At 35.9% G+C, this 115,343-nt stretch carries 111 protein-coding genes and 1 pseudogene (2 of these 112 cut by a window edge); 42 read left to right on the plus strand and 70 right to left on the minus strand.

Translation table 11 applies throughout. From position 1 onward, the window contains the following. Both rimO and tilS read left to right on the plus strand, forming a co-directional pair. On the plus strand, positions 1-1,110 hold the 3' portion of the coding sequence (gene rimO / locus GJV85_RS11075) for a 30S ribosomal protein S12 methylthiotransferase RimO (protein ID WP_207561438.1). It extends 204 nt beyond the left edge of the window; 1,110 of the gene's 1,314 nt are visible here — the last part of the coding sequence; the start codon falls outside the window, past its left edge; the stop codon is at positions 1,108-1,110. Beyond that, entirely contained in the window at positions 1,103-2,098 is a 996-nt protein-coding gene (gene tilS, locus GJV85_RS11080) for a tRNA lysidine(34) synthetase TilS (protein ID WP_207561439.1), read from the plus strand. The genes rimO and tilS overlap by 8 nt, the downstream gene beginning before the upstream one ends. On the opposite strand, the gene GJV85_RS11085 is transcribed toward tilS, so the two are convergent. Genes GJV85_RS11085 through GJV85_RS11125 form a run of 9 tightly spaced genes read right to left on the minus strand, consistent with a single transcriptional unit; the run spans position 2,041 to position 7,596 of the window. Then, the gene (locus GJV85_RS11085) at positions 2,041-2,601 is read right to left on the minus strand and encodes a hypothetical protein (protein WP_207561440.1); all 561 of its coding nucleotides are present in this window, start codon (positions 2,599-2,601) and stop codon (positions 2,041-2,043) included. The genes tilS and GJV85_RS11085 overlap by 58 nt on opposite strands. Beyond that, positions 2,591-3,133, minus strand: a complete 543-nt coding sequence (locus GJV85_RS11090; RefSeq protein WP_207561441.1) for a hypothetical protein — start codon at positions 3,131-3,133, stop codon at positions 2,591-2,593. The genes GJV85_RS11085 and GJV85_RS11090 overlap by 11 nt, the downstream gene beginning before the upstream one ends. Continuing rightward, positions 3,130-3,654: a hypothetical protein gene (locus GJV85_RS11095; RefSeq protein WP_207561442.1), complete on the minus strand. Its 525-nt coding sequence runs from the start codon at positions 3,652-3,654 to the stop codon at positions 3,130-3,132. Before GJV85_RS11095 ends, GJV85_RS11090 begins: the two co-directional genes overlap by 4 nt. A gap of 10 nt (positions 3,655-3,664) precedes the next feature. Further along, positions 3,665-4,165, minus strand: a complete 501-nt coding sequence (locus GJV85_RS11100; protein ID WP_207561443.1) for a hypothetical protein — start codon at positions 4,163-4,165, stop codon at positions 3,665-3,667. Continuing rightward, a complete protein-coding gene (locus GJV85_RS11105) occupies positions 4,165-5,001 on the minus strand; it encodes a tyrosine-type recombinase/integrase (protein ID WP_207561444.1) in 837 nt (278 codons plus the stop codon). The genes GJV85_RS11100 and GJV85_RS11105 overlap by 1 nt, the downstream gene beginning before the upstream one ends. Further along, entirely contained in the window at positions 4,982-5,437 is a 456-nt protein-coding gene (locus GJV85_RS11110; protein WP_207561445.1) for a hypothetical protein, read from the minus strand. The genes GJV85_RS11105 and GJV85_RS11110 overlap by 20 nt, the downstream gene beginning before the upstream one ends. Further along, on the minus strand, positions 5,427-6,050 hold the full coding sequence (locus GJV85_RS11115) for a lysophospholipid acyltransferase family protein (protein WP_207561446.1): 624 nt from the start codon (positions 6,048-6,050) through the stop codon (positions 5,427-5,429). Before GJV85_RS11115 ends, GJV85_RS11110 begins: the two co-directional genes overlap by 11 nt. Then, positions 6,043-7,344, minus strand: a complete 1,302-nt coding sequence (miaB, locus tag GJV85_RS11120) for a tRNA (N6-isopentenyl adenosine(37)-C2)-methylthiotransferase MiaB (RefSeq protein WP_242689877.1) — start codon at positions 7,342-7,344, stop codon at positions 6,043-6,045. The genes GJV85_RS11115 and miaB overlap by 8 nt, the downstream gene beginning before the upstream one ends. 6 nt (positions 7,345-7,350) lie before the next feature. After that, entirely contained in the window at positions 7,351-7,596 is a 246-nt protein-coding gene (locus GJV85_RS11125) for an HP0268 family nuclease (RefSeq protein ID WP_207561448.1), read from the minus strand. Positions 7,597-7,818: 222 nt separating this feature from the next. Between GJV85_RS11125 and nusA the strand changes: the two genes are divergently transcribed. Next, a complete protein-coding gene (nusA, locus tag GJV85_RS11130) occupies positions 7,819-8,952 on the plus strand; it encodes a transcription termination factor NusA (RefSeq protein ID WP_207561449.1) in 1,134 nt (377 codons plus the stop codon). Between the two features lie 107 nt (positions 8,953-9,059). Here nusA and GJV85_RS11135 read toward each other — a convergent pair whose 3' ends face one another. Beyond that, entirely contained in the window at positions 9,060-10,019 is a 960-nt protein-coding gene (locus GJV85_RS11135) for an ABC transporter permease (protein ID WP_207561450.1), read from the minus strand. A gap of 109 nt (positions 10,020-10,128) precedes the next feature. After that, complete coding sequence (locus GJV85_RS11140; protein WP_207561451.1) at positions 10,129-11,331, minus strand: OprD family porin; 1,203 nt, start codon at positions 11,329-11,331, stop codon at positions 10,129-10,131. A gap of 107 nt (positions 11,332-11,438) precedes the next feature. Between GJV85_RS11140 and GJV85_RS11145 the strand changes: the two genes are divergently transcribed. Further along, positions 11,439-11,849 (plus strand): hypothetical protein, encoded by a 411-nt coding sequence (locus tag GJV85_RS11145; protein WP_207561452.1) that lies wholly within the window; start codon positions 11,439-11,441, stop codon positions 11,847-11,849. Positions 11,850-11,863: 14 nt separating this feature from the next. Here the strand turns inward: GJV85_RS11145 and GJV85_RS11150 are convergent, their stop codons facing one another. From GJV85_RS11150 to gap, 3 genes are read right to left on the minus strand one after another with little or no spacing between them, the layout of a single operon-like run. Beyond that, positions 11,864-12,568, minus strand: coding sequence for a triose-phosphate isomerase (locus GJV85_RS11150; protein WP_207561453.1), 705 nt, complete (start codon positions 12,566-12,568; stop codon positions 11,864-11,866). A gap of 2 nt (positions 12,569-12,570) precedes the next feature. Beyond that, a complete protein-coding gene (locus GJV85_RS11155; protein ID WP_207561454.1) occupies positions 12,571-13,770 on the minus strand; it encodes a phosphoglycerate kinase in 1,200 nt (399 codons plus the stop codon). 8 nt (positions 13,771-13,778) lie between these two features. Beyond that, complete coding sequence (gap, locus tag GJV85_RS11160; protein WP_207561455.1) at positions 13,779-14,780, minus strand: type I glyceraldehyde-3-phosphate dehydrogenase; 1,002 nt, start codon at positions 14,778-14,780, stop codon at positions 13,779-13,781. A 63-nt stretch (positions 14,781-14,843) separates the two neighbouring features. On the opposite strand from gap, the gene nadD reads away from it, so the two are divergent. After that, the gene (gene nadD / locus GJV85_RS11165) at positions 14,844-15,398 is read left to right on the plus strand and encodes a nicotinate (nicotinamide) nucleotide adenylyltransferase (protein WP_207561456.1); all 555 of its coding nucleotides are present in this window, start codon (positions 14,844-14,846) and stop codon (positions 15,396-15,398) included. Then, the gene (gene rsfS / locus GJV85_RS11170) at positions 15,388-15,714 is read left to right on the plus strand and encodes a ribosome silencing factor (RefSeq protein ID WP_207561457.1); all 327 of its coding nucleotides are present in this window, start codon (positions 15,388-15,390) and stop codon (positions 15,712-15,714) included. Before nadD ends, rsfS begins: the two co-directional genes overlap by 11 nt. Here rsfS and mltF read toward each other — a convergent pair. The 7 genes from mltF to GJV85_RS11205 all read right to left on the minus strand — a co-directional run bounded on the left by mltF (position 15,704) and on the right by GJV85_RS11205 (position 24,507). Next, a complete protein-coding gene (mltF, locus tag GJV85_RS11175; RefSeq protein WP_207561458.1) occupies positions 15,704-17,107 on the minus strand; it encodes a membrane-bound lytic murein transglycosylase MltF in 1,404 nt (467 codons plus the stop codon). The genes rsfS and mltF overlap by 11 nt on opposite strands. Positions 17,108-17,130: 23 nt before the next feature. Further along, entirely contained in the window at positions 17,131-18,405 is a 1,275-nt protein-coding gene (locus tag GJV85_RS11180; protein WP_207561459.1) for an ArsS family sensor histidine kinase, read from the minus strand. Continuing rightward, the gene (locus tag GJV85_RS11185; protein ID WP_207561460.1) at positions 18,405-19,067 is read right to left on the minus strand and encodes a response regulator transcription factor; all 663 of its coding nucleotides are present in this window, start codon (positions 19,065-19,067) and stop codon (positions 18,405-18,407) included. The genes GJV85_RS11180 and GJV85_RS11185 overlap by 1 nt, the downstream gene beginning before the upstream one ends. A gap of 61 nt (positions 19,068-19,128) precedes the next feature. After that, positions 19,129-21,267 carry a ferrous iron transport protein B gene (gene feoB / locus GJV85_RS11190; protein WP_207561461.1) on the minus strand — a complete coding sequence of 713 codons (2,139 nt, stop codon included), beginning with the start codon at positions 21,265-21,267 and terminating at the stop codon, positions 19,129-19,131. Beyond that, positions 21,264-21,491, minus strand: a complete 228-nt coding sequence (locus GJV85_RS11195; RefSeq protein WP_207561462.1) for a FeoA family protein — start codon at positions 21,489-21,491, stop codon at positions 21,264-21,266. The genes feoB and GJV85_RS11195 overlap by 4 nt, the downstream gene beginning before the upstream one ends. Before the next feature lie 95 nt (positions 21,492-21,586). Continuing rightward, on the minus strand, positions 21,587-22,870 hold the full coding sequence (locus tag GJV85_RS11200; RefSeq protein WP_207561463.1) for an OprD family outer membrane porin: 1,284 nt from the start codon (positions 22,868-22,870) through the stop codon (positions 21,587-21,589). Positions 22,871-22,890: 20 nt separating this feature from the next. Continuing rightward, complete coding sequence (locus GJV85_RS11205) at positions 22,891-24,507, minus strand: methyl-accepting chemotaxis protein (RefSeq protein ID WP_207561464.1); 1,617 nt, start codon at positions 24,505-24,507, stop codon at positions 22,891-22,893. A gap of 161 nt (positions 24,508-24,668) precedes the next feature. Between GJV85_RS11205 and GJV85_RS11210 the strand changes: the two genes are divergently transcribed. Beyond that, complete coding sequence (locus tag GJV85_RS11210; protein ID WP_207561465.1) at positions 24,669-25,226, plus strand: CDP-alcohol phosphatidyltransferase family protein; 558 nt, start codon at positions 24,669-24,671, stop codon at positions 25,224-25,226. Positions 25,227-25,236: 10 nt separating this feature from the next. Here GJV85_RS11210 and GJV85_RS11215 read toward each other — a convergent pair whose 3' ends face one another. Genes GJV85_RS11215 through GJV85_RS11225 form a run of 3 tightly spaced genes read right to left on the minus strand, consistent with a single transcriptional unit; the run spans position 25,237 to position 27,124 of the window. Continuing rightward, positions 25,237-25,623 (minus strand): DoxX family protein, encoded by a 387-nt coding sequence (locus GJV85_RS11215; protein ID WP_207561466.1) that lies wholly within the window; start codon positions 25,621-25,623, stop codon positions 25,237-25,239. After that, complete coding sequence (locus GJV85_RS11220; RefSeq protein WP_207561467.1) at positions 25,613-25,813, minus strand: hypothetical protein; 201 nt, start codon at positions 25,811-25,813, stop codon at positions 25,613-25,615. The genes GJV85_RS11215 and GJV85_RS11220 overlap by 11 nt, the downstream gene beginning before the upstream one ends. Before the next feature lie 30 nt (positions 25,814-25,843). Next, positions 25,844-27,124 carry a DNA recombination protein RmuC gene (locus GJV85_RS11225; RefSeq protein WP_207561468.1) on the minus strand — a complete coding sequence of 427 codons (1,281 nt, stop codon included), beginning with the start codon at positions 27,122-27,124 and terminating at the stop codon, positions 25,844-25,846. A gap of 269 nt (positions 27,125-27,393) precedes the next feature. On the opposite strand from GJV85_RS11225, the gene GJV85_RS11230 reads away from it, so the two are divergent. Then, positions 27,394-28,983 carry a DEAD/DEAH box helicase gene (locus GJV85_RS11230; protein WP_207561469.1) on the plus strand — a complete coding sequence of 530 codons (1,590 nt, stop codon included), beginning with the start codon at positions 27,394-27,396 and terminating at the stop codon, positions 28,981-28,983. A 184-nt stretch (positions 28,984-29,167) separates the two neighbouring features. Beyond that, positions 29,168-29,545 (plus strand): HIT domain-containing protein, encoded by a 378-nt coding sequence (locus GJV85_RS11235; RefSeq protein WP_207561470.1) that lies wholly within the window; start codon positions 29,168-29,170, stop codon positions 29,543-29,545. A 155-nt stretch (positions 29,546-29,700) separates the two neighbouring features. Here GJV85_RS11235 and GJV85_RS11240 read toward each other — a convergent pair whose 3' ends face one another. From GJV85_RS11240 to GJV85_RS11280, 9 genes are all read right to left on the minus strand, one after another. Then, positions 29,701-30,699: a beta-ketoacyl-ACP synthase III gene (locus GJV85_RS11240; protein ID WP_207561471.1), complete on the minus strand. Its 999-nt coding sequence runs from the start codon at positions 30,697-30,699 to the stop codon at positions 29,701-29,703. Next, positions 30,699-31,697: a phosphate acyltransferase PlsX gene (gene plsX / locus GJV85_RS11245; protein ID WP_207561472.1), complete on the minus strand. Its 999-nt coding sequence runs from the start codon at positions 31,695-31,697 to the stop codon at positions 30,699-30,701. Before plsX ends, GJV85_RS11240 begins: the two co-directional genes overlap by 1 nt. 3 nt (positions 31,698-31,700) lie before the next feature. After that, positions 31,701-31,850, minus strand: a complete 150-nt coding sequence (rpmF, locus tag GJV85_RS11250; protein ID WP_207561473.1) for a 50S ribosomal protein L32 — start codon at positions 31,848-31,850, stop codon at positions 31,701-31,703. Positions 31,851-31,876: 26 nt separating this feature from the next. Next, positions 31,877-32,128, minus strand: coding sequence for a DUF177 domain-containing protein (locus tag GJV85_RS11255; protein ID WP_242689784.1), 252 nt, complete (start codon positions 32,126-32,128; stop codon positions 31,877-31,879). Between the two features lie 117 nt (positions 32,129-32,245). Next, a complete protein-coding gene (gene ndk, locus GJV85_RS11260) occupies positions 32,246-32,659 on the minus strand; it encodes a nucleoside-diphosphate kinase (protein WP_207561475.1) in 414 nt (137 codons plus the stop codon). A 154-nt stretch (positions 32,660-32,813) separates the two neighbouring features. Continuing rightward, positions 32,814-33,098, minus strand: a complete 285-nt coding sequence (locus GJV85_RS11265) for a 4Fe-4S dicluster domain-containing protein (RefSeq protein ID WP_207561476.1) — start codon at positions 33,096-33,098, stop codon at positions 32,814-32,816. 113 nt (positions 33,099-33,211) lie between these two features. Then, on the minus strand, positions 33,212-34,369 hold the full coding sequence (metK, locus tag GJV85_RS11270; RefSeq protein ID WP_207561477.1) for a methionine adenosyltransferase: 1,158 nt from the start codon (positions 34,367-34,369) through the stop codon (positions 33,212-33,214). A 64-nt stretch (positions 34,370-34,433) separates the two neighbouring features. Continuing rightward, positions 34,434-35,636 (minus strand): hypothetical protein, encoded by a 1,203-nt coding sequence (locus GJV85_RS11275; RefSeq protein WP_207561478.1) that lies wholly within the window; start codon positions 35,634-35,636, stop codon positions 34,434-34,436. Beyond that, positions 35,623-36,666, minus strand: a complete 1,044-nt coding sequence (locus GJV85_RS11280) for a mechanosensitive ion channel family protein (RefSeq protein ID WP_207561479.1) — start codon at positions 36,664-36,666, stop codon at positions 35,623-35,625. The genes GJV85_RS11275 and GJV85_RS11280 overlap by 14 nt, the downstream gene beginning before the upstream one ends. Positions 36,667-36,722: 56 nt before the next feature. On the opposite strand from GJV85_RS11280, the gene ypfJ reads away from it, so the two are divergent. After that, positions 36,723-37,595: a KPN_02809 family neutral zinc metallopeptidase gene (ypfJ, locus tag GJV85_RS11285; protein ID WP_207561480.1), complete on the plus strand. Its 873-nt coding sequence runs from the start codon at positions 36,723-36,725 to the stop codon at positions 37,593-37,595. Here ypfJ and GJV85_RS11290 read toward each other — a convergent pair. The 8 genes from GJV85_RS11290 to GJV85_RS11325 are packed head-to-tail and all read right to left on the minus strand — an operon-like array spanning position 37,592 to position 50,360. Next, positions 37,592-39,886, minus strand: coding sequence for an ATP-binding protein (locus GJV85_RS11290; RefSeq protein WP_207561481.1), 2,295 nt, complete (start codon positions 39,884-39,886; stop codon positions 37,592-37,594). The two genes, ypfJ and GJV85_RS11290, sit on opposite strands and share 4 nt — an antisense overlap. Positions 39,887-39,913: 27 nt before the next feature. Continuing rightward, positions 39,914-40,906 carry a dihydroorotate dehydrogenase-like protein gene (locus tag GJV85_RS11295; protein WP_207561482.1) on the minus strand — a complete coding sequence of 331 codons (993 nt, stop codon included), beginning with the start codon at positions 40,904-40,906 and terminating at the stop codon, positions 39,914-39,916. A 1-nt stretch (position 40,907) separates the two neighbouring features. Continuing rightward, the gene (gene nifJ, locus GJV85_RS11300; RefSeq protein WP_207561483.1) at positions 40,908-44,468 is read right to left on the minus strand and encodes a pyruvate:ferredoxin (flavodoxin) oxidoreductase; all 3,561 of its coding nucleotides are present in this window, start codon (positions 44,466-44,468) and stop codon (positions 40,908-40,910) included. Positions 44,469-44,519: 51 nt separating this feature from the next. Further along, positions 44,520-45,353 carry a UTP--glucose-1-phosphate uridylyltransferase GalU gene (gene galU / locus GJV85_RS11305; protein ID WP_207561484.1) on the minus strand — a complete coding sequence of 278 codons (834 nt, stop codon included), beginning with the start codon at positions 45,351-45,353 and terminating at the stop codon, positions 44,520-44,522. A gap of 20 nt (positions 45,354-45,373) precedes the next feature. Further along, positions 45,374-47,083 (minus strand): sugar phosphorylase, encoded by a 1,710-nt coding sequence (locus GJV85_RS11310; RefSeq protein WP_207561485.1) that lies wholly within the window; start codon positions 47,081-47,083, stop codon positions 45,374-45,376. Beyond that, a complete protein-coding gene (locus GJV85_RS11315) occupies positions 47,083-48,300 on the minus strand; it encodes a glycosyltransferase family protein (RefSeq protein ID WP_207561486.1) in 1,218 nt (405 codons plus the stop codon). The genes GJV85_RS11310 and GJV85_RS11315 overlap by 1 nt, the downstream gene beginning before the upstream one ends. Position 48,301: 1 nt before the next feature. Continuing rightward, positions 48,302-49,570: a glycerate kinase type-2 family protein gene (locus tag GJV85_RS11320; RefSeq protein WP_207561487.1), complete on the minus strand. Its 1,269-nt coding sequence runs from the start codon at positions 49,568-49,570 to the stop codon at positions 48,302-48,304. Further along, a complete protein-coding gene (locus GJV85_RS11325) occupies positions 49,563-50,360 on the minus strand; it encodes an HAD-IIB family hydrolase (protein ID WP_207561488.1) in 798 nt (265 codons plus the stop codon). Before GJV85_RS11325 ends, GJV85_RS11320 begins: the two co-directional genes overlap by 8 nt. 183 nt (positions 50,361-50,543) lie before the next feature. Between GJV85_RS11325 and pgm the strand changes: the two genes are divergently transcribed. After that, positions 50,544-52,172 (plus strand): phosphoglucomutase (alpha-D-glucose-1,6-bisphosphate-dependent), encoded by a 1,629-nt coding sequence (pgm, locus tag GJV85_RS11330; RefSeq protein WP_207561489.1) that lies wholly within the window; start codon positions 50,544-50,546, stop codon positions 52,170-52,172. 16 nt (positions 52,173-52,188) lie between these two features. On the opposite strand, the gene eda is transcribed toward pgm, so the two are convergent. From eda to zwf, 4 genes are read right to left on the minus strand one after another with little or no spacing between them, the layout of a single operon-like run. After that, entirely contained in the window at positions 52,189-52,815 is a 627-nt protein-coding gene (gene eda / locus GJV85_RS11335; protein WP_207561490.1) for a bifunctional 4-hydroxy-2-oxoglutarate aldolase/2-dehydro-3-deoxy-phosphogluconate aldolase, read from the minus strand. Further along, positions 52,809-54,644: a phosphogluconate dehydratase gene (edd, locus tag GJV85_RS11340; RefSeq protein ID WP_207561491.1), complete on the minus strand. Its 1,836-nt coding sequence runs from the start codon at positions 54,642-54,644 to the stop codon at positions 52,809-52,811. Before edd ends, eda begins: the two co-directional genes overlap by 7 nt. Continuing rightward, entirely contained in the window at positions 54,637-55,344 is a 708-nt protein-coding gene (pgl, locus tag GJV85_RS11345) for a 6-phosphogluconolactonase (RefSeq protein WP_242689878.1), read from the minus strand. Before pgl ends, edd begins: the two co-directional genes overlap by 8 nt. Beyond that, a complete protein-coding gene (gene zwf, locus GJV85_RS11350; protein WP_207561493.1) occupies positions 55,319-56,782 on the minus strand; it encodes a glucose-6-phosphate dehydrogenase in 1,464 nt (487 codons plus the stop codon). Before zwf ends, pgl begins: the two co-directional genes overlap by 26 nt. 264 nt (positions 56,783-57,046) lie before the next feature. Here zwf and GJV85_RS11355 point away from each other — a divergent pair, with 264 nt between their 5' ends. Further along, complete coding sequence (locus tag GJV85_RS11355; RefSeq protein ID WP_207561494.1) at positions 57,047-57,643, plus strand: peroxiredoxin; 597 nt, start codon at positions 57,047-57,049, stop codon at positions 57,641-57,643. Between the two features lie 91 nt (positions 57,644-57,734). On the opposite strand, the gene GJV85_RS11360 is transcribed toward GJV85_RS11355, so the two are convergent. The 10 genes from GJV85_RS11360 to GJV85_RS11405 form a co-directional block, all read right to left on the minus strand. Continuing rightward, positions 57,735-58,304 (minus strand): porin family protein, encoded by a 570-nt coding sequence (locus GJV85_RS11360; protein WP_207561495.1) that lies wholly within the window; start codon positions 58,302-58,304, stop codon positions 57,735-57,737. A gap of 119 nt (positions 58,305-58,423) precedes the next feature. Beyond that, the gene (locus GJV85_RS11365; protein ID WP_207561496.1) at positions 58,424-60,661 is read right to left on the minus strand and encodes an AAA family ATPase; all 2,238 of its coding nucleotides are present in this window, start codon (positions 60,659-60,661) and stop codon (positions 58,424-58,426) included. 75 nt (positions 60,662-60,736) lie between these two features. Further along, positions 60,737-62,017 carry a M16 family metallopeptidase gene (locus GJV85_RS11370; protein WP_242689785.1) on the minus strand — a complete coding sequence of 427 codons (1,281 nt, stop codon included), beginning with the start codon at positions 62,015-62,017 and terminating at the stop codon, positions 60,737-60,739. Further along, entirely contained in the window at positions 62,018-63,070 is a 1,053-nt protein-coding gene (locus GJV85_RS11375) for a dehypoxanthine futalosine cyclase (protein WP_207561497.1), read from the minus strand. Further along, a complete protein-coding gene (locus GJV85_RS11380; protein ID WP_207561498.1) occupies positions 63,055-63,498 on the minus strand; it encodes a DUF302 domain-containing protein in 444 nt (147 codons plus the stop codon). The genes GJV85_RS11375 and GJV85_RS11380 overlap by 16 nt, the downstream gene beginning before the upstream one ends. Continuing rightward, the gene (locus GJV85_RS11385) at positions 63,498-65,924 is read right to left on the minus strand and encodes a multiheme c-type cytochrome (protein WP_207561499.1); all 2,427 of its coding nucleotides are present in this window, start codon (positions 65,922-65,924) and stop codon (positions 63,498-63,500) included. The genes GJV85_RS11380 and GJV85_RS11385 overlap by 1 nt, the downstream gene beginning before the upstream one ends. An 11-nt stretch (positions 65,925-65,935) precedes the next feature. Continuing rightward, on the minus strand, positions 65,936-66,349 hold the full coding sequence (gene nusB / locus GJV85_RS11390; RefSeq protein ID WP_207561500.1) for a transcription antitermination factor NusB: 414 nt from the start codon (positions 66,347-66,349) through the stop codon (positions 65,936-65,938). Further along, entirely contained in the window at positions 66,349-66,813 is a 465-nt protein-coding gene (ribH, locus tag GJV85_RS11395) for a 6,7-dimethyl-8-ribityllumazine synthase (RefSeq protein WP_207561501.1), read from the minus strand. The genes nusB and ribH overlap by 1 nt, the downstream gene beginning before the upstream one ends. 111 nt (positions 66,814-66,924) lie before the next feature. Further along, on the minus strand, positions 66,925-67,716 hold the full coding sequence (kdsA, locus tag GJV85_RS11400) for a 3-deoxy-8-phosphooctulonate synthase (RefSeq protein WP_207561502.1): 792 nt from the start codon (positions 67,714-67,716) through the stop codon (positions 66,925-66,927). 101 nt (positions 67,717-67,817) lie between these two features. Then, positions 67,818-68,705 (minus strand): DMT family transporter, encoded by an 888-nt coding sequence (locus GJV85_RS11405; RefSeq protein WP_207561503.1) that lies wholly within the window; start codon positions 68,703-68,705, stop codon positions 67,818-67,820. 66 nt (positions 68,706-68,771) lie between these two features. On the opposite strand from GJV85_RS11405, the gene GJV85_RS11410 reads away from it, so the two are divergent. Then, the gene (locus GJV85_RS11410) at positions 68,772-69,524 is read left to right on the plus strand and encodes a DnaJ domain-containing protein (RefSeq protein WP_207561504.1); all 753 of its coding nucleotides are present in this window, start codon (positions 68,772-68,774) and stop codon (positions 69,522-69,524) included. Between the two features lie 6 nt (positions 69,525-69,530). Here GJV85_RS11410 and GJV85_RS11415 read toward each other — a convergent pair whose 3' ends face one another. Continuing rightward, on the minus strand, positions 69,531-69,977 hold the full coding sequence (locus GJV85_RS11415; RefSeq protein WP_207561505.1) for a phosphoribosyltransferase: 447 nt from the start codon (positions 69,975-69,977) through the stop codon (positions 69,531-69,533). 130 nt (positions 69,978-70,107) lie between these two features. Between GJV85_RS11415 and GJV85_RS11420 the strand changes: the two genes are divergently transcribed. The 3 genes from GJV85_RS11420 (at position 70,108) to der (ending at position 72,697) form a co-directional block, all read left to right on the plus strand. Continuing rightward, positions 70,108-70,686: an LPP20 family lipoprotein gene (locus GJV85_RS11420; protein WP_207561506.1), complete on the plus strand. Its 579-nt coding sequence runs from the start codon at positions 70,108-70,110 to the stop codon at positions 70,684-70,686. Next, positions 70,686-71,090: a hypothetical protein gene (locus GJV85_RS11425; RefSeq protein WP_207561507.1), complete on the plus strand. Its 405-nt coding sequence runs from the start codon at positions 70,686-70,688 to the stop codon at positions 71,088-71,090. Before GJV85_RS11420 ends, GJV85_RS11425 begins: the two co-directional genes overlap by 1 nt. A gap of 110 nt (positions 71,091-71,200) precedes the next feature. Further along, positions 71,201-72,697 (plus strand): ribosome biogenesis GTPase Der, encoded by a 1,497-nt coding sequence (gene der / locus GJV85_RS11430; RefSeq protein ID WP_207561508.1) that lies wholly within the window; start codon positions 71,201-71,203, stop codon positions 72,695-72,697. Between the two features lie 88 nt (positions 72,698-72,785). On the opposite strand, the gene hemJ is transcribed toward der, so the two are convergent. The 4 genes from hemJ to hpf form a co-directional block, all read right to left on the minus strand. Then, positions 72,786-73,208 carry a protoporphyrinogen oxidase HemJ gene (gene hemJ / locus GJV85_RS11435; protein ID WP_207561509.1) on the minus strand — a complete coding sequence of 141 codons (423 nt, stop codon included), beginning with the start codon at positions 73,206-73,208 and terminating at the stop codon, positions 72,786-72,788. A gap of 9 nt (positions 73,209-73,217) precedes the next feature. Then, positions 73,218-73,814 carry a hypothetical protein gene (locus tag GJV85_RS11440; protein WP_207561510.1) on the minus strand — a complete coding sequence of 199 codons (597 nt, stop codon included), beginning with the start codon at positions 73,812-73,814 and terminating at the stop codon, positions 73,218-73,220. 9 nt (positions 73,815-73,823) lie between these two features. Then, positions 73,824-74,429: a hypothetical protein gene (locus GJV85_RS11445; RefSeq protein ID WP_207561511.1), complete on the minus strand. Its 606-nt coding sequence runs from the start codon at positions 74,427-74,429 to the stop codon at positions 73,824-73,826. Between the two features lie 85 nt (positions 74,430-74,514). After that, positions 74,515-74,844 carry a ribosome hibernation-promoting factor, HPF/YfiA family gene (hpf, locus tag GJV85_RS11450; protein WP_207561512.1) on the minus strand — a complete coding sequence of 110 codons (330 nt, stop codon included), beginning with the start codon at positions 74,842-74,844 and terminating at the stop codon, positions 74,515-74,517. A gap of 110 nt (positions 74,845-74,954) precedes the next feature. On the opposite strand from hpf, the gene trpS reads away from it, so the two are divergent. Both trpS and GJV85_RS11460 read left to right on the plus strand, forming a co-directional pair. After that, complete coding sequence (gene trpS, locus GJV85_RS11455; protein WP_207561513.1) at positions 74,955-75,920, plus strand: tryptophan--tRNA ligase; 966 nt, start codon at positions 74,955-74,957, stop codon at positions 75,918-75,920. A 65-nt stretch (positions 75,921-75,985) separates the two neighbouring features. Beyond that, positions 75,986-76,939: an HD-GYP domain-containing protein gene (locus tag GJV85_RS11460; RefSeq protein WP_207561514.1), complete on the plus strand. Its 954-nt coding sequence runs from the start codon at positions 75,986-75,988 to the stop codon at positions 76,937-76,939. Here the strand turns inward: GJV85_RS11460 and argF are convergent. Together argF and hemB are read right to left on the minus strand one after the other, a co-directional pair. Further along, positions 76,908-77,831: an ornithine carbamoyltransferase gene (gene argF, locus GJV85_RS11465; protein WP_207561515.1), complete on the minus strand. Its 924-nt coding sequence runs from the start codon at positions 77,829-77,831 to the stop codon at positions 76,908-76,910. The two genes, GJV85_RS11460 and argF, sit on opposite strands and share 32 nt — an antisense overlap. Positions 77,832-77,866: 35 nt before the next feature. Then, positions 77,867-78,838: a porphobilinogen synthase gene (gene hemB, locus GJV85_RS11470; RefSeq protein WP_207561516.1), complete on the minus strand. Its 972-nt coding sequence runs from the start codon at positions 78,836-78,838 to the stop codon at positions 77,867-77,869. Between the two features lie 66 nt (positions 78,839-78,904). Between hemB and ribA the strand changes: the two genes are divergently transcribed. From ribA to proB, 4 genes are all read left to right on the plus strand, one after another. Then, entirely contained in the window at positions 78,905-79,468 is a 564-nt protein-coding gene (gene ribA, locus GJV85_RS11475) for a GTP cyclohydrolase II (protein WP_207561517.1), read from the plus strand. Positions 79,469-79,609: 141 nt separating this feature from the next. Further along, entirely contained in the window at positions 79,610-83,194 is a 3,585-nt protein-coding gene (locus GJV85_RS11480) for a proline dehydrogenase family protein (protein ID WP_207561518.1), read from the plus strand. 3 nt (positions 83,195-83,197) lie between these two features. Beyond that, complete coding sequence (putP, locus tag GJV85_RS11485; RefSeq protein WP_207561519.1) at positions 83,198-84,667, plus strand: sodium/proline symporter PutP; 1,470 nt, start codon at positions 83,198-83,200, stop codon at positions 84,665-84,667. Positions 84,668-84,695: 28 nt separating this feature from the next. Then, positions 84,696-85,469 carry a glutamate 5-kinase gene (gene proB / locus GJV85_RS11490; protein ID WP_207561520.1) on the plus strand — a complete coding sequence of 258 codons (774 nt, stop codon included), beginning with the start codon at positions 84,696-84,698 and terminating at the stop codon, positions 85,467-85,469. A 16-nt stretch (positions 85,470-85,485) separates the two neighbouring features. Here the strand turns inward: proB and GJV85_RS11495 are convergent, their stop codons facing one another. From GJV85_RS11495 to GJV85_RS11510, 4 genes are all read right to left on the minus strand, one after another. Continuing rightward, on the minus strand, positions 85,486-86,172 hold the full coding sequence (locus tag GJV85_RS11495) for a response regulator transcription factor (protein WP_207561521.1): 687 nt from the start codon (positions 86,170-86,172) through the stop codon (positions 85,486-85,488). A 107-nt stretch (positions 86,173-86,279) separates the two neighbouring features. Continuing rightward, positions 86,280-87,491, minus strand: a complete 1,212-nt coding sequence (locus GJV85_RS11500; protein ID WP_207561522.1) for a DcaP family trimeric outer membrane transporter — start codon at positions 87,489-87,491, stop codon at positions 86,280-86,282. Continuing rightward, complete coding sequence (locus GJV85_RS11505) at positions 87,491-87,931, minus strand: cytochrome c (protein ID WP_207561523.1); 441 nt, start codon at positions 87,929-87,931, stop codon at positions 87,491-87,493. The genes GJV85_RS11500 and GJV85_RS11505 overlap by 1 nt, the downstream gene beginning before the upstream one ends. Positions 87,932-87,970: 39 nt before the next feature. Next, on the minus strand, positions 87,971-88,960 hold the full coding sequence (locus GJV85_RS11510; RefSeq protein ID WP_207561524.1) for a fatty acid desaturase family protein: 990 nt from the start codon (positions 88,958-88,960) through the stop codon (positions 87,971-87,973). A gap of 156 nt (positions 88,961-89,116) precedes the next feature. On the opposite strand from GJV85_RS11510, the gene GJV85_RS11515 reads away from it, so the two are divergent. From GJV85_RS11515 to GJV85_RS11560, 10 genes are all read left to right on the plus strand, one after another. Next, positions 89,117-92,158 (plus strand): beta strand repeat-containing protein, encoded by a 3,042-nt coding sequence (locus tag GJV85_RS11515; protein WP_207561525.1) that lies wholly within the window; start codon positions 89,117-89,119, stop codon positions 92,156-92,158. Between the two features lie 153 nt (positions 92,159-92,311). Further along, positions 92,312-93,085 (plus strand): DUF3450 family protein, encoded by a 774-nt coding sequence (locus GJV85_RS11520; protein ID WP_207561526.1) that lies wholly within the window; start codon positions 92,312-92,314, stop codon positions 93,083-93,085. Next, positions 93,085-94,392 carry a MotA/TolQ/ExbB proton channel family protein gene (locus GJV85_RS13720; protein ID WP_242689786.1) on the plus strand — a complete coding sequence of 436 codons (1,308 nt, stop codon included), beginning with the start codon at positions 93,085-93,087 and terminating at the stop codon, positions 94,390-94,392. The genes GJV85_RS11520 and GJV85_RS13720 overlap by 1 nt, the downstream gene beginning before the upstream one ends. After that, positions 94,392-95,006, plus strand: a complete 615-nt coding sequence (locus GJV85_RS11530; RefSeq protein ID WP_207561527.1) for a MotA/TolQ/ExbB proton channel family protein — start codon at positions 94,392-94,394, stop codon at positions 95,004-95,006. Before GJV85_RS13720 ends, GJV85_RS11530 begins: the two co-directional genes overlap by 1 nt. After that, positions 95,003-95,407 carry an ExbD/TolR family protein gene (locus tag GJV85_RS11535; protein WP_207561528.1) on the plus strand — a complete coding sequence of 135 codons (405 nt, stop codon included), beginning with the start codon at positions 95,003-95,005 and terminating at the stop codon, positions 95,405-95,407. The genes GJV85_RS11530 and GJV85_RS11535 overlap by 4 nt, the downstream gene beginning before the upstream one ends. An 8-nt stretch (positions 95,408-95,415) precedes the next feature. After that, positions 95,416-96,051: an energy transducer TonB gene (locus GJV85_RS11540; RefSeq protein ID WP_207561529.1), complete on the plus strand. Its 636-nt coding sequence runs from the start codon at positions 95,416-95,418 to the stop codon at positions 96,049-96,051. Positions 96,052-96,062: 11 nt separating this feature from the next. Continuing rightward, entirely contained in the window at positions 96,063-97,376 is a 1,314-nt protein-coding gene (locus GJV85_RS11545) for a tetratricopeptide repeat protein (RefSeq protein WP_207561530.1), read from the plus strand. After that, a complete protein-coding gene (locus GJV85_RS11550) occupies positions 97,377-100,511 on the plus strand; it encodes a carboxypeptidase-like regulatory domain-containing protein (protein WP_207561531.1) in 3,135 nt (1,044 codons plus the stop codon). A 68-nt stretch (positions 100,512-100,579) separates the two neighbouring features. Continuing rightward, positions 100,580-101,254, plus strand: coding sequence for a response regulator (locus GJV85_RS11555; protein ID WP_207561532.1), 675 nt, complete (start codon positions 100,580-100,582; stop codon positions 101,252-101,254). 13 nt (positions 101,255-101,267) lie between these two features. Further along, entirely contained in the window at positions 101,268-101,948 is a 681-nt protein-coding gene (locus GJV85_RS11560; RefSeq protein WP_207561533.1) for a response regulator transcription factor, read from the plus strand. Positions 101,949-102,057: 109 nt separating this feature from the next. Here GJV85_RS11560 and GJV85_RS13855 read toward each other — a convergent pair whose 3' ends face one another. Together GJV85_RS13855 and GJV85_RS13860 are read right to left on the minus strand one after the other, a co-directional pair. Continuing rightward, positions 102,058-102,501 (minus strand): putative porin, encoded by a 444-nt coding sequence (locus GJV85_RS13855; RefSeq protein ID WP_430739173.1) that lies wholly within the window; start codon positions 102,499-102,501, stop codon positions 102,058-102,060. Between the two features lie 45 nt (positions 102,502-102,546). Next, positions 102,547-103,245 (minus strand): annotated as a pseudogene (locus GJV85_RS13860) (putative porin); the annotation flags it as partial. Positions 103,246-103,386: 141 nt separating this feature from the next. Between GJV85_RS13860 and pstS the strand changes: the two are divergent. From pstS to GJV85_RS11600, 7 genes are all read left to right on the plus strand, one after another. Further along, the gene (pstS, locus tag GJV85_RS11570) at positions 103,387-104,391 is read left to right on the plus strand and encodes a phosphate ABC transporter substrate-binding protein PstS (protein ID WP_207561535.1); all 1,005 of its coding nucleotides are present in this window, start codon (positions 103,387-103,389) and stop codon (positions 104,389-104,391) included. A gap of 126 nt (positions 104,392-104,517) precedes the next feature. Further along, complete coding sequence (gene pstC / locus GJV85_RS11575) at positions 104,518-105,516, plus strand: phosphate ABC transporter permease subunit PstC (protein ID WP_207561536.1); 999 nt, start codon at positions 104,518-104,520, stop codon at positions 105,514-105,516. Further along, entirely contained in the window at positions 105,517-106,320 is an 804-nt protein-coding gene (pstA, locus tag GJV85_RS11580; RefSeq protein ID WP_207561537.1) for a phosphate ABC transporter permease PstA, read from the plus strand. It abuts the gene before it with no gap. Positions 106,321-106,324: 4 nt separating this feature from the next. Then, entirely contained in the window at positions 106,325-107,107 is a 783-nt protein-coding gene (pstB, locus tag GJV85_RS11585; protein WP_207561538.1) for a phosphate ABC transporter ATP-binding protein PstB, read from the plus strand. Positions 107,108-107,158: 51 nt separating this feature from the next. Further along, the gene (locus GJV85_RS11590; protein WP_207561539.1) at positions 107,159-107,818 is read left to right on the plus strand and encodes a PhoU domain-containing protein; all 660 of its coding nucleotides are present in this window, start codon (positions 107,159-107,161) and stop codon (positions 107,816-107,818) included. Positions 107,819-107,848: 30 nt separating this feature from the next. Next, a complete protein-coding gene (locus tag GJV85_RS11595; RefSeq protein WP_207561540.1) occupies positions 107,849-108,517 on the plus strand; it encodes a response regulator transcription factor in 669 nt (222 codons plus the stop codon). Beyond that, entirely contained in the window at positions 108,511-109,890 is a 1,380-nt protein-coding gene (locus GJV85_RS11600; protein WP_207561541.1) for a sensor histidine kinase, read from the plus strand. The genes GJV85_RS11595 and GJV85_RS11600 overlap by 7 nt, the downstream gene beginning before the upstream one ends. Positions 109,891-109,898: 8 nt before the next feature. Here GJV85_RS11600 and GJV85_RS11605 read toward each other — a convergent pair whose 3' ends face one another. Next, a complete protein-coding gene (locus tag GJV85_RS11605; RefSeq protein WP_207561542.1) occupies positions 109,899-110,138 on the minus strand; it encodes a hypothetical protein in 240 nt (79 codons plus the stop codon). A 140-nt stretch (positions 110,139-110,278) separates the two neighbouring features. Here GJV85_RS11605 and olsF point away from each other — a divergent pair, with 140 nt between their 5' ends. Then, complete coding sequence (gene olsF / locus GJV85_RS11610) at positions 110,279-111,994, plus strand: bifunctional ornithine lipid synthase OlsF (RefSeq protein WP_207561543.1); 1,716 nt, start codon at positions 110,279-110,281, stop codon at positions 111,992-111,994. A gap of 7 nt (positions 111,995-112,001) precedes the next feature. On the opposite strand, the gene GJV85_RS11615 is transcribed toward olsF, so the two are convergent. After that, positions 112,002-112,742: a Gabija anti-defense Gad2 family protein gene (locus GJV85_RS11615; RefSeq protein ID WP_207561544.1), complete on the minus strand. Its 741-nt coding sequence runs from the start codon at positions 112,740-112,742 to the stop codon at positions 112,002-112,004. A 201-nt stretch (positions 112,743-112,943) separates the two neighbouring features. On the opposite strand from GJV85_RS11615, the gene glnA reads away from it, so the two are divergent. After that, positions 112,944-114,374, plus strand: coding sequence for a type I glutamate--ammonia ligase (glnA, locus tag GJV85_RS11620; protein ID WP_207561545.1), 1,431 nt, complete (start codon positions 112,944-112,946; stop codon positions 114,372-114,374). A gap of 107 nt (positions 114,375-114,481) precedes the next feature. After that, a protein-coding gene (locus tag GJV85_RS11625) for a sensor histidine kinase (protein WP_207561546.1) crosses the window boundary here: on the plus strand, positions 114,482-115,343 show its 5' portion. The gene runs 53 nt beyond the window's last position; only the first 862 of its 915 coding nucleotides appear in the window; it begins with the start codon at positions 114,482-114,484; the stop codon falls past the right edge of the window.

Below are 115,343 nucleotides of genomic sequence, written 5' to 3' on the forward strand. Positions count from 1 at the left end.
GAGGACTCTTTGCTAGTTATGGCCGGTTGTTTAAGCGAACGCTACCAAGATGACTTAATGGAGCAGATTCCAGAGGTGGATATCTTTACCGGCGTTGGTGACTATGACAAAATAGATGAACTTTTAGTTGAGAAAAAGAGTCGTTTTTCAGATCAAGTCTATCTTATAGACGGAGCTGAACGAGTTGTAACAGGTTCAACTTATCATGCATATATCAAGCTTTCAGAAGGGTGTAATCAAAAGTGTAGTTTTTGTGCTATACCCTCTTTTAAAGGTAAGTTAAACTCACGTAACCTAGACTCTATTGCTAGTGAAGTTGAAGGACTTGTAAAAAAAGGATATTATGATTTTTCTTTTGTATCCCAGGACTCAAGCTCTTACCTTCGTGATCAAAATATCAAAGATGGGCTTTCACTTCTTATTCAGAGAATAGAACTTATTGAGGGTGTAAAATCTGCTAGAATTCTCTACCTTTATCCATCAACAACAAGTATGGCACTTCTGAAAAACATAGCAAAAAGTGAAATCTTCCACAACTACTTTGATATGCCTATCCAGCATATTAATGATGATATGTTACGTTTAATGAAACGCGGATTTGGTAAAGATAAAACAGTTGAACTACTTAACTTTATGAGAAGTCTTCCGAACTCTTTTGTTCGTACAAGCTTTATAGTTGGTCATCCCAATGAAACGCAGGAGATGTTTGATGAAATGTGCGAGTTTGCAAAAACTTTCGGATTTGACCGCGTAAATGTATTTTCATACTCCGATGAAGAAACTACGTCAGCTTATGATTTGAGCGATAAAATATCTGATGAAGTAAAAGCAGAACGCGCGCAGATCTTAGGAGATATTGTTTCAGAGCTAACTCGTGAGTCTTTGAGAGCGGACATAGGCAAAGAGTTTGATATTGTCATAGATAGTGAGAGTGATGAGCATGAGTATCTACTAAGCGCGAGAAAGCTTATATGGGCTCCTGAGATAGATGGTGAAATTTATGTAAACGATAGAACTAAAGATGAAGATTTAGAGTTTACAAAAATATACAAGGCTAAAATCACTGAGTTAGTGGGTAATATATTAACCGCTACTGTAGATAATGCTTGAGAATAGTTCACTCAAACTTCTAAAAGAGTCCAAAAACCTCCTTGCCTTCTCGGCAGGAGTAGACTCAACCGCCTTACTCTTTTTACTCCTAGAAAATAATATAAAATTTGACATTGCAATTGTAAACTATGGAGTGCGCTTACAAAGTGAAGATGAAGTAGCTTATGCTCAAAAGCTTGCAAGTAAATATAATTTTAAATGCCATCTACTTAAAGCGAAGAAGATAGACTCTAACTTTGAAGCAAAAGCCAGAAACCTGCGTTATGACTTTTTTGAAGAACTTATTAAAAAACATAATTATCAAAACCTATTAACAGCACATCATCTAGGTGATAGATTTGAGTGGATGCTTATGCAGTTTTGCAAAGGTGCTGGCTGTGTAGAAATATCAGGTATGAAAAAACTTGATAAACGCCAAAACTATAATCTTCTCAGACCTCTTCTTCATTTAGATAAGCAAGAATTACTCAAATACTTAGAAGATAATCAATTAAAATATTTTTTGGATGAGAGTAATTTAGATGAGAGCTACAAACGCAATGAGTTTAGACATAATTACTCCACTCCTCTTCTACATAAATATCTTAGTGGGATTAAAAAAAGCTTTGAGTATATAGATGAGGACGTCAAGAGTTTAGTAAAAGACATAAAGATAAAGAGTATTAACGATTTTAATTATTTCAAATCAAGTGGCTCCAAACGCAGTGACATTCTTGCCATAGATAGGTATTTGAAATCAAAACTACACCTTACTACTGCTAGTGAAAAAGAGCTATTGAAAAAAGACAAAACTGTGATTATTAGTAGGAGATTTGTAGTAAATCAAGAGCATGGTTATGTTTTTATCGCTCCCTACATAAAAGCAAAAGAACTCTCAAAAGAACTCAAAGAGAAGTTACGTTTACTTTGTATAGAGCCTAAATTACGAGGCTACTTAGCAACAGATTCTGAGGCGGTAGTGTTATTATCATCTTTAGAGTTAGAGTAAACTTTCATTGTAAATGAAGACTTTATCATCTCGCCATCACGCTTAAAATCTATAGGAAAATCAACTCCCATAATCCAATCACTTTTATTTATAGAATCTAAAAAATTATAAAAAGTTGCTGGCGAGCTTATTAAAGATGTTGTGTTTACTTCATAAACAGTGAACTCTTCTTCTTTAGCTACAGGATTAATTGGTGAGATACTTAAAGAGGAAAAATAGTTCTTATTCTGTTTCTCAAATCTTTGGGGATTAAATACAGTATCAAACGCTGTAATAATTTGCCTATTTTCACTTCGAAGATTTTTAAGGACATCTAAAGTTTCATCATGAAAATACTCATACTCTCTCAAGTCTATAGAAACTTTTTTAAGGTCTACTCTATTTATTCTATACTCTTTACCTGATGGAACCAACACAGCAAAAGAGAAGATAAGAACAAATACAAATAGTAAAGTAGAAAGTACTAAAAGATATATGTGTGGACGAGAAATACTACTCTTCATAATCTTGCTCCTTATCATACTTAACTTCATCTTCATTCATATAATTCGTAGACATAAAACGAATCCATCCATTCTCTGCAGGATAAAAACTACTATATGTTTTATGAAAAATCGAACGCAAGGGTGCTTGAAGCATAAAGTTATATACATCTTTATTTGGTGTAATACCATAGAGAATAAGGCCATTTTTAAGTAGTTGTGCCTCACTTAATGTAATTCTTAAAGGAACTAAGTCAAAAAGATTGCTTATTGAATCTTTTAAAACTGTATTTTGAGTATAAATTCTCTCAGCCACAATTTTCTGTTTTTCAATATATGCTATATCTACTTTCATCTTATCAAGTGAGACTTCTAATGCCTCTCTCTGCAAGAGTATATTCTTTTTATTTTCATTAAACGAATAGTTCTTATAAAGTAAAAAAGCATATGTTGAAAAGAGCATAATGAGTGTAATAGTAAAAAAAGTAAGTAACAGTTGTACATCTTGAGTTAATGCACTCTTTTTTCTAGGATTAATATAGCTAAATTTCATATACTTAGCTCCATTTTAACAAGCTCAAGCATCTCGCTATTCATATCTAATCGTCTTATGTATACATTTAAAAACATATCTTCTTCAAGGTATTTTTTTAAGTCAGAACTAACGCCAATCGAATCTGCTATATAGACATTCTCTATAAACTCACTATTATATTTGTTGTCAGAGTAGTAATTTCCTAAAGCATTTTTAATCAGAGAGAACCTTTCATAATCTTCATTTGAAATACTTTCCTCTTCATCTTCTGAATCGTTTTCTTCTTCACCGGCTTCATAAAACTCTTCTTCCAAATCTTTATGTTCAGAAAAATCTTCGATCTCCTCCAAAGAGTCCAAGTCTTCAATATCTCCAAAGGCTTCAAGGTCATCTAAATCATCATCAACATCAATATCTTCAAGGTCAATCCCCTCTTCTTCAAAGAATTCTAGTTCATTTTCACCTTCATTTTCATCTTGAGAGAGTAAAATTTCGTCATCTTCTAAATCACTTAAGTCTAAATACTCAGCAAAAAGCAACTCATCATGCTTATATACTTAGAGATATAGATCCATCTTCAACAAGTAAGTACATAGCGATATGTGAAGATATTTTATCTTTAAAAAAATTATTCAAAATAACAAATGGAGAAAAAACAAAATCTAAACCAATTTTTTTAAACTTTTTTTCTAGTGTATAAAGTTCGCTTTTATGTGTATAGAATGTCCATTTATCATTAAAGGATTTTGACTCACAGGCATCTATATCATAGTAATAATAAGAGAGACGATTTTTTTCACATGTAGGTATAGAACCTTGTTCTTTTGAAGAGTCTATGATAGAAATGTAATAATAGGGTGTCTCTTTAGTGAACTTAGATATAAACTCTAGCATTTCTGAAGTAATATCAGTTTCTTCATAACTATTTTGCGAACTATTTTTTACAGTTCCATTAGAAAACTCTTCTATATATATCTCAGTATTAGTTCTAGAAACAATAATGTTGACAAATACTTTAATGTATAAAGCTTCAAAGAGTTTTGTTAACACTACTCATCCACCCCGCAAAGTGGATGTGCTTTGTTATAATTTTGCTGTTTCAATGCACTACCTAGTTTAGTATATATTTGTGTTGTAGCCATAGAAGAGTGCCCCAACAATTCACCAACATCTACTATGGGAGCTCCACCATTTAAAAGCGAAGTTGCATAAGAGTGACGTAGCTGATGTGGTGTCACTTTAAGTGAGACATTTCTAAAGACTTTAGTTACGATATATCTTAGACTATTTTCGCTTAATTTTTCGCTATTTTTCTCAAAAAGGAATTTTTTTGCACTTATAGTTGTCAAATACTCATCGATTAACAATTTTGTTGAGTTCATAAGAGGAATGTCACGTTGTTTATTACCTTTTCCTATAACTCGTATCCACTCATCTCCTATATCTTCAAGTTTCAGTGATGAGAGTTCAGATATACGTAGTCCCGCTGTATAGAGTATCGTGACAATTAATCTCTCTTGTAGTTTTGCATTTTGTAATGCCTCTAAAATATGTTCATGTGAAACTGGTTTTGGCAGAGTTTTTGCCACCTTTACACTGTCATTTGAATTTAGAACTATATTTAAACCATTATCACCTAAAAAAGAGACAAAACTTCTTATTGCACTTAGTTTTTTACTAATTGTTTTGGAATTTAAACCCGAAATATGAATCCTATATGGCATAAGATTAAATATAACAACATCCTTATCTTCAATTATCTCAATGAAGTTTAAGCCCTCTTTTATCGATTCATCATAACTTTTTATAGTAAGTTCAGAGTAACCGCGATGCTGCTCAATATATTCTAAGAACTCAACTCTTTTTTTATTTAGTAACTTTTTCAAGGAGCTTCTCAAAATCATCATGATATTTAGCGGCATCTTCTACTAAGGTCTTATTAGTAATAATACTTGGAGCTAGTTTAACGTAGGAGTCTATCACAACTTCACTCATCATTTTTATCCTTGCTCTATCTGCTTTAGAGATTGTATCTTTAGCAGCGATAATATTTATCTGAATCAAATACTCTTTTGCTTGATTTATATAATCAACATACAAGAGTGATGTTTTTGATTGTGCCATTATAGTTGAGGCCATACGGTTATAAACATCCTTACTAAAGGCTTCATTTGCTAATTTATATGCCTCTTTATAATCACCAATTTCATAATAATACTTTGCTTGCATCGACTTTTCATAGGAAGGATTGATTAGAAAGTAGATTCCCATATTTACTATCAATAGAAGTGCGAGTATAGGAAATAAATATTTATTTTTCATTTTTGAGTAGCCCCTCTTGTATCAACTGTTTCGCTTCGTCTAGTTCCATCTCTGAGACATCAATCATATCACTAATATAGTAGGAAATCAAGCCAAATGGTTTAGGAATAACAAACTTATCCCATGAATTAAGTTGCCAATATGAAGATGCCTTTATTTCTACAAGTACAATTTTAACACCAGCTTTTTGAGCCATCACGACTATGCCATCCGCCACTTCATGGCGAGGCCCTTTTGGCCCATCTGGCGTTATACCTAAGTCATACCCATTTTTCAGCTCTTTTATGCCTCTAATCAAAGCGCGTGCACCATTTCTAGTACTAGAGCCCCTAATGCTCCCAAAACCAAAATGACTTAATGTTTTTGCTATGAGTGAACCATCGAAATGATCAGAAATGATAATTTTTACATTTGGATTTTTTTTATATTTTTTGTAAGCATAAGGTATCATCAGAAGTTCACCATGCCAGCATGCCATTATGAAATTTTCTTCAGGTAAACTCTCAGGTGCTACAAACTCTTTCTTATTGGTTAAATATAAAAGGCGGATAAATAAAGAGCCTATAAATGGAATCAAAATAAGGCCTAAAAAGCGAGAAGCTCTTTTAAGCAAGAATCTCGCCTGTTAAGATAGTTCTACCAATTTGCGTAATTTTCACATTTTCAAACGTACCAAGTAGCTCTTCAGAACCTTTGACTTTTATCACAATGTTGTTATCGCTTCTACCTGAAACATATCCATCACGTATAAGTGCCTCAAAATAAACTCTATAAGTCTTGCCAATAAGCTTGGCGTTTATCTCATCGTGAATCTCATTATTTAGCGTTTGTAAATAACTAAGTCTATCCGATGCCACTTCACTATCGACTTCTTTAAAGTGTTCAGCCTCAGTTTCAGGACGAGGAGAGTATTTAAAAGAAAATATCTGATCAAATTTCACCTGTTTCATAACATCGATAGTATCAGCAAAATCTTCATCACTTTCACCAGGAAACGCGACAATTATATCTGTACTTATTGAAACTTCGGGACACTCGGTACGAAGTTTTTCAACGCGATTTAAAAACCACTCTTTTGTATATCCGCGTTTCATATCTTTTAGCACTTTAGTTGAGCCACTTTGCAGAGGCATATGCATTGATTTGCATATTTTAGGATTATGTGCAAACTCTTCTATAAACTCATCGTCCATATGAAATGGGTGAGGAGAAGTAAATCTAATGCGTTCTAGTCCCTCTATCTTTGAAAGTCTTCTTAGAAGTTCTGTAAAGTTTACCTTCTCTTGATCACCAGAAAATCGTCTTCCGTAGTTATTTACGTTTTGTCCAAGAAGAAAAATCTCCTTAGCGCCACCCTCAACTACTTTTTTAGCTTCTTGTATGATTAACGTATCTGGAATGGAAATCTCTTCACCACGTGTTTTTGGAACTATACAAAAAGTACACTTTTTATCACAACCAATAGAGATATTTATATATGCTTTGTATGGAGACGTTCTGTAGTCATCAAAGGCAAATTCACTTTCATCGTAGTTAATATCGACTTCAACCGCTTTATCTTTGTGTAAAACTTCGGTGATTCTAGAAACGTTTCTTGCTCCTAAAACAAAGTTAACGTAAGGAGCGCGTTTGATTATCTCTTCTCCAAGATGAGAAGCAGTACAACCACAAACGCCAATTTTGGCAGTGGGTTTTTTCTTTTTATTAAAGCCACCAAGCTCACTAAAGAGTTTATGGACTGGGCGTTCTCTAACTGAACACGTATTTATTAAAATTAGATCGGCATCTTGAAAGTCTTCAGTTGTTTCATATCCCTCTTTTTCACGAAGCTGAGCAATCATATGCTCAGAATCGCGAGAGTTCATTGCACAACCTAATGTTTCAATAAATAACTTTTTGCTCATAATCTCTCTTTAGCTCATTATATGAACTTGGTACATATAATCATTATCTGATAGACCAAATTTTACTTCACTCATATAAAAACTTTTTCCCATTGCTTCAAAATGATCTTGAAGAGATAGTAAATCTTTATGTGAGTTATCTCTATCAAAATAGAAGATTACACTATCGTCTTTAGCCACTGTAGCTTCTATTTTAGCTAAATCAACTTTTTTTGCTTTTTCATCTATCTCTGTTCTTGCAAACTTTAAATCCATAATAATTCCTTGAGTCTATATATTGCAGACATTATATTCAAAAAGTCATAAATATTTGGTTAAAGCTGTTTTAATGACTTATTTGGTATAATTCCCTACTTCATAAGAAATCCCCCCAAAGCAGTTACTATTGTCAATTAAATTTTGGGAAGAACTTTACTCCTTTTTAGGCTAAGCAAAGTAGGAATTTCTTTATTAAATGAAATAAATTAAGGAAAAAATATGGAAAAAATTCTAGATATTGCCGAAGCTATTGCACATGAAAAAGGACTCTCACCTGAAAAAGTGCTAGAGTCGCTAAAGACGGCGTTTGTTCAAACTGCCAAAAGAGTTATCGATAGAAACTTTGCGTTTGAAGCTCAAATTGATGATGCGGCAAAAAGCATAAAAATAGTTCAAACAATTACCGTTGTAGCCGATGATGATGCAAGACTAGAAGATGAAGAGCTCGCTCCTGCTTTCATCCCTATAAGCGAAGCTAGAGAGTATGATGACCAAGTAGAACTTGATGATCAGCTCCAAGTAGATCATGACTTAGAAGAGTATGGTAGAACTGGGGCTTCACAACTTCACCGTGAAATAGAATATCACATCCAAAGACTTGTAGAAGATGAGATGTACAATAGATATACATCTAAAGTTGGAACACTAGTAAGTGGTCGCGTTACTCGCGTTGATTCAAATAATGCAACATATATAGAAGTAGATGAAGTCCGTGCTGTGCTTCCAATGAAAAGTCGTATAAAAGGCGAGTTCTTTGATGTTGGAGATCACATTAAAGCGGTTGTGCGTCGCGTTACAATGGATAAAGAAAACGGTATACAGATAGAACTTTCTCGTACGTCTCCTAAGTTTTTAGAAGAGCTTTTAGCTCTTGAAGTACCTGAAATCTCTGATGGAACTGTAATCATTGAAAAAGCAGCTCGCATACCAGGTGAACGTGCTAAAATTGCCATCTTAAGTACTCACCCTCAAGTTGATGCGGTTGGTGCTACTGTTGGTGTTAAAGGTGTGCGTATTAATGCAGTTAGTGATGAGTTAATAGGTGAAAATATTGACTGTATTGAATATACTAGCATACCAGAACTTTTTGTATCACGTACAATGAGTCCGGCTATCATCTCTCATGTAGAGATAGTTAAAAATGATGAGGGTGAAAATGTTAAAGCAATAATTACTCTTCCGGCTGACCAAAAGAGTAAAGCGATTGGTAAAAGTGGTATAAATATCCGTTTAGCTTCTATGCTAACAGGTATGCAAATTGAACTTCTTGAGTCAGACACTACAACTACTGAAGATGGTGAGATAGTAGAGCAGAAAGATAGTGTTGACGCACTTGAGGCACTGTTTAATTAATTACTTCATTACAATAAGCAAAGCTCATTGTAATGGCAGGGACTAAACTCCCTACAACCTCCTAAAGCTACAAAAAACTAAATTTTTTGAGATTCTCAATATAAAAACTACCCTCTTTTCATATATGGATTTAATCTTAGTAAGATTAAATCCGCGATCATATTTCCTAGAAGTGTTAAAAATGACGTTATCATTAAAGTACCCATAATTATAGGATAATCTCTACTTAGCGCTGACATAAAAAAGAGCTGTCCCATCCCCTCAATCCCAAAAATAGACTCCAAAATAACACTCCCTCCAATGAGGCCTGGTAAAGAGAGTCCTAAAAGCGTAACAATAGGTGGAAAAAGATTTGGCATAATATAGCGATATAAGAGCTCATTTTTACTCAAACCTCGAGAAAGTGCAAAATAGTAATAATCACTCTTTAATATCTCTAATGTTAATGAGCGTACATAGACTATCATACTACCGATACCAACAAATATCATAACACCAATAGGCAAAGTCAAATGCCAAGCCATATCTAAAATATTTGATAATCCTGTTTTTTCTTCTACTGAATGTAGCCCAGCAATAGGAAACCAAGCAAGTTTAATGGAGAAAAATATAATAAACAAAAGTGCTAAATAAAAAGATGGCATAGAAAAAGAGACCAAAGAGACTTGTCGTATAAAATAGTCAGTTTTTTTCTCGTATGAAAGAGCTGCTTTTACACCTAAGTATAATGAAACAGCAAATACTGATACTAAAGCTACAATATTCATAAAAAGTGTAACAGGGAGTCTCTTTAGTATCTCTTCACTCACATCTTGACCACTAACAAAAGATATGCCAAAGTTAAGAGTAGCTATATTTTTTATCCAATCTACATATTGTAATGTAAGTGATTTATCAAGACCATATACAGCCTTCAGTTTACTAATTGCTTCTTTAGTCATATTTGGATTTAGCTCTCCTGCTCCAAAAAAAGAGTTGGGTGCTGAGTGAATTGCTAAAAATGATATAAGAGATATGAGCAGTAACATAAAGAGAATATATAATAATTTTTTGATAAATATATGCATAATGGATTATATCACAAATAAAATAGTGTTAAAAAAGTAGTTGAAGAGGAGAGAGTCTTAAAAGAGGCCACTCTTCAAAAGAAGAGTGACTATTTGAGTTTAATAGACTCTAGTAGTTAAGAGTTAAATAAACTTGTACTGTGTTAAAAGCATTAGTATTATTAATGTTTTTATTATCAGTACGGATATAAACTAATGATGTATCAAGAGCACCGTAAGATCTACTTGCAGATAAAGTGATTTCATTTACATCTTTATTTGCAGCTTTATCACCAGCAGTAATATCAGTATAGTAAAGACCTAAATCAGCAATATCTTGTAGAGCATACTCAACTGTAACATTCATAGCAGTCATGTCAGCAGCACCAACATAACCATAGTTCCACCATGCTTCAGTATATAGTTTAGACTGAGCTCCAACATTAGCACCAGTTGCAACATTTCCAATATTTAAGAAACCAGTTTCAGCAGTTTGAGAGTATGCAACAGAAGCTGTAAGTCCCATATCTGCATCAGAGTAACCTAATTTTGCTGCAAAAGCATTTGAATCAGCTTGACCAGCAAGTTGTCCTTCAGTCAACATAGTTGAATACTGTGCACCAACCATAATGCCATCCATGTTAAAGTCACCTTGTAACCAGAATGCTTGAGCCATATCTGTTACGTCATAAAACCATGCTTGCAGAGCAAGATCTTCAACAGAGTTATTAATAACACCTGCTGCATATGCACCTTTTACACCAAATGTAGCATAGCTATCATCTTTTGCATCAGTAGGAACATTTACAACAGTACCATCACTAGCACCATTACCATTACCAATGTATGCACCAACTAAAGTTGTATTTTTAATATCTTGATTAACTAATACAGCAGCATCAAAAGTATTTTGAGCTATTGTCCAAGTTTCAGAAAACGCAAGAGGAGTGTCTAAAGCTTGACGACCAATCTTAGCAGTAGTCTTACCCATAGTTGTAGCCATCCATGCTTCAGAAACCCACCAATCAGTTGAAGTATCAGGTGTTGCAGCAGCATCAGACCAAACAGCTCCAACAAGATTGTTCTCTAAACCTAAAGTAGTTAAAGCAGTTGTTGAAACACCAGCAGATACACTCTCAGTTAAGTCAGTTGTAATTGCTAAATCGATAGCAGCTTGTCCTCTTGAACTAGCTTGATCCGTTAACTCGTTAGTTAATGTATCAGAAGTATCATAAAATAACTTAGCATCACCACTTATCTTCGTGTTATCTATTGCAAATGCACTTGACCCTACTAGTAACGCAGCCACTAAACTCATTTTTGTATATTTCATATATTCTCCTTATATTGTTACAAATTTCGACATTAGTATAGCATAATACATTCTTTTCTTTTGCTTAAACACTTAACTATTAGTTAATTATCCGATATAATTCACTTATGAAACAATTAATTAATAGATATAACTCAATCTTCTTGCTTTTATTATTGGGAGGATGTGCTAGTAATACTAAGGTCTCGCCTTCAAATAACAGTGCATTAAACAGTGTTAGTCCTATAGTAAAAAAAGAGAAAGCTGGATTTATACAAAAGACATTAGATGAGTTTGTAGAAGATGAGTGGACTCCAACTGTTAGTAAAGATGAGAAGATACAAAAAAAGTATATGAGCCAGTCTAAAAAAGCGAGTGACGAAGAAGTTATATATATAGAAAAAGAAGATAAAAACTTCACACTTCAGGAAATAGTAGACAAGTCAGAAGCATATTTTAGAGCTAAGCCAGCTGATCATAATAACTCACATGTCAAAAAATTAAACAATATGCCAGTAATTGGAAAAGTATCTAAATAAAAAAAGTTGAGACTCTAAGAGAGTTCCTCAGCAAACTCTATCATTTTACAAAAGTCTTCCGCACATAGCGCGGCACTTCCGACTAAAACTCCATCAACATTTTCAATGCTTAAAACTTCTTTAGCGTTAGCTACTTTAACACTACCTCCATAAAGAAGCGGTGCGGATGATTTATCTTTTAACTCTTTATGAATATCTTTTATATCGTCAAGTGTTGGTGTAAGCCCAGTACCTATAGCCCAAACCGGTTCATATGCAATAATGAGGTTTTCATACTGAGTATCGATACCCTCATACTGGGTGGAGATATACTCCATCATTACATCTTTTCCAGCTTCACGTTTTTCAAGAGGTTCACCCACACAGTAAACTATTTTGAAACCAAGCTCTTTAAAATAGTTAAACTTTTTAACAAGCTCTTCTTGAGTTTCACCTAAAATATGTCTGCGTTCACTATGCCCTATCAAAATAGTTTTGATATCAAACTCGTTTAAATGCGTAAGACCTATCTCCCCTGTAAACGCACCGTTATCAGTTGGATAAGCATTCTGAGCACCCACCACTACAGAAGATTTATAAGTGTCAAGTGATGACATAGCGGGAAATACTAAAACCTCTTGAGAAGAGTTACAAGAAGTGATGTAAGCATCAACTTCATTAATATACTTTTTTGTTTCTTTTCTTGTAAGGTTTGTTTTTAAATTTGCCGCTATTATCATCTTTATTTCTCCGTTATTATTAGTGGTGCTACACCTGGAAGAATTTTCCCTTCTAGAAGTTCTAAAGAAGCTCCACCACCAGTAGAGATAAAACTCATCTCTTCATCAAGTCCAATACGTTGCACCAAGTCAGCTGTGTCACCACCACCAACTACGGTAGTAGCAAAACTATCTGCAACAAAATGAGCTATCTTCGATGACCCACGAGCAAATTTTTCCATCTCATAGACACCCATTGGGCCATTCCATAAAACTGTTTGAACATCATTAAGACCTTCACGATAGAGTCTCACAGTTGCTGGACCTATATCCAGACCCATCCACTCACTTGGAATCTCTTGTGCTGTTACTATCTTACTTACAGCATCAGCAGAAAATTTCTCAGCAGCTATTACATCAACTGGAAGATAAAACTTTACACCAAGTTTTTTTGCCTCATCCATTATATGCTGAGCATCCGCTAAAAGGTCATCTTCTACTAAAGATGCTCCTATGTCATAGCCCATCTGTTTAAGAAATGTAAATGCCATTCCTCCACCTATAAATACTTTGTCCACTTTTGGTAAAAGATTAATCAAAGCTTCTAACTTACCTGAAACCTTACTCCCACCAACTATTGCCGCGAAAGGACGTACGGGATCGTTTATAAGTTTACCAAAGAAGTTAATCTCGCGTTCAAGTAAAAATCCTGCAGCCATGCTAGTTTCTGTAAAGTATTTTGTAATGCCCTCAACTGAAGCATGTGCGCGGTGAGAAACGCCAAATGCATCATTTATATAAATATCCGCCATAGAAGCGAGTTTTTTACTTAAATCACTATCATTTTCTGTCTCCCCTGGTTCAAAACGAAGATTTTCTAAAAGTAAAATATCGCAACACTTTAGAGCTTCAACTTGAGCAAATGCGTCTTCACCAACTACGTCTTTAGCCAAAATGACTTTTCTTTTTAAAATATTGCTCAGTCTTTTAGCTACTGGTGCAAGAGAGTACTTCTCATTTACTTCACCCTTTGGACGACCTAAATGAGAAGCTAATATGATAGAGCAATCCTGATCTAAACAGTAGTTAATAGTTGCTAGAGCCCCTTTTATTCTTCTATCATCTGAAATATTTCCAAACTCATCCATTGGTACGTTAAAGTCACATCTGATGAATACTTTTTTATGGTCTAAATCTAATTTTTTAATATTTAATAGTTCCATTATGATTCCTATTTACTAATATGAATTGCCATATCGATTAAGCGCATAGAGTAGCCCCACTCATTGTCATACCAAGCCATGATTTTCACCATATCTCCACCGATAACTTGCGTTAAATCTTCAGCAACAATAGAGCTGTACTCACTACCTACGAAATCTTGAGAGACTCTCATCTCTTTATCCATTAGTAAAAGACCTTTAAGTCTATTATCTGCCGCTTCATTAAATACAGCTGTAACTTCTTCTCTTGTAGTGCCGCGTTTTACAACAACATTTAAATCAACCATAGAAACATCTGGCGTTGGAACACGAACAGACTGACCATGTAATTTACCTTCAAGCTGTGGCATTACTAGAGAGATAGCTTTTGCCGCACCAGTAGTTGTAGGTATCATATTTATAGCACCTGCACGAGCACGACGTTTATCTTTTGAGTGTTTTACATCTAAGATATTTTGATCATTTGTGTATGAGTGAATAGTCGTCATAAGACCTTTCTCAATTCCAAAAGCATCATCTAAGACACGAGCGACAGGACCCAGACAGTTTGTAGTACAAGAAGCGTTTGAAACTATCTTCTGTCCATCATACTTCTCTTCATTTACTCCTGTAACAAATGTAGGAGTCTCTTTATCTTTTGCTGGAGCAGAAAAAAGAACTTTTTCAACACCATTGTCGATGTGGACTTGTGCAGACTCTTGAGTTAAAAATACACCAGTACACTCTAGAACCATATCTGCACCACAATCAGCAAATTTAAGATTTTTAGGATCGCGATCTGAGAAAACTCTAATAACTTGAGAGTCTATTTTAATGTTATGCTCATCAATCTGCTCAACTTCACTTTTAAATGTTCCATGAACTGAGTCATTTCTTAAAAGATAAAGCATCATATCCATACTTGCCATATCATTAATAGCTACAATCTCCACATCATTCCTAGTAGCGGCAATTCGAGCGACACAACGTCCAATCCTACCAAATCCATTAATTGCTATTTTTAATGCCATTATATATCCTATATAAATTTTAATTGGCTTATTTTATCCAAACTTAGCTATAATTCGCTTTAAATGAAAACAGCAGCACTCTATGGAGGTTCCTTTGACCCTCCTCATATTGGTCATGAGGCAGTAGTTAAAGCTCTTATAGATTTAGATTTTTTGGATGAGATTATACTTATGCCAACATATCTAAATCCATTTAAAGCAGCATCATGTGCACCAGCTAAACTACGCTTAGGCTGGTTAGAAAATATTTTTTCTAACTATAAAAAAGTTAGAGTGAGTTCCTTTGAAGTAGATATGAACAAAAAAGTTCCTACACTGAAAAGTGTTCAACATCTACTTAAAAATTATGAAAAAATATACCTAGTAATAGGTGCTGATAATTTAAAAAGTTTACAAGAGTGGTACAAGTACGAAGAGTTAAACAAGCTTGTAACATTCATAGTCGCATCAAGAGAAAATATAGATATACCTAAAGAGTTTATAAAAATAAACATAGATATAGATATCTCATCTTCTGAGCTAAGAAAAAAGATAGATATATCTAAGCTAGCAAAACAAAACTCTCAAGAGATTGCTACATACTATACAGAAACAATGAAGGAAAAAAATGCAAGATAGAATTAAAAAAATAACAGATCTACTAGATAAAAATAAAGCAGAGTCAATTGAAGTGTTTGATTTAAAAGAGAAAAACTACTTCGTCGATTATGCAATTATTGCTTCATCTTTAGGTACTAAACACACAACAGCTCTTTTAGATCACTTAAAAAATGGACTAAAACCAGAAGAAACTTTTAACAATGTAGACGAGAGTGGTGATTGGGTTGTTGCAGACCTTGGTGATATTCTTATCCACATCATGACCCCTGAGTATAGAGTAAAGTATGATATGGAAACATTTTTAAGTGAACTATCTACTGATACTACTTTGTAGTCTTAGTAAGCTTTTCTAATATATCTCTATAGTTATATATAGCTTCTACATACTTTACAGGTTCTGCTCCTCTAGCATATCCATATTTTAAATTTTTATAATATTTTTTTTGCGATAGGAGTGGAAGTACCTTTTTCAAATCACTCCAAACATTTTTATTAAGCCCCATTTTAGTAGCTAACTTTTGAGCATCTCTAACATGTCCTAATCCAATGTTGTAAGCCGCGAGTGCAAACTTAAGTCTATTCTCACCCTCAACCTTTTTAGGAACAAATTTTAGCATCTGTTTAATATGCCTTGTCCCACCAATTATACTTTGCTTGGGATCTAGTCGGTTTTTTACACCTAACATTTTAGCAGTACTTTTTGTAAGCATCATCAAGCCTCTTACTCCAGTAAAACTTTTCGCCTTAGCATTCCAATGTGACTCCTGATAAGAGATGCTAGCTATAAGAGTCCAAGGAATACTAAACTTTGTCCCTGCCTCTTGAAAATACTTTTTATATTTTGGTAGCCTCGTCTTAATGCGTTTATAAAACATCTTAGTACTATAGTAATCAAAAAACATAATATAAGAGTAGTAGTTATCTTCAAGCTCCCTCATTTTTCCCTTTTGATTAAAATCATTTAACCAAGCATACATATCAGCTTCTAACTTTTGAGAATCATCTGGTAAAATCCAAGCTAATTGTTCTCTCCCACTTATAGTAAATGCAAGTGCCATCTCAGGGTTATATCTTATATTTAATGAGTATATGTTTGAATCTGCAATCGTACAGTCTATCTCCTTTTTTGCAACATACTCTAGGAGCTCTTCGGTAGAGAAGTTAGGACTGATGGAAGCATTGATTTCAAAACCTTCACTTTTAAGCATTTGTATTGTCTCGCTGTAACTTGTCTCTTCTCCTACCATTAAAGAGACATTTTCTAAATCTTCTACATCTCTTGGAAACCTAGACTGAGATCTCATACTACGATTACAAACTACCTGTTGTTGTACTTCAAAATAAGAGGGGCCAAAGTTGTATAACTTCTCTCTTTCTTGTGTTTTTGTAATAGATGCAGAAGTTATGTGAATATTTGGATTGCGACTAAACTCTAAGGCTTCTTTAACCGTTCCAACCGTAGTAATATTAAGCTCAGCACCTAAATGGTCTGCATAATTTTTTAATAAATCATATTCAAATCCCTGTGGACCTTTTGGACCTATATAGTAGACTGTAGGGGAGTTTAGCATCACGACATTTAATGTTTTTGATTTGATTATTTTATCTAATGTGGTCTCTTTAACTATACGTTTATTTGGTATATAATTAGAGTGGCTTATCCACCCAAAAACAAAGAAGGACCCTGCAAAAAAGAGAGTCACTAAAACAAATGTAAGCTTATTCATTGCAGTAGTTTACATTTTTAAACTTATGCAAAAATAAATCTATTTACACCTTTTTCATATTCGTGAGCCAAAACTTCACCGTGAGATTTTAAAATGGAGTCAACCAAGTATAGACCCAATCCAAAGCTATTTTTAGATGGGTTGTCTTTTGTAAATGGTTCAATGTAGTACTGTAGAGGATGAGATAAGCACTCACCTCGACTCTCAAAACTTAACTCACCATTTATTATAAGTATTTTTATATGCATATCTGATGAGTACTTCATAGCGTTATCAATCATATTTTTTATAGCGGTAGTGTAGAGTCTATAATTAACAGTTCTCTTTACATCTCCGGATATATCCACACTTACACTACTTCTATCAACCATAGCCATATCGATTGCACCATCAATAATATCAACAAGTCGATACTCTTTAAAATCTTTTTTATTATCTAAACTTGTCACCTCTTCAATCAGAGCAAACTCATTTACAAGTGTTTCAAGACGGGCAAAAATTGATGTAAATCTATCTCTTTGTTTTTGAGTATTTAACATCTGCGTTGCTATTGTGCCTTTTGCTATTGGCGTTTTCAACTCATGCATTAGGTTTCTCAAAAAGAGAGTTCGTGACTCTAAAAGGTTGTTTATCTTTCCTTTTGTTGACTCTAGTTCATTAGAGACTAGACCTATCTCATCACAGTTATTTGTTTTAAACGATATCTCTCTATTTCCATCTCCAAAAAGTTCTATTTTTTTTCTCAAACGAATAAGTGGACGTAGTTTTTGAAGGACTAAAATAAAAGAGATAGATATGATTAAAAAAATCGTACTATATGCATAGAGTAGATTAATGTAGATGTAGCTTTTTAAATCTTCATCTTTTATGAGAAGTCCGGCATTTTTTGTTTGCATGAAAAAGTAAATATGGTTTTTATACTCTATCATTGTAGCACGAAGTTTTGTGATAGTATTTTTAGTGTATAACTCACCCTCGCTAAACATTAAAGATGCCTTTACACTTTCAAATCCTTCGCGTTTAAGTATCTCTCCACCCTTAACTACACGCTCTTGTTCAGCTTCATCTTTTACTATTTGCATCTTATAAACCGCAAGATTTGCATCAAGCATAATATCTGAGTTTTGGCGTTGTTGATGTTCTCTATATATTTGAGTTATAACGGAGTATTTTGTAAAGATATGGTCTATATACTGCTGTTTGTTAAGTTTATAAAACTCCCAAAATATTATACTTACACTTATAAGAGAGACACTAAGTGCAAATAAAACAGTGATTAAAACAGCATGTTGTTTCATTATTTTAGAAGTTTATATCCAACGCCGCGTACTGACTCGATAAGTGATTTATCACCTAATTTATTTCTAATGCGTCCCACCATCACGTCTATGCTTTTGTTTGAAGAGTCTTCATTAATTGCATTTACGTTATGGATTAAATCCTCACGTGAAACAACGAGGCCTTGCTTACTTATCATATACGAGAGAATCCCAAACTCAGCGTTTGTAAGATCAATATTTCTTCCCTTATAGGTAATAACCATAGTTGCTTTATCGCATCTAAAATCACTTTTAGATTCAGCTTTTTCTTCTGACTTTGCTTCGTATCTACGAAGTACAGAGTGTATTCTAGCTTCTAATTCTCTAGGGTCATAAGGTTTTGGAAGATAATCATCAGCCCCAAGTTCAAGTGCTTTTATCTTGTCTGTCACGTCACTTCTTGCAGAACTTATAATGATGGGGATATCTTGGCGTTCACGTATCGCTTCACATACTTCTAGTCCATCCATGCCAGGGAGAGTAAGATCCAAAATAACCAAGTTAAATGGCTCTAGCTTTAAGATACTCACAGCCTTAAAAGGATCATCTTCTGTTACTACTTCAAACTCAAATTGTTCAAGATACTCTGTAAGTATTTCAGCTAGTTCTAAATCATCTTCTATCATTAATATTTTTTGCATTCAATATTCCTTAGTTTAGCAATTCTAACAGATATGAAATAACAATAGGTTAATTTCTTTACTAACCTACCAATATAGTAGTAATGTTATAAACTATAAACGCCAAACTATATGCAGCAATTGACGTAAAAGCAAAAAGGTAGAAAAAGTACTTTATATGTCCCGCTTCACGAGTAAAGACTACCGAAGCGGCTAAACATGGAAGGTAAATCATAATGACCGTTATAAATGCTAACGCCGAAGCAAAAGAGATATTTTTACTTATGGCGTTTACTAAGGAGTTATTCTGCTCATCTACCTCAGAACCAAGCGCATATAAAACGCCAAGAGTAGATACAACAACCTCTTTTGCTGCAAGTCCAGTCTGCAATGCAACACTCATCTTCCAGTCAAAGCCTAATGGCTCAAATATTGGCTCAGAAAATTTACCAATAGTTCCTAAGTAGCTCTGTTCAAGTAGTTCCACAGATAGTTTGTTTTGAAGTTGTACTTTTTCTTCTTTACTGATACTCTTCTCTATTTTCGTGCTATATTCCTCTTCTAAAAGTAAATTATGCGGATAATTACTTAAAAACCATATTAACATAGAAGCTGCAGCTATATAAGTACCCGCCTTTTTAAGATACATCATCGTTTTTGTTAAAACCGTATGCCAGATAAGCTTCACAGATGGAAGTCTATACTTTGGCATCTCCATAACAAAAGGCTCATCTGCACCTTTAAACGCTGTAAGTTTTAGAACTTTAGCCGCGATCAAACCAAGTATAGCCCCACTAATATATATGATAAAAAGAATATTTCCTGCCATTTCAGGACTAAAAAATGCACCTGCAAAAAGAACATATACAGGAAGTCTAGCGCCACAGCTCATAAATCCAATGATAAAAAGAGTAAGTAGTCTATCTCTATCATTCTTTAAAATTCTAGCACTCATATAAGCAGGTATTGAACAGCCAAAACCAGTTACAAGGGGAATGAAACTTTGTCCATGAAGTCCAAACTTATGGAAAAATCCATCAAGTAAAAATGCTACTCTTGACATATAACCGGTACTCTCCAATAGAGCGATTCCAATAAAAAGAATGATGATATTTGGTACAAAAAGCACAACTGCACCAACACCCGTAATAATCCCATCTACTATTAAAGAGCGAATATCATCATTTGAAATGGTAGCACCTATAGTATCACCAAACCATCCAAAGAACATATCTATATACTCCATAGGAATAGCGCCTATTTCAAAAGTTAACTGAAAAAGGCTCCACATAAAAAAGAGAAAGATTGGTATTCCAAAAACAGGATGAATCAGCACACTATCTATCTTTTCAGTAGTAGTTTTTTCTTCACTTATGATATCTTGTTGCACAACTTCAGCAATTACACCACGGTTAAACGCTGAGTACTCTTCAGCAAACGCTTCTTTGATATCATCTGTGTCATGATGTAGCTCTATATGTTTTGAAGCCTCTATGAGGATGGGTTGCAGTTCTGTCCAGAGAGGTTTTTCATGAAGCTTACCATATGTGTCTTCGTTATTTTTTAAAAGATTTATTGCTATGTTTCTGTAACTATTTTCTGATCGAAACTTATGGCGTTTTAAATATTTAGCTATTTTTGTTACTTCTTCTTCTACTGCTTCACTAAATATCAGTTTTGATTCACTCTGAGTTGCTTCATGTTTTTGTATTACAGCATTTAAAAGCTCATTTATTCCCATTTTCTTTGCAGCTGAAACTCTCACACAGGGAGTGCCTATAAGTTCTGACATATACTTAGCATCTATGACAATATTTTCTTTTTCAGCTTCATCACTCATATTTAAAGCGATAACAACTTTTTTACTCATAGTAAGAAGTTCAGAAGTAAGCTGCAGGTTCTTTTCTAAGTTTGTTGAATCAACTACATTTATAATAAGGTCATAATCTTTTGCACGTAGATAGTTGTGCGTCACTTTCTCTTCAAGTGTATAGTTATTAAATGCATATGTTCCAGGTAAATCTACAACTGTAAAACTGTAGTTTTCATAATCAAATAGTACTTCAGTTTTATCTACTGTTACACCAGAAAAGTTTCCAACATGTAGATGTGCATTTGAGACAGAGTTGATAAGCATACTCTTACCTACATTTGGCTGCCCTACCAATGCAATTTTAATATGGTTAGCGATTATTGGACAGGCTTTTATTTCTTCATTCATATTTTTTCTACTTCTATTAATTGTGCTTCTTGAGCTCTGAGTGCTATTCTCATTTTTCCAACTTTAATCTCTACTGTACTTTTGCCAGGTGAGTGTTCTAAAACTTCTAAGATACTCGCTTTCATAATTCCAAAGGAGATTAACCTCTGCTTTAAGTCATCTTTTGCATTCAATTTAAGTACTTTAACGCGACAAGCTTTCTTGCAATCTATCAATGTTTTCATTATATTTCTTTATATTATTATTCTTGTAATTATAATCATTATCATTTAAATAAGAGCTTAAGATTATAGCCATGCTTAAAAGCACAGCTTAACTCTTAAAAATTATAATTTACCATTAACTGAACTCTATCCCAGTCGCTATCTGTCTTTATGTCACTATTTAGATCTGTAGAGATTGCATAAAGAGCGGAAACTAAAAACTCGTCATTTACATTATATTCAAAACCCATATTTTGCTCAGAAAGTTTTGCCTTAGCACCACTGCTGTCTGCTTTGCCATCAAAAAGTGCATAAGCATAGTAAAAGTGGAAATTATCTAGCTCATATCTAATTCCGCCAAGCAGTGCCGAAGCATCTCTATCTTGTGCAATCTCATCTATGATAAAAGTATCCATACTAGTAAATAGCGCTCCTCCACCTAAAGCGCTAAAACTGCTTTTTCCATTTTGTTTGTCAGCTCCATTATATGCAATACCAAATCCAATATCATAGGCTATTAATTCAACCAGTGCTCCATAAACATTTGCCCCAATGCCACTTCCTTGTAGCTGCGTTTCATTTAGATACTGAAGCACACCATGTAGTTGTATATTTTCTGCCATATCATGTTCTATTCCAGCTTCTAAATAGATAGCGTTTGTATACTCCGAAAAGTTATAGTACCATGCTTCAAATGTTAAATCTTCAGAGTATGAAGCTCCTGCAAATGTAACACCATTTTCTCCCGCTTCAATCCAGCCATCATCTACACCCGCATCTGTCCCCTGCCAAGAGTTCAGATGACCAGCCATAAATGCTATCTCTTTAAAGTCATAAGTGGCTATATATGCTTCAAATGTGTTATGAACCATTCTTATATCATCACTATCTGCAAGTGGCGTATCTATTACTTGTCGTCCTATTCTAAAGTTAAAATCATTATATTTGTAGTTTAGATATGCTTCACTAATTGTTGTATAGCTACCATTTACTGAAGAGAGTTCTGAATTTTGCTCTCCTATATTTTTATCCCCTGTAGCAAAAGGTATATCTTGAGAAGTCGATACTGCAACTCCTGCGTTAAAGCCATTGTACTCAGCAAGTTCGTACTTTAAAAGACCACCAATTGCCGTTGCATATGTGTCTACACTTGATGGAGCTTTATTCTTGTAACCTGCCCCCATAACTCTTAATGTTCCAGAGACCTTTCCTGCTTCAAACATATGTTTGAAGTTATCAACAACAGTCGGTTCTTTAGTCTCGTTTTTTCTTATGTCACTTACAACTTCTCTAACTGAGCGTGCTCTATCTTCTTTTTCTACACTCTGCACGACGTCATTTGATTGAGCTATAGTGCTTATTGTTAAAAATGTTAAACCAATTAAGGATTTTTTCTTCATATTATACTGTCCTTTATGATTTAAACTTTGAACTTTTCTATTTCACTATTAAGCTTGTTTGTAACATTTAACAGATGAGCAGATGCCTTAGACATTTGCATTGAACTTTGTGAATTACCTTCTGAATACTCATTAATTTTTAAAACTTCGTTTTTAATTTTATTCATATGCTCACCAGTAGTTACAAAGTTATTTGTAGTATCTTCATTAGATTGAACCGCAGCATCCATTACACTACTTACTGTTTCTATATCATCTTCTATATTTCTAGATACCACTGTCAAGTCTTCTATCTCTTTAGAATTTTTCTCCATCTGTGAGCTTGCTTCCATTATAGACTGGACTATGACATTAATAGTTGCAGATATTTCTGCTAAAGACTTCTGTGTTCTCTCTGCTAGTTTTCTTACTTCATCAGCAACAACTGCAAACCCACGACCATGCTCACCTGCACGAGCCGCTTCAATAGCTGCGTTTAGTGCAAGTAGATTTGTTTGGTCTGCTATGTCACTAATAACGGTAAGTACCTCTTTAACTTGATCTGCTTCTTGTGATAGTGTTTGAATTTTGTGTGTTAACTCTATCTCCACTTCAGATGTTTCTTGAACTTTTTGAGTTAACTTCACTATCTCTTCGCGTGCTTCATTGAGTTTTTCATTTGCATGAATAACTTCATCCTTAGTTTTTTTCGCCTCTTCTATATAGTCATCAATTTTACTCTGCACTTCTGTCGTTGAGTTTGATGTTTCTAAAACAATAGCACTAGAGTGGTTAATGTTGTCCTCCATAGTATTAGAGCTATTTGTTAGCTCCTCTGATATTGAAATATTTTGCATAGAAGTATTACTAATGGTTAAGAGAACCTTAGATACCTTATCTGTCATCGAGTTTAAAGAGCTCGCTATTTCAGAGACCTCATTTTTACCAATTACCTCTAGTTTTTGAGAAAAGTCAAGCTCTTCCATCTTTTGAAGATGTGCTTTTATAACTTGAATACCTCCAAGTATACTAGCAATAATACTAAATGATATAACAATAATTATAAGTAATATAATCCCTGAAATCAGTGACTTAATCTTCACATCAACGATCATACTCTCAACTTCATCTCCAGCAAAATCATTGTTTTCAAGGTTTTCATTCACCCATATTTCTAGTTGATTTGTCAGTTTCTCTGCATAAGGGTCTAACTCTAACATAAGCTTGTTACCCTCTGTTGCACCCTCTTTAATATAAACATTTGCCATTTTTTTACCTATCTCATAAAAGGCAGCAAAGTCTTTTTTAAATACTTTAACTTCAGAGGCTAAATCCGTGCCTTTGTTGTTTAAGATTAAGGAGTCTAAAACCTTGTTTGCTTGGATAAAGTAGTTCTCAGCCTCACTAAATCCATCATCAAAACCTTCATGAGCTCTTGTTGCTGATACATCTGTAAGCCATTGCTGAACTTGTATAACATCTATCTTTAGGTCCATCATTGCAAAGGCCTGAGGAAGTATTTTTGTTCTTTTTTCAGCCATTAACTCTTCAGTCTTAGATACATTTACATATATAATACTTGTGATAATTAATACAAGTAATAAAATAATTACCCCCGTACCCCACAGTAAATTATTCATTTTTACAGATCTTAACATTTAAACTCCTATGTTTATATTCGTTGTGCCATTTACTAATAATATTCCTACTTTCATTACATATTACTTAATCATATAACATTTAATTATAAAGTTACTTTCTGTTTAATATTTAGACTCATTTGCTATAATGTCAACACATATACTAACTAAGGATTTTAATGAACTTTTTATGGACATCATCTTCGCATTTTAACTTAGCAAACCTTTTTACCTTTGTAAATATAACAGCCGGTCTCATGGCGACTTATTTCATCACTCAAAACAATTTTTTTATAGCCATTATACTAGCTTGGATAGGTGGGGCTTTTGACATATTTGATGGTAAGATTGCGAGAAAGTACAAGCTCTCAAACGAGTTTGGAATTCAGTTAGATAGTTTTGCAGACTTTTTAAGTTTTGTACTTGTTCCCGTATTTTTAATTTTTCAAGCTGTTTATAGCACTTCATTAGGTAGCCTTAGTTTAGCCCTTGCATCAGTTATTAGCATTTACTATGTTATCTCAGGACTAAGACGATTGATTCACTTTAACTTAAACATAGATGCGGGAGAGGTTGATAAGTACTTTACGGGAGTGCCTACACCACTAGGTGCGATTTTACTCTGGCTGGTTTATCTAGCAAACAGCTATGAAGTGCTACCTGCTTTTGGCGTTATAGCTCTTATGGGAGCTATAGGATGGAGTCTTAACTCAAACATAAAAGTAAAACATCCTTAAGTAAAAAGTTTTATTTGCTATTTACGCCGTACTTTCCACTACCTAACAAGAAAAGCAGTATGCTCATTATTAAAAAAAGTAGTGGCGATTCTATTGCGAGTCCACCATATTTCGAGAGTGAAAGTGAAAATCCATAAGCTAAAAATATAGCCATAAGCATATTAATGCCCATTACTAATGAAGCAACTCTAGCATAAAGCCCAAGAATGATAAATATAGGAGCGATAATCTCTCCTATATAAACACCATATGCTATAAACTCTGGTAGTCCTGAGTTAGTAACCATACTTTTTACTCCGCCTATTCCATGTATCACCTTATGTACACCATGAAACAGCATTAAACCACCAAGAGTCAGTCTTAGTAATAGTTTTGCAATATCAGAATTAGTTGGCATTTTTTTCCTTTAGTTTAAATTTACAACTTCCCACGCTTATGGTTTTTCCAGACTTAATTGCCTCTTTCACATACATAAGTGTTCCCGATGGATCCGCATCTCCTACCTCTTCAGTAATAATTCTTAGAAGGTCTTTCTCATTTGTATCTGTCCAAATTTTTTCATAACTGTATTGTGTTTGAATATTCATAACTGTATACTACCTAAATATTGACAATAACTATGACTCATCTTCACTGCTTATTGAGAGCTCTTTTTTAGGTTTAATTCCAAGTTTGACTATATTTTCAGCCCTTCTTATCACATTTCCCCTGCCAGTTGAGAGTCTATTCATCGAAGTATCATACGAATCTTGCGCTTTTTGTAAATGAGTTCCCACTTTTTTCATCTCTTCGACAAAACCTACAAGCTTTTCATACATTGCTTCTGCTTCGTCTGCTATTTTTTTCGCATGTTCTTCTTGGCGTTGCGTTCTCCAGATATGCTCTATCGTTCTTAATGTAACCAGAAGTGTAGATGGTGAAACTACTAGTATGTTGTTTTCATAGGCCGTTTTAAAGAACTCTCCATCTTGTTCTAACGCAAGTAAAAAAGCACCTTCTATAGGCATAAAGAGCAGAACAAAATCAAGTGTATTTACACCTATAAGCTTTTCGTACTTCTTCTCTCCCAAACCTTTTATATGGGTAGATATGCTCAAGATATGCTCTTTAAGCGCCTTTGACTTGTCTATAGGGTCCTCAGAGTTTATAAACCTTTCATATCCAACTAGAGAAACCTTAGAATCAATTATGATGTCGCGTTCTTGTGGCATATGTATCACTACATCTGGTCTATATGTTTTGCCCTCATTAGATTTGAGCGTAGCTTGTAGTTCATATTCTATGCCACTGCGAAGTCCTGATTGTTCAAGTATACGCTCTAAAACGATCTCTCCCCAATTACCCTGAGTTTTATTCTCACCCTTAAGAGCATTTGTAAGATTATGGGCGTCATGGGAGAGTTGCATATTCATCTGTTTTAAACGCAGTAGTTCATCTTTAAGCTGTATGGTATCTTTTGTTTGAGTATGAAACTGCTCTTTTGCTTGGGTGGAAAAGTTTGTAATTTGCTCACGAAATGGCTTTAAAAGAAGCTCAAGTTGTTCTTTATTGGAGTTACTAAATTGTTTTGTTTTATCTTCAAATATTTTATTTGCCAGAAGCGTAAACTCTTTGGAGAGTTCATCTTTAGCGTTTTGAAGAACATTTAGTTTTTCGTTTGATGATTTTATCTCTGATTCATATCTAGTTTTTAGCACTGCATTATCTAAAGACAAAGCCTCTTTCATACTTTTTATGCCCTCTAACTCATCTGCTAAGTTCAAATTATTTTCATTTAACTCTTCTACTGAGATTAATAAATTTTTACTTATATCTTTTTCTCTAAGGTAGAGATATAGTATCACTAAAAAAAGGCTTAAACCTAAAATCATCAAAATCATAGATAAGTCAAACTGCATAAAAAATCCTAAATGTAAATTTGAATAATTATACACAATATGAGCTATATATCTATATTAGATTGCAAAATGAAATAATAGGCTCTAAATTAGGGCACTTCTAGTAGCATTATAAACTTAGATAATTAAATGTATATATATCTTTAATTATTATATAGGTAAATTTGGGTATAATTCGCGAAATAGTTAAGGGGAAGATGCCTGATTAAGTTACTAAGCACACAAAATTTGTATTGCTTGTATCATCTCCTTATATTAAAAGGATAATGATGCAAGAAAATGCACAAACGCAACAACCACAAACAGAGGCCCCAGAAGTAGAAGAAAAACTTTTAACTTTTGATGAGTTAGGTTTAAAACCAGAGTTATTAAAAAGTGTAAAATTCGCAGGGTTTACAACTCCATCTCCTATTCAAGCACAAGCTATCCCCGTTGTTATTGCTGGAAAAGACATGGTTGGACAAGCTCACACAGGTACAGGTAAAACTGCCGCTTTTAGTTTACCAGCTCTTCACAATATGAAACTAGACGGTTCAGTTGAACTACTTGTTATAACGCCAACGCGTGAACTTGCTACACAAGTAAGTGATGAAATATTTAAGTATGGTAGAAACTTAGGAGCTAAAACTGTAACAGTATTTGGTGGTAGCTCATACAAACGCCAACTCGATCTAATAGCTCGTGGAGCTTCAGTTGTAGTTGCTACTCCTGGACGTATGCTAGACATTCTTAAACGCGGAATGATTCCTGACTTTGCACCATCAACAGTAGTTCTTGATGAAGCTGATGAGATGCTAGATATGGGATTTTTGGATGATATCAATGAAATTTTCACATATCTTCCATCAAACCGTCAGACTCTACTTTTCTCAGCTACTATGCCAGCACCCATTAAAACGCTAGCGAGTAGAATTTTAAAAGACCCTGCGTTTATATCTATCACTAAGGGTGAAACTACAAATACTGATATTGAACAAGAGTACTATGTGATAGATGAGCATGAGCGTGATGATGCTATCATTCGTCTTATGGACTCAGAGACTACAGATAAGTCAATAGTATTTTGTAGAACAAAATCTGAAGTAGATAGACTAAGCAATGTTCTTTCAAATGCTGGATACTTAGCAAATGGACTTCATGGAGATATGGAGCAACGCCAACGTGAGACTGTAATTAAAGGTTTCAAACAAAACTCAGTAAAAGTACTTGTTGCTACTGATGTTGCAGCACGTGGTATACATGTAAATAATATCTCTCATGTATTTAACTACCATATTCCATTTGACCCTGAGTCTTATGTTCACCGTATCGGTAGAACTGGTCGTGCTGGAACTAAGGGTAAGGCTATAACGCTTCTTACTCCATTAGAGTTTAAAGAACTTCAGCGTATTAAGCAAAAAGTTGGAACTTCAATGGCTCATGCTTTTGTTCCAAGTAAGAATGACCTAAGAAGCTCTACTATCGATACAATGGTAAAAACTATTGAAGATCAACATATATATGATGAAGCACATAAAGTTCTTGACCGTCTTAAAGAAGATATAGATGAAGAGACTATTATGTATAAACTTATCTCTATGATTTTAGATAAGCAAGATATCAAAGGGCCAAGTAACATTGGTATTCCTGCTGATAAACTTGACGCTATTTTAGCTCGCGCTGCTCAACGTGGTGGTGGAAATAGTCGTGGATACCGTGGAAATAGAAATCGTTCTGGTGGCGGAGGTGGTGGCGGAAACCGTAGTCGTTCTGGTGGTGGAGGCGGTGGATACCGTGGAAACAAAGAAGGTGGAAGCGGAGATAGAAATCGCTCTGGCGGTGGAAGAAGTTCAGGTGGTTACAAAGGTAACCGCGACTAAACTTCCAAAGTAGAAGTTTAACTTCTACTCACACTTGCATATTTAACCTCTATTAACTCCCAACTTCCCTATCATCTAAATCTAAAATTTATACTATTGTAGCAATAAAATACATTCATTGACATCATATAAATTCAACTCCATTTAATGTATAAATAATATACTTATAACACAAGGAATATGAATGAAAAATAAAATAATTTATGAAGACTTTAGTCTCTACGTAGAAAAAGAGGAGAGTGAGATTCCTTGGTTAAAAATATTTACAAAAGAACCGTATAAAGAGCTTGGCGATGTACCTGAAAAGTTTCGCTTAAAGCTTTGGAGAGTCTATGACATCATAGAGTATGAAATGCAGCAATACTATCACCCGAAGAAGATAAATATGGCATCGTTTGCAAACCAAGTTCCTCGAGTACATATCCATGTAATGGCACGCTTTGAAAATGACAGTTATTATCCAAACACAATGTGGGGAGAGAAGCTACGTGAAGGAAACCTCAAACTTCCAGATGAAGCAGGTTTTCATAAAAGAGTTTTTAACGCTCTACAAAAGCTTTAAACTATAATTGGTGTAAGTTATTTCAAGTCTCGTGTCGGTAAGTTAAAATTCTCAATTTTATTCAAGTTCAAGGCGGATTTTAGTTTTATCGAGGAGCTTATTAAAGTAAGTGACGAAATAAAACTAAAATCCAACGAAGAAATTGGATAAAAGTGTTATTTTAACGGTGAGAAAGGGACTAGAGCTGAACCCCATGTTAACCCTCCACCAAAAGCATCAAGAAGCATCAACTCCCCTGCTTTAAGTGTTCCATTTTCATATATATCATTCATAGCCATAGGGATAGAAGCTCCCGAAGTATTTCCATACTTAGAAACTGTTAAAACAACTTGCTCATCTCTCATTTTAAGAGCATCACCAACTGCTTTTATGATTCTATAGTTAGCTTGATGCGGAATGAAGTGCTTTATAGAGTCACTTTCAATATTGTTATCTGCAAGTATCTCTTTAACGTCTTTTGTAAGTGTACGTACGGCTACTTTAAAGGTCTCATTTCCTTTCATCTGCATAAAACAGCCATTAGCTTCTTGAGTTAAAGAATCATGCTCTGAACCACTTCCACCATTTGGTGTCATAAGAAGGTCAGCATATTCGCCATCAGCACCGGTGTGAACGTCTATAATAGCTTCGTCTTTGTTATCTGTAGCGCTAATAACTGCTGCCCCAGCACCATCACCAAATAAAATACAAGTTCCACGATCACTATAGTCTGTAATAGAGGAGAGTTTTTCTGCACCAATTATAAGTACATTTTTCTTCATGCCAGATTCTATAAAAGCTTTAGCGATAGAAAGAATGTAAACAAATCCAGTACAAGCTGCAGAGATATCAAACGCAGTAACATTCTTGAGTCCGAGTTTTGTAGAGATGATAGTGGCAGTTGATGGCATACAGAAGTAGTCTGGTGAGATTGTCGCACAAACAACCATATCTATCTCCGACTTATCAATTCCACTTCTTTGTATAGCGAGCTCTGCAGCTTTTGCACCTAAATCACTCGTATACTCATCTTTAGCAGCGATATGTCGTTCTTTAATGCCTGTACGTTTAGTTATCCACTCATCAGAAGTGTCAACCATTTTAGAGAGTTCTTCATTAGTCAAAACTTTCTCAGGTACATATGCCCCTATAGAGCGAAATGCTGCATAAGCCATTATGATTCCTTTTGTTTTAACTCTTGCACTCTTGCAATTATATGCTCGTTGACACCAGTATCTACATAGTTAATAGCTTGATAAATAGCATTTTCAATCGCTTTTGAGTTACTTTTACCGTGACTGACTATTGCGCAACCTTTAATACCAATAAGTGGAGCACCACCAATTTCAGCATAATCAATCTCTTTTTTAAGAAGTTTAAATACTTTTCTCATAAGAAGTGCGCCAGTAATTGCGATTGGAGATTTTCTAATATAGTCTTTAATAAGCTGGCTTATTGTTGAAGCAACGCCTTCACTCGTTTTAAGGACTAGATTTCCGATAAAGCCATCGCATGTTATAACATCGCATGAGCCATTGAAGATGTCTCCACCTTCAACATTACCTTTAAAGCCTGGGTAGCCATCTAAAAGTTTATAAGCTGCTTTTGTGACTTCGTTTCCTTTTGAGGACTCTTCACCATTTGCTAAAAGTCCTATACTAGGATTTTTAATCTTTAAAACATCCTCAGCATAGCATCCACCCATAATGGCAAACTCAGCTAAGTGTTCAGGTTTTGAGTCAACATTTGCTCCAACATCCAAAAGCACAGAACGTCTTCCAGTTTTTGTTGGCATAAGTGTAACAAGAGCCGGACGAGAGATTCCCCAAAGACGACCGAGTCTTAATGTAGCAAGAGTCATAGTGGCACCACTGTGTCCTGCAGATACTATTCCATCTGCTTCACCATTTCTTACTAACTCTACTGCTTTGTAAATAGTGCTATCTTTGCGTTTAACTGCATCAGTTGCTGCATCACTCATAGAAATAACGTCATTAGTGTCTATAATTAAAATCTTATCTTTATAACGTTTTGGTAACAGAGATAAAATTTCTGATTTATTACCTACTAAAATAGGTTCAAATGATCTTCTTTTAAGTGCGGCTATACAACCCTTAACAATTGGGTCAGGACCAAAGTCCCCACCCATCGCATCAATAGCAATTTTTACCATTGACTATTTGTACTCACCAGTAGTTGGGTTAAGGTGGTGTGGTAATTTGTATGTTCCATCTTCACATTTAACTGGTTTTGCTAATGTAATTTTATAGTGAGTTCTTCTTTTCGCTGAACGTGAATGAGATACTCTTCTCTTAGGTACTGCCATAGTAGTAATTCCTTTCTTTTTAAGTTTTAGTTTGAGTGTTTACACTCATCGCAACTGTGATAGTCACTTCTGATAAGTTCAATCTCAGAGTTTAAAAGCTCTTCGATATCTGCTATACCATCCAAAGACTCAACGACATCAAGTTCGATCTCGCTTGCATCTTCATATATACCATCAGATATAAAAAATTCTATATCTTCATTAACTGGTAGTTTAAATTCTTCTGCACAAATATCACACGATTTTTCCACTAATCCATTAAGATTAGCTTTTAGCAAAATTAATTTGCCTGAATGATACTCTAAATAACCTTTAAAAGTTATTTCATTAGTTTTTACTTCAAAATCTAATGGAGTTTTTGTTACTCTTCGTAAAACTACTTTCAAAACAGTTGGTTACGAAAGTTCTCTTTGTGAAAAGAAAAATGCAATTTCAATCGCTGCATTTTCAACAGAATCACTTCCATGAACTGCATTTGCATCAATGTTTTCAGCGAAGTCTGCACGGATAGTACCAGCTTCAGCTTCTTTAGGGTTTGTAGCACCCATTAAGTCACGGTTAATTTGCATAGCATTTTCACCCTCTAAAACTGTAAGAACAACTGGACCACTGATCATGAAGTCAACTAAGTCATTGAAAAAAGGACGCTCTGCATGAACAGCATAAAATGCTTCAGCATCTCCACGAGAAAGTTGCATCTTTTTTGTTCCAGCTATTTTAAGACCATTGCTCTCAAATCTGTCTAATATCTTGCCTATAACGCCCTTAGCAACTGCATCAGGTTTAATTATTGATAGTGTACGTTCCATTAAATCTCCTATAAAAGTATAAAATTAGGATGGAATTATACCTAAATAATTATGGATTTGAGTTTAAAATTTAATTTATTGATTTTTTGGTAGTGAGGGTGGGTATTTCAAAGAGGTTTAAGAGTGTCGAGAGACACTCTTAAATTTAAAAAGACTATTCTACAACAGGCTCTTTACTTGAACGTTGTTCTGAAGTAATATCATCTCTGTGTGATGGGCTTTCACCTATCTCATCCCAAGTAATACATCCTTCTGTAGGACATGCAGTTGCACATGCTGGCTCATCGTGATGTCCAACACACTCTACACATTTGTCACCATATACATAATAGATATCTTCATCTTGAGGATTATCGTCCTCATCTACTATTGCTTCTACTGGACACTCGTCAATACAAGCACCACAATTAATACACGTATCATTAATTATAACTGACATACTTTTCTCCTAAAATTTAATTATTTGTACTATACACTTTTGAATTTTAAATACAGCTAAAATATACATTTTAAAAACAAAACATTACAAAAGGTTACCCTTTTGTACGATATTTATAGGCCTAAATAAGCTTTTATATCTTCTACTCTATCTTTTTTCTCCCACGTAAAGCCATCTTCTTCACGACCAAAGTGACCATACGCGGCAGTTTTTCTATATATTGGTTTTAGTAAATCTAAAGATTTAATAATTCCAGCTGGAGATAAATCGAAAAGTTCTTTTACACACTCTTCTATCTTTTCTTCAGAAACTTTACCTGTTCCATGTGTATCTACCATGATAGATACAGGCTGAACAACACCAATCGCATATGCAACTTGAATCGTAGCCTTATCACATGCACCCGAAGCAACAAGGTTTTTTGCAACATGACGAGCAGCATAAGCAGCACTTCTGTCAACCTTGGTTGGGTCCTTTCCTGAAAATGCTCCACCACCATGAGGGCAACTACCACCATAAGTGTCTACTATAATCTTACGACCCGTAAGACCAGCATCACCTTGTGGACCACCAATAACAAATTTTCCTGTAGGGTTAATATGATAGATTGTATTTTCGTCCATCATATCCGCAGGAATAACATGCTTTATAACTTCTTCAATCATATCTTTACGAATCTGATCTTGAGAAACATCTGCATGGTGCTGAGTTGAGATAACAACAGTTTCAACTGAAACAGGCTTGTCACCTACATACTTAACACTTATTTGTGCTTTTCCATCAGGACGTAGGTATGGAACTGTTCCATCCTTACGAACTGCTGCTAAACGCTGAGTTAAACGGTGTGCTAAATGAATAGGTAGAGGCATAAGCACATCTGTCTCACGACATGCATAGCCAAACATCAGACCCTGATCTCCAGCACCAATCTCGCCATCAGCTTGATCAACGCCTTGATTGATATCAGCTGATTGCTCACCGATTCCATTTAGTACAGCTGCCGCTCTATAGTCAAAACCATAGTTAGCATCCGTATAACCTATCTCTTGAATAACTTTTCTAGCAATCTCTTGCATAGGGGCATAAGCCGTAGTCTTCAATTCGCCTGCAATTACACAAAATCCATTTGATACCAAAGTTTCACACGCTACGCGTGCCTTTGGATCATTTTCAATAATATAATCCAGAATTGCATCACTGATCTGATCTGCCATCTTATCAGGGTGCCCTTCTGTTACAGACTCTGAAGTAAATATATACTCTTTAGTCATCGATTTTCCTTATTGAGATATAGAGTCTCGCTCTATAAATCGATGTAATTGTAGCTAAAATAATTTAAAATAAAATCTCTTTTATTGGAACTACTTCTGAGTTAAAATTTGAGGCTTGAAGTTTTTTCGTAAAATAAATAATACCATGTCGCTCTTTTTTTGCCCTGAATATAATCGCTATCTCATATGGCATCATTCCAGAAGCACGCCCAAGAGGTAGATGTAAAATCTCTTCACAATTATCTATGATTATCTCTTTAGAAAAAGATGCCCAATTAGTTATAAGTGACATTTGACAAAATATACCCTCAATAAAACTAGGCAAGGGTTTTCTTAATCCTATATATGGAGAGCCACCCTTCAAAGATGCCCTTACTGATGCAGCATCTTTATAGTTATCTTTATCATGCATTACGATACCCTCATAGTTTCCAGCATCTTTTTCTTCTAAACCGCTCAGTTTACCTCTATAATTGATGGCCATCATAGATACTCTAGCGTTTACTAAATTTGCAAAACTAGAGCTGAGAATATCATTAGTTGAGACATACTCTATCTTCTTTTTTTCTTGAGACTTTATCTCATCTATTTTTAACTCATCTATATAAAAAGCAAAGGCTTGTATCTTTTTACCAAAGATAATGCCTCGAAATATATTTATAAAGTGAGCTACTCCTTTAAAGTACTTGTACTCTTTTTCTCCAACAGCACCAATCATTTTAGGTGTTGCTTCATTTTTACGAGTTACATTTAAACTCTCCATAGGTGCATCTTTGGATAGCATATTTAAGATACTATAATAAGTGTGCCCATCTGCAATATTATGTGAGAGTGAAAATATCATAGCAAATGCAGACTCAGGTTCTAAAGAGTCTGCAATCAATGTTAATGATGTAAGGGGTTTATCTCTGTTAACGGTTTTTTTAGCATTAGGGAGTATGCATGAGTCTGCAGCGATTCCAAGCTCTGCATAACTCATTTTAGAGTTAACAGACACTCCTTGGGGATTTAGGTGAAAGAGTTTTGATGAGAGTTCCTCAGAAACATCTTCAGAGTACCAAAGCTCCAATCTCTCTTTTTTATTTTTTCTCTCAAGCTTTCCAGCAAGCCATGGATTACTTCTTATGAGCTCATTAAACTTCTCTAGTATAATTGGAGCGACATCAACTAAACTACCTCTAAAAAAGGTAATAGTCGTTATACCAGAGTTGTGTTGGGCTATGGCCTCTGATTCAAACTCTAGTAATGAAATCTTAGTTTTTTTCAATAATTATCGACTGTGTTGGAAATGCAAAACTTAGTTTTTTTTCATTAAACTCTTTAAGTATGCGCATATTTACTTCATCGTTTGTACCTGAAATAGCACTTCCACTTCTTATCCAGTAGATAACCATAATGTTTAAAGAGAAATCTCCAAAACTATTAAAGGCAACTACTTCATCGCGGATAGCTTCATGTTCTTGAAGTATTTTTACTAAGATATCTTTTGCAAGTTGCATATTTTCAACACTTGTATCATATGTAAGGCCAATGCTAAACTTTACTTTTCGTCCATTCTCTTTAGAAACATTTAATACAGGGTTATCAGTAACATTTGAGTTTGGCATGGTAACTATTCTGCCCTCAAGTGTTTCGAGTTTTGTACTTCTAAGACCTATCTCTCTTACATATCCCTCATGCCCACTGATAATAATCCTATCATTTATGTTAAAAGGTTTATCGCTAAAAATGATAAATCCACCAAATAAGTTTGAGACTGCGTCTTTAGCTGCAAGAGCGAAGACTAAACCACCAATACCTAGACCAGTTATCATAGTTGTAACATTGTAACCAGCATTATCCACACCGATTATAATAGTGATAGCCCAAATAGCGGTATTAACAAGTTTTCTGATGATTGGGAGCAGGATATCATCTAAGTCTGTGTCAGACTCTTTTACCTTAGGCGCTACATACTTTTCCACAACCGCGTCAAATAAACGCGTAGCAAACCAAGCAATATTGAAAATAATTAGGAAGTAGAATATACTACCAATAAATTTATCTACTCCTTCACTGAATGTTAAAACACTCACAGCAATCCAAAAACCTAAAATAGTTATAGCTAAAGATAGAGGTTCTTCTATCATATCTATAAAGATAAAATCTAAATCATTGCTAGTTCCTTTTGTGTAGACCTTGAGTGTTTTTTGAATCACCCAATAGAGAACCTTGCCGATTATAACAGCTCCAATTGCAATAGCAAAAGCGAGTAACCAGTTTTGAAGTGAGTTGTTTAAATAGATTGTGTCTAACATCTGAGTCCTTATAAAGTAATTATGTATAATAGCAAATTTATATTATAGGTTGTGTTATGGATTGGAAAAATTTACGAAGAAGTTCAAATATAGAAGACTTTAGATCAAAATCTACTGCAAGAGGCTCAGCTGGTGGAGCGAGGATGGCTATGCCTATTATTCGCTTTTTATTAGGCAATAAATATGGTCGCATAGTTTTAATTATTGGTGCTATTGCATATTTTCTTGGTTATAACCCTCTGGCATTATTATCATTTTTAGATGCGCCGCAAACAAAACAGCAATCTTCTAAAATAAGTGCTAAAGATAATGAAACTGCCGAATTCGTCTCTGTAGTTTTAGCTCAGAGTGAAGATATATGGAGTAAACTATTTGCGCAAAAGGGTTTAGCGTACAAAGAACCAAAGCTAGTTCTCTTTAGAGGTGGAATTACTAGTGGGTGTGGTTATGCAAGTAAGCAAACTGGACCGTTTTATTGTCCAACTGACAAAAAAGTATATCTTGATTTGAGCTTTTTTCAAGAGTTAAAAAATCGTCATAACGCGCCAGGTGACTTTGCCCAAGCTTATGTTATAGCTCATGAGGTCGGACATCATGTACAAAACTTACAGGGTACTCTAAACAAATCGCACAAAATTAAAAAATCATCATCAGAAAAAATAGCTAACGCAACCCAGGTAAAAGTAGAACTTCAAGCAGATTGTTATGGAGGGATATGGGCTCATTACGTACAAAGTGCTATTGAAGAAGGAGACATAGAAGAAGCGCTTAACGCCGCAAGTGCCATAGGTGATGACACCCTACAAAAGCAAGCGAGAGGTTATGTCGTTCCCGACGCTTTTACACATGGTAGTGCAAAAGATAGGATGAAGTGGTTTAGCATAGGTTATAAGTCTGGAAAAATAGACTCATGCTACACTGGTCTCTAGCGCTCCCATAGTATAGCAATATCTTCTATAATGATATCACTTCGTCTAGGCTTTATAAAAAAAGACGTAATCTCATAGTTATCTATGCTTATTGCGTCTTCTATCGCCTCTACCTCATTATCCAAATCAATTTTCAACTCTTCGAGTTTTTCTTCAGTATCTTGGATGAGTGACTCTATATTTTTGACGTCATTACGTTCTTTTAGAACACCCTTGCCTTTTTTAAATGCCGAAGCACCTTTTCGCATGGTAGCCCCTGAACTTGATTTTTTACCAAAAAATGCACCAAAAAGCGCAAGCCCAACATCAATAAGGGTATCGGAGGTTTTAGAGCTAACATCACTTTGCTCTTTTTGCAGACGCATTTCTAGTTTTTTGAGCTTATCATGTAGACGAGTAAATTTTGACTCAAACCTAGCCTCTAGCTTTTCAAGCTTCTCATCACGTAAATCTTTGAGTCTGTCTTCAACCTCAACAATAAAATCTTTTTTACTCTGATCTATTTTTGATTCTAGTTTTAATTGCTTACAAGAAAAGAGTTCTATATTTTGCGAGGTATAAAAATGTTGAGATAGAGACTTCTCTAAAGTTTTAAGCGTTTTGAGTTGCGTTATTATCTTTGGTAGTTTTGCAAAAGAGTTTTGAGCTGTTTTTTTATTTGTAACGCCAGATAAACTCTCATCTAAGGCTTCACTCCACTCCAAAGTTGTCTGTGACTCATAAAGCTCAAGCTTTAGCTCCTTTGTTTTTATGATGTCAATCACTCTTTTTTGATTAAAAAACCGTACTTTAGTTTTGGCATATATGTATGGGTAGAATGGAGTCTCTCCATTTATATTTGTATCTAAGAAATACTCTTTTATACTTTCATTTATAATCTCTTTGTTACTTATACTCGACGCCTTCTTTTGTGCTTTTGGCATTACTACTTCGCTAAAGGTCTCTTTTTTACTCTGCATCAAACGTTTTATATCATCTTTTGTCATTGGTCCCTTAAGATAAGAGAGAACCCATCTCGTAGAAAACTCTAGAGTTGCCTCGCTATGAACGTTTTTTAAAAAGAAGTGTCTTCCTTTAAGCGTGGCAAGTTTGTGTCGTATCTCCTCTTTGGAGAGTTTCGACTTTGCCATAAGAGGCTCGAGAACTTTATCTATATCTTGTTTTGTCTGGAGCTTTCCTACAAACCACGTTCCAATGTTTGAGAGTCCTTTATAGTCCAAATCTACAGGATTTTGAGTTGAGAGAATAACGCCAGTTCCAAAAGCCCGAGCTTGCTTGAGCAGTAAAAGCATAGGTTCTTTTGAAGGAGGATTTTTACTTGGTGGAAAAAATCCAAAAATCTCATCCATATAGAGAAGACTTTTAAGACTTGAACTTCCACTCTGTGCTCTCATCCAACTAATATAAGTGTTTAAAAGTATGGTTACAAAAAACATCCGCTCACTATCACTTAAATGGGCAATACTAAAAATAGCCACCTTGGCGTTTCCATTCTCATCATAAAGCATATTTTGTATATCTAAGGCTTCGCCCTCTAACCATGAGGAAAAGCTTATAGAAGATATAACGCCATTTAAAGCCATTGCTAATTTCATTCTCTCTTTTTGAGGATAAAATGTTTTTAAAGACATAATTCCTATTTTTTCAAAAGGAGGAGTGGCTATATAGCCTATAATCTCTTCTAGTGAGAGTGAAATCCCTTGTAGGTAGCAGTGATGAAATATATTTGAAAGGAGTAAATGCTCTTTTGAGTTTATTGGATCTGCTTCTATAGATAAAAGAGCAAGTAGAGATGAGACACTTGCGTTTATAAGTGAAGTGAGAGTGTCGTTATCTTCTAATACCTCTTGAGATGGAGCACTAAAACTCCCTAAGATATTTACGCCTACACCTGCAGAGCTTCCTGGCGTATATATTGTTTTTTCTACCTCTGCAAATTTTTGAACTCTTGAGCTATCTTGTCCTGAGGCGGTTAAACCATCTCTCCACATAGTTGCCATCTTTTCTGCCATCTCTGGTTTTTCGAGCCACGGTTCGAACTCTTTTGCCTCAAGATTGGGAAATGCCAAACAGAGGTTCCCCATATCTCCTTTTGGGTCAATTATGATAGAGGGAATGTTATCAATGGCTGCTTCTTCAATAAGACCAATGCCAAGACCTGTTTTACCTGAGCCTGTCATTCCTATAAGCATCGCATGCGTTGTTAAGTGTTTTGACTTATAAAGAGTTAAGTCTTCATTCTCATTTTTACCTAAGTAAAATAGCCCCATTTTTTCATAGAGTTCTTTCATATACTTCCCAAATTTAGATTTTAAAGTTTAATACCTATACGAAGTTAAAACTCTCATATAACTTGCTCTCTCATAAGCAGCGGGATTACTTGAGTGGTGTAGAGATATACTTCCCTTCATCTGCTCTATAGAGACATACTCTTTTTCAACCATCCACTGCGTTAAAGCATCTAATGTATTTTTAATGTGAATAGGGCCATGCTCTAAAATGGTAGTAACCATCTGTACGGCATCCGCTCCACTCATCATCGCTTTTAAAATATCTTCATAATTTTTTACACCCGTAGAGGCACAGATAGAAGCATCTACTTTTTTATAAAGTATAGCAGACCAACGCAGCGTTTCACTCAAGTCTTTAGAGCTACTTGGATTTATAGTTTGTACGCTATTAAGGTTTTCTAAGTCTATATCTACATGTACCGGTCTATCAAAAAGTACTAAAGCGTTGGCACCTATGTTTGTAAACTTTTTTGCCATATTTGCAGGAGATGAAAATATTGCGTTCATCTTTATGCTTACAGGTAGGCTAACACTCTCTCTCACCGCTTTTAAAGTATCTAAGTACATCTCTTCTATCTCTTTTCCCTCAAGTTCTAAATCTGTTGGAATATAAGTGATGTTTAACTCTAATGCGTCTACTCCCGCATCTTCAAGCTTTTTGGCATACTCTATCCATCCCCCGCGACTCACACCGTTAAGTGAAGCAATAATAGGGATGTTTACCTCTTCTTTGAGCTTAATAAGTTCTTCAAGGTAGTGTTCTGATTCTAAATTACTCAGTTTTACTTCGGGAAAATAGCCTAAAGACTCTGCATAACTCTCACTACCAGCAAACATAAAATGATCAAGTTCATGTGTCTCATGATTTATCTGCTCTTCAAAGATAGAGTGTAAAACAACTGCAGCTGCACCATTTTCTTCTAACTTTTTTATAGACTCGATAGTTGCAGTAAGTGGAGAAGCTCCGATTATTATAGGGTTTTTGAGTTTTAAACCCATGTATGTTGTGCTTAAGTCCATTTTAGTTCTCCTCTACTTTAGCAAATGATTGCTCTAGTGTTTGATAGCGTTTATACATATCTTTAGCATGATGTCTTGCTGTTTCTAGATACTCTTTAGCATTGTTCTCATCAAGTTTTTCAACCATTTTAAATCGCGTCTCTTGATACATAAAGTTTTTCACGTCTATTTGGGGACCTTTATAATCAAGAATCATAGGGTTTTTACCCTCTTTTTCTAAATCTGGGTTATATCTAAAGGTTGCCCAAAGACCACAATCAACTGCTAATTTTTGATGTGCCATTCCATAACGTAAGTCATATCCATGTGCAACACAGTGTGAGTATGCGATTATGATAGATGGTCCATCATAAGCTTCTGCTTCGACAAAGGCCTTAACGGTTTGAGCGTCACTTGCACCCATAGCAACCCTTGCTACGTAAACGTTTCCATAAGAGACAGCCATCATCGCTAAGTCTTTTGGAATTTGAGCTTTTCCATTTGCTGCAAACTTGGCAATGGCTCCTGTCATTGTAGCCTTAGATTGTTGCCCGCCTGTGTTTGAGTAAACTTGTGTATCTAGTACTAATATATTTACATTTTTACCACTTGCAAGAACATGGTCGACTCCGCCATAGCCAATGTCATAGGCCCAGCCATCGCCACCCATCATCCATACAGATTTTTTCACCAAATAATCACTCAGCTCTCTTAGTCTGTTGGCCTCATCGCCTTTAGCGTCTTTAAGTACGTCTTTAAGCTCTTTTACGCGTTGGCGTTGCGCGAAGATATCTGGCTCATCTTTTTGCTCTGCGTTTAAGATACTCTCTTTTAACTCATCAGGTATACCACTTAAGGCACTAAGTGTTTCTCTCGCATTATGAGTATGCTTATCGATTGCAAGTCTAAATCCAAGACCAAACTCCGCATTATCCTCAAAGAGTGAGTTTGACCAGGCAGGACCACGACCATCCTCGTTCTTTCTCCAAGGAGTAGTAGGTAGGTTTCCACCATATATGGAAGAGCAGCCAGTAGCATTTGCTATTATCATTCTGTCTCCAAAGAGTTGAGAAGCTAGTTTTACGTATGGCGTTTCACCACACCCTGGACAGGCTCCACTAAACTCAAAGAGAGGTTCTAAGAACTGTGTTTCTTTTACTTTTTCATGGTTGAGTTTACTTCTATCGTAAGCTGGTAGTTTTGTAAAGTAGTCCCATGTTTGTGCTCCACTCTCTCTGATAGGCTCTTGAGGAGACATATTAATAGCTTTGAGATTTGTTTGAGATTTATTTTTAGCTGGACACACCTCAACACAAAGAGTACATCCCGTACAATCCTCAACCGCAACCTGAATGGTAAACATCTCCGACTCTTCAAAGGTTTTCCCTTTTGCTTTTGTAAAAAGAAAGTTATCCGGTAAGTCCGTTAAAATTGTCTCATCTATGACTTTAGAGCGAATAGCGGCATGTGGACATACAAGAACGCATTTATTACACTGTATACAGGTGTCAGGATCCCAGATAGGAACTTCAAGTGCGATACTGCGTTTTTGATACTGTGACGTTCCTGTCTGCCAAGTTCCATCATCAGGTATTGCTGAAACAGGAAGCGAGTCTCCATCACCGGAGATGATTTTAGCTGTGACTTCTTCTACAAACTTATCAAAGTCACCTTGAACAAGGGGTTGCATCGCTTTTTGTCCTATAGTCTCTTTTGGAACAGTTACTTCAAAAAGGTTTTCAAGGGTGTTGTCTACCGCGATATAGTTCATCTCAACTATTTTTTTACCCTTAGAACTATAAGACTTCTCTATAGAGTTTTTAATCTTCTCTATCGCTTCTTCTTTTGGAAGTATGTTCGATATTGCGAAGAAGCAAGTCTGCATCACCGTGTTGATACGTCTTCCCATATTACTTTTTAGAGAGACTTTTGTTGCATCTATCACATAAAATTTAAGTTCTTTTTCTATAATCTCCTCTTGAACTCTCAGAGGGAGTTTTGAGAAAACTATATCTTTTGAAAAAGGAGAATTTAGTAAAAAAGTAGCTCCCTGTTCTGCATTTCTTAAGATATCGAACTTCTCTAAAAACACACTCTGATGACAGGCTATAAAGTTTGCTTTTTCTATAAGATAGCTTGATTTTATAGGCTCTTTACCAAAACGCAGGTGTGATGTCGTCATCGAACCTGACTTGTTAGAGTCGTATACGAAATAGCCCTGTGCATAGTTTGGCGTTTGAGTCCCTATAATTTTAATGGAGTTTTTATTTGCACCGACTGTTCCATCACTTCCAAGTCCGAAAAACATTCCTCTAAAGACGTCTTTACTTGCTAATGTAAATGTGCTGTCCCACTCAAGTGAAGTGTGGGTAACATCATCATGAATACCGATAGTAAAGTGATTTTTTGGTTTTTCTTTATCTAGCTCATTAAAAACGGCTATAACCATAGAGGGAGTAAACTCTTTTGAAGAGAGACCGTAACGCCCACCGATAATGTGTGGCATATCAAATCCAAGAGCCCCATCTGAGTCAAGTTCACTTAGAGCACTAACAATATCAAGATAAAGAGGTTCACCTAAAGAGCCTGACTCTTTTGTTCTATCTAGCACAGCTATGGACTTTGTAGTTTTTGGTAAAACTGCTAAAAAATGCTTAACTGAAAAAGGTCTATAGAGTCTTACTTTTAAAACACCAACTTTTTCATCTTGTTCAAGAAGATAATCTACCGTCTCTTCTACCGTGTCACAGCTTGACCCCATAAGAATAATTATTTTAGTCGCATCTTTTGCACCATAATAATCAAAAAGTTTATATGAACGTCCCGTTAACTTAGAGAACTTATCCATACTCTCTTGTAAAATGTCAGGAAGCTTTTCATAGTAAATATTGGAGCTTTCACGTCCTTGAAAATAGACATCAGGGTTTTGGGAAGTTCCACGAATGACGGGTCTGTCTGAACTAAGCGAGCGATTTCTATGAGCGTGCACTAAATCCTCATCTATCATAGCTTTAATAGTCTCTATATCGAGTATTTCTATCTTACTTACCTCGTGAGAAGTTCTAAATCCATCAAAAAAGTGTAAAAAAGGTATGCGGGTTCTAAGGGTTGTATCTTGAGCTATAAGAGCAAAGTCATGCGCTTCTTGAACGTTCACTGAAGAAAAAAGAGCAAAACCGGTTTGACGCACCGCCATAACGTCACTATGATCTCCAAATATAGATAGAGCTTGCGTGGCAATGGCGCGAGCCGCTACGTGAAAAACGGTAGGGGTTAACTCTCCTGCAATTTTATACATATTTGGAATCATAAGGAGTAAGCCCTGAGAGGCTGTAAAGGTTGTAGTAAGTGCTCCAGTTTGAAGTGAACCATGAACTGCTCCACTAGCCCCGCCCTCACTCTGCATCTCCATTATTTCAGGAAGACCACCGAAAATATTTCGCTCACCCCTGCTGGAGTAAATATCACTTAACTCTGCCATAGGAGTAGATGGAGTAATAGGATATATTGCTATTACTTCGTTTGTTTTGTGGGCGACTCTTGCAACTGCTTCATTTGCATCTATTGTTAACATCTGTTTCATCGATAATCTCCTTTTCTTCTCAAAAGTCGATACTTACCCAAACTATGAGTACTATTTCGCCTCTTGTTCTAAGTTGTAAAAGTAGTTTGTAGCTTCAACAAAGCCATCAACACTTCCACAGTCAAATCTTTTTCCTTTAAACTTGTACGCTATAACCATACCTTTTTTAGCTTGATCACAAAGGGCGTCTGTGATTTGAAGCTCTCCATTTTTTCCAGGTTTAGTTTTTTTAATCATATCAAATATATCTGGTGTTAAAATATAACGACCTATTACGGCTTGGTTTGTTGGCGCTTCGCCTACATCTGGTTTTTCTATCATGTTTGAAACCATAAAAACACCATCTTCTATCTCATTTCCTTCGATGATTCCATACTTATGTACGTCTTCATCTGGAACTTCCATAGTAGCTACGATGCAGCATTTATACTTCGCATATAGGTCAACCATCTGTTTAAGCACTCCATCGCCATCAGGATTAACGCAGAGGTCGTCTGCTAGAACTACGGCAAATGGATTCTCAAAGCCTACAAGAACGTTTCCTTTGTAGATAGCGTCGCCAAGACCTTTCATCTCATTTTGGCGAGTGTATGTAAAGGTACAGTTTTTAATTATGTTTCTAATTCCATCAAGCATCTTCTCTTTAGAAGTATCTTTAATCTGATGTTCAAGCTCATAAGAGATGTCAAAGTGATCTGTGATAGCGCGCTTTCCACGTCCCGTGATAACCGCCATTACTTCACATCCCGCTTCCATAGCCTCTTCAACACCATACTGTATAAGTGGTTTTGTAAGAACTGGCAGCATCTCTTTAGGCATTGCCTTTGTTGCGGGTAGGAACCTTGTTCCATAGCCTGCTGCTGGGAATAAACATTTTCTAATCATTTTCTATCCTTGTAATAAGTTTAATTTTTTAACCACATGATTTGATATGGTAACAGTTTAACTTTCTCTCTCTTAGAAACTGTTTTATTTGACAATAAATCATTCATATCTACGTCAAAGTCATCACCTAAGTCAAAATCCACTTCCTTGTTTGAGAAGTTATGCAGAGCTAAGATAGACTCGCTCTTATCCAATGACTCTTGAAAAATGGCAAAAACTGATTTATGAAAATCGTAAAACGCAAATTTTGAGTGTGGATTAAATGCTTTTTCATGTGTACGAATCGATATGAGCCTTCTATATGCTGAAAATATAATCTTCTCCATAGAGCCATCACTCTCTAGTATCTTTACCAATCTATCATAGTTAAATTTCTCTCGGTTTATAGTTCTATTTACACCACTGAGCTTAACTCCTTCATGGTAGTTATGCGAGCCTACAAGTGAATGAAAATATATCCCGGGGACTCCAGGCATTGCAAGAGCTACCGCCTGCGTTAGTAACATCCGCTTTACTTTAATGCTATCTTCTTCATCAGGATGAGAGAGTATGTCTATAAATGAGCAGTTAAGCTCATAAGGTTTTTTGCCCTCGGGCGTATCTCTAAAAGAGACTAAACCGCCATGCTCTTGCGTGTTCTGAACTAGATAGTCTAGCTCTTCATCGCTAAGTAGCCCACTTACAGGCCGTAGTCCACAGCCATCATGAGAAGCCGTAAAGTTAAAGAAGCAGACCTTATCGCTTGGAAGGCTTAGTGTTTTTGCCCAAGTTGTTAGCTTTTTTGTGTCAGATTGTAAAACCGAGTGAGCAAGCAGAGGTGGAAGGGCAAAGTTATAAACCATCTGCGCTTCATCGCTACCGCTTCCAAAGTAGGAGATATTTTCATCATGAGGTACGTTAGTCTCGGTAATCATGATAACTTCAGGTGCAACCTTGTGTAAAACCTCTCGCATTAGCTGAATAAGTTCATGTGTTTGAGCAAGATGTACGCAAGGCGTACCTACCTCTTTCCATATAAACGCTATGGCGTCTAAACGAATCAGCGTTGCGCCTTTTTCTACATACTGAAAAAGAGCATCCAATACTGATATAAGAACCTTATAGTTTGCATAGTTTAAATCAACTTGGTCCTTGCTAAAAGTCGTCCAGATATTATGGATCTTTCCATCTTTATCTGTAAACTCAGAGAGAAGTGGCGAAGCTCTGGGCCTTACCACTTCACTAAGGTTTGTTATAGGATCTAAGTCTATAAAATAGTTATCATATTTTGCCTCGCCTGCTAGATAACCCTTAAACCAATCAGAGTACTGAGAGATATGATTTATAACGCCGTCAACCATCAGTCGATAATCTTTACTAATTCCCTCTACTTCATTCCACGAACCCATTTTTGGATCAACTTCGCTATAGTTGATTACTGAAAATCCATCATCGCTCGAGTAGGGATAAAATGGCAATATATGTACAGAGTTAATAATTCCTTTGAGGTAGTTATCTAGAAACTTATTTAGCGTTTGAAGTGGTGGCTCATAAGGGAGTTGCACTTGGTCTCCGTAAGTGATGAGTATAGTATCCTCTTCGCTTAAGTGATACTCTTTAGAGTCCACTCTTGTTTTATATGTTTTTATAAGAGCATTAATCTCTTTGAGCGCAACTTCAGCTTCACTTTTTTCATAAAGGATTTCTAAACGCTCTTTAATGGTGTGTGATTTATACTGTATGTTTAGCATTATATTTTCTCGTTATCGGACTTCACGGCTTTATAAAAAGTATCTGAAAACTCTGGCATAACTGAACGCACCGTTATCCATGGAGACATTGGTGGCACTCCCATTGGGTCTTCATAGTACTCTTTTGAAGCGGTGCATATAGCGTCTTGAAAAGCTTCAACCGCTAAGATTTCATCTTGACGGTTATACTCTAAAGAGTTTATTTTACTCAGCGCGTTATATTTTGAAATCTCAAAACGCGACTCTTGATAGTAAGAGGAGAGTAGCGTTTTAAATGAGGCTTCTGAGAACACAATACCCTCTTGTGCAAGTATTCTAAAGAGTGTTTTTGCTATGTCGTTTGCCATCTTATAAACGCCGCCGCCATCGTCTTGTGAGCCTAACTCTTGGTGCTTATGCTCGTAACTCTCCATAATCTCTGTCTGACATATTCTTCTGTTAGAAGTATTTTTATAGACCTCAGAGAGAGTCGAGACTTCAAGTCCCCAGGTTGGCGATATCCCAATGCCACGACCAAGTGAGCGAATAAACGCGAACTCTCCTGAGAGAGCGTAACGAAAACTCTCCATATAGTCTAAGTATCTATTACTCCCAAACGTGACGCTTAACGCTTTTATGAGTGGTGTATAAAAGAGTCGCGTAACACGACCGTGAAGTTTATGTGTAACGCGAGAGTAGTACCCTTTGTTAAACTCAAAATCAAGCCCAGGGTGAACTATGGGATAAAATAGACGAGCGACTATGTCGCGTTTATAGTTTACAATGTCACAATCATGAAGTGCAAAAGCGTAATTGTCCTGTTCAGTTAAACCATACCCTATCATCGTCCATACGTTTCGCCCTTTTCCCGGAGTGTCTAAACCTGGAAAATGCTCATCGCTCAACTCTTTATAGATTGACTTTATGGCAGGTCCATCATTCCATAGTACGTCTACGTCACATTCAAGAACGCTCATCCTTTTTTTAACCTCTATAAACTGCTCTTCAGTGGCTCTATCAAGTCCTAAGATGATTTTATGAAGATATTTTACATTTTTAAGCTCATCTATTATGGTCTGCATTGCAGGTGTTTCAAACTCAGAGTAGAGCGCGGGTAGAAGTAAAACCATATTTCTGCGTTTAGAAAACTCTTCTAACTCTTTTTCTATACTCTCTAAAGAACGATCACCTACGTTTTGCAGCGTTGTGATAACGCCATTTTGAAAAAAATCTGACACTTTAATCTCCTTTTATTATTAATGCTATATCTATGACATTTGTACCACTAGGTCCTGTCATAATCAAGCTATTTTCACTTTTTAAGTAGTTATAACTGTCAAAGTTTTTTATATACTCATCTATACTAAGCATGTAAGAGTAGCTACTGCTATCCACAACTGCTCCTGCTGCATCACTGTTTCCATCTATGCCATCTGTTGAAGCTGATAAAAAAGTTATCTCTAAGTCCTGCTCTTTTATCTCTTTGAGCATCAAGAGAGTTGCATGCTGGTTTCTTCCACCCATGCCGTCTCCATCTAAGGCGACTGTGCACTCTCCGCCAAAAATTAAACATTTTTGCGGGGACTCTTTTGCAGTTTGGAGCATCTTTTTTACCATTAAAGTAACTTCACCCTCCATAGGTTCTATAACTTTTTCAACGCTTATTCCAAGTGAGATAGCATACCCCACAGCTCTATCAACTGCTTGGCTGTTTGAAGACAATATGATATGTTCGACTCTTCTAAGTGGAAAAAATGGCGATTCATCTATTTCACCCCTCATTCCTTTTAGTATACTCTTTTGAACAGACAAGGGCATTTTTGAAAATATCTCTTTTGAATCTAAAATATTTTTAACATCACCAAAGCTACTCTCATCACAATAGAGTGGAGCCGACCCTATGCTGTCGAGTGCATTGTCAATAATGTCAGAGACTACTAAAACTGCACCTTGTGCTCTGCATAGATGAGAGAGTCTTCCACCTTTGATTTGCGAGAGATGTTTTCTCACTGCGTTTATCTCATGTATCTCCAAATTATGTGAGAGCATGAGTGAAGTAGTAGATTGAAGCTCCTCTAAGCTAATTGAATCTAAGGGTAACTCCATCAATGCTGAACTTCCACCAGAGAGTAAAAAGATGTATAGATCATCTTCATCACACTCTTGCATCATCTCAACAAGTGCCTTTGTCGACTCTATGCTCTTTTTTGAAGGGATTGGATGTGAGCCAACTCTGAGCTCTATTTTTTTGAGATCTCCTTCATCTGGAGCGATTACAAGACCCTTATAAATTCTCTTTAAAAGAATATTTTCTATCTCTACAGCCATAGTATGAGCTGCTTTTCCTGAGCCAAAAACATATAGATTTTTGTATCTACTCAAGTCATATCTAGACTCTTTAAGAGTTAAAATATTTTCATCTAATCTACAATGTTTTTGCATAAAGTTTTTAGGCAGTGCTTCTTCAAGTGCACTACTAAAAATCTCTCTTGCTAACTCTTTAGACATCTAGAATCTCCATAAGTGTTTTATTCCAACCCTTTGGACCTGCATAAGGTGACTTCATAACAGTTTTATCTGCTATATCTGCGTAGGTTCCATCATGTAGAGGTATCAAAACTCCTATATCAGCGGCTTTTAACATCGTAAAATCATTGGCACTATCTCCAAGTGCAATCATTCTCATTTTTTTATCTAAAAACTCTTCAAAAAGATGGGTGAGATGCTTCATTGCATAAGCCTTATCTTGACCCTTAGAGACTAAATGAAAAAAACGCCCACCCTTTACAATGTCTAAGCCCTCTTTCATCGCCTCTTTTTTTAAGGCTTCTATATCTACTTCACCCTCGAGTATAAAAGGCTCTGTAAAATCTCTTTTCATCGCGTTTATTGCAGAAGCTTCATCTAAAGAGGTAAGCTCCATCACCTCTTTAACTTGCATATCTCCAAATCCACGAATGGTATACTCTCTTTGAACTTTTTTGAAAAATATTCTCAATTCTAAATATGTTTGGGCCTGTGTTATTTTTATGTAGGGATCATCACAATCGACACTGCTTGCTATGGGAGATGCCGAGGGGATGAAGATACCTGCGCCATTTTCTACGATAAAGGGGCATTTTATATTGAGTTTTTCTTGTAAAAGCTTCACTTCTGCAAATGTTTTACTAGTAACTATAATGAGAGGTATTGATTTTTTTTGTAAAAATGAGAGAGCTTCTGCAGCTTCAGCAAAGCTATAATCATGATGATTTAATAGAGTTCCATCAAGGTCTGTAAATACAAGATAGTCACTCAAAATAGCACCTCCATAAATTTTCTATTTGTAATGATAACCTAATAGCCTAGTAGTTCGCTCAATAAAGCTGATTAATATATATACAGGTATATTTTCACCAAAAGTATAAATTTTAATCAATCTATTTTGAGTCTGTATATTATATTTGAGTACAATACTTATACAATATATATAGGAGAAAATATGCCTCACGAAAATGCTGCAAAACAAGTCAAACCAAGCGACCTCATTAACATTCCAAGTCTAGTCTCGAGTTACTATACTCTTACTCCAGATATGCAAAACTCAACTCAAAGAGTTGCGTTTGGAACGTCTGGACACCGTGGTTCCTCTTTTAAAAATAGTTTTAACGAGCAGCATATTTTTGCCATCACTCAAGCTGTATGTGATTATAGAAAAGCACAAGGTATAAAAGGAAAACTTTTTATCGCCAAAGATACACATGCTCTTTCTATTCCTGCGGAGATTTCAGCCATTCAAGTCTGTATAGCAAATGGAGTAGAGTGTGTAATAGCCGAAAATAATGGCTATACACCAACACCGGTTTTATCTTTTAGTGTCATTGAAGCGAATAAAACTGCAAAAGAGTTATGTGATGGAGTAGTTATAACGCCATCGCACAACCCTCCTCAAGATGGTGGTTTTAAATATAACCCACCAAATGGCGGTCCAGCAGATACCGATGCGACATCGGTTATAGAAGCAGACGCCAACAAATATGTAGAGAACTCTTTAAAGGGAGTAAAGTTTGTCTCTCGTGAAGAGGCGATGAAAAAAGTGCAAATAACAGACTTTATAACGCCATACGTAAAAGCGCTAGGTGAGATTATAGATATGAAACTTTTACAAGAGAGCTCTTTAAATGTTGGTGTTGATCCACTTGGTGGCTCAGGCATAGAAGTCTATAAAAAGATAAATGAGATTTATGGACTTTCGCTGGACATAGTCAATGAAAACGTAGACCCAACTTTTAGCTTTATGTCATGCGATCATGATGGAAAAGTAAGAATGGACTGCTCATCTCCTTACGCTATGGCTTCGCTCATCTCTTTAAAAGATAAGTACGACTTAGCGTTTGCTAATGACCCTGACTTTGACCGTCATGGAATTGTGACAAAAAGCGTGGGACTTATGAACCCTAACCATTACCTCTCAGTAGCTATCTGGTACCTATTTCAAAATAGAGCCTCTTGGTCAAATAGTCTTAAAATTGGAAAAACGTTAGTCTCAAGTTCTATGATAGACAGAGTAGCAGAGTCTATAAACAAAGAGATTCTTGAGGTACCTGTTGGTTTTAAGTGGTTTGTAAACGGGCTTAGTGATGGAACTGTAGGCTTTGGTGGTGAAGAGAGCGCTGGAGCTTCGTTTTTACGCAAAGATGGCTCCACTTGGACTACAGATAAAGATGGAATCATCTTAAATCTTTTAGCATATGAGATAACCGCAAAACTAAAAAAAGATCCAGGTCTTATCTATCAAGAGTTAGAAAAAGAGTTTGGCGTTTCATACTATGAACGCAGTGACGCGCCAGCTAGCCCAGAGCAAAAAGCAAAACTCAAAAAACTCTCACCATCTGACATCACTTCTAAAACGTTAGCAAGCGAAGAGATAACGGGAATCTATACAAATGCCGCTGGAAACAACCAAGCCATTGGCGGTTTGAAAGTTACAACAAAAAATGGTTGGTTTGCAGCCCGTCCATCTGGAACGGAAGATATATATAAGATATACGCAGAGAGTTTTATATCTAGGGAGCATTTAGCTGCCATTCAAAAAGAGGCACAGCAGTTAGTTCTTAGCGTTATTGGCTAAGAACTGATATAACTTTTTACTCCAGCAGCTCTAGTGCTTCTTTTGTTAAACGAGTAACCTCATAAAATTTCTCATAATCAACAAGCTGATTGGGAACTATCCAACTTCCACCCACACAGGGCACGTTATCAAGATTTAAAAAGCTTTTCGCGTTATCTGCGTTTATACCGCCTGTAGGACAAAATACTATATCTTTAAATGGACCTCCAAAGGCTTTAAGAGCATCAACTCCGCCCACAATAGTTGCAGGGTAGAGCTTAAACGCGTCAAACCCATACTCGATACCACTCATAATCTCACTCGCAGTTGCTACTCCTGGAAGCAGAGATATACTCCCACCATCAGCAGCCTTAGCTAAGGCAGGTGTTAGTCCTGGAGAGATTGCGAACTTTGCTCCTATGTCACTTACGGCTTTAAAGCTATCTGGGCTCATCACCGTTCCCGCTCCCGTTATAGCATCTGGGAACTCTTTTACTACCGCTTCTATAACCTTTAAAGCGTTTGGAGTACGAAGGGTTATCTCAAATATATTTACCCCTCCTTCTATCAAAGCCTCAGCAAGTTGTAGCATATTTTTTGTCTCATTTACACTTATAACTGGAATGATTTTAGATACATTCATCACTTCTTTTGCGCTTAACATGATTCTTCTCCTACACTCTCAAATATCGTAGCGCCATCTTGCGCTGAATTTACAAGTCGTCTCATGTTAGAAAAAAGCTCTCGCCCAACTCCATTCATATTTTGACTCATATCTGGTAAGCTAATCTCTCGCGTTGCTAAAACCTCATCAGCAACGTCAATGCTAAGTACTCCATTATCACAATCAAGAGTAATCATATCTCCATCGGCTATTTTTCCAATGATACCACCATCTTTGGCTTCAGGAGAGAGGTGAATGGCCGAAGCTACCTTCCCTGATGCACCGCTCATTCTGCCATCTGTCACTATTGCCACATAAAAACCTTTATCTTGAAGTGCTCCCATGGATGGCAAAAGACCATGTAGCTCTGGCATTCCATTTGACTTTGGTCCCTGATATGGAAGGACTGCAACAAAGTCATGGTTGAGTTTTCCATCTGCAAATGCCTCTTTGAGAGCCTCTTGAGTATAAAAAACTTTTGCTGGAGCTGTTATAACTCTATCCTTATCTTTAAGGGCTGAAGTTTTTATAACGCTTCGACCTATATTTCCATCGAGAACTCTTAGTCCACCTTGAATGTCGAATGGATTTTCTATACTACTTATCACTGAAGTATCGCCAGACTTCTCTATGGAGTTTTTATAGACTAGCTTACCATCTTCTAAAAACACCTCTTTGAGATACCTACTTAAACCATGTCCCATGACTGTGTTTACATCTTCGTGTAAAAGACCTACATTTAGTAACTCTTTAATAACAACCGCCATACCGCCAGCGCTATGAAAATGATTTACATCAGCGCTTCCATTTGGGTACATTCTGCACAGAAGTGGCGTTATAGAGGAGAGTTCATCAAAATCTTTCCATGTTAGTTTTATACCACAAGAGTTTGCCATAGCTATAAGATGTATAGTATGGTTTGTTGAGCCTCCAGTTGCGAGTAGTCCAACTATGGCGTTTACAAAACTCTTCTCATCTATCATTTCTCCTATTGGCATATAGTTCTCACTTTGGGGTGAGAGTTCTAAAAGCTTCAAGGCTGCAGCTTCTGTAAGAGCATCACGAAGAGGCGTATTGGCGTTTACAAAAGAGCTTCCCGCTAAGTGAAGTCCCATTATCTCCATAAGCATCTGGTTTGAGTTTGCCGTTCCATAAAAGGTACAAGTCCCAGAAGAGTGATACGAGGCTGATTCCGCTTTGAGTAGTTTCTCACGAGAGACCTTGCCTTGTGCGTACTCTTGTCTAATTTTTGCTTTTTCACTATTACTTATTCCCGACTCCATTGGACCCGCTGGAGCAAATATCATAGGAAGGTGACCAAACTTCATAGCCCCTATAAACATACCTGGGACTATTTTGTCACAAACGCCAAGGAGCATAGCGCCATCGTACATATTATGAGAGAGTGCAACTGCTGTACTTTGAGCGATGTTATCACGAGAGAAAAGACTTAACTCCATTCCCGGTTGAGACTGCGTTACACCATCACACATTGCAGCGACTCCACCTGCAAACTGAGCAGTAGCGCCTTTAAACGCCAGTGCACGTTTAATAAGTGGAGGAAAACTTGCAAAAGGCTGGTGTGCCGAGAGCATGTCGTTATATGCAGAGACTATGGCGATATTCTCTTTTTTCATCCCTGAGAGATTCTCTTTTTCCATCTCGCTACAGGGTGCTATGGCATGAGCGAGATTGCTACATCCTAGATGCTCTCGTCCCACTTCTGTTAGTTTTGCGGCGTTTATTCTTTGTAGATATATGGCTCTACTTTTTTTTGAGCGCTCCACTATTCTTTGCGTTACTTCACTTATAGTTACAAGTTTATGCATGATAAACCTCCAGTATTGGATTTTCTTGTTGCATCATTGAGATGATAGGCATACTTTTATAATCATCACTCTCTAGAGCTCTTTTAAAAATCAGCTCTTTCTCCCAACCTTCAATATGTAAAATCAGAGCGGTCGCGCTAAGTAAAAAACTTCTACTCAGAGTTAAGCGCATAGTTGGTTCTACATTTGCCGTAGTAGCTAAACACAAATCTTTTGTATCAAGAGCCTCTTCAAGTTCACTCATATGTGGGAAAAAAGACGCCGTATGTGCATCCTTTCCCATTCCAAGGACAACTATGTCTAATTTTTTAATCTTCTGCAGTCTTTTTTTAATGCCCTCAACGCCTTTTTGCGCGCTACTCATCTCATTTTTTAAAGAGATAAAGTTTGCCTTTTGCGCTCTGCCTTGTAAAAAGTTTTCTCTTACTAAATGCTCATTACTTAAAGGCGAATCGACATCAACCCATCTCTCATCAACAAGTGTCACATCTACTCTTTGCCACTCTATATCTATGCTAGACATTTTTTGGAGCAATTTTTTTGGAGTTGAGCCCCCTGAAAAGGCTATGGAAGCTCTCTCATTTATTTTAAGCGACTTTTTTAGCAAATAGCATATCTTAACGCAGAGATTTTTTACTAACTCCTCGCTATCATCAAAGCCATGAAATATATGTTTATTTCTCATACCAACTTCTTCCATCTCTTTCAATAAGTGCCATAGAGGATGATGGCCCACAAGTTCCAGCCTTATAAGACTTAGGTTTTATCCCTTGAGACTTCCATCCCTCTATAATTTTATCAGCCCAAACCCATGCAGCTTCCACCTCGTCCCTTCTCATGAAAAGAGTAGGATTACTACGTACCACATCCAGTAGAAGATGCTCATATGCATCAGGTGATCGAGGTGCATCTTCTGAAATATTTAAATCGAGTTCAACCTGTCTTAGTTTCATTCCCTCATTGAGTCCAGGGACTTTATTCATGATGAACATAGAGATACTCTCATCTGGTTGTAGTCGTATCACAAGCTTGTTGCTATCTATACAAACGCCACCTTTTGGAAATATAGAGTGCGGGATATCCTTAAAATCTATCACTATTTCACTATAACGCTCACTCATACGTTTACCGGTTCTTAGATAGATGGGTACGCCATGCCATCTCCAGTTATCTATATCTGCTCGTATAGCTACAAATGTCTCTGTATCTGAGTTAGAGTTTCCTCCATCTTCTTCAAGATAACCTGGAACTGACTTGTCTCCGCTTACCCCAGAGCCATACTGTCCCCTAACTGTCTTTAATTTTAAATCGTCCCCTTCAATAAAACGCAGAGCACGAATAACTTTTAGTTTTTCATCGCGTACTCTATCGCCATCGAGTGTAGATGGTGGTTCCATCGTGATGAGACATAGGAGCTGAAGGAGATGGTTTTGTATCATATCCCTCATAGCACCATAATTATTGTAATAGTCCCAACGACCTTCTAAGCCTACACTCTCAGCAACAGTTATCTGAATATGGTCAATATACTGAGTATTCCATATAGGAGTAAAAAGCATATTTGAAAAACGCAGGGCTAAAATATTTTGTACCGTATCTTTTCCAAGATAGTGATCTATCCTATAGATTGCGGATTCTTCAAAGTATTTTGAAACTTCATCATTTATAACTTGCGATGAAGCGAGATTATTTCCTATCGGTTTTTCTAGGACCACTCTTGATGTTGGAACTATCAACTTCATTTGAGCTAAGTTCTTACAAATAATCCCAAATAGAGATGGTGCTGTTGAGAGGTAGTTTATTCTCTCCTTATCCTCATGTCCTTTGAGAACTTTTGAGAGTTTTTTATATTCAATCTCGTTAGTCAAATCTATACTTATATAGATAAGGGTTGAGATAAACTTTTGAAATATCTTCTCATCATAACTCTCATCTTTAAATGATGTCTGAAATTTTTCACTTATAAGATCTGAATACTCTTTTGTACTTAGCTTTTCACGTGAAACACCAATAATCCGACTAGACTCATCTATATGTCCATCTTGATGAAGGTGGTAAAGTGCTGGCATTAGCTTACGAAGAGCTAAGTCGCCATGAGCACCAAATATAATAATGTCACACTTTTTTAAATTATCCATCTTTCAAACCTTTGAAGGAATCTTGACATATATCTATAGAATAATATCATTTAAACTGACTATAAATTATACAGTAGCTAAAGATTATATCTCTTTTAGAGCAAATTTCTCCTCTTTAAATCCTTATTATATAATTGAGTAAGAAAAATAATCTAAAGATAAAAACTATCCTTAAAAATCACTACTACTTAATGCCCTCTAAGAATTGTTAATAATATTCAGCTAAAATTTCAGCATAATAAAACACAACACAAGGATATATATATGATCGTAACAAATCAAGCTCCAGACTTTACAGCAACAACAGTTTTAGGTGACGGTTCAATCGTTGAAGACTTCAAATTATCAGAGAACATGGGTGAAAAAGGTACAGTTTTATTTTTCTATCCACTAGACTTTACTTTCGTATGTCCTTCAGAGCTTATCGCTTTTGATCACAGATTAGAAGAGTTCAAATCACGTGGTGTAAATGTTATAGGTGTATCTGTAGATAGCCAATTTTCTCACTTCGCTTGGAGAGAAACTCCAATTAACAATGGTGGTATTGGCCGTGTTGGTTACCCACTAGTAGCTGACCTTACAAAACAAATTTCTAAAGATTATGATGTACTTTTTGGTGAAGCAGTAGCTTTACGTGGTTCATTCCTAATCGATGGTAAAGGTGTAGTTCGTCATGCAGTAGTTAATGATTTACCACTTGGTCGTAACATTGATGAAATGATTCGTATGGTAGATGCAATGCAGTTTACTGACGAGCATGGTGAAGTATGTGCTGCTGGTTGGCAAAAAGGTGACGAAGGTATGAAAGCTACAACTGAAGGTGTTGCTGAGTATCTTGGTAAGCACGAAGGCGACTTATAGTCCCCTCTCTTTTAGAAGTTATGCCATATTTGGTATAACTTCTCTACTCATCTCTAAAAACATATAACCTCAAGTTCAGCTATACTCACTCTTAAAAACCGTAGACTATCCCTGCAAATATACCATTTCCACGTGGACCCACAATACTTGTATACTCATACTCTCCTAGAAGTGCCATATGCTCACTGATTTCATACTCAACAGCAGCTGCAACAATATAACCAGTTTCATTGTTGTTTATATCTAAGCCCTTAATCTTCTCAATCTCATACTCATATCCAACTTTTGCAATTAACGCAGCTTCATGAGTTAAATGATACTTATAGTCTATATCTAATGATGTAGTAATATATGAAGCTGAGAACTCTTCACTATCTCCATTTGCTAAAGTCTCTTTAACACTATTTTCAACATATGTAGCATCTACTTCGATAGAAAAACCATGAGTAAGTTCATATCCCAAGTCGACTCCTACTCCTTTTCCCATATCGCCTTCTAGTGTTGTAGTCTCTTCTTTTATTGAATTTCCTAATGTAGCTAATGCTTTTAGGGCTATATAAAAATCATTTTGTACACTTTTCTCTTCACTCTCTATTTTTGATGCATAAACATTAATCGAAACCATTCCACTTAATGCTAAAGCCGCTAGTACTTTTTTCATATTTACTCCATTGTATTTTTTTAACAAGGGATTATATCTATATTAATTTTAAATTATAATTTAACTAATTAGCTATCTTAAGTGTAAGAAAAAAATGTAATTACGAAGGAAGTATTGGGCTACAATTCTAGTAGAACTGTATCTCTTTTTGTAGCATCAAATTTTTTACATCCACTCTCAAATGCTCCACCCTCACCAACTAATATACACTTATGCTTAGCTCGTGTTATAGCTGTATATATAAGCTTTGTGTTATGCATAATAAAGTGAGTAAAACTCATGGGAATAACCACTATGTCATACTCCATGCCTTGAACCTTATGAATAGTTAAAGCATAAGAGAGCATTAGATGAGATTTTAACTCTTCATACTCGTACACTACTACAACATCCTCATTTGGGTAAAAAACGAAGGCCTGCTCATCGTCCTCTTCAAGTTTAAATAGTAAGCCACTCATACCATTAAAGATTCTTCGAGTACTTGACTCTTCACCTACTTTAAAACCATCTCCACTCCATGAAGTCATATTTTCATTTTTAGTGTGGACTACCTTATCCATCAGACGAAACTCCATCTCCCCGCGTTTGATAAACTTACTTGGGTTTGGATTGAAATACTCTTGTAGTACTTTGTTTAGGTTTGTGCTTCCAAGGATGCCACCTTTCATTGGCGTTATAATCTGGAAGTAGTTGAGATACTCTTTTATCTGTTTGTTTTTAAGTCTATATCTCGCTTTTTCTATAGACTCCACAACTCTGTGAATTATCTCTGCCACTATCTGATTTGAGTTTTCATCTCGTAGGGCCTTGAGCTCATCTTGTGAGAGTTGGTTTTTTGCCATATAGTAATTTTCTATGCTTACGTCAACAAACTCAAAGTCATCATACTTTTGTCTGTAGTGAGGCACTTCACCTTTGCGAATATCATTTGCAATGAGAGTTATAGCCTGCTCTTCACTCTGTCTGTAAATCTTAGTCAACTTTACAATGGGTGCGAGCTCTAAAGTAAGCGCGTCACTTAGAACATTTCCAGCACCAATAGGAGGAAGCTGCGCGTCATCTCCCACTATGATTACTATCGCGTCTTTAGATATTTTTCTCATAAGCCTAGCAAAAAGGGAGGAGTTTATCATAGATGCTTCATCTATAAGTACTACAGAGTAAGGAAAGGAGTCTGTCTTTTCATGCTTAATTAAAAGAGACTGTATAGTGGCTGACTCATACCCTGTCGTATCGCTTATTCGTTGAGATGCTATGCCACTTAAGGCACAAGTCATTATCTCTTTTTTATCAAACCTTGTGTTTAAAATCTCTAGTATCGTTTTAGAAGTTGTACTCTTTCCCGTTCCCGCATATCCAACTAAAAAGAGTATGCTTGCACCCTCATTTATCTTTAGAACCGCGTCTCTTTGCTGCTCACCTAACTTTAAATCTGAATCTGCTAAAAATGAGTCTAAATCTTTTACAAAACCGCCACTACTCTTTTTTGAACGCGATATAAAATCATCATATAAAAACTTCTCAGCATCATAAAGTCTAGAGGGAGAGACTCTATCGTTTTTCATTACAACTATGCTTCCCTCACCTACTCTCTCTACGAGTGCGGCTTCATAAAGATTGTGTTTCCCGCTAAAAAGCAAGAGCTCATCTAATCCACCAAATAGTACCTCTTTAGCTATACAGCTGTTACCTTGTGCCTCACAGTAGTTCAGAAGCACGTAATCCATTGCGGAGCTAATGCGACCCTCATTTTCTCTCTCTACTCCCATCTTAAGTGCTAGCTCGTCTGCACGTTTAAAACCTATGGAGTTGATACTTGTCAAAATGTAAGGATTCTCTTTGATTTTATCGCAGATATCTTCAACGTCTTTCATCGCAGTGGCTATGGTTGTAAGAAGTGCTGGGGAGACGTCATAAGGGCTTAAAAACTCACCAAGCTGTCTCATCGAGCGAAACTGTTTCCATGAGTTTTGAATCTTTTTAAGACGCTTCTCTTTTATACCTTTAAACTCAAGAAGTTTTTCAATGTCATTATCTAAAATCTCTACTAAGCCCTCAGAACCAAAATGTTCTATAAGCTCAGCTGAGAGTTTTTTTGTAAAGCCTTTTATTATTTTATTTAAAAAGAAGAAGAGTTCGTTTTGGTTGACTTTTAGAGATTCAAACTTGAAGGTTTTACCATATTTTTTGTGCTCTTCCCAGTAACCCTTTAGAGTTATGGCAGAGCCTTTGAGGTTTTCAACCTCACTCTCGTAGTAAGTTCCACTTATCTTTTCACCATTTTTTAAAACAGCGATAAAAAACCCAGCATCCTCAAAAAGAATTTTATCTATTTGACCGATGAGTGTTTGATTCAATAAGGTTTCCTTAGTTTTAGTGAAAGTATAGGCTAACTATATTGCAGGTATTTTATTTATGACAATTTGCAACAATTACTTAGTAACTATTGCAAAGCTTAGGTCTAAAATCTCTTTATGAGATTTAATATACTCATTTAAATCTTTTAGTTGTAAATTTTGGATTTTTTCCAACTCTACAGATGAATGACCCAGTTCAAAACCTTTGTAGTACTCCATAAAAGTACGGTTAAGTCTTTGGCTCATCGTCTCTACTCTTAAAGGTTCGCTTCCAAGTAAGAACTTTTTAGTCTGCTCAAGTTCCTCTTTTTTCACGCCTTTTTTGACAAAGTCAGCTATTACGTCTTCAACTGTTTTTTTTGCTTCATCCATAGAGTCAAGTTTAGTTTGTAGGTAACCTGTCATATAAGAGTGCGACTTACTAACATGTACTCTTGCGTAAGCAGAGTATGCAAGTCCACGTTTAACGCGAATCTCTTCCATCAAACGCGAGCCAAAGCCACCAGTTCCTAAGATATAGATTGCGACTCTTGCTTTGTAAAAATCTTCCGAGTCCACTTGAATATTATAAGGAGAACCAAAATAGATATAAGCCTGTTCAGTCTCTTTTTTTAAGATACTCTCTTGAGGTTTTTTGGCAACACTTATCTCACTAAGAGCTTCAGATTTTCCCATTGGAAGTACGGAAAGTAATTTAGCAATTTTTTTCTTCACGTCTTTAACGTCTACATCACCACCTACGACAACAATAGCGCGAGAGAGAACTAAATGGTTTTGTATAAACCCTTTTACGTCATTTAACTTTATGCTTTTAACACTCTCAACCGTTCCTGATGTAGGATGAGATAGAACAGTATCTTTAAATAGCAGTGATTTCAACTCATTTGAAGCGATATAATCAAAATCATTCTCCTTGCTACTAAGCATTCCAAGAGTCATAGTCTTGATTTTACTCATACTCTCATCACTATAGTTTGGATCACTCAGTAGTGCTGAGAGATATCCAAGTCCATTTTTAAACTCATCTTTTAAGGAGCTCATCTCCATCACAAATGTTTCAGTTCCACTATGAGCAGATATACTAATTGCCTTAGACTCAAGAGTCTCGGCAAATGCGTTTGAACCTAGTTTTTTTGTGCCTTCATTTAAAAGCTTTGCTGAAAACTTTGCTAAACCCGCTTTTTTTGTATCTGCTATGCTTCCACTATTTGTAAAAACGATCTGCGCTGTAACAAGAGGTAATCTCTTATCCTCTTCAAATATAAACGGTACTTTTATACCATTTACTTCTATAGTGTCTATTTTTGCCGCCATAAGAATCTGTCCTATTATAAGTAGTGTTAAAATTATCTTCATTTATTGAAAAATTTCTAATGTTTCATATGCGGTATTTCTTACCGCAGCCGTTTCACCTAAGTCTTCAATGAGATGTACCATCTCATCTTTTGCCATACTATATGCCGCACCCGCCGAACTTACAACATTCTCTTCCATCATAGTTGAGCCTAAATCATTTGCTCCAAAACGCAGAGCCATCTGACCGATATATGGGCCTTGCGTCACCCAAGAACTCTGTATATTTGGAACATTATCAAGATAGAGACGCGCTACTGCTAGTAAACGTAGGTACCTGTTTGACGATGGTTTTTCCATATTTGGAATCTGTGCTAAAAGTTCTGTGTGCTTACCTTGAAAACTCCACATAATAAACGCGCGAAAACCACCTGTTTCATCTTGAAGACTTCTTACCATATCAAAGTGGTTTACTATATCTTCATCACTCTCAACCGTCCCGTACATCATTGTTGCCGTAGACATAATGTCTAGCTTATGCGCTTGACGATGTACATCAACCCAAACTTCAGAATCAATTTTTTTAGGTGCAATGATGTCACGTACTTCATCTGAGAGTATCTCGGCACCAGCACCAGGAATAGAAGCTAATCCTTTTGCTTTTAAACGCGAAAGTACCTCTTGAATTGTTATGCGAGAAACCTTAGCAATAAAATCAAGTTCAATAGAGCTAAATCCATGAATAGTGATAGTTGGATACTTAGTATGAATATGCTCAACTAAATCCTCATACCACTCTATTTTGAGTTTTGGATGAACACCACCCTGAAAGAGTATCTGCGTTCCACCAATCTCTAGAAGTTCGTCTATCTTAGCATCTATCTCTTCAAATGTTAACACATAAGCGTCTGCGTCTTTTTCATGTCTGTAAAATGCGCAAAACTTACAGTCAACCCAACATATGTTTGTATAGTTTATGTTTCTATCAATCACAAAAGTTGTTATCCCTTTTGGGTGTAACTCTTTTTTTCTTTGTGATGCTAAACGCCCAAGTTCTTTTAAGTCAGCATTACGGATTAAATCTAATGCCTCTTCTTTTGTTAATCTTTTTTGCATTGTCCAGCTTTTGTCGTTATTTTATTAAGTGCGTTATCAACTTTTGATACCACCTTCATCTCTTTTAATTGATGCTCTTTTGATATCCAAGTTGCATCTCTATATGCTATTTTCACATCTCCATTATCATCTTTATAGACTAAAACCTTTAGTGGTAAATCTAAGCCGATTTTCATCTCTTCATTCATTAAGATAGTGCCAACTTTAGGGTTTCCAAATATGATAAGTTTAGACTCATTCATATTCATATCTACCCCACTAGCATTCTTCTTATGGTCAACTACAGTAAAAACAGTTAAGCCTTTTTTTGTAACGATATTTTTTATATTATTAATCGTTGTATCTACACTACAAGAACTCTTTTTGATAATTATTTCATTTGCAAAAACAGTTGTCAACATTAGCAAAACTAAAACTAGTTTTTTCATTATTTCCATCCCCTATTTCTTGGATTTATTGATTTTTTCTTGATAAAGATAGTATAAACAATATAAATAAACATCAAGCTCATAAATACTATAGCAACTATCTGAATGATAGCGGAGAGATTGAGTATTTTGTTTAAGATGCTCTGATGCTCTTTTTTATCTATCTTTATATTTGCCATCTCTGCCATGTGTGCAAGTCCTGAAACAGCTAAGTTTCCTTCTGGGATATCTATATGGCAAGAGATACACATGCCACTTCTGTCTAGCTTGTCTCGCTGCTCTTTTGAAAGTGGACCTGAGAGTTTCCAGTGATGTCCAACAGTCTGAAGTTGCGTGCCATTTTCGTCTAAAAACTTTGAGTAGTCATAATTAAGATTTGCAATAGCAGGTATCTGCTCATCTATTATGGTTGGCAAGATTTTTCCATCTGCGCTCATAATATCTGTAATGGTAGTCATAGAAGGGTTTGCTGTAACACGAGAACCCATAATTCCCATCCCCATTGCCTTAGCGGAGCTGTGACATGACTCACAACTTCGCGACTCTTTAGAGATTGTATGAGGTTGAATTGGAGACATATCTATAGCGTTTTGTCCCTCTTGACCCGCTCCTTCTACGTTTGGAATTTTGTATATATGATTTTGAAGCAGAGCTTTACCATCTGTACCAATGACTGTTATAGTAGTCTGGCATCCTGGAACTGTTGGACTTATTCGTCCTTCTCCATTTTGAGAAAGAGCTGGGTCTTCCCAGCGCAGAAAACTTCTACTCTCCGTTACTTTTCCATCCACTAGATAATCTTTAAGATTTTTCATACCACCTGTTTTACCATGTATGTCATGGTCGTGGGATGCTTTTAAATAATCTATATTTTGCTTACCCTTAGAGTAGTCAATCTTTACATGACACCCATAACATTGTGGTGCCCATGTTGCATGACAGGTATAGCACTCTAAATTATCATTATGTGAAGTGATAGTATCCATAGCCAGCAGCGCTTTAGGTGAGAGTTTTTTATCCTCTTTTAGTTTTTTAAGAGGTTTGAGCTGTATATCTTTTCCGCTTGCTAAATGAATAGTTATCTCATCTCCATCTTTTACGGCATGGATAAGAGGATTTCCTCGAGCAGATAAGATGTAACCATCTTTTGGCTCATTAACGCTTCCGCGTTTAAGATACTCTGCCATAGTTTTTACAGTTCCTCGAGCTTCACCAGTTGCTACTGTAGTATTAAACTCATCACTGTATCCAAGTGGTAGTTCCCACGGATATGCAGATGTTGTTCCATGACAATCTTGACACTCAACCTCAACAGCTGCTAAGTTTGCTCCACCTAAAAAACCATCTCCATGCATATCATTAGAAGTATGGCAATCTTGACATAACATCCCTTTTTCAAAGTGAATGTCCCCTTGCATATGCATATAGCGTTTCGTATGAAGTTTAGGTTGAGGATTTCCCTCTGAGTCATATGGCCCTTCATACGGTGTTTCCATCAAACCTTGATATGAAACACCAATGCGTTTTCCACGGTTGTGACAAGTCGTACATGTCTCAACAGGAACACCTGAGTACTCTACCTCATGAACTTTTACCTTCACTTCTCGTGATGACTGAATAGAGTGGACTAAAAGATGTCCCTTCTCTTTTTTACTTATACTTTTATCATCACCCTCATAAAAGCCCTCGTTAGAGTATGGAATATGACATGATGCACACCCAATACCTCTAAAGTCACCGCGTTTTTGACGACCTTTTGAGCCAGTATGGCAACGCAGACACTCCTGTCTAAGATAGGTATAAACAGCTAATGATGGGTCTTTCATTATCTCCTCAGCCGTTGGAGCTTCTGGGAGCTCTTTCATCTCACTTGGAAAGCCCTGTGGCTCCATTAGTGCTAACTTATTCATATAGTTTTGATAACGCTCAGTTCCAAGGCGTTTATGTGGATCAGTAGGATTTGAAGTTTTATAGTTTCCTATGTTATGCTCGTAACCCTCAGCTTTTCCAAAACTCCAAAGTGCACCTTGGATTTTCCCCTGTTCAGTCATCATAAGTGAATTCATCTGAGCGTCAACTTGTTCTTGATGACACATTCCACAAGTGTTTTGATTTATCCAAGTACTTCCAGGTGCTGGGTAGAACTCTTTTGGTCCGGGGTTATTTAAGAAGTACTTGAGTGTACCTTTATGAGCTTTTTTCTTGTGTCTTGTTGCAGGATTACCACCATGACAAACTATACAACTATTTTCAGAGTATCCTGCTTCTTTTGCTTTTTGGGCTATAGCAAGAGCCATGCCTGAGAGAGTATCTCTAATATGCTCGATTCCACCATGACATTTTAGGCAGTTATTTATCGTTGTAAAATCAGTTTTACCAGATAAATAGACTGAAAACAGAATGATGAGAAAGAGTATTTTTTGCATCAAAAATCTATTTATTCACTAGATGTAGAGCTATCTTTGGAGAGTGCATCTAAAACACCGTTTATAAACTTAGGTGACTGCTCACTTCCAAATGCTTTTGTAATCTCTACGGCTTCATTTATAACAACAGCAGAATCAAGTTCACCAAACATAATCTCATAAGCAGCTAAACGCAGAGTTGCTCTTTCAATAGTTCCTATACGTTCAAAATCCCACTCTTTTAAGTGTTCAACTATTGCTTTATCACAAGCTTCAAGATTTTCCATAACGCCATCATAAAGAGTAAGCGCAAAATCTTTCTGCTTGTTTCTAATTTTCTTCTCTTCTAAAATCTCATCCGCATGTTCTGATGTGTTTCCATTACCTAAATCATATGCATAAAGTAAACTTACAACTGCCATGCGGGCATGATGTCTAGTTGCCATTACAGTTCCTCATAAAGGTTTAACATCTCTATAACAGTAGTCATTGCTTCAAAACCTTTGTTTCCAGCCTTTGTTCCAGCTCTCTCTATCGCTTGCTCAATCGTATCAGTAGTTAAAAGTCCAAAACTCACTGGTTTTTGGTACTTTAAACTCATAGTCGCTATTCCCTTTGTTGCCTCAGCAGAAACATAATCAAAGTGAGGTGTAGCACCACGGATAACTGCTCCTAGAGCACATACTGCATCATACTTTCCAGATGCTAAAAGTTGGTCAACAATCATTGGAAGCTCAAAAGCACCTGGCACTATTACTTGAGTGATATCATCTTCATCTCCACCATGACGGTCAAAAGCATCCGTAGCACCCTCAACTAGTCTATCAACTATAAAGTGATTCCATCTTGTACTAACAACCGCTATTTTTTTACCATTTAGTACTTTTAATTTACCTTCAATTAACTTCATTTCATTTCCTTATATTTTATTTCATAAAATTCAAGGGAACCTTTTCCCTTTATTTGTCCGTAAAAGGAACAAGTCCCTTTTACTCCGCTTGCGCCGCTAAGACGACTAAAGTTAAATACTTTCTATAAGTTTTATTTTTTGTATTAAGTTTTCTAAATCGTTTAGTTTTAACATATTTGGTCCATCGCTTAAAGCTACGCTTGGGTCAAAATGCGTTTCAAAAAAGAAACCATCAACACCTATTGCTGCAGCTGCTTTTGCTAAGTGTGGAACCATTGAACTGTCTCCACCTGTTTTACCATCTTGCGCCGTAGGCATCTGAACAGAGTGAGTCGCGTCAAAGATCACTGGAGCAAATTCTCTCATTATGACTAAGTTTCTCATATCTACAACCATATTGCCATAGCCAAAACTATTTCCACGTTCACAGAGATAAACCCCATGCTTTTGTGCATTTTCATAAGTGGGTTCTGAACATCCACGAGTCTGAAGAATCTTTAAAAGTGGATATTTCATAGCATCCGCTGATAAAAATTGCCCTTTTTTGATGTTTACTTCACAAGATGTTTTTGCACATGCTACAAGCAGGTCCGTTTGACGACATAAAAATGCAGGAATCTGAAGCATATCAACAACAGCTGCAACTTGCTCAACCTGAATCGACTCATGCACGTCTGTTACAATTTTGTATCCAAAATCATCTTTTACTTTTTGAAGGATTCTAAGTCCCTCATCTATTCCTAAACCACGAAAACTCTCTAATGAAGTTCTATTTGCCTTATCAAAACTAGCTTTGAAATAAAAGTCTATAGTCTCATCATTATTATATTTCTCAAGCTCGCGAGCTATTTTAAAAATATTTTCTTCGCTCTCAATAACGCAAGGTCCTGCTAAAAGTTTCATAAAATCCCTTTTTGGAATGTAATGCCATATATGATTATTTGACAATATATATGCTTTAAATAAAAGTAGGAGATTATATCTAAAATGGTATTAATATAAATTTACTTAGTTTTTGCAACCATTATTCCAGCTAAAACAATAAGAACTATTCCAAATGTTGTAATCATCGATGGTAAAGAGTCTCCAAGCAATACTCCAACCAGAATCGAAAAAAGTATATTACTATAAGACACAGCTCCAATGATTCCTGCCTTCGTCTCTCCATAAGCTTTTGTCATCAGTAACTGAGCGATAGTGGCGAAAATACCCATTCCTAGGACATAAAACCAAACAACACCTTGAGGCATAACAAACTCACCAAGCATGAAATCTAACTCAGGTAACTTAACATAAGGGGATATTAAAAACAGAACAATCGGTCCAACAGTTCCTACTCCCATGAATGAAAGTACTATTGCTCGAGTGTCATAATAGCTTTTGAGCTCTCTTACAGCAGTGTATGCGAGTGCTGCACCTACACCTGAAAAAATCCCTAAAACATCATACTTAGAAAATCCAAGACCGGTAGGTTGTGTTATAAATAGTATGCCAATAAAGCCTACAAAAATAGCTAGCCATGCTTGAAAAGATAATTTCTCTGACAAAAAAAGCCATGCGAATATCGCCGTAAATATAGGTGAAGTCTTTGAGTAAGTCATAGCATCACCGAGTGAGATATGTGCGATATTATAAAAAAATGCAAGCACTGCAACAAAACCCATAAATCCTCTAAAAAAGAGTAAAAGAGCTTTTCCACCTTTATTTTTCATAGGAGATTTAAGCACTGCGATTCCGACTAAAATCACACCTGCTACATTTCTAAAAAACACTACCTCAAGAGAGGGCATACTCAAACTTGCAAGTTTTGCAAATGCACCCATTATGGCAAATGCAAAAGATGCAATAAGCATATACTTTACACCCTTGTCTAATTTATATATTCTATTCATAGGCGAATTATATCTATTTATTAACCTCTAGTTTGTATAATTTCTCACTTTACATTAGGATATAAAATGACAAATATAATTATACTTGCAATTCTTGGATACTTTTTTTACTACATATTTAAAAGTTACTCTAAATATAGCGACTACTCTAAAGAGGCATTTAAAAACTTCTCTGTCTCACATGATTCACTTAAAAATAGTGAACTAGGTCTCTTTGTAGCACTTGTCGCGAAGGTGGCAAAAGCTGATGGAAAGATTGATGCACTTGAGGCGCAACTTATTGGTATTATGTTTGATGACATTTCAGCTGTTTTCCCCCAACCAGAAAAAACAAAACAGATACTAAAAGATATATTTAAAGAAGAAAAAGAGAGAAGTGACGACACGCAAGAGATTGCTCATGAATTAGCCAGAGTAATTAAACGCGACCGTGCAAAACAGCAGCAATTTATGGGCTTTTTAATCCAACTAGCATTTATTGATGGAGAAGTAAGCTCAGGTGAAGAGGAGGCTCTACAGACTATAGCCGAAGCTTTAGAGTTTGACCCAAATGCTTACCATGCTATATTTGATCAGTTTGAGCAGATGATGAAAAATGTTCAGCCTAAAGCAAGTATAGAGGATGCATACAAACTTCTAGGGGTAAATGCTAATGATGATATGAGCACGATCAAAAAAGCATATAGAAAACTCATCCGTGAGTACCACCCAGACATCATTAAATCCCAAGGTAAGAGCGATGAGTATATGAAAGAGGCAACTGCTAAAACGCAGGAGATAAATCAAGCCTATGAGATGATAAAAAAGGCTAAATCTTAAAGAGGTCTATCCCTCTTTAAAGTCTTTCTCCCAAAAAAACTCTACCCACTCATTTGCCTCATTTATCCAAAAGTCTGGTTCATAGATAGATGTTTTTTTATAAAACAGTGCTGCAGAAGTGAACTCTATATCACTGTATTTTGATTTTAAATGCTTCATAATTGCATCAAGTGTTTCTCCACTGTCTGCTATGTCATCTACAACTAAAACTCTTTTTTCTCCATCAAACTTACAGCTATCAAAGATACTTAACTCTTCGCGTTTACATGTTTTGTCATAGAGCTCTGTTCTTAGAGTTTGAACTTCTCTAATATCTAATCCTTCAGCCATAGAGTGAGCAAGTGTGAGGCCACCTCTAGCTATACCAACTATCATTTCAAATTCAAGAGGTCTAACTTTTTTTATTAACTTATTTGTGTCATTTTTAAAATTTTCATAATTATAATATTTCATAATTTGCATTATATCAAATTGTATGAATATTTTTAATTTGATAAATTATCAAATAAATCCTTTAGTTAATAATTATTATTTAAAATTTATGCTAAGATACATTAATACATAAAAAATTAAGGAGATCAAAATGATCAAAACTTTTTCGTCGATAGCTCTTGCAGGTTTAATCGCTGCTTCAATTTCAGGATGTGGTGGTGCTACTCCAGCTCCAAAGCAAGAAGCAGATTTTCGTTGTAAACAAGAAAATACTTTAGCTCCTACATGGACATGTACACCTATGGTTGAGGGTGCTTATGCGGGTGTTGGTACAGCTGCTAAGAGTGCTGCTGGAATGGGACACATGAGAAGAGTAGCTCTAGCTAATGGTCGTTCAGACTTAGCACAGCAGATAAAATCTCAAGTAAAAGACAAGGTAGAGGTATTTACTAGAGCAACTGGTGCTGGTGATCAAGAGACTGTTGACTCTGTATCTACTGCTGTAACTAAACAAGTTGCAAAAGTTGATTTACAAGGCTCAAAAGGAGTTGATTCGTGGACTGCTCCATCAGGTACTCTTTTTATGCTAGTAACAGTTGGTGAGTCTGAAGTAAATAAAGAAGTGAAAAATGCAGTTAAAACTAGCTTTAAAAATGATCAAGCTTTGTGGCAGCAGTTTCAATCTAAAAAGGCTTTAGAAGGTTTAGAAGCGGAATTTCCTTCTGAATAATGAGAGTAGTTTTATCTACCTTACTTTTTTTAGTCCTTTTTTTAGTAGGCTGTAACTCTCAGCCTGCCCCATCATCAAACAATGCTAAGCCATCGTGGATTATGAATCCAAACCAAGATGGAAAGATTGGTGCTGTTGGTGTTGCAAATAGAACATATGATCAAAAGCCTTCTTCTCAAAGGAAACTTGCGATTACTCGTGCTTTAGATGAACTTACGCTTCAACAAGGTGTTGATGTAAGTTTAAATATTGATAAACGTAATACTGTAGTTAATGACAAATCTAGTTTAACTATGGACACAAAAAGTAGCTACAGTGCATCATCATCAGTTACTGCACATATAGAAAAAGTTTGGCAAAATAAAATGACAAACGAACTCTATATATGGATGGTAATGGACTAAAATTCTCTTCTCTGTGAAGAGAATCTCTTTAAACAACTTTTTATCCCCTCTTATTTAGCTATAATTTCAAATAAATACTCATTTTTATATCACTTACATCAAGGTTACTCATGAAAAAAATCGCCATTATCGGTCGTCCAAATGTTGGAAAAAGTTCACTATTTAATCGTTTAATTAAAAAACGTGATGCTATTACTGCTGAGATAGCGGGTACAACTCGTGATGTTAAACGCCGGACTGTTACATTTATAGATAGAGAAGCTATGCTTCTTGACACTGGTGGACTAGATAAAGGGTGTGAGCTTTTTGATAAAATTAAAGAGATGTCACTTAAGGCTGCTTATTCAGCTGACATTATTCTCTATATGGTTGATGGAAAAAGTATACCTGAAGATGAAGATAAAAAATTATTTTATGAGTTACAGTCTATGGGTAAAGATATGGCCCTAGTTGTAAATAAAATTGATAACGATAAAATGAAAGAGAACCTTTGGGATTATTATGAGTTTGGAACAGGTGATATTTTTGGAATATCTGTTGCACACAACCGTAATACAGTTGAACTTTTAGAGTGGATAGCAAGTAAGATTCCTGACAGCGATATCATCAAAGAAGACGAAGAGCTTGATGAAGATGATGATATAACTATAATTGAGCCTGAACTTGATGATGAAGAGTTCTTTGCAAATAAAACTGAGCATGATGAAGATGATGATGGCTATACATACTGGGATGAAGACGAGATGGATGGGGTCGTTGTCGATGACACAATCTTTGGAAATAATGACCGTATCAAAGAGTTTGATGAAGAAGATCTCAATCATATAAAAATAGCTATCATTGGGCGTACAAATGTTGGTAAAAGTTCCCTTTTAAATGCTCTTCTTGGAGAAGAACGCTCAGTTGTCAGTAGCGTAGCGGGAACAACAATTGATCCAATCGATGAGACTGTGGAGTATCAAGGTAAACAACTTACTTTTGTAGATACGGCAGGACTTCGTCGTCGTGGTAGAATCCTAGGAATAGAGAAGTATGCACTAATGCGTACAACTGAAATGCTTGACAACTCAAATATGGCGTTAATAGTTTTAGATGCGAGTGAACCATTTTTAGATCTTGATGAGAAAATTGCAGGGCTTGTAGATAGCAATAGACTCTCTTGTATTATCGTTTTAAACAAGTGGGACATCTCTAAACGCGAAGAGCATGACAAGATAATTAAAGAGGTTCGTGATAGATTTAAATTTCTTGCTTATGCCCCTATCATTACTCTCTCTGCAAAGTCACATCTAAGAGTTGATAAACTTCACGATATGATCTTAGAAATAAATGAAAACTATTCTCAGAGAATTCCAACAAGCAAAATAAATGAAGTGATAGAAAAAGCACTTCGTCGTCATACATTACCAAGTGTAAGTGGACAGGTTATTCGTATCTACTACGGAACGCAGTATGAGACTCGTCCACCAAAGATTGCAATAATAATGAATAAACCAAGTGGTCTTCACTTCACATATAGAAGATATCTTACAAACAAAATGCGTGAAGCGTTTAACTTTACGGGAACGCCAGTTCTATTTAAAGCGAAAAAACGCGGAGAGAAATAAAACTCTAATACTTTACAAAGTATCAAGCTTCAGTGACCACAGCGGTCCAAGCGAGTAAAAGGGACTAGTTCCTTTTGCGGACTAAACACTAGAATGGTTTGAGTACTACCATTCCTACAATCAGAAGCATTAAAACTGTAGGAATTTCATTATACATTCTAAAAAACTTTCCTGACTTAATGCATCTATCTTCAGCAAACTCTTTTCTATACTTTTCCATTGAGTAGAAGTAAATTATTAAAAGAACTACAAGAGTTATTTTAGTATGTAGCCATCCATTTCCAGAAAATCCATAGAGATAGCTAAGATATGCTCCACTAATTACTGTGGCCCACATCGAAGGTACACCAATATATTTTAAGAGTTTAAACTCTTGTATTTTCACAACTTCAACAAAACCACTGTTATCAATATTTTCTGCATGATAAACAAAAAGTCTAGGCAGATAAAAAAGAACTGCAAACCAAGATATAAAAGATATTACATGAAACCATAAAACCCATTCGTACATTTTTATTCCTTAAAAGTTTTTTTCTATATAGAGAGTATTATAATTGGAGCCACCTTTTGTGACTCCATTAATTAATCCAAAAATACCTGAACGATGCTTGAGTGCCCATCCAAAATAAGTATCATACATAGGTTTAAAACAGATTAGTCTGCCCAGGTCAAAATCAAGGCTTATATCTAAATAATTAAGATATTTTGAGGTTTTACCATCTATTTGGAGTGCCTCTAAATACTCAGTTCTTAATATGCCATGTGTATATGAAATTCCATCAGAGATACCAAATCTAGCTCTATTACTAAAAAAATCAAGATTATAATATGCTTTTATATGTATAGAAGCACCATAAATACTTTTATATTTATCTTCATTATATTTTGACAACCCAGTTTTAATGTATATATCAATTGGCATCTCAAATACATTCTCTTTTACAAGATAGCCCAAATCAAGACTATAAACTTGTAAATCTTCTGGATGAGAGCCAATTTTTCCTATAATTACATCACCTAATGCACTCTCTGTCGCATTACCATGAGCTATACGAAGAGAGTAATCATTTTGTGCCATAAGATTGAGTGCAATAAAAAGCATTAAAAATATTTTCAAATATTTTCCTTAAAAGTTTTTTTCAACATAGAGACAATTATAGTTTGACCCGCCATCACTAACCCCGCCATAAGCTCCATGAAAACCTGACCTATGCTTGATAAGATAGCCTAAGTAGACCTCATCTAGATATTTTTGATGAGTAATTTTACCTAAGTCTATATCAAAAGTAATCTCCATATAATTCAAAAAGTTTGATTGATTGTCATTCTCTTCTATGGCTTCTCTCGCTTCTACATAAGGTACTCTATGGGCATAAGAGACACCTTCAGCAATACCGATTCGCAACTCATAACCCAAAGCTTCTAGTGAATAGTACATCTTTATATAGAATGTTCCCTCTAAAAAATCTTTTTGATGATAGTTCTCATCAAAGTAACTCAGCCCTGCTTTTAAATATATATCTAATGGTAGTGTAAAAAGATTATTATATAACTCATAACCTCCATCTATTCCATAGACTTTTGTATTATATGGGCTTGTATTAAAACCTTTAAAAGTATAAAGTTGATCAAAATCACTAGCAGAGGATTGTCCTGCTTCTAAACGCAAAGAGTATTTATCTTGTGCAACCAAATGAACAAAAAGTAAGGCGAATATAAAAAGAAGTCTCAAGTAGTTTCCTTGAAAATGAGGGAAGTAAAGAAAACTTGTATGCCAAAGATATCGACATACAAGTTTATGTATTTATGCAATTAGATTATGCGTCTAATGTTTCTAAATCTTTAACTGAAGTTGCTTTGTGAGAAACAACTTTGTCATGAAGACGACGAAGTGCTTTACTTCCTTTATCAATCGCTAAGTCGATAGCTGCATCTAAAGAGTCATCACTTTGGTTAATAATAACAGGCTGTGCATGGGCAATATGAATATCAAACTCAACATTAACACCTTTTTTCTCCGCAGCAATAACACAATTAATAGTTGTAATATCTAATGAAAATTTTTGAAATGCTTCAACAGCACCTTCGATATGAGCTTTAGTAGCATCAGTTAATGTAACATCTTTTGAACGAATTTGTAAGTTCATAATAAATCCTTTGTCTGAAGTGTCTATCGACACCTCTTATATACTTATATGGTAACAAAATAAAGCTGAGATTGGTATAATATTGATTAAAAAATCTAGGAAATTAATAAATGAAAGTATTAACAGGTATTCAGCCATCTGGAGACTTACATATTGGGAACTATTTTGGCTCTATAAAACAGATGGTAGATGCACAAAAAGAGAGTGAAACATTTGCCTTTATAGCAAACTACCATGCTATGAGTAGCGGAAATGGTGGAGAAAAACTAGCAAAACTTACTATGCAAACAGCTACAGACTTTTTATCCTTGGGAATAGACCCAAACAAGTCAACTTTTTGGGTGCAATCAGATGTAAAAGAGGTGCTAGAACTTTACTGGATACTCTCCGCGTTTACACCAATGGGTCTGCTAGAGCGTGCTCACAGCTATAAAGATAAAACAGCAAAGGGAATCTCTGCAAATCACTCACTTTTTTCCTATCCCGTTTTGATGGCTGCAGATATACTTTTATACTCCCCAGAGATAGTTCCTGTAGGAAAAGATCAGATACAGCATGTTGAGATAGCTCGTGACATCGCTGTTAAGTTTAACAATGAGTATGGAGATATTTTAACTATTCCTGACTTTAAAGTTCAAGAAGAGGTTCAAACTGTTCCTGGAACTGATGGGCAAAAAATGTCTAAAAGCTATGGAAATACCGTAAATATTTTTGGTGAAGAGAAGAAACAGCTTAAAACTATTAAAAAAATAGTAACTGAGAATGTAGCACTAGAAGAGCCAAAAGAGTTTGCCAACTGTAATGTATACAATATGGCAAAACTATTTTTAGAGGGTGAAAATCTAACTACACTTGAGAAACGCTACCAACAAGGTGGTGAGGGGCATGGACACTTTAAAATCTATCTGGCAGAAGTTATGTGGGAATATTTTAGAGAGTATAGAGAAAAACGCGACTACTATATGGCACACCAAGATGAAGTACGAGAGATTTTAAAACAGGGTGCACTCAAGGCAAGTAGTATAGCTTTACCAATGATAGAGAAGTTAAGAACTGCTACTGGTATAAAATACTAAGGGTTAAATAGAGTTATAAATATTATAATACTATTAGGGTTTGAACTAAAACTATGGGAGGAGAGATGAAAGCAATTAAATACAACTTGATTGATATTAATGTTCTCCTTCAAGATTCTAACTTAAGATTTAATATTTACAAATCAAATGAATCAAACACTAAAATGTTTCTATTTAAGGAGAAGGAAACCCTTCTCACAAGTAGAGTAAAAGAGCTTATTAGCCAATCCTCAAAACTATATATTGTGGAAGATGATCTAAAAAGCTACCAATTTATACTTGAAAACTACACCAATACACACACTCCTATAAAGTTTGAAGAGAAATCAGAAAAAATTTATAGTAGTGCCGCAAAAGCACTTGATGATCTCTTTAGTAATCCTGAAGCATTGGGCAACTATGAGAAATCTAAAGAAGTTGTTGATAATATGGTTGGAACTATTCTAGATGACAACTTTACCATCAAATCACTCATGAAAATAGCAAATCATGACTACTACACTCAAACTCATTCAATAAATGTCACTATATATGCTTTGAGTCTTGGCTCTTTTATAGGTCTTGAAGAGGAAGAACTCTCTAAACTTGGAGAGTCTGCACTACTTCATGACCTTGGAAAAAGTAAGATACCCTCTTCTATAATTAACAAAAATGGAAAGCTAACAGAACAAGAGTTCACTATAATGAAAAAGCATCCAGACCTTGGATTTCAATTGGCATTAAAGATGGGTATCAAAAATAAGAATATTCTTGGAGGAATAAGATATCATCAAGAGAAGATGGATGGGACAGGTTATCCGCTTGGATTAAAGAGAGATAGCATACCAAAATTTGCAAGGATTATTGGGCTTTGCGATATCTTTGATGCACTTACAACAAGAAGAAGCTATAAAGAGCCTATGACTACGTTTGATGCACTAAAGCTAATCAAATCAAAGATGAGTCATCATGTGGATCTCGAGCTCTTAGAAAATATAATCCATATGTTTAGCGAGCGTGCTGCGCCAGCCAAACCATAAGACCTTTTTGTGCATGGAGTCTATTTTCTGCTTCATTAAAAATGATTTCAGCATGCTGATCCATTATCTCTTCTGAAACTTCTTGTCCTCTATATGCTGGGAGACAGTGTAAAAATTTTGCATCTTTTTTAGTTAAACACATCATAAGTCCATCTACCATAAAACCTTTAAAAGCTTTAACACGCTCTTCTTTTTCATCTTCTTGACCCATAGAAGCCCAAGTATCTGTTGTTACTATAGTAGCATCTTGAATAGCTTCTTTTGGATCATTCATAACCTTAATAACTGCCCCACTCTCTTTAGCCATTTTCAGTGCATCTTCTAAAACTTTTGAGTCTACTTCATAACCTTTTGGCGTTGCAATACGAAGTTCAAAGCCAATCTTTGCAGCGAGCATAAGCCATGAGTGTGTCATGTTGTTACCATCACCAATATATGCAACAACTGCATCTTCATTAATGCCATATTCAACCATCGTCATATAGTCAGCTAAAAGCTGTACAGGATGATAAGAGTCTGTTAGTCCATTTATAACTGGAACTTTAGAGTAATCGGCAAACTCCTCTATCATGGAGTGCTCAAACGTTCTTATCATTACCATATCGCATATACTTGATATAACGCGAGCTGTATCTTTTACAGGCTCACCTCGACCAAGATGAATATCACGGTTACTTAAAAAGAGTGCATGCCCGCCTAGTTGAAACATTCCCGTTTCAAAACTAACACGTGTTCTTGTTGAGCTCTTCTCAAAAATCATTGCTAGTGTTTTATTTTCGAGTTCTTTTTTATAGATACCCGCTTTTAAATCTTTTTTTATCTCAAGTGCTAGGTCTATAATTTCTAAAATTTCTTTTTTTGTAAAATCTCTTAGTGTTAAAAAGTGTCTCATAATTTTTCCTAAATTTTCAATAAGTAAGTATTATACTATCTTTTAAGCATTTGTGCCACTTCTTTGGCATGATAAGAGATAATGATGTTTGCACCGGCTCTCTTAAATGCCACCATCGTCTCCATTACAACTCTATCATAATCTATCAAGTTGTTTAAGCCTGCGTGTTTTAGCATCGCATACTCGCCACTTACATTATAAACAGCCATTGGTAAAGAAGTCGCATCTTTTATCTCTCGAACAAGGTCAAGGTATGCAAGAGCGGGTTTTACCATAAGGATATCCGCTCCTTGCATCTCGTCACTCACTGACTCCGCAATTGCCTCACGACGATTTGCAGGATCCATCTGATAAGTAGAGCGGTCTCCAAAACTAGGAGTAGACTCTGCTACATCACGAAATGGTCCATAATATCCTGAAGCAAATTTTGTTGAGTAGCTCATAATAGGTAAATTCTCAAAGCCTGCTTCATCTAAAGCAGTTCTTAGCGTTTCAATGATACCATCCATCATTCCTGATGGTGCTATCATATCAGCTCCAGCCTTTGCATGGATAACTGCTTGCTCACCTGAAATTTCCAAGGTAGCATCATTGTTTACAGTCTCTAATTTTTCATCGATTATGCCACAATGTCCATGGTCTGTATATTCACAAAAACATAAGTCGGTCACAACAAACATATCGGGATGAGCCTCTTTTATGGTACGAATTGAAGAAGCGATAATTCCATGTTCACATAAAGAGTCTGAACCTATAGAGTCTTTTACATCAGGAATCCCAAATAAAATAATAGAGTAAATACCAAGCTCTTTTAAAACTTCGCACTCTTTTAACACCTCATCAATACTCATCTGAAAAACACCTGGCATAGATGCAACTTCCGTTTTGATGCCCTTACCACTTCTAATAAATAAAGGGTAGATAAAATCTTCTACACTTACATTTGTCTCTCTAACAAGGGAGCGAAGATGTTTGTTTAAACGAGTACGACGAAATCTTTGAAACATTCTTAAACCTTTTTTTTGCTATAATAATTTTTATAATAATATTTTACCCTTTTAAAGATTAAATAAATGAATATAGAAATTTCCGAAGTTGCCAATTTACCATCGCGTTTTGGTAACTTTAATGTAAAAGCTTTCAAAGAGGGCGAAAAAGAACACCTTGTAGTTTATGCAAAAAAACTAGATGCCATACCTCTTGTTAGAGTGCACTCTGAGTGCTTAACCGGAGACGCCATCGGTAGCCTCAAATGTGACTGTCGAGACCAACTTGAATATGCCCTCTCACTTATAGACAAAGAGGGAGGTATGGTTATCTATCTTAGACAAGAGGGACGCAACATCGGCCTTTTAAATAAGATAAACGCTTATGCCCTTCAAGATAAAGGTTTAAACACTATAGAAGCAAATCATCAGTTAGGTTTTGCGGCGGATGAGCGAACGTATGAAGTAGTGACGTATATACTAGAGTATTTTAATATAAAAAAAATAAATCTGCTTACAAACAATCCAGATAAAATGAACTCAATTAAAGACATTGAAATTGTTAATAGAGTTCCAGTCATCATAACGCCAAATGAGTTTAATAGTGGTTATTTAGATACTAAACGCGACGAAATGGGGCATCTTTTATAGTTCTTTAAAACTAATTCTAAAGGCCCTCTCCTCTACTCAGAACTCCCTTTATTCCGACATACAAGCTACTATCTGTTTGACATATTAATTTGATTTAACTATATTAAGCATCAATTGTGTAGATGATTTGAGGAGAAAGAGATGGGTATACCAGATAAAGTGGCACAGGATGCAAAAGTTCTTGCCTATCAATGGCAAAAGAAAATCCAAGTTTTTCGAAAGAGTAAAGAGCAAGATTTTCATGAGATGATGTTAAAAATGTTAAACAATCCTATGAATAAAATTTTTCTCATTGAGTTACTAGATCAAAGTTTTCGTTCTCATAATGAAAACCGTGTATCTGACCAATTAGAACATATCTTTTCAAAATACGAAAATACTGATTTTTTCTCCCAATTTGAGAAAATACTCATTTGGTTATTTCGTGAAGTTGGCATCTATGTCAACTCTATCTCCATCCCTTTGTTTATACAGTATTTACGCCGTGATATAAGCTCCATTGTTATCCCAGGGGAGGAGAATCTTCTATCAAAACATCTCAAAGAGAGAAAATCTCAAGGAACGCGAGTAAATATCAATGTAATTGGAGAGATTGTTCTAAGTGAGCAAGAAGCCAATGAGAGAACTTCTAAGTATATACATATGCTTGAAAATCCAAACATCGATTATCTCTCTATTAAAATTTCTAATCTATTTTCCCAAATCATTCCACATGCTCATGAGCACAGTGTGCAAAAAATCAGTATTCAGCTAGAGAAAATCTATGCTGCAGCTATTAAAAACAGCTATACAAATGCCGAGGGTATTCAAAATAGTAAATTTGTAAACCTAGATATGGAAGAGTATAAAGATATCGAGATAACAATCAGTGCATTTAAAAATGTTTTGTCTCAAGAGCAGTTCAAAAACCTTCATGCCGGCATAGTTATTCAGACCTATCTCCCCGATGCGATGATTTACATTCGAGATTTATATGAGTGGGCAAAACAGCGAGTTGATAGTGGGGGTGCACCTATAAAAATTCGTATCGTTAAGGGTGCAAATCAGGAGATGGAGTTAACAGAAGCATCTCTTAGAGGATGGCCAAGTGTCACTTACTCTTCAAAAGCCGAGTCAGACGCAAACTTCAAGATAGCTATGGACTTTTTACTTCATCCAGATGTAGCACCTTACATCCATACAGGTATCGCCTCGCATAACCTTTTTGACCATGCTCTCGCACATCTTTTAGCTAAAGAGAGAGCTGTAGAGGCGTATGTCAGTGCAGAGATGCTAGAGGGTATGAGTGAAGCAGCTTATGAAGTACTCAAAGAGAATAAACTCAGTGTGATTTTATATGCGCCTACTGCTACAAAAGAGACGTTTACTAACGCCATCGCTTACCTTGTACGACGCTTTGATGAAAATACAGCTGAGCAAAACTTTTTACGTCATAGTTTCGGATTAGAGGTTGACTCCGCTCAGTGGGAAACGCTTCTAAAAAGTTATGATGATGCGCTTGCTCTCATTCCATCTATAAGACAGACGCCTTATAGAACGCAAGATAGAAATCAAACGCCAACTAAAGAAGTTATTGATTTAAAACATTATCATTTTAAAAATGAGCCAGATACAGACTTTGTTCTACCTGCAAATAGAGCATGGGCAGAGGCTATTAGAGATAAATGGAAAAATATTGGCAGCAGTGGTGGATTTGACGCTCATATAGTTGTAGCAGGTGAAACTCTTCAAAGAGAAGGCGCTAAAACCGTAATTGATAAAAGCCAGTATCATGATAAAAAAATAGTAGGAAGCTACGCGCAAGCTACAGCTGAAGATATGAAACTAGCCATTGCAACTGCAAAAGCGGATCCTGATGGATGGAGAGAGTTAAGCCTAACACGTAGACAAGAAATTTTAATGAACGTCGCTCACGCTCTTTCTTGTGCGAGAGGTGATCTCATCGGAATAGCCGCAGCCGAAGTTGGAAAAGTTTTTACCGAGACAGATGTCGAGGTAAGTGAAGCAATAGACTTTTTAAACTTCTATCCATATAGCGTTTCTAAGATAGAAGCCCTCAATGGCATAGAGACTATCGCTAAAGGCGTCGGACTTGTGATTAGCCCATGGAACTTCCCCATAGCAATTCCCGCCGGGGGAATAGCCGCGTCGCTTGCAGCTGGAAATACGGTAATACTCAAGCCTGCAACAGACTCTATCCTCTGCGCTTACATGATGTGTCAATGTTTTTGGCAAGCGGGCGTGAGTAAAAATACCCTTCAGTTCATCCCCTCTAATGGCTCAGATGTTGGCGAGTTTATGATTCCAAGTAAAGATATAAACTTTACAATCTTTACAGGAGGCGAAAAAACTGCCTATGATATCATAAATACAAGACCAGATATAGCGCTAAGCGCTGAGACAGGTGGTAAAAATGCCACTATTGTCACAGCATTAGCAGATAGAGAACAAGCACTCAAAAATGTTTTAGTCTCTGCATTTCATAACTCAGGTCAAAAGTGCTCAGCTAGTTCACTTTTGGTCTTAGAAAAAGAGGTCTATGAAGATGCTAGCTTCAAGCAAGCATTAAAAGAGGCAGTAGAGTCTCTTCAAACTGGCTCTGTCTGGAACTTTGAAAATCGCATAGGCACACTCTCAAATTTACCCTCAGGCGACCTAGAAAAAGCTCTTTCTTACCTAGATGAAGGGGAAGAGTGGCTTGTTAAACCTAGTTTAGCTGACAGAGAGAACCCTTATATGCTAACACCATCTGTGAGATGGGGTACTAAAGAGAATGACTTTTGTCATATGAACGAACTCTTTGGCCCTGTGCTATCTGTTATGTACGCAGATAACTTAGAACATGCCATAGAGATAGTAAATGAAACAGGATATGGCCTCACCTCAGGAATAGAAACGCTTGATAAACGCGAGCAAGAACTTTGGAAAGAAAAGATTATAGCGGGCAACCTCTATATAAACCGTGGAACTACAGGAGCTATAGTCACAAGGCAACCATTTGGCGGTATGAGAAAGTCAGCTATTGGTAGTGGTAAAAAAGCAGGTGGTTTTAACTATGTGAGTCAATTTATGCACATATCGTGTAAAGACATTCACATAGATGAATCTAACTCTAACCAATTTACAGACCAATTAGAAAGCCTGCTTACATGTGATACCCACTTTAATGATGAGTGCCAAAGTGCTCTGCGACATATTAGTCATTTTGCATATTGGTATGATACAGAATTTTTAAAAGAGCACGATTACGTACATATACGAGGCGAAAGTAACATAATTCGATACCTTCGCGTCCCAAGCGTACTTTTGAGAGTCGAAGAAGATGATAAGCTAGGTGAAGTTATAGCATCCATAATGGCCATCAAAATGATAGGCGCGAAATTACATATTTCCATACCTTCTAAGACGCAAAAAGATGAGCTTGTTTGGTTAAAGTCTAAAGAGGCGGAGTTTCTTGATGAGAATGACTCTTTTACGAGAGATGACGAGGAGGAGCTAATAAAGTTGATTCCAACAGTCGCTAGAGTTAGGTTTTTAAACCCAAAAAACGTAACTCAAAACATCTATAAAAAGATTTCTCATGAAGCTATTTACATCGCTAGCGAGCCTTTTGTTTCACACGGTAGATTGGAACTTATGCACTATTTTGTTGAACAAAGCATATCTAACTCCTATCATAGGTATGGTAACCTCGGAATCAAAAGCTTAACAATGAAGGAGCTTTAGAGTATGCAAATAGAGATAATAATATCGTTTGCTGGATATATGATAGTTATGTTAGCTATAGGATTTTACTTTTACTTTAAAACAGAAGATTTAAGCGATTATGTTTTGGGAGGACGTGGATTAAACCCAAGCGTAACAGCGCTAAGTGCTGGAGCTTCTGACATGAGTGGGTGGCTACTTTTAGGTCTTCCAGGGATGATATATAGCGATGGTTTAGTCGGTTCTTGGATAGCGGTTGGTTTAGTTATTGGTGCCTATCTTAACTGGCACTATGTTGCAAAACCATTAAGAGTTTATACTCACCATCTCAACGACTCTTTAACTATTCCAGATTATTTGGCCAATCGTTTTGAAGATAAAGGAAATATGATTAGGGTGGTAACAGCCGTAGTGATTTTATTTTTTTACACCCTTTACACGTCTTCTGGTCTTGTCGGTGGCGCTAAACTTTTTCAAGCAACTTTTGATATTCCCTATTCCGACGCCTTACTTATAGGAAGTTTTATCATCATCTCCTATACTTTTTTAGGTGGCTATAACGCTGTGAGTTGGACGGACTTTATTCAAGGTATTTTGATGATGCTTGCGTTAGTCGTAACGCCACTTGTCGTACTCTTTGAACTTGGCGGAGTAGATAATGCTATGGCCATTATAGAATCAGTGGACCCTTCTCGCGTAGATATCATAGGAAGTGCTTCTATCATATCTATCATCTCTTTACTTGCATGGGGTTTAGGCTATTTTGGTCAGCCTCATATTTTAGTTAGGTTTATGTCCATAAGAGATAAAAATGAAGTGAGTACCGCAAAGAAAATTGGTATCACTTGGATGATAGTTTCAGTTATTGGCTCACTAAGCGTTGGTTTCTTTGGTCTTGCGTATGTAGTGGCAAATGGTATCGACTTAGCAGATAGCGAGAAGGTTTTTATAACGCTCTCTCAACTTATCTTTAAGCCTTGGATAGCAGGTTTTTTACTTGCAGCAATTTTAGCCGCTATAATGAGTACAATTGATTCGCAACTGCTTGTTTCCTCTTCCGTACTGACTCGTGATATATATCATGCTATAATACATAAAAGTGCAAGTAACATAGAGTTGGTTTGGGTAGGTCGTGCGACTGTTATTATAGTTTCTATAGTTGCTTGGCTGATATCTGCTGATAAAGACTCGAGTGTCCTCCAACTTGTCTCATATGCTTGGGCAGGTTTTGGAGCTGCATTTGGACCACTGATAATACTCAGTCTATACTCCCCAAATATTACAAAACTGGGAGCTATATCTGGTATGCTAGTTGGTGCGTTAACCGTGATAGTGTATAAACAACTAGAAGGTGGAGTGTTTGATATATTTGAACTACTCCCTGGTTTTATACTCTCTTGGATAACAATCTTAGTAATAAGTAGATATTCAAGCCCAAATTCAAGTTCAATATCTAGAACATTTGATGAAGTACAAGAGCAACTAAAAAGTTAGAAAAAAGATAAATAAATAAAGGATAAAAGTGAAAAGAGTAGTAATTAAAGTTGGAAGTAGTGTTTTAACAGAGACAACAACTATTGCAAAAGAGAGAATGTTAAATTTAGTATCTTTGATTGTTGAAGCTAGAAAAAAGTATGAGATAATATTAGTAACCTCAGGTGCAGTTGCAGCTGGATACACATCAGTTCAACTTAACCGTAGTATTCCTACAAGTAAAAAAGTACTTGCTTCAGTCGGTCAGCCAATACTTATGAGCGCATATAAAAATAAGTTTGATATTTTCAACGTGGCAATTTCTCAAATCTTATTGACTGAAGAGGATTTTAACTCTCGTGTGCATACGCAGATAGTACAAGATATTATCAATAGAACACTTACTAATGACATTTTACCTATTGTAAACGAGAATGACATCTCTACAACTCCAGACCAACTTTTTGGAGACAACGACCAACTCTCAGCTCATGTCGCTTTTTATACGGGAGCGGATATGCTTGTCATTTTAAGTGACATTGATGGCTACTATGACTCTAATCCAAAAGACAACCCTAAGGCAAAGATAAGAAAGGTTGTTCATGAGATAGAAAAAGAGGAGTTAGAGCAAGTACATACGCCAAACAACCAGTTTGCTTCGGGTGGTATAGTTACAAAACTTATGGCTGCAAAATATATCATGGAGAAGAAAAGAAAAATGTTTTTATGTAATGGTTATGACTTAGCCGCCGCTAGAGACTTTTTGATACATGACAAACATACAAAAGGAACGCTTTTTATAAGTAAAGAAAAAGATAAATAATAAACTTTTTATTTATCTACTCTATTTTATATCCAACGCCAAAAACGTTTTTTATACTCTCATCTGGTAATTTTCTTCGTAGATTTTTCACCAGTGTCTTTAAAGAGTTGATTTTATTTTCACTATAATCATTCCAGAGATAATCAACTATATTATCATAAGTAAAAACCTGGGAAACCCTTGAGGCTAAAAGTGATATAACTTTTGTTTCCGTTTTAGTTAAGCTCACTAGCATCTTGTTTTCATATAGCTCCTCTTTTTCATAATCCCAAAAAAAACCCTCTTGAAGCTGAAAAATTTTATTTGCTACGACACTGTACTCTTTGATGCCATTCTCCGCTAAGACCAATGCCTCTTTTAAAGCTTCTCTAGGAACAGGCTTAACAAGGTACTTTACAAGGTTAAGCTCGACCGCTTGAAGAAGATACTTTACGTCTGCATATGCTGTGAGCATTATTATTTTTGTAGATTGGTCACTCTCTCTTATTTTTTTTACAAGATCTAAGCCATTTAGTTTTGGTAGGTTAATATCTACTATCATTATATCTGGCTGCTTTTCTCTATAAATTTTTAAGGCACCCTCTCCATCTTCAGCTTCATATACGTCTCTATAATAGCGTTTAAGATAACTAATATAATTTTTACGCGTAGACTCTTCATCTTCTACAAAAAGTAACTTATATGTAGTTAGTTTCTCATTCATACTCTATCCTTAGGCGGTCAAACTTTAAAATTATATTTATATAATTGTAGTGTAAACTAATGAAATTTTAGTGAGAAAATATTCTCAACTCTTATCGATTCTTAGGATTAAAAATCATACCTTACAATGAGAGTTAACATATCTAACTCTCCTATATCTTCATTTTCTACATGTCTTATAGCTCTAGAGTGCTCAATCCCAACTAATAGGTTACTAATTGGCGTCCATAAGAGGTTAGCTTGTGAAGCGTATGCATCTCTATTTATCTTTTTTAAAGCGACTAGATTTATCTCTTCTAAGTTATTTTTAGAACCCGCATACGACAGTGCAAGTGTTGAGCGAAGCTTCTTACTCCACCAGTGTCTATAAGCGATATGTGCGCCATAAGAAGTTTGAAGTTTTATCTCACCCTCATTATTTATACTTCCTGCAGTATATGCGTTATATGCAAAGTATCTACCCATTCCATCACCATACTGCACATCAAAACGGATATCGTCAAGAGCATTAGTTTTCATTTTTATAGAGAGATTTACTCCCCAACCAAGAGCTGATGAGCTACTATTGACACTATTTCCATCACTTAACTTTACATCATTTTGAGTGATATAGCGGGCTAAAAAAGCGATGCTTCCCTCAGTAAGTGAGGAAAAATAACGCACCCTTGTAACCATATCTGGAACTTTGTCATCTTTAGGGATAATACTAGTTCCATTGGGATCTAAAAGTGTACTCTCAGGTTGCTCAAATGCTATATCATAGCTCAAAGCATTATCATCAATAGTGTAACGCACCAGAGGCTGTCTAACAAGTGTATTATTCATAGCATATGTAATTGTATCTAGCGTTACATAGGAGTTAAAAGTAGAGTTAGTCTGACCAAAAGTAAAGCCGAACGCTTCAACGTAAGCGTGTCTCATTCTAGGACCATGTGAGTTAGAATATACCTCAGTTCCAGCCACACCTAAAAAGTCCATCTCGACTAAGGCTCGTATTGGACCATGTTCTGAGGGAGTTCTTGTTTTGATCCATAACCTACTCTCTCTAGCACTCATAGTAAACTGATTATATTCAGCTTTGCTGGAGTTTTTCAAAGGTATGCTTCCTGCATAAAATGAGCCATCTGGAGATGCCGATATGCTCTGAAGCTCTATTCTTCCACCCACGCTTAAAACGGTATCCTCACTTCTAAGTTCTACCTTTTTTGAGAGTAGTTCAACTTGGGCTTTTAGTTTTTCTATCTCTAAAGTGTTTTCATTAGCATACAAAGAGAAGCTCAAGCAAAGAAGTAAAAAAGCTTTAAATCTAAATTTTTTCATTACTGCTTTCTAAATTTAACATGACAATTATTGCAGATGGAGTCCATCGTCTCTAGTCTGTTTTCAAGCTTTTCTAGCTCATACTTTCTTGCAAGTGATTCTATCTCTTTTGCATTCTCATCTAAGTCATTTATATACTTGTTATAAAGCTCTTTTTCATCTATATCTAAATCTTTATATGGCTTGCGTTGTGATGATGTTTTCATTTTTACAACTAACTTGTGAAGCGTATCTGCCAATGTAAGCGCATATCTTCTGCGTTTATTATCTTTATCTAATTCACTTTTTAGTTGTTCATAAACAACCATGTCAAGTTGGTGAAGTAGGACGCTTAGTTTTTCACTCTCTTGCATATGTTTTTTTGTATCGTTCACACTGTTTTGTTTGAGCGAACAAGCGCTAAACGCAAGTATGAGCAAAACTAAAAAAATGTTTTTCATATCTTAACCTTTATAGATAAAGCTATCTTAGTATTTTTACTAGTAGCCTTTTAAGACATTATTTATCTGTACGTATGCTTCAATCGGACTAGTCTCAAAGTAGTTCATATTATGCTTTCTAGCAAAATCTTTTGTCATTTTTTGCACCTTAAGTAGATTAAAACGCGGTGCTTTTGGAAAGAGGTGATGTTCTATTTGTGTGTTGAGTCCGCCATAAAACCAGTGTGTTAAAATCCCACCTCGAAGTGAACGCGATGTTCTCATTTGCAACTCCATCCATGAGAACTTCTCACCAACCTCTTTTTCAAATACTTCACACCCTAAGTGGTTGGTTATAAAACCAAATGCCAACCATGGAGATAAAACAAAGTTAAGAGTTGCAAGGACAAGAAGTGCGTCCATAATTGGAAGAGAGTAAAAAATAACTCCCCAAACAAGAGGCCAATGCATAAGCATTAAAAAGAGTTCGCCCCATAACTTGCGTTTAATGACAAAGTTATAAGATTGCACGATAAACGCTGGATACATAAAAAACATCGCACCCCAAAATATGAGATACTTTGAGTTTCTAAGCCAAGTTTTATTACCCGTGTGGCCAGGAGCAAAAGCACCATCCATAGCAAGGATATCCTCATCTTTTTGAGGAACGTTACACCAGGTATGATGGTTGACATTATGTTTAAAGTCCCACCATGAAGATGAGTTAGAGAGTATAAACGCAGAAAATGGATAACTTATTTTCATTGAAAAAGATTTAGACTTAAAGTACTGTCTATGAAGAATATCATGAGAGACAAAAACTGCACGGGTAAACACTATACACATAAAAAGACCAAGAGCTATGGACTTATAGATTGAATCTATCTCAATGGCATCCCAAAAAAGGACTATAGCGTAAATAATACCCATACTAAGTATAATCGCTGCCATTTCAATGGAGCCCCTTACAGGAACGCGATCAAGCAGACCGGCTCTTCGTACTTCTTCTTTTAACTCATGAAAATTATCTGGATATGTAGCTACGGACATTCTTTTACCTATATTAAATTGTAAAATTGTAACATCTCTTTACTAAAATGCCATTTAGATACTCTAGAGTACATTGTTACTATCTTGTAACCTTGATGAAATAGATTGGTAATCTTCCTCTTTTATACTTCCATAAATTTTAAATCGGAGAATAATATGAAACTATCGACTACAATCATTCCAAGCTTTCTTGCAGCATCTTTATTACTATCTTTTACAGGGTGTGGTGGAGGTAACTCAACAACGCCTACTACAACAATCACTAATACTACTACAAGTGATACTACAAGCTCATCTACAAGTACATCTACAAAAGAGACTCTATCAGGTGAGATAACAGCAGATAAGACACTAACTGCAGATAAAGTATGGCTACTTACTGGTCTTGTTGCTGTTAAGAATGGAGCAACTTTAACTATCGAGCCTGGAACGACTGTTATCGGTAAAGCTGGTACTGGCGCTAATACTTCTTACTTAGTTGTGGACGCTGGTTCTAAGATAAACGCAGCTGGTACTGCAGCTAAACCTATTATCTTTACTTCTGAGACTTCTTATGATGGTGGAGCTGACGCTTGGGGTCAATGGGGTGGTTTAACTATCATCGGTAACGCTGGTAACGCTCAAGTTGATCCTTATGAAGTTAACCCTGCATTTGTAGCTGGGACATCTAACATGGCTGACAACTCTGGTGTTTTAACTTATGTAAAAATTCTTAACTCTGGTATTACTATGGAAGAGAACAAAGAGATAAATGGTCTCTCTCTTGTTGGTGTTGGTTCAGGTACTACTGTTGATAACATCACTGTTGATTTATCTGATGATGATGGTATTGAGATTTGGGGTGGAACAGTTAATCTTTCTAACGTAACTATTAGTAGATGTTCTGATGATCACTTTGATATTGATGATGGCTTCTCTGGTAAGGTTACTAACTTAAATCTTAACGTAACTACTGGTAATGCTGGTATTGAGATGAGTGGAGAGACTGCAGCTACTTTTGATGGCTTTAACATCGCTGTTAGCAACTCTGCTAAAGAAGGTGGTATTTACTTCAAGAAAGCTGGTATTGGTGGTCACTTCAAAAATGGTATCATCACTTACGATACTACGACTAATGGATATGGCGCAATACACTCTTCAGAGAACAATAATGCAACTAATACAAGTTTTACAAATGTAACTCTTAAGGGTTCTAACGCTGACAAGTTCACTGGTGACTCGGCTGCTTCTATTGAAGCCTCTTTTGATGCTGGTTTAAAGAACATAAAATATGTAGAGAACTTATCTGGTGAAATAACTGCAGATAGAACGTTAACAGCAGATAAAATATGGGTAATTAATGGTTTAGTAGCTGTAAAAAATAGTGCTACACTTACTATTGAAGCTGGAACTACCATACTTGGTAAAGCTGGAACTGGGGCGAACACAGCATATATGGTTGTAGATAAAAACTCTAAAATCATGGCAGCAGGTACTGCTGATAAGCACATTGTCTTTACATCTGAAATAGCTTACGACAGTGGGGTATCAGCGGTTGGTCAATGGGGTGGTTTAACTATCATCGGTAACGCTGGTAACGCACAAGTTGATCCTTATGAAGTTAACCCTCTATTTGTAGCTGGCTCTTCAGATATGGCTGATAACTCTGGCGTTTTACAATATGTCGATATCTTAAACTCTGGTATAACTATGGAAGAGAACAAAGAGATTAATGGTCTCTCTATGGTTGGCGTTGGCTCAGGCACTACGGTTGAAAATATTACAGTAAATAAAAGTGATGATGACTGTGTTGAGATTTGGGGTGGAAGCGTAAACCTAACAAACGTAACTCTTTCAGAGTGTACTGATGATCACTTTGACATTGATGATGGTTACAACGGTACTGTTAAAAACTTAAGCGTTGTAGGAACTATAGGAAACGCTGGTATTGAGATGAGTGGAGAGACTGCAGCTACTTTTGATGGTTTTAACATCACTATGATAAAGTCTGCTAAAGAGGGTGGCATCTACTTCAAAAAAGCTGGTATTGGTGGTCACTTTACAAACGGTACAGTTACTTACAATGTAGCTACAAATGGTTATGGTGCAATTCACTCTGCGGAAACTTACAGTGCTGCTAATACGTCTTTTACAAATGTAACTTTAAATGGTACAAACACTTCTAAGTTTACAGGTGACTCAGCGACTGGTTTAGAGTCAACATTTGATTCGGGGACGGGAAATATCAAAACTGTTACAAAAGAGACTCTATCAGGTGAGATAACAGCAGATAAGACACTAACTGCAGATAAAGTATGGCTACTTACTGGTCTTGTTGCTGTTAAGAATGGAGCAACTTTAACTATCGAGCCTGGAACGACTGTTATCGGTAAAGCTGGTACTGGCGCTAATACTTCTTACTTAGTTGTGGACGCTGGTTCTAAGATAAACGCAGCTGGTACTGCAGCTAAACCTATTATCTTTACTTCTGAGACTGCTTATGATGGTGGAGCTGATGCTTGGGGTCAATGGGGTGGTTTAACTATCATTGGTAATGCTGGTAACGCTCAAGTTGATCCTTATGAAGTTAACCCTGCATTTGTAGCTGGGACATCTAACATGGCTGACAACTCTGGTGTTTTAACTTATGTAAAAATTCTTAACTCTGGTATTACTATGGAAGAGAACAAAGAGATAAATGGTCTCTCTCTTGTTGGTGTTGGTTCAGGTACTACTGTTGATAACATCACTGTTGATTTATCTGATGATGATGGTATTGAGATTTGGGGTGGAACAGTTAATCTTTCTAATGTAACTATTAGTAGATGTTCTGATGATCACTTTGATATTGATGATGGCTTCTCTGGTAAGGTTACTAACTTAAATCTTAACGTAACTACTGGTAATGCTGGTATTGAGATGAGTGGAGAGACTGCAGCTACTTTTGATGGCTTTAACATCGCTGTTAGCAACTCTGCTAAAGAAGGTGGTATTTACTTTAAGAAAGCTGGTATTGGTGGTCACTTCAAAAATGGTATCATCACTTACGATACTACGACTAATGGATATGGCGCAATACACTCTTCAGAGAACAATAATGCAACTAATACAAGTTTTACAAATGTAACTCTTAAGGGTTCTAACACTGACAAGTTCACTGGTGACTCGGCTGCTTCTATTGAAGCCTCTTTTGATGCTGGAACAAATAATATAAAATAGTTTTCCCCTTGTAACTAAGTAGAGTTAAACTACTTGGTTACATTTATATACCACTTTTATAACCTTGTAACCATTTTGTCACTTTCGCGTAATCTTTCTAAAACCTACTTCATATATTCTTTCACCAATATTCCATAACACCACGGAGAAAAAATGAATTTTAAAACAAAAAAAATAGTTTATTCACTTGCTTTATCTGCAAGCCTACTCTCATCAACTCTTAACGCTAGCACAAATGAGAAACTTGTAAACTCTATCATAGAGCTTAGAGGAGATGTTGAAAATCTTTATACAGACATTAAAGAGAACAAAGAGAGTTACCACTCTCAGATGAAATCTCTCTCTATGCAGATTACAGATTCTGAGGCTCAGATAAACAGAAAGTCTACCGCTATTAAATTAGCGAAAAATGAGTTAGAAAAAATCAAGACTCAGATTAAAGAGACTTCATCTGGAAACTCTGAGATTAAACCTTTAGTTTTAAACGCTCTTACTCTTTTAGAGCAAAGTATAAATGAAGGCTTACCTTTTATGGTTGACTCTCGCGTTGCTGATCTTCATAAAATCAAAGCAGACCTTGAAGAGGGACTTATCACAAATGAAAAAGCACTCTCTCTTACTTGGGCGTCATATGACGACACTATTCGCGTTACTAAAGAGATAGGACTTTTCAAACAGCAGATAGACTTTAAAGGTAAAAAAGTTTTGGCTCGTATTGCGAAACTCGGTTCAGTCGCAATGTTTTTCTCAACGCCATCAAACGAAGTTGGATTTGTAGTAAAAGAAGCTAACAAGTACAGCTACAAACACATCACAAATCCTGAAGACATTAAAAAGATAGTTACTCTTTTTGACGCGCTACAAAAGCAGATTAGAACTGGATACTTTGAACTTCCAAATGCATTAGTTTTACAAGGAGCTAAATAATGAAAATCTTAACACTTATATTTTTAATGGCGTTTAGCCTTTTAAACGCAGATGAGCTTTCTAACGCTTATCAAAAAGAGTTCACTTTCTTAAAAGCACAAAAGTCAGAGCTTCAAACTAGACTCAAAAAAGAGAAATCTTTTCAAAAAAAAGAGTTAGCAAAAGCAAAAGCAAAAGTACAAAGCTTACAAAACAAGCTTGTAACTCTTTCACAAACTAATGAGACAATAGCAAAACAGATAGACAAATCTGCTCTAATGCTAGAAGACAAAAACTCTAACAAACAGATATCTTCATCTGTAGTTATACAAGCGAAGTCTCTTCTTGGCGAGTACGCCATAGCTGTAAATGACACTAAAGATATGGACGTAGTTGCAGTAATGGATAAGGCATTTAAAGAGACCTCTTCTTTATATAAAAAGCTCTCTTCAGTTCAAACTACTAAGGGTAAGTTTTATCTAGTAGATGGAACAACTGCTGAGGGAGAGATAGTAAAAGTTGGAAATATTGCAGCTTATGGAATGAGTTCAAATGCTAAAGGTGCACTCGCACCAGCTGGAAATGGCGAGTATAAAGTATGGAATAAAGATACAACAGCTGACGCTTTGGCATTTGCAACTGCACAGCCTAAACGCGATGTTAAAATCTTTATTTATGAGAACCTTGACAAAGATATCGAGTACACAAAAGAGAAGAGTATAGAGGAGACATTAGCAGGTGGTGGAACTATCGGTTACATTATTTTAGCTCTTGGAGCTTTAGGTGTACTTCTTATTCTTGCTAGAATCTTTCTGCTTGCAAAATCTGGCTCAAACGTAAAAGAGATCACAGATGTTGTAATCTCAAAAGTTGAAGCGGGTCAGGCTCACGAAGCTCTTGAAGCTATTAAATCATACAAGGGTGCAACCGCTCGCGTTATTAAAGCGACACTTAGAAATATTGACAAAGAGAGAGACCATATCGAAGATATCGTAACTGAGAACATCCTAAATGAGAGCTCAAACATAGATAGATTTGGCAACTTTGTGCTTGTGCTTGCAGCTGTTGCTCCACTACTTGGACTTCTTGGAACTGTAACGGGAATGATTGCGACTTTTGACATCATTACAACTCATGGTACGGGTGATCCTAAACTTCTTTCAGGCGGTATCTCTGAAGCACTTGTAACAACGATGCTTGGTCTTGTTGTAGCGATTCCTCTACTTCTTTTAGGAAACCTTATGAGTGGATGGGCTCAGAGTATTAAAGACTCTATGGAGCAATCCGCTCTTCACATTGTAAACCTGTTTGAGATAAACAAAGCGTAATGTTAGCCCTATCACTCTACTTCGATCAGTTTATTCATTTTATGAACGCTGGTGGGATTGTTATGTGGGTTCTTTTTGTTTTGAACCTGCCACTATGGTATGCATTGGGATATAGATACTTTACGCTCAAACGTGGAACTCGAGGTAATATTAGACGTCTTATAGAGAAACATGAAAAACGCAAAAGCGAAAAAGTTTATGTAGGACTTTTAGATTATGCTATTGCCGATGCACTAACAGCTGCAGAGACTGCGAAGAAGATATCTAAAAAACCTAGAGAGTATATGTATGATGCGCTGTTTCCATACATCATCATTACTTCAAAATACTCTGTTTTAGTAAAAACAATAGTTATGCTTGCTCCACTCATAGGTCTTTTAGGAACTGTTGGAGGAATGATTGAGACATTTGACGCTTTACAATCAAGCTCAATGTTCGCTCAAGGCGACTCAATAGCAGGCGGTATATCTAAGGCACTTTTTACAACTGAACTTGGTTTGGTCGTAGCGGTTCCTGGTCTGATAATTGGAAAAATTTTAGATAAAAAAGAAGAGCAATTTAGTTTAGAGTTTGAACAGATTGTAGACATAATAAGTACAAAGGATGAGAAATGAGATTTAGACAAAAAAGCCAAAATGTTGATACGGTAGACGTATCACCACTTATAGATATGGTTTTCATACTTTTAATCTTTTTTATGGTTACCACGACTTTTGTTAAAGATATGCAACTTGAACTCAATCGCCCTTCTGCGGCTTCGGCTTCACTAGCATCCACAAAGATAACTCGCGTTTACATCGATAACTCTAACGAGATTTACATCGACAACCAGCCAGTTAAACTTTGGGCGGTTCAGAGTAAACTAAGAGACATATTAAGAACTGCGACTGAAAAGTCAGTTTTAGTCATCACAGATACAGACATTCCCGTTGGAACGCTTATAGACGTTGTAGATGAGTGTCGTATGAGTGGTGCTAAAGACGTTGCCGTTTCTACTACTAAAGAGATGGGATAAGCAAGTTCATGTCTCAAAAAAAATATAGCTCAAAGGGTAGAAGCTTTTTAGCGTTTCTTGTAATGCTTGGAGGTGCTGTACTAATGATGATATTGGTAGTTTCCTTTAACAAAAGCGTAAAAGAAAAAGAGCAAGTGGTAAAAAAAGAGGTAAGACAGATAAAGTCTGCTAAAACACAGAAAAAAGCAAGTAAACCTAAGCCTAAACCAAAGAGTAAGCCTAAAAAAGCGCAACCAAAAGCTCCACTACCAAACATGAACTCTCTGCTTGGTGGCGTAGCGATGAATATACCAGAGTTTACAACTGATAATATCGCAGGAGATTCTAACCAACTCCTTGAAGATATAGCAGAAGATGCGATTATGAATGAGAACACGGTAGACGTTAAACCTAAGGTTCTCTCCCGCCCTCCTCTGGAGTATCCTGCAGATGCCGCAAAAAACGGTATTAAAGGTTATGTGGTTATTAACCTTCTAGTAGGAAAAGATGGAAGTGTGGAACTTGCTAAAGTTTTAGAGTCTCAGCCTGTTGGCGTGTTTGACGAAGCTGCCCTAAACGCTGTTCGTACTTGGAGATTTTCTCCCGCAATGTACAAAGCAAAGCCTGTAAAAATGTGGGCTAAGCAAAAAATTAGATTTCAATAAAGGACTTGATTATGATAAGCAATAAATTGCAATGCAAAAAATCACTAAATGATTTTTGTAAAAAAACAATACTAACAACTTTATCTCTGCTAGTCCTTTTAAACGTGTCTAGTTATGCTAAAACTATTGATGACAGCGTAGATCATATTGGTCTTGCGACAATGATGATATATGATGCAAGGTATAAAAAAGCTAAAGAGGAGTTAGACCTAGTAGATAAGAAATCTCCTAAATTTGATGCTGCAAATTACTATACGGTTCTTGGTGTTTACAACTCTAAACTTACAAATACAAAAGAGGCGATAGAAGCTTACAAAAAAGCGATAGAGGCGACTAAAACAAAAGAGTTTCTTGCTCCTAAAGTTATAACGCAGGAGAAGTATCTCTTCTCTATAGCTAGTTCAAAAAAAGAAGAAAACACAACTCCTAAATTTGACACGGAGGCTAAACGCCAAGATAAGATAGAGCAACTTTATATGTACCTAACGCAAGAGTACTACAAGTTAAAAGATTACAAAAACACAGTTGATTCACTCCAAAACGCAGGCGAGAGAGGAAAAAGTCGTGCTGGTCTTTATACTCTCAGAGCTGAGTGTTACTACAAACAAGCTAAGCATTCTGAAACTTTTACTGCTTTAAACGAGGGGATCAAAAGATTTCCTGATGATAGTAAACTGTTAAAACAGAAGTTCTACTACTTTGCAGACCTAAAACTTTATCAAGCGGCGATTGACGCGTCAAAAGTTTATATGGACAAGGTTGGCGTTAGCTCTAAAGAGTATGTAGCACTTGCACAAATGCTTATAGGTGCAAACCAGATAGATAGTGCCATAGCACTTTTAGAAGAGGCAAAACTAATGTTTGCTAAAGATGCGAAAATTGGCATTTTACTTGGGCATATGTATCTTAAAAAAGATATGAAAAACACAACCGCTCACCTTTTTGAAGAGAGCTCTTACTACGACAAGCAGTATTTAAAAGACGCAGTTGAGATGAACCGTCGCGCTGGAAACAATCTCCATGCACTTTACCTCAACACTCAAAACATTGACAAAGTAGAAAAACTAAAACAGAAAATCGCTATCTATCTAAACGCAGGTGAATACAGAAAAATTATAGGTTTACAAAAAGCTCTTAAACGCTACAAGATGCTTGATGATGAGAACTTAAGATATGCGCTTGCTTACTCATACTACTCTGTAGGTGATTATGAAAACTCTGAATCTCATCTAAAGTATATCTCTGATAGTGAGCTATTTAGCAAAGCGACAGTGATAAGAAAAAATATAGAAAAATGTACAAATGACTCTATGGAGTGCTTATAAATGAAAGCCTTATTTAAAACTATTACCCTACTTTTACTACTCTCATCATCAATTTTAGCAGATGAGACTGGTTCTGCTTCAATCTTCTCATTCTTAAATGGAGTGGCATTAGAGAAAAATGAAGTTCTCATCGATGGATCTTACAAGTACTTTAGCGATGAAGATGGAAGTGTTGAGCTTATCCTTGAAGTTGGAACACACCAGATAGAGATATTTGCAAAAGATGAAAATGGTGCAAACCTTGGTTATGCTAAAAAATCTATAGAGATTAAAGAGGGACGTGACACTCAAGTTATCGCTACATTTAATGATGAAGGATTAATACCTCAAATAGAAGTGGATACTCCTCTTGGAAATTCAGATACGATAACGGCAGATAAAGAGAACACTGGACTACTCCATGGTCTTGTTCTAACTTCTGATAAAAATCTTCCAATACCTAATGCTAGGGTATTTGTTAAAGGTACCTCTATAGATGCTAAGAGTGATGAAAATGGTAACTTTTATGTTGAGATACCTGCTGATGTAAACATAAGCATATCTATAGTTCACTCTGAGTACAGCTCTCAAACACTCAACAATATAGTTGTGCAAAAAGATGACACTATCAACAAAGAGATAAAACTTACTCCTGCGAGTATGGAACTTGAAGAGTTTATAGTTCTTGCACCTAAGGTACAAGGTTCTATCGCTACTATTATGGCTGAAGAAAAAGAGAATAGTGCTATAACAAACATAGTTGGTGCTGCTGAGATGTCTAAAAAAGGCGATTCAACTGCAGCTGGTGCACTTAGACGTGTAACAGGTGTAACACTTGTTGATGGAACAGATGTTTATGTTAGAGGCCTAGGTGGTCGCTACTCTAATGTTGAGATGAACTCACTCCCTCTACCTTCTCCAGACCCACAAAGAAGAACGGTTCCTCTTGATATCTTTCCATCTGCAGTAATCAGTTCTATGAAAGTTCAAAAGAGTGCAACTGCTGATATTCCCGCTTCATTTGGTGGTGGATACGTTGACATCAGAACTAAAGGAAAAACGAAAGAGAACTATTTGAAAATCACCACTGAGATGAAACAAAACTCAAACAGTGGAAAAGCTGTAAACTCTTATGAAGGAAGTACGACTGACTGGATGGGAGTAGATGATGGGTATAGATATATCCCAGTAGAAATTCTTAATGCTTCACAAATAGTTGTAGGAGAAGTAGTTCCTACTTTTGATGCACGCAACAACCAAGCATATACGACTGCAATTACAAACAGACTATTTACTTCAAATAAAGAGACTCTTCCTTTAGGTGGAAAAATGACACTAGAGGGTGCCTATAACTTAGAGATAGCAGATAAACATGAGCTCTCTTTTTTCGCGAACTACTCTTATGGTCAAGATCATACTTATAGAGAAGAGAAATACTTCAAATACTCTTATAATAAAACAACTGACTCTCTATACACAGATCCTGAACAGTATGGAGACAACTACACAACACTCAACAGATACACAAACGCAGGTATGTTTAACCTTCACTACAACTATGCAGACGTATTTAACCTCAAATACACAAAACTTTATAGTAAAATTTCTGAAAAGGTGACTAAGGTATCTGATGGTATTGCAAACTCAGATGATGACTGGAAAATCCGTTATGACCTTAACTGGGAAGAGAGAACTCTTGATGTTAACCAACTCACGGGTGATCTTAAGTATGAAGTAGCCGATTTTGAAAATATTTTTACATTTGGTAGTGAGCTTGCACTTGCTGACCTTAACCAACCATCTAATTATAAATATGCTTATCTTAGAGATGTTAGGTTTGATGGTGTTGTAGTTGGAGAACCTTACTTAGATAGGTTTTCTCCAAATGCGTTTTTAAACCTTACATCACAAGATGAGCTCTTTGCTCTCTCACTAAACAACAAGACTATCTTAGATTTTTTCAGTGAAAAAGATTACATAGAAGTTGGTCTTATTAATAGTGCAAAAACTAGAGAGTCCAGATATAACAAGTACTTAATGAACAAGAGTACTTCTGATAAGTTAACTGATGATATCGACTCTATTTACGATGCAAGTATAAGAAATAACTACGATGAAACATTTAGACTTGATATCGCGTTTCAACCAGCTTACTGGTACGATGCACAAGTTGATGAAACTAGCTACTTCACAAACTTCTTCTTAAAGCCTCTTAAAGAGCTAGAGATATTAATAGGAGCTAGACAGACTAACTTTACTCAAACTGTTTACCAATATACAAACAACAATGACGCGTTAGCGCCGATAGAGAGTGTGCCAGAGTCTTTAGCGTTTAACTCTTTACTTCCAAGTTTGGGGATAAAGTATATCTTTGATAAGAAAAACCAGCTTAACTTTGCGTTTGCTCAAACTTATATAGTTCCCGATCTAAGAGAATTTACTAGTGCTGAGTACTTTCATCCTTATGAAGTAGCTACGGTTCAAGGTAATCCAGACCTTGTAAATACAAATATCTATAACTATGATTTGAAGTATTCACACTACTTTTCTGATACTGAAAGTTTAAGCTTTGGAGTATTTTACAAGTACCTAGATAAGCCAATTGAAGATGTACAGCTACCATCATCGTCACTACCGCGTTATAGTTATGATAACGCTGACTATGCGACTCTTTATGGATTTGAGATAGATGGTCGTAAGAGTTTTAATACAATTCACAGCTACTTAAAAAATTACTATATATCAGGAAACTTCTCATATACAAAATCAGTAGTATCTCTTAGAGAAGAGCAAATAAGTACTTATACAACAAACAACCGCGAGCTCCAAGGTCTTTCGCCTATGGTCATAAATGCATCTCTTGGTTATGAAAGTAAAGGAAGAGATGTGACTCTATCATATAACAAAATGGGTGAGCGTATTCGCAAGGTAGGAATGGTAGATGGTAATGATGAGTTTCCAGACTTCTATGAAGTACCTCCTCAGGTTCTTGACTTTGTATGGATAGAGGGTTTTGACAATGGTCTTAGCCTGAAACTCAAATGTCAAAACCTACTTGATGAGGAGACTATTTGGTATCAAGGAAGTACAAACAACATTACCAATAAGTTTAAAGTTGGTAGGTTTTATAGTTTGGCAATCGCTTATAAGTACTAACATAAAAAGCGTAACCAAAAAGTAATGCAAAGTCTCTATAATATAAGCATATAAATAAGAGGTTTGATATGAGTCATAAAATAGTAATAGTTGAAGATGAAGAGGATTTACTAGATTTACTTGAATACAATCTCTCTAAAGAGGGCTTTGACGTTGTTGGGTTTTTAAACACTAAAACAGTTGAGACTCTTTTAGAAGAAGAGGAGATTGATCTTATCATCATGGATAGAAATCTTCCCGGTGTTGAGGGAAGCGAGTATATACAATCTTTAAGAGACAACGGCATTCAAACGCCAGTTATTTATCTCAGTGCTAAAGATAGCGACTCAGAAGTTGAAGAGGGTTTTTTGCGCGGTGGCGATGACTACATGACGAAACCTTTTAATATGAAAGAGCTTATTCTTCGGATAAAGTCCATCTTAAGACGTACTGTTAAAAGTACATCTCAAGGGAGCATTCGCCATAAAGATTTACTCTTAGATATGGATGCGAGAACTCTAATGGTAGATGAAATGGTAGTTGAGATAACTAAACTGGAGTTTGACCTACTTTATGAGTTTATCCTCAACAAGAACACTATTTTAGATCGTGACTATCTCTTGCAAAACGTATGGAAAAATTCTGAGCAAAACCAGTACAAAACCGTAAACGTAGCCATCACAAGACTTAAAGATAAGATAGACCCACAAAAGACAAAAAACTATATCCAGACTATACGCGGAATAGGTTATAAACTATCATAAGAGGATAGAGAGAATGAAAGAGCAAATACTTATAGTCGATGATGACAATGATATACTAGAGCTGCTAGAGTATAACTTGAGTGCTGCTGGTTATGATGTTCTTGGGTTTTTAAGCACAAAGCATGTCAGAAGCGTGCTTACTCAAGAAAATGTCGACCTCATCATTATGGACAGAAACCTTCCGGACATCGAGGGAAGTTACTATGTTGAGATGCTAAGAAGTAAAAATATCAACACTCCCGTTATCATGCTCTCAGCCAAAGACTCTAGTGAAGATATCAAAGAGGGTTTTTTAAAGGGTGCGGATGATTATGTCACTAAACCTTTTGACATAGAGGAATTGATTCTTCGTGTAAAGGCTGTTCTTAAACGCTCAAATAGAGAGTTTAAAGAGATAGTCGAAGATCTTGAGTACAAAGATATGAAGTTAGATTTAAATCTACATAGAGTTTTGATTCAAGGAGTTGAAGTTACGTTAACAAACCTTGAAACATCTCTTTTACAAATCCTAATATCCAACAAAGGAAAAGTCTTAGATAGAGATTTTTTACTTAAGTACGTATGGAAAAGCATAGAAGATATTCACCCAAAAACAGTAAATGTAGCTATGAAAAGATTAAAAGAGAAAATCGACCCACTAAAGAGTAAAGATTATATTAAAACTATTAGAGGTGTTGGGTATATGATGGTATAAAAGAAGACTCACTAAAGAGTCTTCAAGTAAGGAGAAAATGAAATCTGTTTTATTGGGTACTTTACAAAGCCAAGGAGATGACTCTGTATTTTAAGGGAGTGAAATATTATTAAAAAGTTATTATCGCGTCTAACTGCACACGCTCGTAATCTGTGTCTGCAGCTTCACCATCTTTACTAGCATAGCGTGTATTATAGAACCAAGTCCCTGCAAGATACGTGTTCTTACCAAATTTATATTTTGTTCTAATAGCATGACCTTTTGAAGCTGTACCACCACCAAAGTTATCTGAGTCAGAGTGTGCACCAAGTGTAGCATCTTCTTGCAAGTCCGTATATGAGTACTTTAGCTGCCAGTCAGTAACTTCTTTAGCCTTACCTATTTGAAAAGCTACGTCATATCCAAAATTTTTCTCTGTTGCAGCAGTGTTATAGACTACTCCTGCAGCTAGTGCAAATGGTAGACCAAGTACATCTTTGAATTTAAGTTCACTAAATGCTTCTACGATATGATAGTCATTTGCAAATAGACCGCTTACCATAGTATTACCCATGCCAGAAGTACCATTGCTATTAGAGTTATAAAGAGGTGTATTACCTTTTACTCCATCATAGTAGTAAAGTCCTGCACCTAGATTAAGTTTTGCACTCTCTAGTTTTGTTGTTCTTACATATTGTGCTAAAACAAGATTTACATCATTTTTACTTACTGAAGCCTCTGCTAGACTAGTTTGATTCATACCAAGAGTGATTATATTTGAATCATCATTGTATTGGTAGTTAATACCATCTAATGAGATATCATTATCCCAAACGAGTTGTGATTTAATAGGTCTATACATCATATATGGTGCTCTACCTACTTTTAATATAGAGTTGCCAAATGTATAATCAATTGCTACAGCATTGAATCTCATTGAGTCCACAAAGTACTCTGAAATACCTCGTGTATCCTTATTTGCCTCTACAAAAGTTTGGTTACCTGAAGTTGGATTAGCGTTACCACTTCTCATACCAACTTCAACTTGAAGATGATCTGTAATATCAACATGTGAACCTAGTCTTAAACGGTAACGACCAAGATACTGTTTTTTTTCACTACCATCAAAGTAGTAATACTCTTTACTCTCATATCTTATTCTTAAATCACCTTTGAAATGAAACCTATCGATTATGTTTTTTTCATGTACATTAGTTGAGTCTTTTACTTCTTCTATACGTTCGATAGGATGATCTATGTCCGATTCAGCTATTGCTAAAGTAGTGAGCATTAAAGTAGATAAAACTATTTTATTCATTTTAATTCCTTAAATTATTTGTTGGTGGAATTGTAAATCATTTCGGTTACATAATGATTACGTTAAATTACAAAAATGTAACCAAAAAGAAACCAACAAGTTTTATAATTTCGCCATCTAAAATATAAAAGGTATATACATATGACTCAAATGATTAAAATTGCATTAGCAAGTACAGTTTTGTTAACATCACTAAACGCTGGTGAGATTATCAAAGGTAGTGGAGCTTCATTTCCATATAGCGTTTACCAAAAATGGCTAAAAGCATATAATAAAGAGAGCGGTGTTAGAGTTGACTACATTAAAAAAGGCTCATCTAAAGGTATTAAAGACGCTAAAGCAAGAGCTGTCGACTTTGCTGGAACTGATAAACCACTAAGTCCAAAAGTACTTCGTAAAAATGGACTTTTACAATTTCCAGGTGTTGTTGGTGCAATCACTATGGGTTACAATGTTCCAGGTGTTGATGGACTTAAACTTAGCAGAAGTGCAATAGTAGCTATAGCAGATGGTTCAATTACTCACTGGGATGATGCTTTAATCGCTAAAGAGAATGCAAATGTTAAGCTTCCACATGAAAAACTTACATTTGTTCACCGTGCAGATGGAAGTGGAACTACTTACAACTTTACATACTACCTAAGTAAGGTTTCAAAAAAGTGGAGAAAAAGCTTTGGTGCTAAAAAGTCTCTTTCATGGCCAGGAGATCATCATATAGGTGGTAAAACAAACTCTGGTGTTGCCGCTTTACTTAAGCAAACAGAGTATTCTGTAGGTTACATAGACTATGCAGATGCTAAAAACAATGACATAACGATGGCAACTGTAGAAAATCGTGAGGGCAACTTTATAGTTCCAACGCTAAAATCTTTTCAAACTGCCGCTGCAAAAGCAAGTCTAGATCCGAAGAAAGATTTTTATGCTGTTATAGCTGATCCAAAAGGAGCTGAGTCTTACCCAATGGTAGCTGCAACTTTTATACTTATTCCTTCGGAAAAAGCTAAGACAAATAAAGATGTAACTAAGTTTATCGACTGGTGTTATGTAAACGGTCAAGATATAGCTATGGGCCTTGGTTTTGTACCACTACCAGACTCATTAACTGCTAAGATTAGAGCTTACTGGGATGCTAAAGGCATTAAGTAACTCTTTTTAAATTTCATACTTCAAGTGTCACTCTTTTGAGTGATGCTGCTTCTCCCTTGTTTGTAACCCTAATGTAACCAAGTTTTTATAAAATTCCATATCAAATTTAAATAGGCTATATTCTTTATGGAAAAAATATTTCAAAAACTCTCTATCAGTAGTGCGACACTTGTTTTTGTCATTCTTATTGGTATCTTCATTACTCTTTTTATTGCTGCTAAACCAGCCATAGATGAGTTTGGATTTGACTTTATCGTAAATCCTGACTGGAACAAAGAAGTTGTGGTTGAGATTACTGACACCCAAATTGCAGTAGAAGACTTGAGCGACCAGGGTAATGAAATCATCGATGAAGATGATATGGAAATTACTGATGAAGATGACATCATCGAAGATGAAGACGAAGTTATGTTTGATGAAGATGAAGAAGGTACTTTAACTACAACTATCTATGGTGGCCTTGTCCCAATAGTAGGTACACTTCTTACAACTCTCATAGCTCTTGCTTTTGCTCTTCCCATCGCTATGGGTATTGCGGTGTTTTTAGCGGAAATCGCTCCTAAAAACATCTCTCACATTGTCGGTATCGCTATTGAACTTTTAGCGGCTATTCCTTCTATCATATTTGGTATGTGGGGGCTTTACTACTTCGCTCCTATAGTTGCCGATTTAGTTGGTGGTTATCAAGTTTCTCTTTTAACGGCTGGACTTGTTCTTGGCGTTATGATACTTCCATTTATGGCGGCAATTACTAGAGATAGTATGAACACAACTCCAGGCGTGCTTAAAGAATCGGCTTATGCACTAGGTGCTACAAAATTTGAAGTTATAAAAGACATCATCTTTCCATACTCAAGAACGGGTATCATCGGCTCCATTATCTTAGCATTAGGACGTGCTTTAGGCGAGACTATGGCTGTTGCGTTTCTTATTGGTTCTATCTTTGTTCTGCCATCAGCGATTAACGACCCAACAATATCTATACCTGTTGCAATGGCAAACAACTTTGGTGAAGCAAGTGGACTCGGTGAGTCAGCGCTATTTTATCTAGCATTAATTCTTTTTGTAATAAGCTTTGCCGTAATTTCAATAGCTAAATTTTACTTCCTAAAAAAGGCTCACTAGATGCGATTATTAGCAAATAAGATATTTTTAGCGCTTTCAGTTCTCTCAGCGATGATAGGCCTTGCTTTTTTAGCTTGGATACTCATCACTCTATTTATAAAGGGCTTAGGTTCTTTTCACTTCAACCTATTTTTAAATGACCTTATCAATGGTGGTCTTAGAAACCTTATCATCGGTCAGTTTATCTTAGCAGGTCTTGCTGCGGCTATTGGTATTCCTTTAGGGATGGCAGCTGGTATCTACTTGCAAGAGTATGGCCGTGGAAAATACGCTTCGCTAATTCGTGACCTGAGCGACATCATGATGTCTGCGCCATCTATAGTTATAGGTGCGTTTGTATATGCGGTAGTTGTTGTCCCAACTGGCGGAACAAGTGGTTTTGCGGGAGCCATAGCGCTTGCAATCATGATGATACCAGTCGTTATAAATACAACTGACAATATGCTTAGCCTTGTTCCCCGTGAACTCCGTGAAGCTGGAATCGCTCTTGGCGCTTCTAAGTATCGCGTTATTTTAGATATCGTTATTAAAGCCGCTAAGGTTGGAATTATGACGGGTATACTGCTAGCGTTTGCTCGTATTATCGGTGAGACTGCACCTCTACTTTTTACGTCTGAGACGTCTAACTACTTTAGTCTTGATCTGACTGAGAGTTTTCCATCTCTCACGGTTAGTATCTACGACTTAGCAAACGAACCTGAAGAGTCTAGCCGTGATTTGGCATGGGCTGCTTCATTTATACTTACAGTTTTGGTTTTAATCATAAACCTAACTGGAAGATTTATCACAAGAAATAAGGACTAATACAATGCCAGTAATGAACATCAAAAAATTCTCTTTTACTTATCCTGGAGTTGAGCATCCCTCTCTTCGCAACATTACTCTTCCAATAGAGAAAAATAAAATCACTGCGCTTATCGGTCCAAGTGGTTGTGGAAAGTCAACACTACTTCGTAGCATGAATAGAATCCATGACGTATACCCTGGAAACAAGTACGATGGAAAAATAGAGCTTCTAGACGCCGTTACGGGTGAGCGAAACAATATCTTAGAGATCCAAAAAGAGAATGAACTTATCAAACTTCGTCAACAAGTTGGAATGATTTTTCAAAAGCCAACGCCATTCCCAATGAGCATATTTGACAATGTCGCTTATGGTCTTAAAATAGCGGGTTTAAAAAATAAAACAGAACTAGCAGATAGAGTTGAGCAAGCTTTAAAAGATGGAGCACTCTGGAAAGAGGTTCATGATAGACTAGGTAAATCGGCAATGGGTCTCTCAGGTGGACAGCAGCAGCGTTTATGTATAGCACGCGCAGTTGCCGTTAAGCCAGAAGTCATCCTTTTTGATGAGCCTACATCTGCACTTGATCCAATTAGCACCGGAGCTATTGAAGAGCTTTTAGTTGAACTTAAAAAGGACGTAAGCATAGCGATTGTTACACATAACATGCAACAAGCTTCACGTATAAGTGACTATACGGCGTTTATGTATCTTGGTGATTTAATCGAGTATGATAAAACAGAAAACATCTTCTTAAACCCTAAAGAGAAAAAGACTGAAGATTACATCACTGGCCGTTTTGGATAGAATCTTAAACTTTAAACTATATATAAAATAAATTGAAGGAAATAATAGAATATGCTACCAACATTTCAAACTAATTTAGACGGAATAAAAAGTAAACTCTTAGAGATAGGCAATGGACTCCTAGAGTCAAACAAACTTATACTCTTAGCTCTTAATGATTGTGATAATGAAAAGTTCATTGAAGCCAGAGCTCATATAAAAAACATCGGGGCAAAGACTGATAAGATTGACAATGAAATCATAAAGGTTCTTGCACTCTATACACCAGAAGCAAGAGACTTAAGACGTGTTATCGCTTACTTAAAAATCACAAATGAACTTTCACGTGCTTGTTCAAACACAAGAAGCTTCATCAGAGGTTTTACAGATGTATGCGTTGATGTTGATGTTGCTACTATTAACGAGTATGCAGTTCCTATGCAAACATCAACAGTAAAAGCGATAGAGCTCACTCTGAGTATGATTGACTATGAAGATGAAGAGGAGATTCAAGAGATTTATAATGATGTTCTTATAGAAGAGAACAAGACTGATGATTTGTATGAAATGGTAGAGAGAAATCTATCTCTTCAAGCAGACTCTTTGCAAAATTTTGAGAAGTTTCATAAGATGCTTAGAGCCCTTAGAAAAAGTGGTAAAATCGCTTCACGTGCTATAAGCATAGCAAATCTTCTAGTATATGCAAAGGTTGGTGGTAACTTTCATAACTAAAAATTAGGCGACATTTGCTACAATAATGTCATGAATAAAACAGTATTAATCGTTGATGATGAAGAAGATATTTTAGACTTACTTGAGTATACCTTGAGTAGTGAGGGCTATGATGTCATTACATGTGTAGATACGTCAAATATTAGAGACATACTTGATGAAGAGGATATCTCTCTCATACTTATGGATAGAAACTTACCAGGAGTCGAAGGCAGTATGTTTATAGAGAGGATTCGAACTGAGGGCTACAACCAGCCTGTTATCTATGTAAGTGCCAAAGATTTATCTGATGATATCGTAGAGGGTTTTGAACGTGGCGGTGATGACTATATAACAAAACCTTTTAATATTAACGAGCTTAAAGCTCGAGTAAAAGCTCTGATTCGTCGTACAAGTAAAACTCAAGATGTCCTCAAATACAAAGACATCTCCTATAGTCCATCAAACAAAACTTTCCAAATTGATTCTAAAGAGATAAAACTTACAAGTCTGGAGCATGATCTTCTTTTGGAGTTCATGAAAAATCAAAATATTTTGCTCTCGCGTGAGACCCTGCTTGAAAACGTATGGAAAGACAGTATCAATAAGCAACTCAAAACCGTTAATGTAGCCATCAAACGCCTCAAAGAAAACATAGACCCAACGGGTGAAAAAAACTATATTCAAGCAGTCCGTGGCGAGGGCTATATATTTTGTTAAACTTTCACCAACTTGTACTTAGAAAATTTCTTCTTATCTTTTCGCTACTTTTTATAGCTCTTGGCATAGTTGTATACTACTGGGTCAAAGAGTTTCAAATAGAACAGACAAAAAATGCCCTTATAGATAACATCAAAGTTTTATCTTTGAATCTTCCTCGCTGTGAAAATTTGGATAAATTAGCACAAGATATAAAAAATGATTTAGGGCTTAGACTCACTCTTATAGATTTTGATGGAAACATCATTGCAGAGTCCCATAAAGACAAAACAAAAATGGGAAATCATAAGTATAGAGATGAAGTTGTTGCATCAAACGATAAAGAGTATGCATATAAAATAAGACGCTCTAATACCCTCAAAAAAGATTTTCTTTATGTAGTCAAACGCTACGAGAGTTTTAAAACTCCTATGTACATTAGACTCTCGCTTGAGATTAAAGGTATTGAGCAAGATATCCTCTCTTTAGGAGAGGAGATACTTGTTTTACTCTTACTTTTTTTCATAGTTCTATTTTTTGTTACTTATAAAATAAGTAAAAGAATAGAAGAAGAGGTGCAAAAAATCGTAAACTTTTTAACCTCACTAACAAAAAAAGACAAAGAGACTTATATAAGTTCAAACTTCTCTTTAGAGTTTCATAAGATCACTTCACTTCTAACGAAAGTATCACAAATCCTTGTGAAAAAAGAGAAACAAAAAAGTAAGTTTACACAGAAGCTTCAGATTTCCAACAAACAAAAAGATGACATCATATCTGCAATAAGCCATGAGTTTAAAAATCCAATCGCTGTCATAAACGGCTACTCACAAACGCTAATGGATGATAAAGATATAAACCCTAATATTAGACAGAAGTTCTTAACTAAAATCTATAAGAATGGCATCAAGCTTAGTGAACTTATAGACACGCTAAGACTCTCTTCAAAACTAGATAGTGGCCAACAAGAGATGCAGTTTAAAACTATAAATATTTATGAACTTGTGACAGAGACTGTAGAAAACATACAACTAAACTATCCTAAACGCCAAGTTATTGTAAATGGGGATAAGGATATAACCCTAAAAGGAGATAGTTCGCTTTTTAGCGTAGTCATTACAAACTTGGTTGAAAATGCTTTTAAATATTCTGAAGATGAAGTAATAATCGAATTTGATGCACAAAAGATAAGTGTTATCGATACGGGGATTGGGATTTCTAAAAAGAACTTAGAAAATATTACAAATAAGTTTTACAGAGTCAATGAAAATAGTTGGAATAACTCTTTAGGGTTGGGATTGTTTATCGTTAACAATATACTGAACCTTCACAACTTTAAACTTGAAGTTCAAAGCATAGAAAATGAAGGTTCAACATTTAGCGTTAAGTTTTAGAGTAAAACTTATTTTTTCTTTGAAGTTGTTTTTTTAGCAGCTTTTTTAGGAGCTGCCGCTTTTGTAACTTTCTTAGCTACTTTTTTAACTTCTTTCTTTGCCGTAGGCTCTGCTTTTGTAGCAACTTTAACTACTTTTTTTGTAACTTTTTTAGCCGCATCTTTGGCAACTACTTTTTTAGCTACCGCTTTTTTAACTGCTTTTTTAGCAACTGCTTTAACCACTTTTTTCTTTAATACTTTTGCCATGATAAAACCCCTTATTTTAAACTTACAAATCTATTATAAAACTTTTAATAACAATTGTCAATGATAATCGTAACCATACTGTAACAATTGAGTAATCTAAAGTTTCTATAATCTATCTAAATTACTTATAGAGGTTTTATATGATTAATGTTCAAATGATGATAAAAGAGAAATACCCTAAACTTAAAGATAATAAAATAATCAAAGGTGCCATTAACAAATTTGCCGATGCGATAGTCCATCAAGAGGAGATAAACAGATTTCTTGAAGAAAATATACATTTGGGAAGTTTCGAGTTTATTGAAAGTGCCTTAGAGACTCTTGACTTCACATACTCATTATCAAATAAAGATATCCAAAACATTCCTGCTACAGGAAGAGTTGTAATAATCTCCAACCATCCACTTGGCGGACTGGATGCCTTAGCTCTTATCAAGGCTATTAGCACAGTACGAAAAGATATTAAGATAGTAGCAAATGACTTTTTAAATGCTATCAAACCGCTTAGCCCAATTATAATCGATATAAACAACTTCCAAAGTAGGCAATCTAAACACTCTATTAATAAGATATATGATGCTCTAAATTCTGAAGAAGCACTCATCATTTTTCCAGCTGGAGAAGTAAGTCGTGCTACACCAAAGGGAGTAAAAGATGGGCATTGGCATAAAAGCTTTCTAAAGTTTGCTTCAAGAACTTCTTCACCTATTCTTCCCATACTCATCGGCGGCAAAAACTCAAAAACTTTCTACTCTGTCTCCGCACTTAGTAAACCTCTCTCAACTATACTCTTATCACATGAGATGTTCAAACAAAGAGGAAATGAGATAGAGTTAACCATAGGAGAGATTATTCCTCATGAGAACACTCATCCTCACTCAATTCCAAAAGATAAGCTTATTAGCCTTTATAAAAAACATCTCTACTCTTTGAAAAAAAAGGTAAGTTACTTTGTAACACAAAAAGCCATAGCACATGCAGAAGATAGAAGAGAGATAAAAAAAGAGTTGAAAAACTCTAAACTTCTTGGTTCAACAAAGGATGGTAAAAAGATTTATCTTTACGAGTGCTTACAAAACAACTCTAGTGTTTTAAACGAAATAGGAAGACTAAGAGAGATCTCTTTTAGACAAGTAGGAGAAGGTGTAAACAAGAGTAGAGACATAGACAAGTATGATAGATACTACAAACACATAGTACTTTGGGACAATGAAGACTTAGAAATAGTAGGTGCATATAGAATCGGCATAACAAGTGATATTATCACTTCATACAACGAAGAAGCACTTTATACAAACTCTCTCTTTCAATATACAGAAAATTTTAATAAATACCTCGACAATTCCATAGAGCTAGGAAGAAGTTTTGTGCAGCCAAAATATTGGGGGAGTAGAGCACTTGATTATCTATGGCAAGGTATAGGTGCATACTTAAAAAGCAACCCTCAGATAAAATATCTCTATGGAGCTGTCAGTATTTCACAAAGTTATCCTAAAGTTGCAAAAGATATGATTTTATATTTTTACAGTACATATTTTTCTGTAAAAAAGGAACTGGCAATAGCAAAGATTCCATATATATTTGACTTTAATGATGAGTATATGAAAACATTTCAAGCTGAGTTAGTTCTCAATGATTATAAAAAAGACTTTAAAACACTCAAAAAAGCGCTTAGTTTTTTAGAGTTAAGTGTGCCAACCATGTATAAACAATATGCCGACCTTTGCAATGAAGATGGAGTAAAGTTTTGTGCATATAATATAGATGCAGAGTTCTCTGATTGTGTAGATAGTTTTATCATTCTTGATGTTAACAAGATAAAAGACAAACAGAGACAGAGATACTTTGGTGATTAATAACTTATCAACTTGTTTCATCTTTTTGATCATCGATGTAATGAGTAATTGCATCTTTAATATTCGTTAATTTATTTGGATTACCTTGTAAATTTTTAAAATGCAGTGAAGGGTCTTCATTTTTCTCAAGTTTTAAATCTGCAATTTTTGAGCAGACTTGCAGAAAAACTTCATAGGGAACATCATCTCCGCGTTTTAAAAAGTAGATGGCGCGTTGGAGCGAAACAAAAGGATTAAGACTTACCCTTTGCAAATGATTTATTCTTGTATTAATGTAAGTCACAAACTCCTCTCTCATATCACATGCAACTATTGTAAAGAGTCTCTTTTTTGTATTGTAGTTACACTCAAACGCTATTTTAGTTGAGTCAAAGTCAAAACCACTCACTAGTTCTTCAAGTGTGGCGTTATCAAATCTTTCTCTGTATACAAGTTGATATATGTCATTTTTATAACTATATGTGTAGGAGTTATTTTCATACTCAAAATAGTCTTGATTCATTGCACTATTTATAAGTTCTCTATCCTCTTTAGAAGGGAAAAAGAGATCTAAGTCTCTAAAAGTATCAGCCTTCAAACAAGAACCAGCAAGATAGAGTTTAATATTTTGCTTTTTAATATTTTTAATAATCAATCTTTGAAAAAAGATATTTAATTTTATTGCAATACTATCAAGTCGATAATCTAGAAGTGACGCTTGGTCATATGAGAGTAACTCCTCATACTCCTTAAAAAATTCATAAATCATAAATCCTCCATTTATCCCTAGTAAGTTAAATTAAAATATTATATCTTAAGAAAGCCTCAAGATACTCTAATGGATTATAAATAAGTATCTATATCACTATATGAAACAAATCTTGCAGTTGATGAATATTTAATCAACTATACTTCTCTAGGTAAATTTAAATAAGATATACTTGTGTAAATATAATTTCAGGAGAATTAAATGGGAAAATTTGTTAATAACGTAGAAGAGTTTTTTACTTTTTGTGAAGAAAATGATGTTCAGTTTGTAGATTTTAGATTTACAGATATCAAAGGTGCATGGCACCATATTAGTTACAGAATGAGTGCTGTAAGTGCTGGTCAACTTGAGAACGGTCTACCTTTTGATGGTTCTTCTATCGAAGCTTGGCAGCCGATTAATAAGTCGGATATGCTTCTTAAAGTTGACATAGGAACTGCATTTTTAGACCCATTTACTGCTGATCCAACTATCATTGTTTTTTGTGATGTTTATGACATCTACAAAAACCAAGCTTATGAGAGATGTCCACGTTCAATCGCTAAAGCGGCACTCAAGCATGCTGAAGATTTAGGTATTGCAGATGCAGCTTATTTTGGTCCTGAGAATGAATTTTTTATGTTTGACTCTGTAACTTTTGTTGATAACATCAATGAAGCTGGTTACAAAGTGGATACTGAAGAGGGTGAGTGGAACTCAAACAATCCTTACCCAGATATGTACAATACAGGTCACAGACCAGGAACTAAGGGCGGTTACTTCCCAGTAGCTCCTACAGATTCTGCTGTTGACATCCGTGCTGAAATGATGCAAGTACTAGAGCAAGTTGGTCTTGAAGTTGTTCTAGGTCACCACGAAGTTGCACAAGCTCAACACGAACTAGGTATAGTTTTCTCTGACATCATCGGTGCAGCTGATAATGTTCAAAAATACAAGTATGTTGTAAAAATGATAGCACACCTTAATGGTAAGACTGCTACATTTATGCCTAAGCCACTCTATGGTGATAATGGTAATGGTATGCATGTTCACCAGTCACTATGGAAAGATGGGAAAAATCTTTTCTATGCGCCAGGTAACTATGCAAACCTTTCTGAAATGGCTCTTAACTATACTGCTGGTATATTCAAGCACGCTCGTGCAGTTGCTGCGTTTACGAACCCAACAACTAACTCGTACAAAAGATTATTACCAGGTTTTGAAGCTCCAAGTATCTTAACTTACTCTTCTCAAAACCGTTCTGCAGCTTGTCGTATTCCTTACGGTGCGGGTGAAATGGCTACTAGAATTGAGATGCGTTTCCCAGACTCTACTGCTTGTCCTTATTTAGCATTTGCTGTAATGATGATGGCTGGTCTTGATGGTATTAAAAACAAAGATATTCCTGTTGGTCCAATGGATGAAGATTTATTTGAGCTTTCTCTTGATGAAATTCGTCAAAAGAAAATCCCTCAAATGCCTCACACTCTACGTGGTTCACTTGAAGCACTTATCCGTGACAACGACTTCTTAAAGCCAGTATTTACACAAGAGTTTGTTGACGCTTACCAACAATACAGATTTGAGCGTGATGTTTTCCCAGACGAAGGTCGCCCTACTGCTTACGAGTTTAAAACTACGTACCAGTGCTAATCTAAGTAGAGATTCTATCTCTACCCTCTTTATCCGCTCCTTTTTTATGGGAGCAAGAGCCAATTTAAAAATAAACCTTTTATATATTTTTTGGTATAATATTTCCCATGACACCAACCTCCAATCAACAAACTATTGATGACATTGTTCAAATCAGCCAGTCATGTGATAAAACATTAAAAAGTAAGTTAACAAAACTTATCATAATGTACAAAAAGCAAGAAGAGTACTGCAATAAAATATATGATGAAAATCAAGCTTTTATAAAAAAATGTAACGAAATGCATAGTCTTTCAAATGAAGAAAAAGAGAAAAAAGACAAACTAATTGAGCAGAGTGCCCGTCAAGCTGCCATGGGTGAAATGATAGATGTCGTTGCACACCAATGGAAACAACCTCTTAACTCCATAAGTATGATAATGGACATGCTAAAAAACGACTTCGAAAGCAGTGAAGTTGATAAAAGATACATTGAAGACCTTAATCAGACTGTGCATATGCAAATTGAGCACATGGTAAATACACTTGGTGAATTTAGAAACTTTTTAAGACCTTCAACTAAAGATGAGACTTTTGTACTCAATAATGTAATAAACAATGTTCAGCTCCTTCTAAAAGATGAACTTCTATCTCAAAATGTAAAACTCACTGTTGATATTGAAGATGATATTTCCATTTTAGGAAATAAAAATGAGTTTAAACATATTTTTATAAACCTCATAAGTAACTCTGTAGATGCTTTTAATGAAAATGATTCTACTGATAGAAATATCTTTATCAATGCCTATAAAGTAAGTGGTTATATCTATATAGAGTTCCAAGATAACGCTGGTGGAATTTCAAAAGAGATAATTTCACAAATATTTAAGCCTAACTTTACAACTAAAGCTGAAGGAAAAGGTACAGGTGTAGGTCTCTATATGAGTAAACAGATTGTTAAAAAGAACCACGGTAGCATAAATGTACGCA

It is taken from the genome of Sulfurimonas aquatica (assembly GCF_017357825.1).
GTDB classification, from domain to species: Bacteria; Campylobacterota; Campylobacteria; order Campylobacterales; family Sulfurimonadaceae; genus Sulfurimonas; species Sulfurimonas aquatica.

Coding starts and splice junctions, on each gene's coding strand:
- GJV85_RS11555 (WP_207561532.1), top strand. CDS start 100,580: ATGAGTCATAAAATAGTAATAGTTGAAGATGAAGAGGATTTACTAGAT.
- GJV85_RS11295 (WP_207561482.1), bottom strand. CDS start 40,906: ATGGACTTAAGCACAACATACATGGGTTTAAAACTCAAAAACCCTATA.
- GJV85_RS11460 (WP_207561514.1), top strand. CDS start 75,986: ATGAAAGCAATTAAATACAACTTGATTGATATTAATGTTCTCCTTCAA.
- putP (WP_207561519.1), top strand. CDS start 83,198: ATGCAAATAGAGATAATAATATCGTTTGCTGGATATATGATAGTTATG.
- GJV85_RS11140 (WP_207561451.1), bottom strand. CDS start 11,331: ATGAAATATACAAAAATGAGTTTAGTGGCTGCGTTACTAGTAGGGTCA.
- hpf (WP_207561512.1), bottom strand. CDS start 74,844: ATGAACTTACAAATTCGTTCAAAAGATGTTACATTAACTGATGCTACT.
- GJV85_RS11480 (WP_207561518.1), top strand. CDS start 79,610: ATGGGTATACCAGATAAAGTGGCACAGGATGCAAAAGTTCTTGCCTAT.
- pgl (WP_242689878.1), bottom strand. CDS start 55,344: ATGGAAGAAGTTGGTATGAGAAATAAACATATATTTCATGGCTTTGAT.
- GJV85_RS11560 (WP_207561533.1), top strand. CDS start 101,268: ATGAAAGAGCAAATACTTATAGTCGATGATGACAATGATATACTAGAG.
- GJV85_RS11150 (WP_207561453.1), bottom strand. CDS start 12,568: ATGATAATAGCGGCAAATTTAAAAACAAACCTTACAAGAAAAGAAACA.
- GJV85_RS11425 (WP_207561507.1), top strand. CDS start 70,686: ATGAGAGTAGTTTTATCTACCTTACTTTTTTTAGTCCTTTTTTTAGTA.
- metK (WP_207561477.1), bottom strand. CDS start 34,369: ATGACTAAAGAGTATATATTTACTTCAGAGTCTGTAACAGAAGGGCAC.
- pstC (WP_207561536.1), top strand. CDS start 104,518: ATGGAAAAAATATTTCAAAAACTCTCTATCAGTAGTGCGACACTTGTT.
- nusA (WP_207561449.1), top strand. CDS start 7,819: ATGGAAAAAATTCTAGATATTGCCGAAGCTATTGCACATGAAAAAGGA.
- GJV85_RS11505 (WP_207561523.1), bottom strand. CDS start 87,931: ATGAAAAACATTTTTTTAGTTTTGCTCATACTTGCGTTTAGCGCTTGT.
- GJV85_RS13720 (WP_242689786.1), top strand. CDS start 93,085: ATGAAAATCTTAACACTTATATTTTTAATGGCGTTTAGCCTTTTAAAC.
- zwf (WP_207561493.1), bottom strand. CDS start 56,782: ATGGATAATTTAAAAAAGTGTGACATTATTATATTTGGTGCTCATGGC.
- GJV85_RS11205 (WP_207561464.1), bottom strand. CDS start 24,507: ATGTTAAGATCTGTAAAAATGAATAATTTACTGTGGGGTACGGGGGTA.
- GJV85_RS11510 (WP_207561524.1), bottom strand. CDS start 88,960: ATGTCCGTAGCTACATATCCAGATAATTTTCATGAGTTAAAAGAAGAA.
- GJV85_RS11215 (WP_207561466.1), bottom strand. CDS start 25,623: ATGCCAACTAATTCTGATATTGCAAAACTATTACTAAGACTGACTCTT.
- GJV85_RS11185 (WP_207561460.1), bottom strand. CDS start 19,067: ATGCAAAAAATATTAATGATAGAAGATGATTTAGAACTAGCTGAAATA.
- edd (WP_207561491.1), bottom strand. CDS start 54,644: ATGCATAAACTTGTAACTATAAGTGAAGTAACGCAAAGAATAGTGGAG.
- pstB (WP_207561538.1), top strand. CDS start 106,325: ATGCCAGTAATGAACATCAAAAAATTCTCTTTTACTTATCCTGGAGTT.
- GJV85_RS11590 (WP_207561539.1), top strand. CDS start 107,159: ATGCTACCAACATTTCAAACTAATTTAGACGGAATAAAAAGTAAACTC.
- GJV85_RS11495 (WP_207561521.1), bottom strand. CDS start 86,172: ATGAATGAGAAACTAACTACATATAAGTTACTTTTTGTAGAAGATGAA.
- pgm (WP_207561489.1), top strand. CDS start 50,544: ATGCCTCACGAAAATGCTGCAAAACAAGTCAAACCAAGCGACCTCATT.
- GJV85_RS11220 (WP_207561467.1), bottom strand. CDS start 25,813: ATGAATATTCAAACACAATACAGTTATGAAAAAATTTGGACAGATACA.
- GJV85_RS11145 (WP_207561452.1), top strand. CDS start 11,439: ATGAAACAATTAATTAATAGATATAACTCAATCTTCTTGCTTTTATTA.
- GJV85_RS11500 (WP_207561522.1), bottom strand. CDS start 87,491: ATGAAAAAATTTAGATTTAAAGCTTTTTTACTTCTTTGCTTGAGCTTC.
- GJV85_RS11515 (WP_207561525.1), top strand. CDS start 89,117: ATGAAACTATCGACTACAATCATTCCAAGCTTTCTTGCAGCATCTTTA.
- ribH (WP_207561501.1), bottom strand. CDS start 66,813: ATGAAGTTAATTGAAGGTAAATTAAAAGTACTAAATGGTAAAAAAATA.
- ribA (WP_207561517.1), top strand. CDS start 78,905: ATGAATATAGAAATTTCCGAAGTTGCCAATTTACCATCGCGTTTTGGT.
- pstA (WP_207561537.1), top strand. CDS start 105,517: ATGCGATTATTAGCAAATAAGATATTTTTAGCGCTTTCAGTTCTCTCA.
- GJV85_RS11320 (WP_207561487.1), bottom strand. CDS start 49,570: ATGTCTAAAGAGTTAGCAAGAGAGATTTTTAGTAGTGCACTTGAAGAA.
- GJV85_RS11225 (WP_207561468.1), bottom strand. CDS start 27,124: ATGCAGTTTGACTTATCTATGATTTTGATGATTTTAGGTTTAAGCCTT.
- nusB (WP_207561500.1), bottom strand. CDS start 66,349: ATGGCAACTAGACATCATGCCCGCATGGCAGTTGTAAGTTTACTTTAT.
- GJV85_RS11550 (WP_207561531.1), top strand. CDS start 97,377: ATGAAAGCCTTATTTAAAACTATTACCCTACTTTTACTACTCTCATCA.
- gap (WP_207561455.1), bottom strand. CDS start 14,780: ATGGCATTAAAAATAGCAATTAATGGATTTGGTAGGATTGGACGTTGT.
- GJV85_RS11085 (WP_207561440.1), bottom strand. CDS start 2,601: ATGAAGAGTAGTATTTCTCGTCCACACATATATCTTTTAGTACTTTCT.
- ndk (WP_207561475.1), bottom strand. CDS start 32,659: ATGGAACGTACACTATCAATAATTAAACCTGATGCAGTTGCTAAGGGC.
- pstS (WP_207561535.1), top strand. CDS start 103,387: ATGACTCAAATGATTAAAATTGCATTAGCAAGTACAGTTTTGTTAACA.
- GJV85_RS11355 (WP_207561494.1), top strand. CDS start 57,047: ATGATCGTAACAAATCAAGCTCCAGACTTTACAGCAACAACAGTTTTA.
- hemJ (WP_207561509.1), bottom strand. CDS start 73,208: ATGTACGAATGGGTTTTATGGTTTCATGTAATATCTTTTATATCTTGG.
- eda (WP_207561490.1), bottom strand. CDS start 52,815: ATGTTAAGCGCAAAAGAAGTGATGAATGTATCTAAAATCATTCCAGTT.
- argF (WP_207561515.1), bottom strand. CDS start 77,831: ATGAGACACTTTTTAACACTAAGAGATTTTACAAAAAAAGAAATTTTA.
- GJV85_RS11415 (WP_207561505.1), bottom strand. CDS start 69,977: ATGAAATATTATAATTATGAAAATTTTAAAAATGACACAAATAAGTTA.
- GJV85_RS11605 (WP_207561542.1), bottom strand. CDS start 110,138: ATGGCAAAAGTATTAAAGAAAAAAGTGGTTAAAGCAGTTGCTAAAAAA.
- nadD (WP_207561456.1), top strand. CDS start 14,844: ATGAAAACAGCAGCACTCTATGGAGGTTCCTTTGACCCTCCTCATATT.
- tilS (WP_207561439.1), top strand. CDS start 1,103: ATGCTTGAGAATAGTTCACTCAAACTTCTAAAAGAGTCCAAAAACCTC.
- GJV85_RS11180 (WP_207561459.1), bottom strand. CDS start 18,405: ATGAAACAACATGCTGTTTTAATCACTGTTTTATTTGCACTTAGTGTC.
- GJV85_RS11615 (WP_207561544.1), bottom strand. CDS start 112,742: ATGATTTATGAATTTTTTAAGGAGTATGAGGAGTTACTCTCATATGAC.
- der (WP_207561508.1), top strand. CDS start 71,201: ATGAAAAAAATCGCCATTATCGGTCGTCCAAATGTTGGAAAAAGTTCA.
- GJV85_RS11310 (WP_207561485.1), bottom strand. CDS start 47,083: ATGCTAAACATACAGTATAAATCACACACCATTAAAGAGCGTTTAGAA.
- GJV85_RS11155 (WP_207561454.1), bottom strand. CDS start 13,770: ATGGAACTATTAAATATTAAAAAATTAGATTTAGACCATAAAAAAGTA.
- GJV85_RS11280 (WP_207561479.1), bottom strand. CDS start 36,666: ATGTTAGACACAATCTATTTAAACAACTCACTTCAAAACTGGTTACTC.
- GJV85_RS11545 (WP_207561530.1), top strand. CDS start 96,063: ATGATAAGCAATAAATTGCAATGCAAAAAATCACTAAATGATTTTTGT.
- GJV85_RS11110 (WP_207561445.1), bottom strand. CDS start 5,437: ATGAAAAATAAATATTTATTTCCTATACTCGCACTTCTATTGATAGTA.
- GJV85_RS11520 (WP_207561526.1), top strand. CDS start 92,312: ATGAATTTTAAAACAAAAAAAATAGTTTATTCACTTGCTTTATCTGCA.
- GJV85_RS11290 (WP_207561481.1), bottom strand. CDS start 39,886: ATGAAAGAACTCTATGAAAAAATGGGGCTATTTTACTTAGGTAAAAAT.
- GJV85_RS13855 (WP_430739173.1), bottom strand. CDS start 102,501: ATGGGTAATACTATGGTAAGCGGTCTATTTGCAAATGACTATCATATC.
- GJV85_RS11125 (WP_207561448.1), bottom strand. CDS start 7,596: ATGGATTTAAAGTTTGCAAGAACAGAGATAGATGAAAAAGCAAAAAAA.
- nifJ (WP_207561483.1), bottom strand. CDS start 44,468: ATGAAACAGATGTTAACAATAGATGCAAATGAAGCAGTTGCAAGAGTC.
- GJV85_RS11405 (WP_207561503.1), bottom strand. CDS start 68,705: ATGAATAGAATATATAAATTAGACAAGGGTGTAAAGTATATGCTTATT.
- kdsA (WP_207561502.1), bottom strand. CDS start 67,716: ATGAAACTTTTAGCAGGACCTTGCGTTATTGAGAGCGAAGAAAATATT.
- GJV85_RS11235 (WP_207561470.1), top strand. CDS start 29,168: ATGAAAAATAAAATAATTTATGAAGACTTTAGTCTCTACGTAGAAAAA.
- plsX (WP_207561472.1), bottom strand. CDS start 31,697: ATGGTAAAAATTGCTATTGATGCGATGGGTGGGGACTTTGGTCCTGAC.
- galU (WP_207561484.1), bottom strand. CDS start 45,353: ATGATTAGAAAATGTTTATTCCCAGCAGCAGGCTATGGAACAAGGTTC.
- trpS (WP_207561513.1), top strand. CDS start 74,955: ATGAAAGTATTAACAGGTATTCAGCCATCTGGAGACTTACATATTGGG.
- GJV85_RS11135 (WP_207561450.1), bottom strand. CDS start 10,019: ATGCATATATTTATCAAAAAATTATTATATATTCTCTTTATGTTACTG.
- GJV85_RS11375 (WP_207561497.1), bottom strand. CDS start 63,070: ATGCAAAAAAGATTAACAAAAGAAGAGGCATTAGATTTAATCCGTAAT.
- GJV85_RS11535 (WP_207561528.1), top strand. CDS start 95,003: ATGAGATTTAGACAAAAAAGCCAAAATGTTGATACGGTAGACGTATCA.
- GJV85_RS11540 (WP_207561529.1), top strand. CDS start 95,416: ATGTCTCAAAAAAAATATAGCTCAAAGGGTAGAAGCTTTTTAGCGTTT.
- GJV85_RS11210 (WP_207561465.1), top strand. CDS start 24,669: ATGAACTTTTTATGGACATCATCTTCGCATTTTAACTTAGCAAACCTT.
- GJV85_RS11370 (WP_242689785.1), bottom strand. CDS start 62,017: ATGAAGATAATTTTAACACTACTTATAATAGGACAGATTCTTATGGCG.
- rpmF (WP_207561473.1), bottom strand. CDS start 31,850: ATGGCAGTACCTAAGAGAAGAGTATCTCATTCACGTTCAGCGAAAAGA.
- GJV85_RS11230 (WP_207561469.1), top strand. CDS start 27,394: ATGCAAGAAAATGCACAAACGCAACAACCACAAACAGAGGCCCCAGAA.
- GJV85_RS11240 (WP_207561471.1), bottom strand. CDS start 30,699: ATGGCTTATGCAGCATTTCGCTCTATAGGGGCATATGTACCTGAGAAA.
- mltF (WP_207561458.1), bottom strand. CDS start 17,107: ATGAATAAGCTTACATTTGTTTTAGTGACTCTCTTTTTTGCAGGGTCC.
- GJV85_RS11200 (WP_207561463.1), bottom strand. CDS start 22,870: ATGAAGAAAAAATCCTTAATTGGTTTAACATTTTTAACAATAAGCACT.
- GJV85_RS11410 (WP_207561504.1), top strand. CDS start 68,772: ATGACAAATATAATTATACTTGCAATTCTTGGATACTTTTTTTACTAC.
- feoB (WP_207561461.1), bottom strand. CDS start 21,267: ATGAATGAAGAAATAAAAGCCTGTCCAATAATCGCTAACCATATTAAA.
- GJV85_RS11195 (WP_207561462.1), bottom strand. CDS start 21,491: ATGAAAACATTGATAGATTGCAAGAAAGCTTGTCGCGTTAAAGTACTT.
- GJV85_RS11380 (WP_207561498.1), bottom strand. CDS start 63,498: ATGAAAAAACTAGTTTTAGTTTTGCTAATGTTGACAACTGTTTTTGCA.
- GJV85_RS11420 (WP_207561506.1), top strand. CDS start 70,108: ATGATCAAAACTTTTTCGTCGATAGCTCTTGCAGGTTTAATCGCTGCT.
- glnA (WP_207561545.1), top strand. CDS start 112,944: ATGGGAAAATTTGTTAATAACGTAGAAGAGTTTTTTACTTTTTGTGAA.
- GJV85_RS11385 (WP_207561499.1), bottom strand. CDS start 65,924: ATGCAAAAAATACTCTTTCTCATCATTCTGTTTTCAGTCTATTTATCT.
- rsfS (WP_207561457.1), top strand. CDS start 15,388: ATGCAAGATAGAATTAAAAAAATAACAGATCTACTAGATAAAAATAAA.
- hemB (WP_207561516.1), bottom strand. CDS start 78,838: ATGTTTCAAAGATTTCGTCGTACTCGTTTAAACAAACATCTTCGCTCC.
- olsF (WP_207561543.1), top strand. CDS start 110,279: ATGATTAATGTTCAAATGATGATAAAAGAGAAATACCCTAAACTTAAA.
- GJV85_RS11595 (WP_207561540.1), top strand. CDS start 107,849: ATGAATAAAACAGTATTAATCGTTGATGATGAAGAAGATATTTTAGAC.
- GJV85_RS11360 (WP_207561495.1), bottom strand. CDS start 58,304: ATGAAAAAAGTACTAGCGGCTTTAGCATTAAGTGGAATGGTTTCGATT.
- GJV85_RS11090 (WP_207561441.1), bottom strand. CDS start 3,133: ATGAAATTTAGCTATATTAATCCTAGAAAAAAGAGTGCATTAACTCAA.
- ypfJ (WP_207561480.1), top strand. CDS start 36,723: ATGGATTGGAAAAATTTACGAAGAAGTTCAAATATAGAAGACTTTAGA.
- GJV85_RS11265 (WP_207561476.1), bottom strand. CDS start 33,098: ATGTCAGTTATAATTAATGATACGTGTATTAATTGTGGTGCTTGTATT.
- GJV85_RS11530 (WP_207561527.1), top strand. CDS start 94,392: ATGTTAGCCCTATCACTCTACTTCGATCAGTTTATTCATTTTATGAAC.